Annotated in this window: 118 protein-coding genes (2 of these 118 only partly in view); 84 read left to right on the top strand and 34 right to left on the bottom strand. The window is 38.5% G+C overall.

Annotated features, from left to right (window positions below):
• The 3 genes from bla to ABD676_RS12765 all read right to left on the bottom strand — a co-directional run.
• Nucleotides 1-836 carry the 5' portion of a class A beta-lactamase, subclass A2 gene (bla, locus tag ABD676_RS12775; RefSeq protein WP_344675090.1) on the bottom strand. Its footprint begins 73 nt before the window's first position, so 836 of the gene's 909 nt are visible here — the first part of the coding sequence; the start codon lies at nucleotides 834-836; the stop codon falls past the left edge of the window.
• Nucleotides 837-965: 129 nt separating this feature from the next.
• Entirely contained in the window at nucleotides 966-2399 is a 1434-nt protein-coding gene (gene pyk / locus ABD676_RS12770; protein WP_344675088.1) for a pyruvate kinase, read from the bottom strand.
• 111 nt (nucleotides 2400-2510) lie between these two features.
• Nucleotides 2511-3011 (bottom strand): IPExxxVDY family protein, encoded by a 501-nt coding sequence (locus ABD676_RS12765; protein WP_344675087.1) that lies wholly within the window; start codon nucleotides 3009-3011, stop codon nucleotides 2511-2513.
• Nucleotides 3012-3280: 269 nt separating this feature from the next.
• Here ABD676_RS12765 and ABD676_RS12760 point away from each other — a divergent pair, with 269 nt between their 5' ends.
• From ABD676_RS12760 to ABD676_RS12555, 42 genes are all read left to right on the top strand, one after another.
• Nucleotides 3281-3517: an acyl carrier protein gene (locus ABD676_RS12760; protein WP_344675086.1), complete on the top strand. Its 237-nt coding sequence runs from the start codon at nucleotides 3281-3283 to the stop codon at nucleotides 3515-3517.
• A 27-nt stretch (nucleotides 3518-3544) separates the two neighbouring features.
• Nucleotides 3545-4798: a beta-ketoacyl-ACP synthase II gene (fabF, locus tag ABD676_RS12755; RefSeq protein WP_344675085.1), complete on the top strand. Its 1254-nt coding sequence runs from the start codon at nucleotides 3545-3547 to the stop codon at nucleotides 4796-4798.
• 84 nt (nucleotides 4799-4882) lie between these two features.
• On the top strand, nucleotides 4883-5629 hold the full coding sequence (gene rnc, locus ABD676_RS12750; protein ID WP_344675083.1) for a ribonuclease III: 747 nt from the start codon (nucleotides 4883-4885) through the stop codon (nucleotides 5627-5629).
• 248 nt (nucleotides 5630-5877) lie between these two features.
• Nucleotides 5878-7257, top strand: coding sequence for a histidine--tRNA ligase (hisS, locus tag ABD676_RS12745; RefSeq protein WP_344675081.1), 1380 nt, complete (start codon nucleotides 5878-5880; stop codon nucleotides 7255-7257).
• 242 nt (nucleotides 7258-7499) lie between these two features.
• On the top strand, nucleotides 7500-8495 hold the full coding sequence (gene pdhA / locus ABD676_RS12740) for a pyruvate dehydrogenase (acetyl-transferring) E1 component subunit alpha (protein ID WP_344675079.1): 996 nt from the start codon (nucleotides 7500-7502) through the stop codon (nucleotides 8493-8495).
• A gap of 42 nt (nucleotides 8496-8537) precedes the next feature.
• Nucleotides 8538-10205, top strand: coding sequence for a 2-oxo acid dehydrogenase subunit E2 (locus ABD676_RS12735; protein WP_344675077.1), 1668 nt, complete (start codon nucleotides 8538-8540; stop codon nucleotides 10203-10205).
• Between the two features lie 268 nt (nucleotides 10206-10473).
• Entirely contained in the window at nucleotides 10474-11643 is a 1170-nt protein-coding gene (locus ABD676_RS12730; protein WP_344675076.1) for a serine hydrolase domain-containing protein, read from the top strand.
• 15 nt (nucleotides 11644-11658) lie between these two features.
• Nucleotides 11659-12018 carry a CoA-binding protein gene (locus ABD676_RS12725; protein WP_344675075.1) on the top strand — a complete coding sequence of 120 codons (360 nt, stop codon included), beginning with the start codon at nucleotides 11659-11661 and terminating at the stop codon, nucleotides 12016-12018.
• 406 nt (nucleotides 12019-12424) lie between these two features.
• On the top strand, nucleotides 12425-13042 hold the full coding sequence (gene rplC / locus ABD676_RS12720) for a 50S ribosomal protein L3 (RefSeq protein ID WP_344675074.1): 618 nt from the start codon (nucleotides 12425-12427) through the stop codon (nucleotides 13040-13042).
• A gap of 5 nt (nucleotides 13043-13047) precedes the next feature.
• Nucleotides 13048-13677, top strand: coding sequence for a 50S ribosomal protein L4 (gene rplD, locus ABD676_RS12715; RefSeq protein ID WP_344675072.1), 630 nt, complete (start codon nucleotides 13048-13050; stop codon nucleotides 13675-13677).
• A 1-nt stretch (nucleotide 13678) separates the two neighbouring features.
• Nucleotides 13679-13969, top strand: coding sequence for a 50S ribosomal protein L23 (gene rplW, locus ABD676_RS12710; protein WP_344675071.1), 291 nt, complete (start codon nucleotides 13679-13681; stop codon nucleotides 13967-13969).
• A gap of 6 nt (nucleotides 13970-13975) precedes the next feature.
• Complete coding sequence (gene rplB / locus ABD676_RS12705) at nucleotides 13976-14803, top strand: 50S ribosomal protein L2 (protein WP_344675070.1); 828 nt, start codon at nucleotides 13976-13978, stop codon at nucleotides 14801-14803.
• Nucleotides 14803-15069 carry a 30S ribosomal protein S19 gene (gene rpsS / locus ABD676_RS12700; protein ID WP_021189653.1) on the top strand — a complete coding sequence of 89 codons (267 nt, stop codon included), beginning with the start codon at nucleotides 14803-14805 and terminating at the stop codon, nucleotides 15067-15069. The genes rplB and rpsS overlap by 1 nt, the downstream gene beginning before the upstream one ends.
• Before the next feature lie 6 nt (nucleotides 15070-15075).
• On the top strand, nucleotides 15076-15507 hold the full coding sequence (gene rplV, locus ABD676_RS12695) for a 50S ribosomal protein L22 (RefSeq protein WP_344675065.1): 432 nt from the start codon (nucleotides 15076-15078) through the stop codon (nucleotides 15505-15507).
• Nucleotides 15508-15518: 11 nt separating this feature from the next.
• On the top strand, nucleotides 15519-16301 hold the full coding sequence (gene rpsC, locus ABD676_RS12690; protein WP_344675063.1) for a 30S ribosomal protein S3: 783 nt from the start codon (nucleotides 15519-15521) through the stop codon (nucleotides 16299-16301).
• 55 nt (nucleotides 16302-16356) lie between these two features.
• Nucleotides 16357-16779 carry a 50S ribosomal protein L16 gene (rplP, locus tag ABD676_RS12685; protein WP_344675061.1) on the top strand — a complete coding sequence of 141 codons (423 nt, stop codon included), beginning with the start codon at nucleotides 16357-16359 and terminating at the stop codon, nucleotides 16777-16779.
• A gap of 91 nt (nucleotides 16780-16870) precedes the next feature.
• Entirely contained in the window at nucleotides 16871-17089 is a 219-nt protein-coding gene (gene rpmC, locus ABD676_RS12680) for a 50S ribosomal protein L29 (RefSeq protein ID WP_344675059.1), read from the top strand.
• A 13-nt stretch (nucleotides 17090-17102) separates the two neighbouring features.
• Nucleotides 17103-17357, top strand: coding sequence for a 30S ribosomal protein S17 (rpsQ, locus tag ABD676_RS12675; protein WP_099370336.1), 255 nt, complete (start codon nucleotides 17103-17105; stop codon nucleotides 17355-17357).
• The gene (gene rplN, locus ABD676_RS12670) at nucleotides 17357-17725 is read left to right on the top strand and encodes a 50S ribosomal protein L14 (RefSeq protein ID WP_002997484.1); all 369 of its coding nucleotides are present in this window, start codon (nucleotides 17357-17359) and stop codon (nucleotides 17723-17725) included. Before rpsQ ends, rplN begins: the two co-directional genes overlap by 1 nt.
• A gap of 2 nt (nucleotides 17726-17727) precedes the next feature.
• Entirely contained in the window at nucleotides 17728-18072 is a 345-nt protein-coding gene (gene rplX, locus ABD676_RS12665; protein WP_344675058.1) for a 50S ribosomal protein L24, read from the top strand.
• Entirely contained in the window at nucleotides 18072-18641 is a 570-nt protein-coding gene (gene rplE / locus ABD676_RS12660) for a 50S ribosomal protein L5 (RefSeq protein ID WP_344675057.1), read from the top strand. Before rplX ends, rplE begins: the two co-directional genes overlap by 1 nt.
• Nucleotides 18634-18903, top strand: coding sequence for a 30S ribosomal protein S14 (gene rpsN / locus ABD676_RS12655; RefSeq protein WP_344675056.1), 270 nt, complete (start codon nucleotides 18634-18636; stop codon nucleotides 18901-18903). The genes rplE and rpsN overlap by 8 nt, the downstream gene beginning before the upstream one ends.
• Before the next feature lie 143 nt (nucleotides 18904-19046).
• Nucleotides 19047-19445 (top strand): 30S ribosomal protein S8, encoded by a 399-nt coding sequence (gene rpsH / locus ABD676_RS12650; RefSeq protein WP_099365470.1) that lies wholly within the window; start codon nucleotides 19047-19049, stop codon nucleotides 19443-19445.
• Nucleotides 19446-19465: 20 nt separating this feature from the next.
• Complete coding sequence (gene rplF, locus ABD676_RS12645) at nucleotides 19466-20020, top strand: 50S ribosomal protein L6 (protein WP_344675055.1); 555 nt, start codon at nucleotides 19466-19468, stop codon at nucleotides 20018-20020.
• Between the two features lie 5 nt (nucleotides 20021-20025).
• The gene (gene rplR / locus ABD676_RS12640) at nucleotides 20026-20379 is read left to right on the top strand and encodes a 50S ribosomal protein L18 (RefSeq protein ID WP_344675054.1); all 354 of its coding nucleotides are present in this window, start codon (nucleotides 20026-20028) and stop codon (nucleotides 20377-20379) included.
• A 12-nt stretch (nucleotides 20380-20391) separates the two neighbouring features.
• Nucleotides 20392-20910, top strand: coding sequence for a 30S ribosomal protein S5 (gene rpsE, locus ABD676_RS12635; RefSeq protein ID WP_344675053.1), 519 nt, complete (start codon nucleotides 20392-20394; stop codon nucleotides 20908-20910).
• Nucleotides 20911-20914: 4 nt separating this feature from the next.
• Nucleotides 20915-21094, top strand: coding sequence for a 50S ribosomal protein L30 (gene rpmD, locus ABD676_RS12630; protein ID WP_344675052.1), 180 nt, complete (start codon nucleotides 20915-20917; stop codon nucleotides 21092-21094).
• A 111-nt stretch (nucleotides 21095-21205) separates the two neighbouring features.
• A complete protein-coding gene (gene rplO, locus ABD676_RS12625) occupies nucleotides 21206-21652 on the top strand; it encodes a 50S ribosomal protein L15 (protein WP_344675051.1) in 447 nt (148 codons plus the stop codon).
• 6 nt (nucleotides 21653-21658) lie between these two features.
• Nucleotides 21659-23005 carry a preprotein translocase subunit SecY gene (gene secY / locus ABD676_RS12620; protein ID WP_344675050.1) on the top strand — a complete coding sequence of 449 codons (1347 nt, stop codon included), beginning with the start codon at nucleotides 21659-21661 and terminating at the stop codon, nucleotides 23003-23005.
• 5 nt (nucleotides 23006-23010) lie between these two features.
• Nucleotides 23011-23793 (top strand): type I methionyl aminopeptidase, encoded by a 783-nt coding sequence (gene map / locus ABD676_RS12615; protein ID WP_344675049.1) that lies wholly within the window; start codon nucleotides 23011-23013, stop codon nucleotides 23791-23793.
• Nucleotides 23794-23865: 72 nt separating this feature from the next.
• Complete coding sequence (gene infA, locus ABD676_RS12610) at nucleotides 23866-24084, top strand: translation initiation factor IF-1 (protein ID WP_021071231.1); 219 nt, start codon at nucleotides 23866-23868, stop codon at nucleotides 24082-24084.
• Between the two features lie 42 nt (nucleotides 24085-24126).
• The gene (gene ykgO / locus ABD676_RS12605; RefSeq protein ID WP_013665024.1) at nucleotides 24127-24243 is read left to right on the top strand and encodes a type B 50S ribosomal protein L36; all 117 of its coding nucleotides are present in this window, start codon (nucleotides 24127-24129) and stop codon (nucleotides 24241-24243) included.
• Nucleotides 24244-24270: 27 nt separating this feature from the next.
• The gene (rpsM, locus tag ABD676_RS12600) at nucleotides 24271-24648 is read left to right on the top strand and encodes a 30S ribosomal protein S13 (RefSeq protein ID WP_344675048.1); all 378 of its coding nucleotides are present in this window, start codon (nucleotides 24271-24273) and stop codon (nucleotides 24646-24648) included.
• A 10-nt stretch (nucleotides 24649-24658) separates the two neighbouring features.
• Nucleotides 24659-25048 (top strand): 30S ribosomal protein S11, encoded by a 390-nt coding sequence (rpsK, locus tag ABD676_RS12595; RefSeq protein WP_149524846.1) that lies wholly within the window; start codon nucleotides 24659-24661, stop codon nucleotides 25046-25048.
• Nucleotides 25049-25114: 66 nt separating this feature from the next.
• Nucleotides 25115-25723, top strand: a complete 609-nt coding sequence (gene rpsD, locus ABD676_RS12590; protein WP_344675047.1) for a 30S ribosomal protein S4 — start codon at nucleotides 25115-25117, stop codon at nucleotides 25721-25723.
• A gap of 79 nt (nucleotides 25724-25802) precedes the next feature.
• Complete coding sequence (locus ABD676_RS12585; protein WP_344675046.1) at nucleotides 25803-26795, top strand: DNA-directed RNA polymerase subunit alpha; 993 nt, start codon at nucleotides 25803-25805, stop codon at nucleotides 26793-26795.
• A gap of 96 nt (nucleotides 26796-26891) precedes the next feature.
• Nucleotides 26892-27620 carry a 50S ribosomal protein L17 gene (gene rplQ / locus ABD676_RS12580; RefSeq protein ID WP_344675045.1) on the top strand — a complete coding sequence of 243 codons (729 nt, stop codon included), beginning with the start codon at nucleotides 26892-26894 and terminating at the stop codon, nucleotides 27618-27620.
• Nucleotides 27621-27750: 130 nt separating this feature from the next.
• Entirely contained in the window at nucleotides 27751-28884 is a 1134-nt protein-coding gene (locus tag ABD676_RS12575; protein ID WP_344675044.1) for an aspartate aminotransferase family protein, read from the top strand.
• Between the two features lie 23 nt (nucleotides 28885-28907).
• Nucleotides 28908-29876, top strand: coding sequence for a Rossmann-fold NAD(P)-binding domain-containing protein (locus ABD676_RS12570; RefSeq protein ID WP_344675043.1), 969 nt, complete (start codon nucleotides 28908-28910; stop codon nucleotides 29874-29876).
• A 3-nt stretch (nucleotides 29877-29879) separates the two neighbouring features.
• Nucleotides 29880-30668 carry an acetylglutamate kinase gene (gene argB, locus ABD676_RS12565; RefSeq protein ID WP_344675042.1) on the top strand — a complete coding sequence of 263 codons (789 nt, stop codon included), beginning with the start codon at nucleotides 29880-29882 and terminating at the stop codon, nucleotides 30666-30668.
• A gap of 12 nt (nucleotides 30669-30680) precedes the next feature.
• Entirely contained in the window at nucleotides 30681-31481 is an 801-nt protein-coding gene (proC, locus tag ABD676_RS12560; RefSeq protein WP_344675041.1) for a pyrroline-5-carboxylate reductase, read from the top strand.
• The gene (locus tag ABD676_RS12555; protein WP_344675040.1) at nucleotides 31474-32547 is read left to right on the top strand and encodes a M20 family metallo-hydrolase; all 1074 of its coding nucleotides are present in this window, start codon (nucleotides 31474-31476) and stop codon (nucleotides 32545-32547) included. The genes proC and ABD676_RS12555 overlap by 8 nt, the downstream gene beginning before the upstream one ends.
• Before the next feature lie 29 nt (nucleotides 32548-32576).
• On the opposite strand, the gene ABD676_RS12550 is transcribed toward ABD676_RS12555, so the two are convergent.
• The gene (locus ABD676_RS12550; protein WP_344675039.1) at nucleotides 32577-33047 is read right to left on the bottom strand and encodes an Lrp/AsnC ligand binding domain-containing protein; all 471 of its coding nucleotides are present in this window, start codon (nucleotides 33045-33047) and stop codon (nucleotides 32577-32579) included.
• Nucleotides 33048-33436: 389 nt separating this feature from the next.
• On the opposite strand from ABD676_RS12550, the gene ABD676_RS12545 reads away from it, so the two are divergent.
• Nucleotides 33437-34480: a hypothetical protein gene (locus tag ABD676_RS12545; RefSeq protein ID WP_344675038.1), complete on the top strand. Its 1044-nt coding sequence runs from the start codon at nucleotides 33437-33439 to the stop codon at nucleotides 34478-34480.
• 8 nt (nucleotides 34481-34488) lie between these two features.
• Here the strand turns inward: ABD676_RS12545 and ruvC are convergent, their stop codons facing one another.
• Entirely contained in the window at nucleotides 34489-35052 is a 564-nt protein-coding gene (ruvC, locus tag ABD676_RS12540; protein WP_344675037.1) for a crossover junction endodeoxyribonuclease RuvC, read from the bottom strand.
• 87 nt (nucleotides 35053-35139) lie between these two features.
• Here ruvC and ABD676_RS12535 point away from each other — a divergent pair, with 87 nt between their 5' ends.
• Together ABD676_RS12535 and ABD676_RS12530 are read left to right on the top strand one after the other, a co-directional pair.
• The gene (locus ABD676_RS12535; RefSeq protein WP_344675036.1) at nucleotides 35140-36114 is read left to right on the top strand and encodes a lysylphosphatidylglycerol synthase domain-containing protein; all 975 of its coding nucleotides are present in this window, start codon (nucleotides 35140-35142) and stop codon (nucleotides 36112-36114) included.
• 16 nt (nucleotides 36115-36130) lie between these two features.
• The gene (locus ABD676_RS12530; protein WP_344675035.1) at nucleotides 36131-37231 is read left to right on the top strand and encodes a glycosyltransferase family 2 protein; all 1101 of its coding nucleotides are present in this window, start codon (nucleotides 36131-36133) and stop codon (nucleotides 37229-37231) included.
• A 5-nt stretch (nucleotides 37232-37236) separates the two neighbouring features.
• On the opposite strand, the gene ABD676_RS12525 is transcribed toward ABD676_RS12530, so the two are convergent.
• Nucleotides 37237-37980 carry a lysophospholipid acyltransferase family protein gene (locus ABD676_RS12525; RefSeq protein ID WP_344675034.1) on the bottom strand — a complete coding sequence of 248 codons (744 nt, stop codon included), beginning with the start codon at nucleotides 37978-37980 and terminating at the stop codon, nucleotides 37237-37239.
• A gap of 581 nt (nucleotides 37981-38561) precedes the next feature.
• Here ABD676_RS12525 and ABD676_RS12520 point away from each other — a divergent pair.
• From ABD676_RS12520 to ABD676_RS12505, 4 genes are read left to right on the top strand one after another with little or no spacing between them, the layout of a single operon-like run.
• Nucleotides 38562-38828 (top strand): DUF2089 family protein, encoded by a 267-nt coding sequence (locus tag ABD676_RS12520; RefSeq protein ID WP_344675033.1) that lies wholly within the window; start codon nucleotides 38562-38564, stop codon nucleotides 38826-38828.
• Between the two features lie 3 nt (nucleotides 38829-38831).
• Nucleotides 38832-39293, top strand: coding sequence for a hypothetical protein (locus ABD676_RS12515; protein WP_344675032.1), 462 nt, complete (start codon nucleotides 38832-38834; stop codon nucleotides 39291-39293).
• The gene (locus tag ABD676_RS12510; protein ID WP_344675031.1) at nucleotides 39283-39882 is read left to right on the top strand and encodes a hypothetical protein; all 600 of its coding nucleotides are present in this window, start codon (nucleotides 39283-39285) and stop codon (nucleotides 39880-39882) included. Before ABD676_RS12515 ends, ABD676_RS12510 begins: the two co-directional genes overlap by 11 nt.
• A gap of 2 nt (nucleotides 39883-39884) precedes the next feature.
• Complete coding sequence (locus ABD676_RS12505) at nucleotides 39885-41249, top strand: alpha/beta hydrolase family protein (protein WP_344675030.1); 1365 nt, start codon at nucleotides 39885-39887, stop codon at nucleotides 41247-41249.
• A 523-nt stretch (nucleotides 41250-41772) separates the two neighbouring features.
• On the opposite strand, the gene ABD676_RS12500 is transcribed toward ABD676_RS12505, so the two are convergent.
• Both ABD676_RS12500 and ABD676_RS12495 read right to left on the bottom strand, forming a co-directional pair.
• On the bottom strand, nucleotides 41773-42483 hold the full coding sequence (locus ABD676_RS12500) for an SDR family NAD(P)-dependent oxidoreductase (RefSeq protein WP_344675029.1): 711 nt from the start codon (nucleotides 42481-42483) through the stop codon (nucleotides 41773-41775).
• A 1-nt stretch (nucleotide 42484) separates the two neighbouring features.
• Nucleotides 42485-43405: a lysylphosphatidylglycerol synthase transmembrane domain-containing protein gene (locus tag ABD676_RS12495; protein ID WP_344675028.1), complete on the bottom strand. Its 921-nt coding sequence runs from the start codon at nucleotides 43403-43405 to the stop codon at nucleotides 42485-42487.
• A 404-nt stretch (nucleotides 43406-43809) separates the two neighbouring features.
• Here ABD676_RS12495 and ABD676_RS12490 point away from each other — a divergent pair, with 404 nt between their 5' ends.
• From ABD676_RS12490 to ABD676_RS12480, 3 genes are all read left to right on the top strand, one after another.
• The gene (locus ABD676_RS12490) at nucleotides 43810-44370 is read left to right on the top strand and encodes a hypothetical protein (protein ID WP_344675027.1); all 561 of its coding nucleotides are present in this window, start codon (nucleotides 43810-43812) and stop codon (nucleotides 44368-44370) included.
• Between the two features lie 118 nt (nucleotides 44371-44488).
• Nucleotides 44489-45640: a GDP-mannose 4,6-dehydratase gene (gene gmd / locus ABD676_RS12485; protein WP_344675026.1), complete on the top strand. Its 1152-nt coding sequence runs from the start codon at nucleotides 44489-44491 to the stop codon at nucleotides 45638-45640.
• Nucleotides 45641-45749: 109 nt separating this feature from the next.
• Nucleotides 45750-46691 (top strand): hypothetical protein, encoded by a 942-nt coding sequence (locus tag ABD676_RS12480; protein WP_344675025.1) that lies wholly within the window; start codon nucleotides 45750-45752, stop codon nucleotides 46689-46691.
• 514 nt (nucleotides 46692-47205) lie between these two features.
• On the opposite strand, the gene ABD676_RS12475 is transcribed toward ABD676_RS12480, so the two are convergent.
• The 5 genes from ABD676_RS12475 to ABD676_RS12455 all read right to left on the bottom strand — a co-directional run bounded on the left by ABD676_RS12475 (nucleotide 47206) and on the right by ABD676_RS12455 (nucleotide 55400).
• The gene (locus tag ABD676_RS12475; RefSeq protein WP_344675024.1) at nucleotides 47206-50979 is read right to left on the bottom strand and encodes an ATP-binding protein; all 3774 of its coding nucleotides are present in this window, start codon (nucleotides 50977-50979) and stop codon (nucleotides 47206-47208) included.
• Nucleotides 50980-51069: 90 nt separating this feature from the next.
• On the bottom strand, nucleotides 51070-51843 hold the full coding sequence (locus ABD676_RS12470) for a succinate dehydrogenase/fumarate reductase iron-sulfur subunit (protein ID WP_344675151.1): 774 nt from the start codon (nucleotides 51841-51843) through the stop codon (nucleotides 51070-51072).
• A gap of 41 nt (nucleotides 51844-51884) precedes the next feature.
• Nucleotides 51885-53819, bottom strand: a complete 1935-nt coding sequence (locus tag ABD676_RS12465) for a fumarate reductase/succinate dehydrogenase flavoprotein subunit (protein WP_344675023.1) — start codon at nucleotides 53817-53819, stop codon at nucleotides 51885-51887.
• 51 nt (nucleotides 53820-53870) lie between these two features.
• Nucleotides 53871-54650 carry a succinate dehydrogenase cytochrome b subunit gene (locus tag ABD676_RS12460; protein WP_344675022.1) on the bottom strand — a complete coding sequence of 260 codons (780 nt, stop codon included), beginning with the start codon at nucleotides 54648-54650 and terminating at the stop codon, nucleotides 53871-53873.
• A gap of 165 nt (nucleotides 54651-54815) precedes the next feature.
• Nucleotides 54816-55400 carry a porin family protein gene (locus tag ABD676_RS12455; RefSeq protein WP_344675021.1) on the bottom strand — a complete coding sequence of 195 codons (585 nt, stop codon included), beginning with the start codon at nucleotides 55398-55400 and terminating at the stop codon, nucleotides 54816-54818.
• 72 nt (nucleotides 55401-55472) lie between these two features.
• On the opposite strand from ABD676_RS12455, the gene ABD676_RS12450 reads away from it, so the two are divergent.
• The 4 genes from ABD676_RS12450 (at nucleotide 55473) to ABD676_RS12435 (ending at nucleotide 57208) form a co-directional block, all read left to right on the top strand.
• Nucleotides 55473-55688 (top strand): hypothetical protein, encoded by a 216-nt coding sequence (locus tag ABD676_RS12450; RefSeq protein WP_344675020.1) that lies wholly within the window; start codon nucleotides 55473-55475, stop codon nucleotides 55686-55688.
• On the top strand, nucleotides 55688-56032 hold the full coding sequence (locus ABD676_RS12445) for a tRNA-binding protein (RefSeq protein WP_344675019.1): 345 nt from the start codon (nucleotides 55688-55690) through the stop codon (nucleotides 56030-56032). Before ABD676_RS12450 ends, ABD676_RS12445 begins: the two co-directional genes overlap by 1 nt.
• Complete coding sequence (locus tag ABD676_RS12440) at nucleotides 56032-56508, top strand: nucleoside deaminase (RefSeq protein WP_344675018.1); 477 nt, start codon at nucleotides 56032-56034, stop codon at nucleotides 56506-56508. The genes ABD676_RS12445 and ABD676_RS12440 overlap by 1 nt, the downstream gene beginning before the upstream one ends.
• Nucleotides 56509-56599: 91 nt before the next feature.
• On the top strand, nucleotides 56600-57208 hold the full coding sequence (locus ABD676_RS12435) for a superoxide dismutase (protein ID WP_344675017.1): 609 nt from the start codon (nucleotides 56600-56602) through the stop codon (nucleotides 57206-57208).
• A gap of 153 nt (nucleotides 57209-57361) precedes the next feature.
• Here the strand turns inward: ABD676_RS12435 and ABD676_RS12430 are convergent, their stop codons facing one another.
• From ABD676_RS12430 to pruA, 6 genes are all read right to left on the bottom strand, one after another.
• A complete protein-coding gene (locus ABD676_RS12430) occupies nucleotides 57362-58573 on the bottom strand; it encodes a metallophosphoesterase family protein (protein WP_344675016.1) in 1212 nt (403 codons plus the stop codon).
• Nucleotides 58574-58715: 142 nt separating this feature from the next.
• A complete protein-coding gene (recA, locus tag ABD676_RS12425) occupies nucleotides 58716-59741 on the bottom strand; it encodes a recombinase RecA (protein ID WP_344675015.1) in 1026 nt (341 codons plus the stop codon).
• Nucleotides 59742-59835: 94 nt separating this feature from the next.
• Nucleotides 59836-60519: an endonuclease III gene (gene nth / locus ABD676_RS12420; protein WP_344675014.1), complete on the bottom strand. Its 684-nt coding sequence runs from the start codon at nucleotides 60517-60519 to the stop codon at nucleotides 59836-59838.
• Nucleotides 60520-60584: 65 nt separating this feature from the next.
• Nucleotides 60585-61280 (bottom strand): ABC transporter ATP-binding protein, encoded by a 696-nt coding sequence (locus ABD676_RS12415; RefSeq protein ID WP_344675013.1) that lies wholly within the window; start codon nucleotides 61278-61280, stop codon nucleotides 60585-60587.
• Between the two features lie 18 nt (nucleotides 61281-61298).
• Nucleotides 61299-62777 carry a DUF5687 family protein gene (locus tag ABD676_RS12410; protein ID WP_344675012.1) on the bottom strand — a complete coding sequence of 493 codons (1479 nt, stop codon included), beginning with the start codon at nucleotides 62775-62777 and terminating at the stop codon, nucleotides 61299-61301.
• Nucleotides 62778-63075: 298 nt separating this feature from the next.
• The gene (gene pruA, locus ABD676_RS12405; protein WP_344675011.1) at nucleotides 63076-64710 is read right to left on the bottom strand and encodes an L-glutamate gamma-semialdehyde dehydrogenase; all 1635 of its coding nucleotides are present in this window, start codon (nucleotides 64708-64710) and stop codon (nucleotides 63076-63078) included.
• Nucleotides 64711-64883: 173 nt separating this feature from the next.
• On the opposite strand from pruA, the gene ABD676_RS12400 reads away from it, so the two are divergent.
• The gene (locus ABD676_RS12400) at nucleotides 64884-65060 is read left to right on the top strand and encodes a hypothetical protein (protein ID WP_344675010.1); all 177 of its coding nucleotides are present in this window, start codon (nucleotides 64884-64886) and stop codon (nucleotides 65058-65060) included.
• Between the two features lie 730 nt (nucleotides 65061-65790).
• Here the strand turns inward: ABD676_RS12400 and ABD676_RS12395 are convergent.
• Nucleotides 65791-67413, bottom strand: coding sequence for a S8 family peptidase (locus ABD676_RS12395; protein WP_344675009.1), 1623 nt, complete (start codon nucleotides 67411-67413; stop codon nucleotides 65791-65793).
• A 125-nt stretch (nucleotides 67414-67538) separates the two neighbouring features.
• On the opposite strand from ABD676_RS12395, the gene ABD676_RS12390 reads away from it, so the two are divergent.
• The 7 genes from ABD676_RS12390 to ABD676_RS12360 all read left to right on the top strand — a co-directional run bounded on the left by ABD676_RS12390 (nucleotide 67539) and on the right by ABD676_RS12360 (nucleotide 75918).
• Entirely contained in the window at nucleotides 67539-69695 is a 2157-nt protein-coding gene (locus ABD676_RS12390; RefSeq protein ID WP_344675008.1) for a S9 family peptidase, read from the top strand.
• A gap of 463 nt (nucleotides 69696-70158) precedes the next feature.
• A complete protein-coding gene (locus ABD676_RS12385; RefSeq protein WP_344675007.1) occupies nucleotides 70159-70812 on the top strand; it encodes an ABC transporter ATP-binding protein in 654 nt (217 codons plus the stop codon).
• 1 nt (nucleotide 70813) lies between these two features.
• Nucleotides 70814-71281, top strand: a complete 468-nt coding sequence (locus tag ABD676_RS12380) for a hypothetical protein (protein ID WP_344675006.1) — start codon at nucleotides 70814-70816, stop codon at nucleotides 71279-71281.
• 4 nt (nucleotides 71282-71285) lie between these two features.
• Nucleotides 71286-71843 (top strand): HAD family hydrolase, encoded by a 558-nt coding sequence (locus ABD676_RS12375; RefSeq protein ID WP_344675005.1) that lies wholly within the window; start codon nucleotides 71286-71288, stop codon nucleotides 71841-71843.
• The gene (locus tag ABD676_RS12370) at nucleotides 71840-73327 is read left to right on the top strand and encodes a S41 family peptidase (protein WP_344675004.1); all 1488 of its coding nucleotides are present in this window, start codon (nucleotides 71840-71842) and stop codon (nucleotides 73325-73327) included. Before ABD676_RS12375 ends, ABD676_RS12370 begins: the two co-directional genes overlap by 4 nt.
• A gap of 91 nt (nucleotides 73328-73418) precedes the next feature.
• Nucleotides 73419-74876 (top strand): S41 family peptidase, encoded by a 1458-nt coding sequence (locus ABD676_RS12365; protein WP_344675003.1) that lies wholly within the window; start codon nucleotides 73419-73421, stop codon nucleotides 74874-74876.
• Nucleotides 74877-74907: 31 nt separating this feature from the next.
• Nucleotides 74908-75918: a LacI family DNA-binding transcriptional regulator gene (locus ABD676_RS12360; protein WP_344675002.1), complete on the top strand. Its 1011-nt coding sequence runs from the start codon at nucleotides 74908-74910 to the stop codon at nucleotides 75916-75918.
• A 6-nt stretch (nucleotides 75919-75924) separates the two neighbouring features.
• Here the strand turns inward: ABD676_RS12360 and ABD676_RS12355 are convergent, their stop codons facing one another.
• The gene (locus tag ABD676_RS12355; RefSeq protein ID WP_344675001.1) at nucleotides 75925-76341 is read right to left on the bottom strand and encodes an OsmC family protein; all 417 of its coding nucleotides are present in this window, start codon (nucleotides 76339-76341) and stop codon (nucleotides 75925-75927) included.
• Nucleotides 76342-76556: 215 nt separating this feature from the next.
• Here ABD676_RS12355 and sucC point away from each other — a divergent pair, with 215 nt between their 5' ends.
• The 3 genes from sucC (at nucleotide 76557) to ABD676_RS12340 (ending at nucleotide 80096) form a co-directional block, all read left to right on the top strand.
• The gene (gene sucC / locus ABD676_RS12350) at nucleotides 76557-77756 is read left to right on the top strand and encodes an ADP-forming succinate--CoA ligase subunit beta (RefSeq protein WP_344675000.1); all 1200 of its coding nucleotides are present in this window, start codon (nucleotides 76557-76559) and stop codon (nucleotides 77754-77756) included.
• Nucleotides 77757-77894: 138 nt separating this feature from the next.
• The gene (gene hemL, locus ABD676_RS12345) at nucleotides 77895-79220 is read left to right on the top strand and encodes a glutamate-1-semialdehyde 2,1-aminomutase (RefSeq protein ID WP_344674999.1); all 1326 of its coding nucleotides are present in this window, start codon (nucleotides 77895-77897) and stop codon (nucleotides 79218-79220) included.
• Between the two features lie 63 nt (nucleotides 79221-79283).
• Nucleotides 79284-80096: a hypothetical protein gene (locus ABD676_RS12340; RefSeq protein ID WP_344674998.1), complete on the top strand. Its 813-nt coding sequence runs from the start codon at nucleotides 79284-79286 to the stop codon at nucleotides 80094-80096.
• A gap of 79 nt (nucleotides 80097-80175) precedes the next feature.
• On the opposite strand, the gene argC is transcribed toward ABD676_RS12340, so the two are convergent.
• From argC to ABD676_RS12320, 4 genes are read right to left on the bottom strand one after another with little or no spacing between them, the layout of a single operon-like run.
• The gene (gene argC / locus ABD676_RS12335) at nucleotides 80176-81198 is read right to left on the bottom strand and encodes an N-acetyl-gamma-glutamyl-phosphate reductase (protein WP_344674997.1); all 1023 of its coding nucleotides are present in this window, start codon (nucleotides 81196-81198) and stop codon (nucleotides 80176-80178) included.
• Between the two features lie 50 nt (nucleotides 81199-81248).
• Nucleotides 81249-81695: a GNAT family N-acetyltransferase gene (locus tag ABD676_RS12330; protein WP_344674996.1), complete on the bottom strand. Its 447-nt coding sequence runs from the start codon at nucleotides 81693-81695 to the stop codon at nucleotides 81249-81251.
• A 1-nt stretch (nucleotide 81696) separates the two neighbouring features.
• On the bottom strand, nucleotides 81697-82884 hold the full coding sequence (gene argG / locus ABD676_RS12325) for an argininosuccinate synthase (protein WP_344674995.1): 1188 nt from the start codon (nucleotides 82882-82884) through the stop codon (nucleotides 81697-81699).
• Between the two features lie 41 nt (nucleotides 82885-82925).
• The gene (locus ABD676_RS12320) at nucleotides 82926-83642 is read right to left on the bottom strand and encodes a GNAT family N-acetyltransferase (RefSeq protein WP_344674994.1); all 717 of its coding nucleotides are present in this window, start codon (nucleotides 83640-83642) and stop codon (nucleotides 82926-82928) included.
• 507 nt (nucleotides 83643-84149) lie between these two features.
• Here ABD676_RS12320 and ABD676_RS12315 point away from each other — a divergent pair.
• Nucleotides 84150-84401 carry a hypothetical protein gene (locus tag ABD676_RS12315; protein WP_344674993.1) on the top strand — a complete coding sequence of 84 codons (252 nt, stop codon included), beginning with the start codon at nucleotides 84150-84152 and terminating at the stop codon, nucleotides 84399-84401.
• Between the two features lie 72 nt (nucleotides 84402-84473).
• Here the strand turns inward: ABD676_RS12315 and ABD676_RS12310 are convergent, their stop codons facing one another.
• Together ABD676_RS12310 and ABD676_RS12305 are read right to left on the bottom strand one after the other, a co-directional pair.
• Nucleotides 84474-85766, bottom strand: a complete 1293-nt coding sequence (locus ABD676_RS12310; RefSeq protein WP_344674992.1) for an SGNH/GDSL hydrolase family protein — start codon at nucleotides 85764-85766, stop codon at nucleotides 84474-84476.
• 23 nt (nucleotides 85767-85789) lie between these two features.
• Nucleotides 85790-87010 (bottom strand): OmpP1/FadL family transporter, encoded by a 1221-nt coding sequence (locus ABD676_RS12305; protein ID WP_344674991.1) that lies wholly within the window; start codon nucleotides 87008-87010, stop codon nucleotides 85790-85792.
• Between the two features lie 174 nt (nucleotides 87011-87184).
• Between ABD676_RS12305 and tpx the strand changes: the two genes are divergently transcribed.
• Complete coding sequence (gene tpx, locus ABD676_RS12300) at nucleotides 87185-87682, top strand: thiol peroxidase (RefSeq protein ID WP_344674990.1); 498 nt, start codon at nucleotides 87185-87187, stop codon at nucleotides 87680-87682.
• An 83-nt stretch (nucleotides 87683-87765) separates the two neighbouring features.
• On the opposite strand, the gene ABD676_RS12295 is transcribed toward tpx, so the two are convergent.
• A complete protein-coding gene (locus ABD676_RS12295) occupies nucleotides 87766-88938 on the bottom strand; it encodes a trans-sulfuration enzyme family protein (protein WP_344674989.1) in 1173 nt (390 codons plus the stop codon).
• A 290-nt stretch (nucleotides 88939-89228) separates the two neighbouring features.
• Nucleotides 89229-89519 carry a hypothetical protein gene (locus tag ABD676_RS12290; protein ID WP_344674988.1) on the bottom strand — a complete coding sequence of 97 codons (291 nt, stop codon included), beginning with the start codon at nucleotides 89517-89519 and terminating at the stop codon, nucleotides 89229-89231.
• 282 nt (nucleotides 89520-89801) lie between these two features.
• Here ABD676_RS12290 and ABD676_RS12285 point away from each other — a divergent pair, with 282 nt between their 5' ends.
• The 3 genes from ABD676_RS12285 (at nucleotide 89802) to ABD676_RS12275 (ending at nucleotide 95677) form a co-directional block, all read left to right on the top strand.
• Nucleotides 89802-91703, top strand: a complete 1902-nt coding sequence (locus ABD676_RS12285; RefSeq protein ID WP_344674987.1) for an alpha-L-fucosidase — start codon at nucleotides 89802-89804, stop codon at nucleotides 91701-91703.
• A 15-nt stretch (nucleotides 91704-91718) separates the two neighbouring features.
• The gene (locus tag ABD676_RS12280) at nucleotides 91719-94040 is read left to right on the top strand and encodes a glycoside hydrolase family 95 protein (RefSeq protein ID WP_344674986.1); all 2322 of its coding nucleotides are present in this window, start codon (nucleotides 91719-91721) and stop codon (nucleotides 94038-94040) included.
• Between the two features lie 152 nt (nucleotides 94041-94192).
• Nucleotides 94193-95677, top strand: a complete 1485-nt coding sequence (locus tag ABD676_RS12275; RefSeq protein WP_344674985.1) for a hypothetical protein — start codon at nucleotides 94193-94195, stop codon at nucleotides 95675-95677.
• Between the two features lie 64 nt (nucleotides 95678-95741).
• On the opposite strand, the gene ABD676_RS12270 is transcribed toward ABD676_RS12275, so the two are convergent.
• Nucleotides 95742-96983, bottom strand: coding sequence for a CotH kinase family protein (locus ABD676_RS12270; RefSeq protein WP_344674984.1), 1242 nt, complete (start codon nucleotides 96981-96983; stop codon nucleotides 95742-95744).
• Between the two features lie 350 nt (nucleotides 96984-97333).
• Between ABD676_RS12270 and ABD676_RS12265 the strand changes: the two genes are divergently transcribed.
• Nucleotides 97334-98431, top strand: coding sequence for a helix-turn-helix domain-containing protein (locus ABD676_RS12265; RefSeq protein ID WP_344674983.1), 1098 nt, complete (start codon nucleotides 97334-97336; stop codon nucleotides 98429-98431).
• Nucleotides 98432-98549: 118 nt separating this feature from the next.
• On the opposite strand, the gene ABD676_RS12260 is transcribed toward ABD676_RS12265, so the two are convergent.
• The 4 genes from ABD676_RS12260 to ABD676_RS12245 are packed head-to-tail and all read right to left on the bottom strand — an operon-like array spanning nucleotide 98550 to nucleotide 102885.
• Nucleotides 98550-100019 (bottom strand): glycine--tRNA ligase, encoded by a 1470-nt coding sequence (locus ABD676_RS12260; protein WP_344674982.1) that lies wholly within the window; start codon nucleotides 100017-100019, stop codon nucleotides 98550-98552.
• Between the two features lie 29 nt (nucleotides 100020-100048).
• Complete coding sequence (gene bcp, locus ABD676_RS12255; protein ID WP_344674981.1) at nucleotides 100049-100513, bottom strand: thioredoxin-dependent thiol peroxidase; 465 nt, start codon at nucleotides 100511-100513, stop codon at nucleotides 100049-100051.
• Between the two features lie 37 nt (nucleotides 100514-100550).
• On the bottom strand, nucleotides 100551-102272 hold the full coding sequence (locus ABD676_RS12250) for a M23 family metallopeptidase (protein WP_344674980.1): 1722 nt from the start codon (nucleotides 102270-102272) through the stop codon (nucleotides 100551-100553).
• Between the two features lies 1 nt (nucleotide 102273).
• A complete protein-coding gene (locus ABD676_RS12245; RefSeq protein ID WP_344674979.1) occupies nucleotides 102274-102885 on the bottom strand; it encodes a fumarylacetoacetate hydrolase family protein in 612 nt (203 codons plus the stop codon).
• 1026 nt (nucleotides 102886-103911) lie between these two features.
• On the opposite strand from ABD676_RS12245, the gene ABD676_RS12240 reads away from it, so the two are divergent.
• From ABD676_RS12240 to ABD676_RS12190, 11 genes are all read left to right on the top strand, one after another.
• On the top strand, nucleotides 103912-104562 hold the full coding sequence (locus tag ABD676_RS12240) for an HAD family hydrolase (RefSeq protein WP_344674978.1): 651 nt from the start codon (nucleotides 103912-103914) through the stop codon (nucleotides 104560-104562).
• A 61-nt stretch (nucleotides 104563-104623) separates the two neighbouring features.
• A complete protein-coding gene (locus ABD676_RS12235; protein WP_344674977.1) occupies nucleotides 104624-105103 on the top strand; it encodes a gluconate 2-dehydrogenase subunit 3 family protein in 480 nt (159 codons plus the stop codon).
• A gap of 3 nt (nucleotides 105104-105106) precedes the next feature.
• Complete coding sequence (locus tag ABD676_RS12230) at nucleotides 105107-106822, top strand: GMC oxidoreductase (RefSeq protein ID WP_344674976.1); 1716 nt, start codon at nucleotides 105107-105109, stop codon at nucleotides 106820-106822.
• Between the two features lie 638 nt (nucleotides 106823-107460).
• The gene (locus ABD676_RS12225; protein WP_344674975.1) at nucleotides 107461-110502 is read left to right on the top strand and encodes a SusC/RagA family TonB-linked outer membrane protein; all 3042 of its coding nucleotides are present in this window, start codon (nucleotides 107461-107463) and stop codon (nucleotides 110500-110502) included.
• 11 nt (nucleotides 110503-110513) lie between these two features.
• Nucleotides 110514-112172, top strand: a complete 1659-nt coding sequence (locus ABD676_RS12220; protein ID WP_344674974.1) for a RagB/SusD family nutrient uptake outer membrane protein — start codon at nucleotides 110514-110516, stop codon at nucleotides 112170-112172.
• Between the two features lie 271 nt (nucleotides 112173-112443).
• Complete coding sequence (locus ABD676_RS12215) at nucleotides 112444-112923, top strand: hypothetical protein (RefSeq protein ID WP_344674973.1); 480 nt, start codon at nucleotides 112444-112446, stop codon at nucleotides 112921-112923.
• Nucleotides 112913-113293: a hypothetical protein gene (locus ABD676_RS12210; RefSeq protein ID WP_344674972.1), complete on the top strand. Its 381-nt coding sequence runs from the start codon at nucleotides 112913-112915 to the stop codon at nucleotides 113291-113293. Before ABD676_RS12215 ends, ABD676_RS12210 begins: the two co-directional genes overlap by 11 nt.
• 197 nt (nucleotides 113294-113490) lie before the next feature.
• Nucleotides 113491-113991 (top strand): hypothetical protein, encoded by a 501-nt coding sequence (locus ABD676_RS12205; RefSeq protein WP_344674971.1) that lies wholly within the window; start codon nucleotides 113491-113493, stop codon nucleotides 113989-113991.
• Nucleotides 113992-113993: 2 nt separating this feature from the next.
• Nucleotides 113994-114332, top strand: coding sequence for a hypothetical protein (locus ABD676_RS12200; protein WP_344674970.1), 339 nt, complete (start codon nucleotides 113994-113996; stop codon nucleotides 114330-114332).
• A 472-nt stretch (nucleotides 114333-114804) separates the two neighbouring features.
• A complete protein-coding gene (locus tag ABD676_RS18250) occupies nucleotides 114805-115194 on the top strand; it encodes a hypothetical protein (protein WP_425565288.1) in 390 nt (129 codons plus the stop codon).
• Between the two features lie 4 nt (nucleotides 115195-115198).
• Nucleotides 115199-115343 carry the start of a hypothetical protein gene (locus ABD676_RS12190; RefSeq protein WP_344674969.1) on the top strand. The gene runs 326 nt beyond the window's last position, so 145 of the gene's 471 nt are visible here — the first part of the coding sequence; it begins with the start codon at nucleotides 115199-115201; the stop codon falls past the right edge of the window.

The raw sequence follows: 115343 nt of genomic DNA, 5'->3' as shown, positions 1-115343 counted from the left end.
TCCAAAGACTCACTCACTAAAACGCTAATGTAGAAAACCTTTGAATTTGGAAGTGTTACGACGCCAATATCATGCGTTGCTGCAATCTCTCCAGTTTTTCTGTTTCTGCCCGAGGTACCTGTCTTGTGTGCCACAATAGTACCTTTAGGCAACAGGTTTACGATACGGTCTTGGCCAGTTTTTGTTGCACGCATCGTATCCCACAGGAATTTATAGGATTCAGGAGAAAGTCGGTTATCTTTATTGACATAATAATCATGCAAGACTTGATTGCTTGCACCTACAGTGGTCCAGTTTTCAAATTGTCGGTCCCAATTGGCTTGCTGAACTTCTTCAGTTAACTTGATGTCAAAATTCTTATATCCTAAATCTTTAAAATATTTGTCGACCACTTCTGTTCCTCCCAACAATTCAAATAGGATATCACAACCCACATTATCGCTTTCTGCAATGGTATAATACAGGATCTCACTTAGTGGCAGACTAGTGCCGTTGGGGTATTTATCTTTTATCGGACTATATAGCTCCGTGGTAACTTTTGCTTTGCTTATTTCAACCACTTGATTCAGCTTCAATTTCCCTTTATCAACTTGGTCTAAAACGGCTATCCCTAGATGGAATTTATAGGTGCTTTGAAAAGGAAAATGATGATCGCCATGGAAAATTAAGCTGTCGTTATAGTCTTGATTATGAATAGCAACGCCAACCTTTGCCTTGTATTTTTTAAGAATATTTTCAATTTGGGGTTTTAGTTCGGATAGCTTTTGTGCAAAAGATTGTTGCGAAAAAATCATCATGCAGATGAACAGGACAAGGAGGCTGGAGTTTCTTTTCATATGTTGGTTTTTATCTAAATTAAATAACGTGGATAGCGTTCGAAACGTATGTTCAATTTATTAAAAAATAAATAAAAGACGGCCATAGTTTGAATAACTATGGCCGTCCTAAATATCCTGTTTTTAGAATTAGCTTACCTCAGAAACACGAATAGTATTTGTTCTGCCTTTTGCATGAAGAGGGGTAGAAGATGTATTGATTACAATCTGTCCAGGTACCACCAATTGATGTTTTTTCAAAAGACCGTTTACATCTTGAATTGTACCATCGGTACTTTCGTATTTTTCGTAAATGAAGGTGTTTACACCCCATACTAAACTCAAGGTGCGTAATAGGTTTTTATTACCTGTAAAGACATAAATGTCAGCGTCTGGTCTGTAGCTGGAGATTTCCAATGCTGTATAACCAGAAGCAGTCATCACCGCAATAGCTGATGCATTGGTTTTCTCTGCCAAGAAGATAGAAGAGCTACAGATGGCATCAGGAATTCGTGTTACATTTACTGTTCCAAGGGTTTCTTTTTCGCTATAGTACGGGTAAGAAGTTGCTTCAACATGGGTAATAACCTTCGCCATTGTTTCAATAACGATTTCTGGGAATTCACCAACAGAAGTTTCTCCTGAAAGCATCACAGCATCAGCACCATCAATTACCGAGTTGGCAACGTCGTTAACTTCTGCACGGGTAGGGCGTGGTGTAGTGATCATACTTTCCAACATTTGCGTAGCGATAATTACTGGCTTGGAAAGGTTACGACATTTTTGAACAATGATTTTCTGTAAACCAGGTACTTCTTCCATTGGAAGTTCCACACCTAAATCACCACGAGCAACCATGATCGCATCAGTAGCTTCGATAATTGCGTCGATGTTCTCAATAGCCTCTGGTTTTTCGATCTTAGCGATTACCTTAGCATGTGATCCTTTTTCTTTGATGATTTCTTTACATTGGTGAATATCTTCAGCCGAACGCACGAAAGACATCGCGATCCAATCAGCACCATGATCAAGGGCAAAGTTCAAGTTGTCTAGATCTTCTTCTGTTAATGAAGGGATAGAAACTTTTGTATTAGGAAGGTTTACACCTTTTCTGGATGTCAAAATACCACCGTGTACAACCTCACAAGTTACAGTGTCCTTATGATTTGTATTTAATACGCGTAATTGTAGTTTTCCATCATCCAATAAGATGATTTCATTTTCTTTAACATCGTTAGGAAAGTTCTCGTAGGTGATGTAAATTTTCTTTTCATCACCGATTTGCTCATGAGTGGTGATTTCAACTGTAGTGCCATTTACTAAAATCGCACCACCCTCTTTCATTTTACCAATACGGATTTTTGGTCCTTGTAAATCGGCTAATATTCCTACATTGAAAGGGTTTTCTTGGTTGATTTCGTTGATGGTATTGATCACTTTTAAGTGATCATCTTGGCTTCCGTGAGAGAAATTTAGGCGGCAAACATCGACACCTTTAGCAATCATTCGCGTAAGCACATCTTTTTTTGAAGAAGCTGGACCTAGGGTTGCAACAATTTTGGTCCGCTTTTTTAGTTTATCCATTTGAATAAATTTTAAATTTTTACACTCTTTATATCATGACTGTTGATATTTCTTAGGGATATCGTACAGTCTTTAGGTTCATGTGTAGTTATTACACTATCTAATAATCTGCTAAAATATCAGATTTTCTTTAGATTTCAATGCAGTTGGGTCTATTTCTTTTACAAGTAAGACCTCTGGTATCTCTTTTATACTGTCCATAAGGTAGTCCAGATCTTCAGGATGGATAAAATGTTTTATGATCAGGAAGTAGTCAAAACTTACGATTTCAGGCAACAGGGTAGCCCCTTCGAGGGATTTATTGCTAAGCAAATAATATTCAAATTCGAAAGTTTGATTATGGTATCGATATATTGTGAAGTGATTTCTTACTTTGGGTTTGTTTTTTTTGGCTTCATAGATAATGTGGTAGTCGAGTTCATTTTGAGGTTTGTCTTTTTTGTTACCATTATGGTCTTTGTAATCCTCTTTACCATTAATGAACAGGAGCCCTGTATGTTTATTTATGAAGTGAGCAAGTCGATAATCCCGGAGTGTAGCACTAATACCTACCAGATTAAAATCTAGTTCTAAATCAAAGTCAGTTTCTAGTTTGAAGGTGATCTTACTCAATTTGGGATTTTGGATTTGTTTGGAACAAAAATAAGGAATAATGCGCGTTATATAGTCTTTTAAGATAAAATTATCATTAATTGTACATTAAGTTTGTAAAACTATTTTTCTTTTGTTATTATTGAATAAGGTTAAAAACTAGGGGTGTTAAAAACCAAACTAGGGCTAGCTTTGTTCTTTATTTGGTTCCAAAAGTCAAAAAGATTTGATTATTGGGGAAATTTATTTTTTCTTTGCACAGATTTATTAAACAATTAAACTAGAAAATCATGTCAGATATCGCATCAAGAGTAAAAGCAATTATCGTTGAAAAGTTAGGTGTAGACGAAAACGATGTAACACCAGAGGCTTCTTTCACGAATGATTTAGGTGCAGACTCACTTGATACAGTAGAGTTGATCATGGAATTCGAGAAAGAATTCAACGTTGCAATTCCAGATGACCAAGCTGAAAACATCAGTACTGTAGGTCAAGCAATCGCTTACTTAGAAAAAAACGTTAACTAACTAATTTTATTAGGCCAAACATCATAAATGGAGCTTAAGAGAGTAGTTGTAACAGGATTAGGCGCACTTACACCAATCGGTAACACCGTTCCAGCGTACTGGGAGGGTTTGATCAATGGTGTAAGTGGAGCTGCTCCTATCACACATTTTGATGCGTCGAAATTCAAGACTCAATTTGCCTGCGAGGTGAAGGGTTTTGATCCCCATGATTTCATGGATCGTAAAGAGGCGCGCAAAGTTGATCCATTCGTACAGTATGCCATCGCTTCAACAGATGAGGCGGTTAAGGATGCTGGATTGGATTTTGATCAGTTAGACAGGAACCGGATTGGTGTAATTTGGGGATCAGGAATAGGTGGATTAACTACTTTTACGGAAGAAGTTGCGAATTTCTCTAAAGGAGATGGAACCCCACGATTCAATCCTTTCTTTATTCCGAAGATGTTGGTGGATATCGCCCCTGGGCATATCTCCATGCGTCATGGACTTCGTGGACCTAATTTTTCAGCAGTATCTGCATGTGCATCTGCAACCAATGCAATGATAGATGCTTTTACCTATATTCGTATGGGAAGAGCCGATATTATTATCACTGGTGGTTCAGAGGCAACTGTAAATGAAGCTGGAATCGGAGGGTTCAACGCTATGCACGCACTATCAACCCGTAATGATGATCCAAAGACAGCATCTAGACCTTTTGATAAGGATAGAGATGGATTTGTTTCAGGTGAGGGTTCCGGCGCTATCATATTAGAGAGTTTAGAACATGCCTTGGCCCGTGGTGCTAAGATCTACGCAGAGATTGTAGGTGGCGGTATGAGTGCGGATGCACATCACATCACTGCTTCCCATCCTGAGGGATTAGGAGCCAAATTGGCAATGACCATGGCGATCCAAGATGCAGGTCTAGATTTCTCTGACATTGATTATATCAATGTTCATGGTACATCAACACCAGTTGGAGATGTTAGTGAGACAAAGGCTATCGTAGATTTATTCGGAGAGAATGCCTACAAATTGAACATTAGTTCAACCAAATCGATGACAGGTCACTTGTTGGGTGCTGCGGGAGCTGTTGAAGCCATCGCATCGATCTTATCGGTACAGAACGATATCGTTCCACCGACAATCAATCACTTCACAGATGATCCAGAAATCGATAATCGATTGAATTTTACCTTCAATACCGCTCAGAAACGTGTTGTTGATGCAGCATTGAGCAATACCTTTGGCTTTGGCGGACACAACGCTTCCGTTATCTTCAAAAAGTATAAAGGTTAACATGGTATTTTATTTTATAAAGGACTAAGACTTTACTGATAGGTAGTTGAATTTTCAACTACCTATTTGTTATTTATTTGCATCATGCCCATCAAACAGGTCTATAACTTATATCTGTCTCCCAGTCGAACTTATGTACGTAAGCTAAAGAATCTCTTGGGCTTTGTCCCAGGGAATATTCGTTTGTACCAAATGGCTTTCCGACATAAATCTGTTGCGACTGTGGTGAAGGATGGTGTGAAAAATAGCAATGAGCGCTTGGAGTTCTTAGGCGATGCCGTATTAGGTTCCGTCATTGCTGAACTGTTATTCAAGCTTTATCCGTACAAGGATGAAGGTTTTTTAACGGAGATGCGTTCAAAGATTGTCTCTCGGGCAAATTTGAACCAGTTATCTCGAAAATTGGGGTTCAACGAAATGATCGAGTATGATGCCCGGATGATAAGTTACCCCAATAAACAAGGCTCCCTACTTGGAGATGCTTTTGAAGCTCTTGTCGGAGCGGTATACCTGGATCGTGGATACCAATTTACACGTGAATTTCTCTTAACCCGAATCATTAAGCCACATGTGGATATCCATACGTTGGAAATCACAGAAACAAACTTTAAAAGCCGTTTAATTGAATGGTGCCAGCATAATGGTAAAGAGGTAGCTTTCCTACAGATTGAAAATCCAGAAGGAGAATCTAATAAGCTGTTTTCTGTCAAAGTCGTAGTTGATGGTAAAGACTGTGGAATTGGTCGTGACTTCAACAAGAAAAGTGCTGAAAAGCTTGCAGCGGAAAAGGCGTGTGAGTTCCTGAAGATTTTTGAAGTGGAAATGGCATGATGAGAGGTGAGGGGAGATATGAGATAGTAAGGGTGTTATAGCCCTTTTGTTTTTTGTGGGGGTTTGGGGTGATTTTATTTAGATTGTTGATGGATACATTAGAGATACATACAACCTCTAAAATATAAAATTGGGGCTTACAATATAAAAAACACTGTTTTTAATAACATTTCCTATACATTTTTTATCTGCCAGATGTCTTATATCTCGCATCTCAAATCTCACATCAATTCCATATCTTTGCCGACATGGCATCAATAAAACCATCATTAGCTAAAGGAACACGTGATTTTACGCCCGTAGAAATGGAGAAGCGTAATCATATTTATAATACGTTGAAGACCATATTCAAGAAATATGGGTATTCGGAAATTCAGACACCTTCATTCGAAAACTTAAGTACTTTGACAGGGAAATATGGTGACGAAGGAGATAAGCTGATTTTTAAGATTTTGAATTCTGGGGATTATTTATCTAAAGCTCCGGAAAAGTTACTGGAGGAAAAGAATTCGGTAGCCTTGATTTCTTCGATTTCGGAGAAAGCATTGCGTTATGATTTGACTGTTCCTTTTGCGCGTTATGTGGTGATGCATCAAAACGAAATCTCTTTACCTTTTAAGCGTTTTCAAATTCAACCGGTATGGCGTGCTGATCGTCCTCAAAGAGGCCGCTATCGGGAGTTCTATCAATGTGATGTGGATGTGGTAGGTTCTGATTCTTTGTTAAACGAAGCAGAATTTATCTTGATTTATCATGAGGCATTGACAAAGCTGGGATTAAAGGACTTTAACATTAAACTGAACAATCGCAAGATCCTTTCAGGAATCGCTGAGGTGGTTGGTAAACCAGAACTTATCGTGGATATGACAGTAGCCATTGATAAGTTGGATAAGATTGGTTTAGACGGAGTCAATAAGGAGCTATTAGAGCGTGGGTTTACTGAAGCAGACTTATCTGCTTTGCAACCGATCATTGAACTTCGTGGAACGAACCTAGAGAAGTTAGCTTCTCTGAAACAGGTGTTGGCAGGTTCTACCATTGGTTTGAAAGGAATCAATGAAATTGAAACTGTTTTTGAATATTTAAGAAAATTAGGACAGGCTCAGCTTCTAGAGAATGAAGTGGAGTTGGATATTACTTTGGCCCGTGGTCTTAACTACTATACAGGCTGTATTTTTGAGGTAAAGACCAATGAAGTACAGATGGGGAGTATTGGTGGTGGTGGCCGATACGATGATTTGACGGGCATGTTTGGTTTGAAGGATTTGACCGGTGTGGGAGTTTCCTTCGGCGCAGATCGTATATTCGATGTGTTGGAGGAGCTTAATTTGTTTCCTCCAAGTAATGCTGAAAGGACAAAAGTGTTGATCGTTAATTTTGATACAGCTCTCGAGGAATTTACTTTGCCTTTGTTGTACCAATTGCGTCAGGCAGGGATTGCTGCTGAATTATATCCTGCAGCAGTTAAGTTGAAAAAGCAAATGAGTTATGCCGATTCTAAACAAATTCCTTATGTTTTATTAATAGGAGATGAAGAGGTGAGCTCAGGACAATTATCATTAAAAAACATGGATTCTGGAGAGCAAGAGAAATTGAACGTAGCAGCACTGATTGCTAAGTTAAGTTAGGCCAGAGAGAACAATATTTACAAAAAAACGACTTAAATAAGGTCGTTTTTTTGATTGTTTAAGAGTTCGTGATGAAAGGAAAATAGCTTTTAAGGAAGCGCAAAGGGAATTATAGCGGTTATAAAGTGTATTTTCTACAAGGTATATTGAAATAGAAGAAATGTAACCTAAAATTTATCCGAAATCTCGTTAAAATTGATTAAATTTGTGGTCAGTTTAGTAAAGAAATTCAATACTTAGAAATGAGTTCAACACCTATAACAAAAGAAACCTACCTGGAGTGGTATAGATCTATGCTGCTCATGCGCAAATTTGAGGAGAAGTCTGGACAATTATACGGACAGCAAAAAATCCGTGGATTTTGTCATTTATATATTGGACAAGAGGCAGTAGTAGCAGGCACCATGTCAGTTATTAAGCCTGAGGATTCCTTGATTACAGCATATCGTGATCACGCACATGCTTTGGCAAAAGGCGTTTCAGCGGATGCATGTATGGCAGAATTATTTGGTAAAGCAACAGGCTGTTCAAAAGGTAAAGGTGGTTCAATGCACTTTTTTTCGAAAGAACATAAGTTCATGGGCGGACACGGTATCGTTGGTGGACAAATTCCACTGGGTGCTGGTATTGCATTTGCTGAAAAGTATTTAGGTACTGATAATGTGAACATCTGTTATATGGGTGATGGTGCGGTTCGTCAAGGAGCGTTCAACGAAACCTTGAATATGGCGATGTTATGGAAACTTCCAGTGATCTTTGTTTGTGAGAACAACGGTTATGCAATGGGAACTTCCGTAAAACGTACGACTAACATGATAGATATCTACAAAATGGGCTTAGGTTTTGATATGCCTAGTGCACCAGTAGATGGTATGGATGTAGTTGCTGTTCACAATGCAATGGATGAGGCTGTTCAACGTGCTCGTGCAGGTGAAGGTCCTACATTCTTAGAAATCCGTACTTACCGTTATAAAGGACACTCGATGTCTGACCCGGCTAAATACCGTACTAAAGAAGAATTAGAAGAGTATAAAGAACGTGATCCACTATTAGCTGTTAAACATGCTATCGTTGAGAACAAATATGCAGATGATGCTTGGTTTGAGCAGGTAGATGCAGAAGTTAAAAAGACCGTTGATGATTCTGTTAAATTTGCAGAAGAATCACCGTATCCTGCACCTGAAGCCATCTATGAAGATGTTTATGTGCAACAAGACTATCCATTTGTAATGGACTAATAATAGATAATTACTTTAACTCATATAGAACAATCCTAAGAAATGGCTGAAGTAGTAAGAATGCCTAAGATGAGCGACACGATGACAGAAGGTGTGATCGCAAAATGGCACAAAAAAGTTGGAGACAAAGTTAATTCAGGTGATTTAGTTGCTGAGATCGAAACAGACAAGGCTACTATGGACTTTGAGTCTTACCAAGAAGGAACTTTATTATACGTAGGACCTAAAGAAGGTGAAGCAGTGCCGATCGATGCAGTAATCGCGGTATTGGGTGATGAAGGCGAGGACTATGAAGCTTTATTAAAAGAAGATGGCGGTGCTACTGCTCCTAAAACTGAGGAGAAGAAAGAAGAAGCCAAAGAAGAAAAAACAGAAGAGCCAGCTGCTGAGACTGGAAGTCAAGTAACTGCGGAAGATTTAGGCGTAACGGTAATTACCATGCCTTTATTGAGCGATACAATGACTGAAGGTGTTATTGCTCAATGGAACTTCAAAGTAGGAGATACCATTAAATCGGACGATGCTATTGCTGATGTAGAAACTGATAAGGCAACTATGGAAGTTACAGCGTACGCTGATGGTACTTTATTATATGTTGGTTTGGAAGCTGGTCAAGCGGCGAAGGTAAATGATATCATCGCGATCGTTGGTCCTGCAGGAACTGATGTGACTCCATTATTGAATCAGAAATCGGCTCCAGCTAAGACTGAAGCAAAAGATACGAAGGAATCTGCTCCTAAGGCTGAGGCAAGTTCAGAAAAGGCAGCTTCTACTGAAAGTGCAGCTAGCAGTACTTCGGATGATTCACGTGTTAAAGCATCCCCTTTGGCTCGTAAAATTGCTAAAGAAAAAGGGATTGATTTAACTCAAGTAAAAGGTTCGGCTGAAAATGGTCGTATCGTAAAGAAAGACGTAGAGAACTTTGTTCCTTCAGCTTCTACTTCATCTGCTTCAGCTCCTGCTGCAGCGGCAGCTAAACCTGCGGAGTCAGATGTGAAGACTATTTCTCTTCCTACTTATGTAGGCGAAGAGCGTTATACCGAGAAACCGGTTAACCAAATGCGTAAAACCATTGCTCGTCGTTTATCGGAATCTTTATTCACTGCACCACACTTCTATTTGACAGTAAGTATCGACATGGACAATGCGATGGCTGCACGTGCGCAAATCAATGAAGTAGCACCAGTGAAAGTTTCATTCAACGATATCGTTATTAAAGCTGTTGCAATTGCCTTGAAACAACATCCAAATGTTAACTCATCATGGTTAGGAGATAAAATCCGTTATAATGAGCACACGAATATTGGTGTAGCGATGGCTGTTGAAGACGGTTTATTAGTACCAGTAGTACGTTTCGCTGATGGTAAGAGCCTATCACACATCTCTGCTGAGGTGAAAGATTTTGCTCAGAAAGCTAAAAGCAAAAAATTGCAACCTTCAGATTGGGAAGGATCTACCTTTACAGTTTCTAACTTAGGTATGTTTGGAATCGATGAGTTTACATCGATTATCAACTCTCCTGATGGAGCGATCTTATCTGTTGGAGCTATACAACAAGTACCGGTAGTGAAAAATGGAGCTGTAGTTCCTGGTAACATCATGAAATTGACCCTAGGTTGTGATCACCGTGTGGTTGACGGTGCGACTGGAGCTCAATTCTTGCAAACCTTAAAAGGATTGTTAGAAGCGCCAATTCGTTTATTAGCATAACATTTCTGTCTTAAGGACAGCTTAAATAAAAAGGGGTAAAGCGATTGTTTTACCCCTTTTTCTATATACGAATTTCTGCTTGAGTGCGTTTGTAAATGGAGTGGGGTTTACCGAAAAACAATTTCCGTTTAGGTTTTAAAAATATTACGTTAGTATTTATTAAAAGTAGCCTTGGATTTATTGTAATTTTTAGTAATAAGTGGTAATTTGTCCAAACATAAAAAAAAGCGTAAAGTAAAATAGGAATAGAAGCGTGGTGATAAAACGGTTGTTAATTTTAATAAATATTGGGACATATTTTTTGGTGTCCTGCTCATCTCCTGAAGCGAAACAACAAGAGATCAAAGTAAATCAGGCGAAACAAGATAGTATCAACCTTGTATATGACCCAACGAAAGGTGATCCTCAGATTGATTCCTTTATGCAGAACCTGCATAAGAAATCAGGATTCAATGGGAATGTGTTGGTAGCAAAGAAAGGTAAGATATTATATGAAGGTTCATTTGGTTGGGCGGATTATCTGTTAAAAGATAGTTTGAATATTGATTCGCAATTTGAATTGGCTTCAGCTTCTAAGCCGATGACAGCTTTGGCAACCTTGAAGTTGGTGGAAGAGGGAAAGTTGAAAATGGATCAGACAGTTAATGATTTTTATCCTGATTTTCCTTTTCCTGGAATTACGATCAAGCAATTGTTGTCGCACCGATCTGGTTTGCCAAACTATGTTTATTTTTCAGAAGAAGCTTGGAAGGATAGAAAGAAAGCGATGACCAACCAGGATGCCATGAACTTGCTGATTGAGCATAAGCCTAATCGTTATGGTGCTCCCGATGGTAGATTCCATTACAACAATTCCAATTTTATGGTTTTGGCTTCTATTATTGAGAAAGTCACAGGTAAGGATTTTGCTGTCTATATGAAGGAAGCGATTTTTGATCCTGCCGGGATGAAGCATACCAATGTATATTCAAAGGCAGTATATGAAAAGATTCCTACGAAAGTAATTGGTCATGACAAGGTTTGGAGACGTTCAGTGGTGCAAAATTACCTGGATGGGCCAGTTGGTGATAAGGGTATTTACAGTACTGTAGAAGATATGTACCTATTAGACCGTGCGATTCGAGATGGAAGAATTCTTCAACAAGCTACATTGGATTCGGCCTATACGCCTAGAAGTGATTCAAAGCGGGGATTATTTAGCTACGGTTATGGATGGAGAACGTTCAGTCCAGCAGGCAATCCAATTGTTTACCACACAGGTTGGTGGCATGGCTTTAAAAGTTTGTATGTAAGGGATTTGAAAAATGATGTGGTTATCGTCTTGCTTACGAATATGGCAAATGGAAGTTTGAATAACTTAGATAATTTGTATAAGATATTAGAAATACCTATTTTGAGACAAAATGCATATGATGCAAATGGCGAATTTGTTCATTAACAATTATAAGAATTTATGAAAAAAACCTTGATTTTAGGAGCGAGTACTAATCCAGCCAGATATTCGTATTTAGTGGCCAATAAATTGGTGAGAAAAGGTTTCCCGATTGTGAATGTTGGTCGGAAAACTGGGAAGGTTGCTGGAGTAGAGATCGAGCCTGCAGAGGAGATCCATACGGATATTGATACAGTAACCCTATACGTAGGGCCGCAAAATCAATCGGGATACTACGACTATATATTAAAAACCAATCCTAAACGGATTATCTTTAATCCAGGAGCTGAGAATAAAGAATTAGCCGACAAAGCCCGCGAACAAGGGATTGAAGTCGTTGAAGCCTGTACATTAGTGATGCTAAACACAGGTCAGTTTTAAAAAAAAGAGGGGTGACCCTCTTTTTTTAGTATATAAATTTTAGTATTTAGTAATTAGAATTATGGTGCGATAGGTAGTAGGGAGAGATGTGGTTGTTAATGGTTTGGATATTGGATGCTAAAGTTGTAACTTTTGATATGGTTATCCTTAGGATTATGTGTTGATCATGGTCCTTTTTTCTTTTTAATTATTCCTTTCTCCATATTTTTTCAAGTATTATTTGTTTGCAGATCTATTTACCTCCAAATACAAAAAACAGTTTCCTCTTGGTGTTTTTGAAAAAATAATTTACTAACTATTTGATAGTTATAAAATTGTTTGTACTTTTGCAGTCCCTTAATGGGAGAAGTATGTCTTGAGCGAAGCCCTACTGCTTCGATGGACTTTTAATTAATTTATTTATAACATGTCAGGAATTATTGGTAAAAAAGTAGGAATGACCAGCCTGTTCAACGCTGAAGGGAAGAATATCCCTTGTACAGTAATCGAGGCTGGGCCGTGCGTGGTAACGCAGATACGTACGGTAGAAAAGGACGGTTATTCAGCTGTTCAACTTGGATTTGACGATGCCAAGGAAAAGAACACAACCGCACCTTTAAAAGGACATTTTGCAAAAGCAAACGTTAGTCCTAAGCGTAAACTAGTTGAGTTCAAGACTTTCGAAGACGAGAAGTCACTAGGAGACATTATTGATGTTACACTTTTTGAAGAGGGTGAGTACGTAGATGTAGTTGGTACTTCAAAAGGAAAAGGATTTCAAGGTGTTATGAAGCGTCACGGATTTGGTGGTGTAGGTGGTGCGACTCACGGTCAGCACAACAGACTACGTGCGCCAGGTTCATTGGGAGCTTCTTCATGGCCTTCTAGAGTATTCAAAGGTACTCGTATGGCAGGTCGTACAGGTGGAGACAGGGTAAAAGTTCAAAACTTACAAGTATTGAAAGTTTATGCTGAGCAAAACCTAATCGTTGTTAGTGGTTCCATTCCAGGAGCTAAGGGTTCATATGTAATCGTAGACAAATAGTAGAGATGGAAATTAACGTATTTAATTTATCAGGTAAAGAAACAGGTGCCAAGGTGCAACTTCCTGAGTCAGTATTTGGTGTTACGCCGAACGACCATGCGATCTATTTAGATGTGAAGCAATACTTAGCGAACCAACGCCAAGGAACAGCTAAATCAAAACAACGTAATGAGATTGCGGGTTCAACTCGTAAACTACACAAACAAAAAGGTACTGGTGGTGCCCGTGCGGGTTCTATCAAATCTCCATTGTTTAACGGAGGTGGTCGTGTATTCGGACCGGTTCCTCGTGACTACAGTTTCAAATTGAACAAAAAATTGAAACAATTAGCACGTAAATCTGCATTATCTTACAAAGCTCAAGAGAACAATGTTGTTGTATTGGACGAAGTAAACTTCGACTCAATCAAAACTAAAAACTATTTAGCTCTTGTAAATGCATTAAACATCGCTGACGAGAAAACATTATTAGTGTTGCCAGCGTACAACAAAAATGTTTATTTATCAAGCAGAAACTTGAAGAAAGCAAAAGTAATCGTAGCATCGGATTTAAATACTTACGATGTATTGAACGCGACGAAATTGTTGTTAACTACAGATTCTGTTAAAACTTTGGAGGAAGCATTCGCTAAGTAATATGGAAATTATTAAAAAACCTATTTTAACTGAGAAAGCTTCATTATTAACGGAAAAAGGAAACCGTTATGCTTTCAAAGTAGATCATAGAGCTAACAAGATTCAAATCAAAAACGCTGTTGAAGCGATGTTTGGAGTAAACGTAGTAGCTGTAAACACTGCAGTTGTTGCAGGTAAAGCGAAAAGCCGTTACACTAAAGCAGGATTTGTTTCTGGAAGAAGCCCGAAATATAAAAAGGCCATCATCACAGTGAAAGATGGTGAAACTATTGACTTTTACAGTACACTATAATAAGAAATGGCAGTTAAAAGATTCAAACCGGTTACCCCTGGTACTCGCTTCAGAGTAGGTGCTGATTATTCAGACGTTACAACTAACGTTCCTGAGAAATCATTAGTAGTTGGCATCAACAAGCGTTCAGGTGGTCGTAATAACTCCGGTAAAATGACTATGCGTTACATCGGTGGGGGACATAAAAAAGCATACCGATTAATTGATTTTAAACGCGATAAAAAAGATATCCCTGCAAAAGTTGCGACGATTGAGTATGATCCAAATCGTACAGCACGTATTGCCTTATTACACTATGCTGATGGAGAGAAGCGTTATATCATCGCTCCAGCAGGATTGACAGTAGGACAGACAGTCGTAGCAGGTGAGAATGTAGCCCCAGAAGTAGGAAACACGATGCCATTGGCAAACATTCCTTTGGGTTCAATCATCCACAACATTGAGTTGAATCCAGGACAAGGTGGTTCCATCGCACGTTCTGCTGGTACTTACGCGCAATTATCTGCACGTGACGGCAAATATGCGATCATCAAATTGCCTTCAGGCGAGACTCGTATGATCTTATTAACTTGTGTTGCGACTATCGGTTCTGTATCGAATGCAGAGAAGTCTAACCAAGTATTAGGTAAAGCTGGTCGTAAGCGTTGGTTAGGACGTCGTCCACGCGTTCGTGGTGTTGCAATGAACCCTGTTGATCACCCTATGGGAGGTGGTGAAGGACGTTCATCTGGAGGTCACCCACGTTCACGCAATGGAGTTTTGGCGAAAGGTTACAAAACTCGTTACAAGAAGAAAACATCGAATCGTTACATCATTGAGAGAAGGAAAAAATAATGGCTCGTTCAATTAAAAAAGGTCCTTATATCGATCACAACTTAGAAGGAAAAGTTCTTTCTATGAATGAAACAAACAAGAAGTCAGTAATTAAGACTTGGTCTCGTAGATCAATGATTTCACCTGATTTTGTTGGCCATACCTTCGCAGTGCACAACGGGAATAAATTTATTCCAGTTTATGTAACAGAGAATATGGTTGGTCACAAGCTTGGTGAATTTGCGCCTACGCGTACTTTCAGAGGCCACGCAGAAAAGAAAAAATAATAGGTAATGGAAGCAACAAAAAAACTCAAAAAGTCTGTTTTAATTAAGCAGCGCAAAGAGCAGGAAAAAGCTCAAGTAGGAGGAGCTTCTACTGCCAAGTTATTAAACTGCCCTACATCGCCACGTAAAATGCGTTTAGTAGTGGATCTTATCCGTGGTCAGAAAGTAGAAACTGCACTTTACATCTTGAAACACACTGGAAAAGAAGCAGCAGTTCGCGTTGAGAAATTATTATTATCAGCGATCAAGAACTGGGAAGCTAAAAACGAAGGTGCATCTGTAGAAGATGGTGGCTTATTTGTAAAAGAAGTATCTGTAGGCGGTGGCCGTCAATTGAAAAGATTGCGTCCAGCTCCTCAAGGTCGTGGATACAGAATCCGTAAGCGTTCGAACCACGTTACTTTGGTAGTAGATAGTTTAAATAACGTTAATAACTAATAAATAAAAGAATGGGACAAAAAGCAAATCCAATAGGTAGCAGATTAGGGATCATCAAAGGATGGGATTCTAATTGGTTCGGAGGCAACAACTATTCTGATAAGTTAGTTGAAGACGAAAAAATCAGAAAATATCTTTCCGTTCGTATCGCGAAAGGTGGTGTAGCGAAGGTTGTTATTGAGCGTACGTTGAAACGTATTACCGTAACTATCCACACTGCACGTCCAGGAATCGTGATTGGTAAAGGTGGTCAAGAAGTTGATAAGATCAAAGAAGAGTTAAAGAAATTAACTAAGAAAGATGTTCAAATCAACATTTTCGAGATCAAACGTCCAGAATTAGATGCGAAATTAGTTGCGGAAGGTATTGCTAAGCAATTAGAGGCTCGTATTTCTTTCCGTCGTGCGATGAAGACTGCGATTGCATCTACCATGCGTATGGGAGCAGAAGGTATCAAAGTTATGTGTTCTGGTCGTTTAGGCGGTGCAGAGATGGCACGTACTGAGCAGTACAAAGAGGGAAGAACACCACTTCACACTTTGCGTGCAGATATCGACTACGCATTAGCAGAAGCATTGACAACTTACGGTAAAATCGGTGTTAAAGTATGGATCTGTAAAGGAGAAGTATACGGTAAGAGAGATTTATCTCCAAACATCGGTCAAGCGTCAAACGTGAAATCACGTGGTGGAAACGAAGGTGGTTCAGACCGTCGTGATAACAACCGTGGTGGACGTCGTGACAACAACCGTGGTGGCCGTCGCGATAACAACCGTGGAGGAAAAAGAGATTAATTAATTAGAAGATTAAAATAAGTCTGTAGAAACAGATTTTAAATAAAATACGAACATGTTACAGCCAAAAAGAACGAAGTTCAGAAAGATGCAGAAGGGCCGCATGAAAGGTAATGCTTCACGCGGAGCGGAATTAGCTTTCGGTTCATTCGGTATCAAATCAATGGAGTCAGCATGGATCACTAGCCGTCAAATTGAGGCAGCTCGTATTGCCGTAACACGTTATATGAAACGTGAAGGTCAAGTATGGATCCGCATTTTCCCTGATAAGCCAGTTACCAAGAAACCTGCAGAGGTACGTATGGGTAAAGGTAAGGGTGCTCCAGAATATTGGGTAGCTGTAGTGCGCCCAGGCCGTATGTTATTTGAAGCAGAAGGCGTTCCATTGGAAATCGCTAAAGAAGCATTACGCTTAGCTGCTCAAAAATTACCGGTTCAAACGAAGTTTGTTATACGTAGAGACTACGTAGAAGCATAATAATCGTCGGTAATGTCACACGTTTAGCCTTACTGCCGTTACCAGTAAGGCGTTCTAAACCAGGTGATAACCCGGCACAACAAATTGAAAAATGAAAAATTCAGAAATCGTAGAATTATCAACTGAGGATTTATCAGCACGTCTTGTAGAAGAGAAAGCTGCCTTAAACAAATTGAAATTTGCACACGCTGTTTCTGCTATTGAAAACCCTAACGTGATCAAAGCAGCTCGCAAGACTATCGCTCGTATCTCTACTGAGATCTCTAAGCGTTCTAATGCAGCAAAATCTGAAACAGCCTCTGAGGCATAAAAATTAAGTCGAAATGGAAAGAAATTTAAGAAAAACAAGAATCGGCTTGGTAGTTAGCAACAAAATGGACAAATCCATCGTAGTGGCTGTAGAGCGTAAAGTAAAGCACCCTATTTATGGTAAATTCGTTAAGAAAACTACTAAATTTAAAGCTCATGACGAAACAAATACCTGCGGTATCGGCGATACGGTATTAATTATGGAAACTCGTCCGCTGAGTAAAACTAAGAACTGGAGATTAGTAGAAATTTTAGAAAGGGCTAAATAATGGTACAACAGGAATCAAGACTAAATGTAGCTGACAATAGCGGTGCTAAAGAAGTTTTAGTAATCCGTGTATTGGGCGGAACGCGCAAGCGTTATGCATCAATCGGTGATAAAATCGTTGTTACCGTTAAGAGTGCATTACCTTCTGGAAACGTGAAGAAGGGATCAGTTTCTAAAGCTGTAGTAGTTCGTACGAAAAAAGAAATCCGTCGTAAAGATGGTTCTTACATTCGTTTCGATGACAACGCTGCAGTATTGTTAAATAATAACGATGAACCACGCGGAACACGTATCTTCGGCCCAGTAGCTAGAGAGTTGCGTGAGAAACAGTTCATGAAGATTGTATCACTAGCACCGGAGGTTTTATAATTATGGCACAGAAAACACAAAAAACTACGCACAAAATCAAAATCAAAAGAGGAGATTTAGTGAAAGTTATCGCTGGTAACTCTAAAGGTGTTCAAGGAAAAGTATTGCAAATTTTAGTGGATGCTAACAGAGCAGTAGTTGAAGGCGCTAACCTTGTTAAAAAACACACTAAACCTAGCGCAGCTAATCCTAATGGTGGTATCATTGAGAAAGAAGCTGCTATCAACATCTCAAACTTGGCTTTAATCGATCCTAAAACGGGTAATACTACTCGCGTAGGTCGTAAAGTTAATGCTGATGGAAAATTAGTTCGTTACGCTAAAAAATCAGGGGAGGAAATCAAATAATGACATACGCACCAAGATTGAAGGGCAAATATGCGGATGAGATCCGTGCAGCTCTAAAAGAAAAGTTTCAGTACAAAAGCGTTATGCAAGTTCCAAAACTGGAGAAAATCATTGTTTCCCAAGGTATCGGAGCTGCAACAGCTGATAAGAAATTAATCGATAACGCAATTGCAGAATTGACATTGATTACTGGTCAGCAAGCAGTACCTACGAAATCGAAGAAAGATATCTCTAACTTCAAATTACGTAAAGGTATGCCTATCGGAGCACGTGTAACATTGCGTGACACGACCATGTACGAATTTTTAGATCGTTTGATCGCTGTTTCCTTACCACGTATTCGTGACTTCCGTGGAATCAACGATAAAGGATTTGATGGACATGGAAACTATAACTTAGGTATCACTGAGCAAATCATCTTCCCAGAGATCAACATTGACAAGATCAACAAGATCCAAGGTATGGATATCACTTTTGTTACCTCAGCAAAGAATGACATTGAGGCATTAGAATTATTGAAACAATTCGGCTTACCATTCAAAAACCAAAACACGAACAACAATGGCTAAAGAAGGAATCAAGGCGCGTGAAGTAAAGCGTCAGAAATTAGTAGCAAAATTTGCAGAGAAACGTGCAGCTTTAAAAGAAGCTGGTGATTACGCTGCATTAGACAAATTGCCTAAGAATGCTTCTCCAGTACGTTTGCACAATCGTTGTAAATTAACTGGTCGTCCAAAGGGTTATATGCGTCAATTTGGTATCTCTCGTGTAACATTCCGTGAGATGGCTTTAGATGGAAAAATCCCAGGGGTGAAAAAAGCTTCTTGGTAATTCATAAAAAATTTATACTTTTGCCCGGATAAATCGCGAAAAGCGATTTATCGGGTTTTTTTTGCATTGCAATATTTTTTAACAGATAACAGGTCTGAGCCTTAGGTTAGTATCGGAAACCGTTATCATAATTTAATACAATAATGAATACAGATCCAATAGCGGATTACCTTACCCGAGTAAGGAATGCCATCAAGGCCAACCACAGGGTTGTTGAAATTCCTGCATCGAACCTTAAAAAAGAAATCACAAAAGTTCTTTTCGACAAAGGTTACATTGCTAATTACAAATTTATTGAAGAAGGTCCTCAAGGTTCGATTAAAATCGCTTTGAAATACCACCCAATTAGCAAAGTACCGGCTATTCGCACATTGACACGTGTGAGTAAACCTGGTTTAAGAAAGTATGCAAGTGTTGACAACTTACCTCGTGTATTGAACGGATTAGGAATTGCAATTTTATCGACCTCCAAAGGAGTTATGTCTGATAAAGAAGCTGCTGTTCAGAATGTTGGTGGCGAGGTTTTATGTTACATTTATTAATCTAGGAAAAAAACACAAAGATGTCAAGAATTGGAAAAGCGCCTATCGCTATCCCTTCGGGAGTATCGATTTCAGTATCAGACAAAAACCTGATCACTGTTAAAGGGCCTAAAGGTGAATTAACACAACAAGTGGACCGCGACATTACGGTTAAAGAAGAAGATGGTAACATCGTCGTAACGCGTCCTACAGAACAAAAGAAACACAAAGCCTTACATGGCTTATACCGTGCGTTGATTAACAACATGGTAGTAGGAGTAACCGAAGGGTACAAAACTACGCAAGAATTAGTGGGTGTTGGTTACCGTGCTTCAAACACTGGTAATACTTTAGAATTAACTTTAGGATTCTCTCACCAGATTGTATTCGTATTGCCAAAGGAAATCACTGTAACTACAACTGCTGAAAAAGGTAAGAACCCAACAATCACGTTGGAGTCTACTGATAAGCAATTGATCGGTCAAGTAGCGGCTAAAATCCGTAGCTTCCGTAAGCCAGAGCCGTACAAAGGTAAAGGTATCAAGTTTGCAGGTGAAGTATTAAGAAGAAAAGCAGGTAAATCAGCTAAAAAATAATAACGATGGCAGGAATTAAATCAGCTCGTAGAGAGCGAATCAAAAAAGGAATTAGAAAACACCTTGCTGGATCGACAGAACGTCCACGTTTGACAGTTTTTAGAAGTAATAAAGGAATTTACGCACAGATCATTGATGATGTAAATGGTAAAACTTTAGTATCTGCATCTTCAAGTTCTAAAGAGTTTGCTGCATCAGGAAACAAAGTAGATCAATCTAAAGCTGTTGGTAAATTGGTTGCTGAAAAAGCGATCGCAGCAGGAATTAGCAAAGTAGTTTTTGACCGTAACGGGTATTTATACCATGGCCGTATTAAATCATTGGCTGATGGTGCTCGCGAAGGCGGTTTAGACTTTTAATCAATTTAGAAAATGGCATTAAGCAATATTAAAAGAGTAAAATCAAGCGAAATTGAATTAAAAGATCGCTTAGTAAGCATCCAACGTGTAGCCAAAGTAACTAAAGGTGGTCGTACATTTAGTTTCTCCGCTATCGTTGTAGTTGGTGATGAAAACGGAATCGTAGGTTACGGATTAGGAAAAGCTAAAGAGGTAACAGAGGCGATCACTAAAGGTATCGACGATGCGAAGAAAAATCTTGTGAAAGTTCCTATTATCAAAGGAACAGTTCCTCACGAGCAATATGGTAAATATTCAGGTGGTTCAGTTTTGATTAAACCAGCTGTAAGTGGTACAGGAGTTCTAGCAGGTGGTGCAATGCGTGCTGTGTTAGAGTCTGCAGGTATCAAAGACGTATTGGCAAAATCATTAGGATCATCTAACCCACACAACGTGGTTAAAGCAACAATTGATGCATTAGCAAGCATGCGTGATGCATACACAGTTGCTCAACAGCGCGGTGTCGATTTAAACAAAGTATTTAACGGTTAATATCATGGCAAAAATTAAGATTACCCAGATAAAGAGCGTTATCGACAGAAGCGAGCGCCAAAAGAAAACTATTGAGGCTTTAGGTTTGAAACGTATCAACCACTCAGTAGAAGTTGAAGCTACAGCAGCTATCATTGGAATGGTTCGTAAAGTGAACCACCTTGTTGCTATAGAGTCAATCTAAGGAATTCTCAAATGGAAGGGATACTCACTATCCTTTCCATTTTGTTAATACTATTTACAAATTGTTATTTCCTGTTTAGTGAGAGCGAAGGGTAACATAACTTACAAAAAAATGAACTTAAGTAATTTAAAACCAGCAGCTGGTTCAACAAAAAGCAGAAAACGTATTGGTCGTGGTCAAGGATCTGGTCGTGGTGGTACTTCCACTCGCGGTCACAAAGGTGCTGGATCTCGTTCTGGTAATTCGACTAAGATTGGTTTCGAAGGTGGTCAAATGCCTTTGCAACGTCGTGTGCCTAAGTTTGGTTTCAAAAACCATAACCGTGTAGAGTACGTAGGTATCAACCTAGATGTATTACAAGGTTTAGTAGAGAAATACAACTTGACTTCAGTTGACTTTGATGCATTAAGAACTCACGGTTTAGTATCTAAGAATGACATCATCAAGATCTTAGGTCGTGGCGAGTTCACTGCTAAAGTAGAAGTGAAAGCACATGCATTTTCCGCTTCAGCTCAAAAAGCTATTGAAGCAGCAGGCGGTTCTATCGTAAAATTGTAATACTACATGAAGAAACTAATCACAACCTTAACCAATATATGGAAGATAGAAGAACTACGTAATCGTATTCTTAATACGTTACTTTTTCTTTTAATATATCGTGTCGGATGTCACGTGGTTCTACCAGGTGTAAATCCAGACGCACTGGTACAACATAAGGAGGGTGGTAATGACATTCTAAACCTAATCAATATGTTCGCTGGGGGTTCATTCTCTCGTGCGGCAATTTTTGCGTTAGGGGTAATGCCTTACATCTCCGCATCTATCGTTGTGCAGCTATTGGGGATTGCTGTCCCTGCCTTCCAAAAGATGCAGAAAGAAGGAGAATCTGGTCGTAAGAAAATGACGCAGATTACACGTTACCTAACAGTAGCAATTACATTAGTTCAAGCAATTGCTTATGTGAAGACCCAAATCGGTCCTGAAGCTAAAACAATCGCTGACCCGATGTTCTCTATCCTTTCCGCTATCGTTTTGACAGCAGGTACTTTGTTTGTGATGTGGCTTGGTGAAAAAATTACCGATAAAGGTATTGGAAATGGTATCTCCCTAATCATTATGGCGGGTATCATCGCGCAATTACCAGCAGGTATTACTTCTGAGTGGGCATCTCGTATGAGCCCTTCAGGTGGTGGTCCAATTCCATTGTTATTAGAATTTGTTGCTTTATTCTTTGTCGTGATCTTTACGATCTTAATTGTACAAGGTGTTCGTAAGATCCCTGTACAATACGCTAAGAAAATTGTTGGTAACAAACAGATCGGTGGAGTTCGTCAGTATATTCCATTAAAGGTAAATGCTGCCGGTGTAATGCCAATTATCTTTGCTCAGGCAATTATGTTTTTGCCTATGTCTTTAACGCAGTTCTTTCCGAATGTGCAATCAGACTTCCTAACGTCTTTGAGTAACTATACATCCGTGACGTATAACGTTGTATTTGCTTTGCTGATCATCGCATTTACATTCTTCTATACCGCGATTATGGTGAACCCTCAGCAGATGTCTGAAGACATGAAGAAAAACGGAGGTTTCATTCCAGGTGTTAAACCGGGCTATGAGACAAACTTATTTATTGATAACGTAATATCTCATATTACATTCCCTGGTGCAATTTTCGTAGCGATCATCGCTATCCTTCCAGCTATTGCAACCTTGTTTGGTGTGAACAACCAATTTGCACACTTCTATGGTGGTACTTCCCTATTAATCTTAGTAGGTGTTGTATTGGATACCATTCAGCAGATTGAATCACATTTGTTAATGCGTCACTATGATGGATTGATGAAGACAGGTCGTGTGAAAGGAAGAAGTACAGCAACAACAGTTGAGGGCTACGATCAATCAGCATTATAATTCGGATGTCGAAAGTATATTATAAAACAGTAGAAGAAATTGAGCAAGTGCGAGAGTCAGCAGATGTACTCTCGCAATTGCTTGCTGAAATTGCTGGCTTGGTGAAGCCTGGTATTACAACGCTTTCACTTGACAAGTTTGCTTATGATTTCATTAAAGATCATAAAGGAACTCCAGCATTTTTGAACTATCATGGTTTCCCATACTCCTTGTGTATTTCTGTAAACGATCAAATCGTTCATGGTTTCCCAAGTGATTATGTGTTAAAAGATGGGGATATTGTTTCAGTAGATGGGGGGGTGGATCTGAATGGATTCATCAGTGATTCTGCTTATACTTTTGCTGTTGGCGAAATTAGTGCGGAAGCACAACAATTGCTTGATGTTACTAAGGCGTCCTTGTATGCCGGTATTGAACAAGCAGTTGCAGGAAAACGTGTAGGAGATATTTCTTCTGCTGTTCAGGAATACGTTGCTCCATACAAGTACGGCATCGTTCGTGAATTGGTTGGACACGGGGTAGGTTTTCACTTACATGAAAAACCAGAAGTTCCAAATTATGGAAAACGCGGTTCTGGTCCTAAGTTGGAAGAAGGTTTGGTGATTTGTATCGAGCCGATGATCAACGCGGGAAAGAGTGGTGTTAAGTTTTGGGATGATGGATGGACGGTAAGTACAGTTGATGGGAAGCTGTCGGCACATTTTGAGCAGATGGTTGCCATCCGAAAAGGCGTCCCAGACGTGTTATTGAATTTTGAAGCAATAGAGAAAGTTTTGGATAAAAAGTAGTTGGTTTTCAATTATTTTTATTTATCTTTGCACTCCTGTTTGCGGGTTAATACATAAAATAATAAGGTATATATGGCTAAACAAGCCTCAATAGAACAAGACGGCATCATCAAAGAAGCGCTTTCGAATGCCATGTTTCGCGTAGAATTAGAGAATGGGCATGAGATCATTGCGCATATTTCTGGTAAAATGCGTATGCATTATATCAAGATTTTACCTGGAGACAAAGTAAAATTGGAAATGTCTCCTTATGATTTAACAAAAGGAAGAATTACATACCGCTATAAATAAGACGTAGTTTCTTCGAAATAGCTTTTTAAAAAATAACTCAAGATGAAAGTTAGAGCATCAATTAAAAAACGTAGTGCGGATTGTAAGATCATCCGTCGCAAAGGAAAAGTTTTCGTAATCAATAAAAAGAACCCAAAGTTTAAACAACGTCAGGGTTAATTTTAACATAATCGCTTAAGATATTATATGGCAAGGATCGCAGGTATAGATTTACCTAAAAACAAAAGAGGTGTTATTGGCCTTACCTATATTTTTGGTATTGGTCGTTCCACTGCTGCTTATATCCTAGAGAAAGCAGGCATCAGTGAAGACGTTAAGGTTCAAGAATGGGATGACGATCAGTTATCAGCTATTCGTACTATCATCAATGATGAGATCAAAGTAGAAGGAGCATTACGTTCTGAAGTACAATTGAACATTAAACGTTTGATGGATATTGGATGTTACCGTGGATTACGTCATCGTAAGCACCTTCCAGTTCGTGGACAACGTACTAAGAACAACTCACGTACCAGAAAAGGGAAACGTAAGACAGTTGCAAACAAGAAAAAAGCTACTAAATAATAAGTAAGAAATGGCTAAAAGTAAAAAAGTTACTAAAAAACGTATCGTAGTTATCGAGCCTGTTGGACAAGCTCATATCAACGCTACTTTTAACAACATCATCGTAACTTTGACGAATAATCAAGGTCAAACAATTTCATGGTCATCAGCTGGTAAAATGGGCTTCAAGGGTTCTAAAAAGAACACTCCTTACGCTGCTTCACAAGCTGCTAACGACTGTGGTAAAGTTGCATACGACTTAGGATTACGTAAAGTTGAAGTTTTCGTAAAAGGTCCGGGTGCTGGACGTGAGTCGGCAATCCGTTCATTGCAAACTATTGGTATCGATGTAACAACCATTAAGGATATTACTCCACTTCCTCACAACGGTTGTCGTCCTCCAAAACGCAGAAGAGTTTAATAACATTATTGTTTAAGATAAGATTCATCAGCTATAGGCTGATAGATACTTCAAACAGCACAAGAAATGGCAAGATATACAGGACCTAAGTCCAAAATAGCTCGTAAATTTAGAGAGCCAATTTTCGGCCCAGATAAGGCTTTAGAAAAGAAAAACTACCCTCCTGGTCAACATGGACCATCTAAAAGAAGAGGTAAACAATCTGAATACGCAATTCAGTTGTTAGAAAAACAAAAAGCGAAATACACTTATGGCGTTTTAGAGCGTCAGTTCGCTAACCTATTTGTTAAAGCGGCAGCTAAACAAGGTGTTACAGGTGAAAACTTCTTGAAATTATTAGAAGCACGTTTAGATAACATCGTTTACCGTTTAGGAATTGCTCCTACGCGTTCTGCTGCTCGTCAATTAGTTTCCCACAAGCACATTACTGTTAACGGCAATGTTGTTAACATTCCATCATATAGTGTACGTCCAGGCGATGTAATCGCTGTACGCGAGCGCTCTCAATCTCTTGAGGCTATCACTAACTCGGTAGCTGGAAGAAAAATCAACAAATACGGTTGGTTAGAGTGGAATGCAAATGAGCTAAAAGGTACTTTCTTAAGCTACCCTGAGCGCGTTGATATTCCTGAGAACATTAAAGAAAACTTAATTGTAGAGTTATACTCTAAATAATAATCAATAACAACATGCATTGGCTAAGCTATGCATGTTGTTATTTTTCTCATATAGTAACAAACTTAAAAGAACATAAATGGCAATTTTAGCATTTCAAAGACCGGATAAAGTTATCATGCAGAAATCTACAGATTTTGATGGTACCTTCGAATTTCGTCCATTAGAGCCAGGTTTTGGAGTAACTATTGGTAATGCTTTACGCCGTATTTTATTGTCCTCACTAGAAGGATATGCAATTACGTCGGTAAGATTTTCAGGCGTATCGCACGAATTCTCTACCATTAAAGGTGTAGTAGAAGACGTTACGGAGATCATCTTAAACTTGAAACAAGTTCGTTTTAAGAAATCTGGTGAGCAAGGCGATAGCGAGAAGATCTTTGTAGTTATCAATGGCCAAGATCAATTCACTGCCGGTGATATCACGAAATTCTCCAACAACTTCTCAGTTCTAAACCCTGAATTGGTTATTTGTAACATGGATAGCTCGGTAACTGTTGAAGTTGAGCTAGCTGTAGCTAAGGGTCGTGGATATGTAAATGCGGAAGAGAACAAGGTAACTGATGGTCCAGTAGGTATGATCGCAATTGATTCGATTTATACACCGATCAAGAATGTTAAATACACCATTGAAAACTACCGTGTAGAACAAAAAACTGACTACGAGAAATTGTTGTTAGATATTTCTACAGATGGTTCTATTCACCCAGAAGAAGCTTTGAAAGAAGCTGCTAAGATCCTTATCCAACACTTCATGTTATTCTCTGATGAAAACATGTTGTTAGAATCTCAAACTAAAGAAGAAACTAAAGTTGTAGACGAAGAGATTTTACATATGCGTAAGATCTTGAAAACTGAACTTGTTGATTTAGATCTTTCTGTTCGTGCATTGAACTGTTTAAAAGCTGCAGATATTCGCACATTAGCAGAATTGGTTACTTACGATGTAGCTGATATGTTGAAATTCCGCAACTTCGGTAAGAAATCTTTGAGTGAAATTCAAGAATTGGTTAAATCGAAAGGTTTATCATTCGGTATGAACTTGGCGAAATACAAGTTAGACGAAGAATAATTTAAATTACAATAATAAGCGACCTGTTGCGTAATTCCTCATTAGTAGCTTAAGAGCACTTGGAAATGAACGGTACGCACAAAAACAATTAAAAAAATGAGACACGGAAAAAAAGTTAATCACTTAGGCCGCACTGACAGTCACCGTAAGGCGATGTTAGCTAACATGGCGACGTCATTGATCAAACACAAACGTATTACTACTACTTTGGCTAAAGCTAAAGCATTACGTAAATATGTAGAGCCTTTGATTACTAAATCTAAAAACGACACTACTCACTCACGTCGTACGGTATTCGCTTACTTAAAAGACAAAGATGCTGTTACTATCTTGTTCCGCGAGGTTTCTGAGAAAGTTGCATCTCGTCCAGGTGGTTACACTCGTATCATCAAATTGGAAAACCGTTTAGGTGATAACGCGGAGATGGCATTCATTGAATTAGTAGATTACAACGAAGTTTATGGCAAAACTGCTAAAACTGAGAAGAAAACTACTCGCCGTCGTGGAGCTACTAAGAAAAAAGCTGATCAGCCTAAAGCTGAGGCTGCTGCTACAACAACAGCTACTGACGATTTAACAATCGTTGAAGGTATCGGTCCTAAAATTGCTGAAGTATTAGCAACTGCAGGTATCAGTACTTACGCTGAATTAGCAAAAACAGATGCTGAGAAAGTTAAAGAAATCTTAACTGAAGCTGGATCTAACTTCAACACTGCAGATCCTACTACTTGGGCTGAACAAGCACAACTAGCTGCAGATGGTAAATTCGAAGAATTAGAAAAACTTAAAGCCGAATTAGACGGTGGTAAAAAAGTTGATGAATAATATTCTCGATTTATAGAAAAAGTCCTCTTAAATAAGAGGACTTTTTTATTTTACAGCCTTTTAATCTTCTCATTTTTATTTTATTTGTACATTTGGACTTCTAAACTATTTCAATAAATTGCTCAAATCCATGGAACTTTTTAATGTTTATCCCTTAACTCCAATAAACATCGTTAGAGCTAAAGGATCCGCTGTTTGGGACGAACAGGGAAATGAATACTTAGATCTTTATGGCGGACATGCCGTAATTTCTATTGGTCATACGCATCCGCATTACGTGGAGACTATCAGCAATCAATTAAATAAGATTGCTTTTTATTCAAACTCCGTATTGATTCCAATTCAGCGACAGTTGGCAGGTCAATTGGGTGATGTCTCCGGTAAATCTGATTACAGCTTGTTTCTTTGTAATTCAGGTGCCGAGGCAAATGAAAATGCCCTAAAACTTGCCTCCTTCCATACCAACAGAAAGAAAGTGATTGCTTTTAGCAAGTCTTTTCATGGACGTACATCTTTAGCCGTTGCAGCTACCGACAATTCTGCCATTGTTGCACCGATAAATCAAACTGACAATGTGGTATTCTTACCATTCAATGATGAAGATGCTTTGACGCAGGCATTCGCTGCCTATGGCGATGAGATTGCTGCTGTTATCATTGAAGGTATCCAAGGCGTTGGAGGTATTCGTGAAGCGTCTATTCCTTTCCTTAAATTGATTCGTCAATTATGCGATCAATACGGATCGGTATTTATCGCGGATTCAGTACAATGTGGTTATGGTAGAACAGGTACATTCTTCTCCCATGATTATTCTGGAGTCAATGCGGATATATATTCCATGGCAAAGGGTATGGGTAATGGTTTTCCAATTGGCGGTATAGCCATCTCACCAAAATTTCAAGCATCTTTTGGTATGTTGGGTACTACCTTCGGTGGTAACCATTTAGCATGTGCTGCTGCAGTTGCTGTGTTGGATGTCATGAAACAAGACAATTTAATGGAGAATGCTGCACAAGTAGGATCCTATCTAATTGAGGAATTGAAGAAATTTGATAAAGTCTTAGAGGTACGTGGTAGGGGGCTTATGATCGGTATTGAACTTCCGACTGAATTAAGTCATGTGAAGAAAGACTTATTGATGATAAACAAGATTTTCACAGGCGAAGCAAAACCTAATGTTATTCGCTTATTGCCTGCACTAAATATTACCAAAGAAATAGCAGATCGTTTTTTAACAGCTTTTAATGAAAGATTAAAAGCTTAAGACTTATCCTATTATTTATATCTATGAAGAAGTTTTTTTCCGTAGCTGATGTCACTAATTTAAAGGAGATCGTAGCTGAAGCATTATCGCAAAAAGCAAATCCAAATGCTTTAGAAGAATTAGGAAAACATAAGACTTTGGGTCTTGTGTTCTTAAATCCATCCCTACGTACGCGTTTAAGCACGCAGAAGGCCGCCATGAACCTTGGTATGAACGTTATGGTCATGAACATGGATAAAGACGGCTGGGCGCTTGAAACACGTGATGGCGTAGTGATGAACGGTACGACTGTAGAGCACATTCGTGAAGCAGCTGCTGTAATGGGCGAATATTGTGATATCTTAGGATTAAGATCATTCCCTTCCCTGAAAGATAAAGAAGCAGATTATTCTGAAGATTTATTCAATAAATTCATCAAATATTGCGCTGTACCTGTAGTATCTTTAGAAAGTGCGACAAGACACCCGCTTCAAAGTTTGACGGATTTAATCACCATTACGGAGTATAAAAAGAAAGATAAACCCAAGGTTGTTTTGGCATGGGCACCTCATGTTAAGGCCTTACCTCAAGCGGTGCCAAATTCTTTCGCAGAATGGATGAGTAAAGCGCAAGAGGAGAATTTGCTTGATTTTACAATCGCACAACCAGCAGGTTACGAGTTAAGTGAGGAGTTTACGAATGGAGCCACTATTACGAATAACTTAGAAGAAGCATTGCAAGATGCTGATTTTGTCTATGTAAAAAACTGGTCCTCCTTTAAAGAATATGGGGAAGTGTATCCTGTAAATGAAAATTGGATGATGGATAATGAGAAATTAAAAATCACCAATGATGCTAAGATCATGCATTGCCTTCCGGTACGTCGTGATCTGGAATTGTCATCTGAGATTTTAGACGGACCAAATTCCTTGGTAATTAAAGAAGCCAGCAATCGGGTGTGGGCTGCACAGGTGGTGTTGAAAAGAATGTTGGAATCCTTGAAAAGTAAGTAATTCATGTCTGTATTAAATATTATAAAAATTGGAGGGAATGTTATTGATGATCCTGAGCAGTTATCCCTGTTTTTGGAGAAATTCTCAGCATTACCCGGAAGAAAGATCTTAGTACACGGCGGTGGAAAGATTGCTACGCGTATTGCCCAAGATATGGGCATTGAAGCTAAGATGGTTGAAGGTAGAAGAATTACCGATGCTGCCATGCTCGATGTGGTAACCATGGTCTATGCTGGGCTTACCAGCAAGAATATCGTAGCTGAATTGCAGAAGAACGATTGCAATGCTATTGGTCTTTGCGGAGCAGATGCCAATGTCATCAAAGCCGTTAAAAGACCTGTACGCGAGATCGACTATGGATTTGTTGGGGATATCCTGGCAGACTCCATCGATGGTCTTGCAATCAAGAAGCTGTTGGAAGCAGAATTTATTCCTGTTTTCTCCGCCATTACCCATAATGGACATGGTCAATTGTTGAATACCAATGCCGATACCATTGCATCTTCTTTAGCCGTAACCCTTTCCAATTTCTATGAAGTATCCTTAATATACTGTTTTGATAAAAATGGGGTTTTAAGAGATGTTTCAGATGATCAATCGGTTATTGAAACCATACGATCATCCGAATTCGAACGATTGAAAGAGAACAAAGTGATTCACGATGGTATGATTCCTAAATTATACAATGCTTTTGAAGCCATATCAAGAGGGGTAAGCAATGTATACATTGGACATGCTAATAACCTTCATCTCTTCCAGCAACGGAAATTCGGAACTTGTTTGATTGCCTAAATCCTACAAACCATGAATAGAATAACCATTATCGGAGGTGGAAACATTGGATTATCATTAGCCAAAGGTCTAGTGAAATCTGGGTATTGTGACGCCCAATCCATCTGCATTACACGTCGAAATCTAGCTTCCTTGGAAGAGGAAAAGGCTATGGGATTTCAAGTCAGTGATCAGAACAAACTCGCCATTGCCAAGGCTGATTTCGTTGTGTTAGCAATTTTGCCCCAACAGATCAAGAAGGTGATGGAGGAGATCTACCCCGTACTTAAACCCAATCAAACCATTATTTCAGTAGCCTCAGGTGTTACCTGTATGGACATGAAAGAAGTGTTAGGAACGGATAAGGTGGTTATTCGTGCAATGCCCAATACGGCAATTGCCATTGGACAATCCATGACCTGTATTGCGACCGATGAAGCTCCACAAGATAAATTGGATGAAGTGAGCCGTATTTTTGAATCGGTAGGTTCTGTGGTTGTCATCAATGAGGATCTTATGACTTCTGCTACAGCGCTGTGTGCTTGCGGAATCGCCTTTTTCCTGCGCAGTATTCGCGCCGCATCCCAAGGTGGGGTAGAAATAGGTTTCCATGCTCATGATGCCTTAAAGATGGCTATACAGACCGCTAAAGGTGCAGCAGACCTGCTTTTACAGTTGCAGACACATCCGGAAAGTGAAATCGATAAAGTTACTTCCCCAAAAGGCTGTACAATTGCAGGCTTAAATGAGATGGAGCACAATGGTTTCAGCTCCGCTTTCATCAAAGGAATTAAATTATCAGCTAAAAAGGCTGGAGGATTATATAATGACTAATATTAACCAGCTCGTTTCAGATAGCACCAAATTATTGGAGGCACTCATCCAAATCCCATCCTTTAGTAGGGAAGAGGATAAGACGGCTGATTTAATTCAACAATTCTTAAACGACAAGCATATTCCCAGTGAGCGAATTGGCAATAATGTTATTGCTTACAATAAACACTATACCGCCAATAAGCCTAGCATTCTACTAAACTCCCATCACGACACGGTAAAACCAAATCCAGGTTATACCAATGATCCTTTTACAGCAAGTATTAGTGATGGAAAGTTATATGGATTAGGCAGTAATGATGCTGGTGGATGTTTGGTGTCCTTAATTGCCTGCTTCTGTTATTTTTATAACGAAGAGGAATTACCATTTAATCTTTGTCTTATTGCATCTGCAGAAGAAGAGGTGTCTGGCAAACAAGGAATAGAGGAGGCTTATAAACATATTCCAGCTTGTTCATTTGCCATCGTTGGAGAACCTACCTTGTTGGAACTGGCGATAGCTGAGAAAGGACTAATGGTCTTGGATTGCGAGGCAATAGGTGAATCTGGTCATGCCGCAAGAAATGAAGGTGTGAATGCGATTTATCAAACTATGGATGATATACAATGGTTTCGTACGTATCAATTTCCAAAGCAGTCTGAATTCTTAGGGCCTGTTAAAATGAGTGTTACCATGATAGAGTCAGGGTCACAACATAATGTAGTACCAGCGTCTTGCAAATATGTGGTCGATGTTCGTACGACGGATGTCTACAGCAATCTAGAAGTATTGGAAATCATTCAATCACATGTGAAATCAAATGTACAGGCACGGTCTACACGTTTGAATCCATCTTCCATTCCTCTGAACCATCCAGTTGTTCAATCTGGAATTGCCTTAGGCAAGAAAACCTATGGTAGTCCTACGATGAGTGATCAAGCTTTATTACCCATTCCTTCCATTAAAGTAGGACCTGGCGATTCCGCAAGATCACATACAGCCAATGAATTCATTTACCTGGAGGAGATAGATGCAGGTATTCGTTTTTATATTGCCTTACTAATCGGAATAAAAGAAATAGAATAACATAAAAAAAAGCGCCTAGGCGCTTTTTTTTATAAGGTAATTTGTCTTTTTATACTTTCCTCCAAGGAGATGATGGTTTCTGTACGTTGAATACCTTTTAATCCTTGTATATCTTCGTTCAGAACTTTTCTTAAGTGAGAGGTGTCACGGCATACGATTTTTGCAAATGCACTGTACTGACCAGTACAATAATGAAGCTCTACTACTTCTTTAACTTGTTTTAACTGTTCTACAGCATCTGCATATTGTGATCCTTTCTCCAAATAAATACCTAAAAAGGCAGTAATATCAAAACCAACCTTCTGCGGGTTGATAATTAGATTAGATCCTTTGATAATGCCTAATTCTTCCATCTTTTTCATGCGAACATGGATGGTTCCGCCGGAAACAATCAATTTCTTCGCAATCTCGGTATATGGGATGCTTGCATCTTCCATCAGGATGGATAAAATTTGGACATCTAGGTTATCTAAATCGTAATTTGAATAGTTTTTCTCCATAAAAATGGTGTTTACTTGTAATTAAAATGGTCTATTTTTAAAAATATCTAAAAAATAAAGAGGTATTTTAAATATTTTGTCTAAAATTATAAATTTGTTTTAATAAAATGAGGAATTTATTATTGATTCTTCATCTTTATCCCTTCAAAATAACATAGAATTATAATTGGAAATGAATTGAAGCTCCTCGCCCGAGGGGCTTCCTTCAAATTATTCGCAACCGGTATTCATAGGTTATTCGTAATTTTTCAAAAATAATAACATTCTTTGGTATATTAATAATCAATTGATAAAATATTGTCATTTTTTTTGACATTTTTACATTATCTTTTTCCAACAAAATTTTCCTCATTAATTTTGTACTTTCGGATTACCCTAAGCAATGCGCTATGACAGAAGATGATGTAAAGATTTCCCGTAAAAAACCCATTTTTCCAGTAGGCCCTGGTCTTCATAAATATCTGAAGGCATATCAAAGAGATGCCAAGTTACCGTTGGCCTATCGGGATCTTCTCAATTTTCATGAGACCATCCCCTCTGTTGATAAAAATGGTGTTGATACCCTTTGGGAAATTCCATTATATCCACCTCATGTGCAAGATCAACTCTATGATCAATTGAAAATTGTCTATGCGCAACTGAAGGCATCTGGCAATACTCGAATCGTACAACATAAGGTAATCGAAAAAATTGAATTTTGTGCCTTTGGCAATACCCATCCGTTTCGAATCAAAATCGTTAATCGCCTCAATGATGTCTACGATTATTTCTACATCAAACAGGCCGATGCATCCCGTATTTATGGTCTGGAACTGGAGGAAATCCTCTCTCCTAATCAGGTGAACTATATCTACGATTTAGACACCCTTGTTGAAGAACATATTGTCGGTATTCCGGGGGATGTGTTTAGTAAGGATCGTATCTTTTCACCTGACTATAATCAAACCAGGATTGCTAAGGAGTTTGTCAAGTTTAATGAACGTTGCATCATCTCCATGTTGGGCGATATGCGCGCTTATAATTTCGTCATGCAGATAACACCAGACTTTGATGATTTTCAGTTTAGAATTCGCGCTATCGACTTTGATCAGCAATTTTATGAGGGAAATATTAAAGTCTATATGCCGCAGTTTTTCAAAGAGAATTTGCCCTACGTAAAAATGTCCATGGAGCACCTCAATGAAAAAACCGTTTTGCAATACCAACAAGAAGAGCGATCATCCATCGTGCATCGTGTTCGAAGTGAAAGGCATCGGATTAAAGACCTTCGTGATGCTTCCAAGACTCAACAACTGTCAACCCCAGAAAACATACAACGTTTAAAAGAGAGCTACGCGAAATATTACAACAATGAGCATTACCAACAATGTAAATCCATGACGGATATCATTGAGTTAAATGTCAAGAACGTGATTCGCCAAGTACAGCTGTAGGTGTTCTTTTATTTTACACGCTTTTGATTATCCTTGACAAAGGCTTCCCAGCCCGAATAGGATTTACCAGCTGCACTGCTGTTTTGTTGGAAAGAATGACATACAGCAACAGCCAAGCCGTCGGTAGCATCTAAGAATTCAGGTGTCTCTTTAAAACCTAATAAGGTTTGCAACATCGCAGCTACCTGTTCCTTGCTGGCGTTACCATTTCCAGTTACAGATTGTTTTATTTTCCGAGGTGAGTACTCAAAGATGGGGATATCTGAATTTAATGCTGCAGCCATCGCAACACCTTGTGCTCGTCCCAATTTGAGCATCACTTGGATATTCTTCCCATAGAAAGGTGCTTCTAAAGCCACACAGTCCGGGTTGTATTGTTCGATTAAAGCTGAAGTCTTCTTGAAGATGCGTTGTAGTTTTAGACCATGATCATCCAAATGCCCCATTTTAATGACACCCAAAGTCACCAAACTGATCTTTTTGCCTACTTCCTTAACAATACCATATCCTAGCACTACTGTGCCCGGGTCTATACCCAATATGATCCGTTCCTTCGCCTTCTCTTTTTGCATGCTACAATATTACGATTTTCTAAACATTGCACATTAAAAACAGTTATTAATTAAAAATTCACTAAAATTGTGCTTTCTAATTCCAAATTGACAAAGACTCAGCGTAAATATCTCAATATTCTGATAAAATTGGCCATCGTGGCACTTGCCATGTGGTTTGTCATATCTAAGGTTAGCAATCAAAAAAGTTTACACGAATTTCAGCAATTGATTAATAAAATCGATCCAACGACCATGCGTATTATTATTGTAGTGGTGGTCCTTTTGATGTTTTTTAATTGGTTTTTAGAAGTTGTAAAATGGCAATATTTGATTCGTAAAATTGAAAAGTTAAGTGTCTGGAAAGCCACTAAATCGGTATTTTGTGGATTAACATGGGCTATCTTTACCCCAAACCGAATAGGGGAGTATGGCGGACGGATCATGTTGCTTAAACCTGAAAATAGAGCAGTAGGTGCAGTATCCATGGGTGTGGGCTTATTCGGTCAATTGGTTCTTACCTCCGTTTTTGGAGCATTAAGTATAGCCTGGTTTGTCACTACTTTTATCGATGTACCTGCTTCGGTAGATTTTGGAATCTGGATTCTAGCCATTATTTATGCGCTAGCATTTGTCATCCTGTATTTCAATGTTTCTTGGATTGATTACCTCGTAGGTAAGGTTAGATTCCTCAAGAAGATCAAACCCTTTTTCGCTGTCTTGGAAGATTACACAACGAAAGAGTTAGCCTATGTTTTAGGGTTATCCGCTTTCCGGTTTGCCATATTTACTTCCCAATACATCATTCTCATGTTGATCATTTTGCCAGACTTGCCTTTGGTATCCATGGTTCTTATGATCTTTATCATGTTTTTTGTCCAATCTGCTCTTCCAACTCTGGATATTTTTGATTTTAGTGTCCGTAGTTTTGTAGCAAGTAATTTGTATGCGTATATTACAACCCAAGAAATCGCGGTCATGGCAATTGTATCCTTTGTTTGGTTTGTAAACTTGATCTTTCCCGCCATTATCGGTGCTTTTTTTGTCTTAAATGTGAATTACATTGGTGATAATAAATCTTAGTTATTTTTTATTTATCATGACCATGGTCTACGTGGTTTTGGTACTTTATATGCGTAATGGATGGATGAAAATTCCTTATTTTCATCTTAAACCAATAACCTTCAACAGCAAGGTTACGGTGATAATTGCGGCTCGAAATGAAGAGGAAAATATAGGTAGAACCTTAGATTGCTTAATGGCACAAGATTACCCTAAAGACCTGCTGGAGATCATCGTGGTTGATGATCATTCCAATGATCTAACTGGAAATATCGTTCGTGGCTATGCTAATCGCGGTGTTGACCTCATCACCTTGAATGAAGGGAATAAGCTGAATTCCTATAAGAAATTTGCCATCAACAAAGCTATTGTTGCCTCAAAGGGAGATATCATTATTACCACGGATGCAGACTGTAGAATGGGTCCACAATGGATCAGTACCATCATAGAATGCATGGAAACGCAGGGAAAGGATATGCTTTCCTCACCTGTCTGCTACCATGAGGAAAAGTCCTATTTTGAACGCTTGCAAACCTTAGAATTTCTTTACCTGATTGGCTTAGGAGCCGCAGGTATAGGTAATGGCAACCCAACAACATGTAATGGAGCTAACCTTGCCTATAGAAAGGACTTGTTTCTAGAAATGGGTGGTTTTAAGGGAATAGATGATTTGGCTTCTGGAGATGATGAGCTCTTGCTACATAAGGTAGCAGAATCCAAGCCGCATATTATCGGTTTTTGTAAATCTAAAGCAGCTATCGTTTATACGGAAGCAAAGGAAAATTTAAAGTCCTTCCTTAGTCAGCGAAAACGTTGGGCCTCTAAAAGTACCAAGTATAAGGATAAGAAAGTGGTGGTTTTAGGAATTGCGATCTGGCTTTTTAACCTGGCTTTTTTGTTAAGTCTCCTGTTGTTTGGAATGCAAGGTGAGGACGGAAGAACCCTTGTCCTTTTATCACTTCTCTTTAAGTTCCTAATCGAACTGGTGTTTTTATATCCTGTGATGAAATTTGCAAACCGTAGAGAATTACTGTTCAACCTACCATTATTGACTATAATCCACCCAATATATTTGGTTTATATCGGCATAATTGGAAATATAGGAAAATATGATTGGAAAGGTAGAACGGTGAAATAGTTGATCTAATTTTCTTCTTTCACTCGTAATCGAATAGCGTCTTCTGCCTTTTTCACGATTTCCTCTGGATTTAACCCTTGTATATCGATTGGATCCAACACTTCCCAGGTCATATGCGTAAATGGCCTCAAAGGAAAGGAACCATATTCGACCATTTTATAGGAGCCATTAATAGCTACGGGAACCACTAAAGCATTAGGGTTTTTCTTTAACAAGGTAGCAATTCCTCCTACCGAAAAAGATTTCATTTTACCAGTCTTGGTCCTCGTTCCTTCAGGAAAAATAAAAGCTGACCAATTATGCTGCTTCATGTTATTGGCCAATTTCAAAATCTCTGCAATAGATTGTTTCGGATCTTTACGATCAATATTTGCCGCTCCACCATGTTTCAGGTTGAAAGAGATACTCGGAATACCAGCAGTCAACAATTCAACTTTACTTATGAACTTAGCATGAAATCTTCTCAAAAAGTAAATCATCGGCGGGATATCATACGTACTTTGGTGATTCGCAACAAAAACAATAGGTCTTCCCAAGGGTAAGTTTTTGTTGTCGATGAATTGCGTACGATTGAATAAGGTATAGTTACAAGCCACCAATAAGCCATTTAGAATATCCACACTTTTTTTATGCGCTGAATATCCACCCAATTTCAAGCATAACCATTGAATGGGATGAAAAATGATAAGCGATAAGCCAAAACAAAGGTAAAATATAGGGGTTAGGAAATATCCAAGTACTTTTCTCATGTTCAATTAAAATTGTGCAAATATACATATTTGAAAACGGTTGGGAATTTTTTGTTTCCATATACAAAGTAATCAATTAGATCCTGAAACAAAACCACTTTTATCCACCTTCGCATGGGTAAAATTTGCATCTTGAAGATAGTAAATTTTTAGGTTTTTTAAGACTTGGGTCCTTATACTATATACTTTGTACTAAATACTATTTCAAGGGGTTTTATTCGCTACTCTAACGGATCTCCTTCGGAACTTGTTCGGATCTCCTTCGGATCTCGTTCGGTTCCGACCGAACGAGATCCGAAGGAGATCCTTGTCAGATCCCTAGAAATTCCGTCTGATTCACGGAGCAATATCAGTTCATTTCCGAGTTTCTGTTAAATGAAATTAGGAAGACAATCTTTTTTCAATTAAAGCTTGGTAAAGGAATCACAAAGTTAAGAGGAAGAGATTTTTTGGAAAACAAGATTTTCTTAGCATGAAGAGGTTATATGAATTCAATGTGTCTCAATTGATGAAATAATATTGATTAAAATTTGAATATTATTAAAATGATGTTTAAATTTATTAAAAAATATATTTATAAAATGAAGTTTCCATTGCATTGTCCAGCCTGTAATCAGGAAATGACCGTTGTTAAGCTACATTGCGAGAGCTGTCAAACTGAAGTTACAGGACGTTTTGCCTTACCCTTGTTCATGCAGTTGGATGCCGATGAACAAGATTTTATTCTTCAATTTTTATTGGATTCCGGGAGTCTAAAGGAGATGGCAAATAAAATGGGGAAAAGCTATCCTACAGTACGGAATAAGCTTGATGAATTAATCGAAAAAGTTAAAAGTTTACAAGTATAAGTTATGCGTTTCGAAGAAAAGCAAAATATGATCAGCCCCTGGATATTAATCATCATGGCTGTGGTATTTGGGAGCATTATTTATCCGCATATAAATGATTTAGAAAGCATTTGGAAAGATCCGGGTTTTTATATCTTATTTGTGGTATTTGGTCTTTTATTTTTGATGAATCTAACTACACGATATGATGAAGAAGGTATTTACATCAATTTTATTCCATTGGTTTGGAATAAGCGGATTAGTTGGAAAGAGATTCAGTATGCACGATTGGAGACCTATGGACTATTTGATTACGGTGGTTGGGGATACCGTATGGGAAAATCGGGAACTGCCATTACAGCAAAGGGGAAATACGGTATGAAGATAGCCTTGATGTCCGGGAAATTCCTTTTGATAGGGACGCAACATCCAGAAGAAATACAACGAATTATAAACCATTATTTACCAATTGAAAATGAAAGCTAAGCTCTGGAAGCGAATTTTTTATCCCTTTGAAAACAATACCAGTAATGCTTTATTGGTTGTGGGCATCCTGGGGTATTTAGGCTTAAGTCTATTGGGGAGTCAATGGGATTTTATTTCTGATGGCATTATACAGATGCACAGTAGTAAACCAAGAGTACTATGGCAAGTCCTTATCAATAATGCGATCAATAGTTTAAGCTTAAGTGTGCTGTTATTCTTGCTAGCACGATTAGTTTACAGCAAAACACGCTATATCGATGTATTGACGGTGGTGTTAATCAGTCAGCTCTGTTTGCTTATTAATGGGCTGTTATTGTTTAACCCGGCGCAACAAGCAGCGCAAAAAGACTTGATTCCCATCATTCTTAAGGGCGATTTCACACTGAACGAAATTCAAGTCAATCAGTTTGTTTGGATGACCATATTGGGGATTTTAGCCTTGGTTTTTATCTTTTACTTTTTTGTGCTCTTAATTCAAGGTATGAAAATTGCCATGAATTCAAAGAAAGGCTATCATGCGGTATTTATTATCGTATTTACGCTTTTACTGGATATAATATTATGGATCGTAAGACCTTATTTAGGATAGAAATGAAGAAATATTTACTGTTTTTATTTACACTGTTTGGATGCAGTGTTGGCTTTGCTCAGTCTTTTGAAGGAACTTGGCAAGGAAGTTTAACCATTCAGGGTATGGAGCTGCCCTTGGTATTCAATTTGAAATATGATGGGGGATGGACAGGCAACATGCAGAGTCCAAAGCAGTCTAATGCTAAGATGCCCATATCCAAAATTAAAGCATCTGCCGACTCCATTTATATAACGGTAGATCCAATAGGCCTATCGTATGCTGGGAAATTGAGTGCCGATAAAAGCTTTATCGACGGTCAAATTAAGCAAGGAGGATTAAATGCCCCAATGAAAATGGTTAGACAGACCGCAAGCAATGCTGTGAAGTCAATAGAACTCGTAAGAACACAAACGGTGAATGCTCCTTATCCATATGATGCCTTAAATGTTAATTTTGAAAACACAGTGGATAAGGTAACCTTGTCTGGTACATTGACCAGTCCAAAAGAAAAAGGTCGTTATCCGGCGGTTATTTTAATATCAGGTTCAGGCCCTTCTGATCGGAATTCTAGTTTCTATGGTCATGAACCATTTAAGGTGTTGGCGGATTACTTAACTCGTCAAGGAATAGTAGTATTGCGCTATGATGATCGAGGAATTGGTGAGTCGACGGGCGATTATAAATTGGCTACAACTGGTGATTTGAGCAAGGATGCCTTAGCGGGGCTGAAATACCTTCGCAAACAGGCAAATGTTGACCCAAAGAAAGTCGGAATAATTGGTCATAGCGAAGGAGGATTAATTTCCCTGTTATTGGCCGGACAACGTGTGGCAGGATTGGACTTTATCGTTTCCTTAGCTGGTCCAGCGTTGAAAATCGATTCACTAATGATTCTACAAAATGAGGCAGTTGCCAAGTCAGTTAATCAAAAGGTCAGTCAACAAGAAATCCAACGGATTAAGCGGAATTATAAGATTGCCAAGAGTGATATGTCAACTGAAAAAGCTTTTGCAGAAATTATGGCCAACTTGAAAGATATTCCGGGTTCTCAGACTCCGGAGTTTGCTGATCAAATCGGTGTGCTTATTACACCTTGGTATCGTTATTTCTTAAAGATCGATCCGGTGCCTTTTATTCGTAAAATAAAGATCCCAGTATATGCTGCTTTTGGTGGAAAAGATATTCAGGTTACGGCGCCAGAAAATGCTGAAAGCTTAACAGATAACCTGCCTAAGAATAGTAAATCGGTTATAAAGATCTATCCAGAGGATAACCACTTATTTCAACCAGCAAAAACCGGTGCTGTAGCAGAATACCCAGAGATTCCGGTTACTCTGGATCCAACATTATTGTCGGATATCAGTAATTGGATTAAAAAACTATAGGCCAATTGGGATTAAAGCATTTTAAGGTATAAAAAATAAGAAACGGCTCTCCAAAAGGAGAAGCCGTTTCGTTTTTCAAAGGTATTTGATAGGGTGAATGTATTACATGATAATAGGGCAAATACATGCCCCTGAATTTGCTAAAGAATAATCAGAAAACTGCAGTTCGCATTTTTCTAGATCATTGAACAAATTCTTATGTTATTATTTTTTTATTGTTGATTTGTTGGCTTTCTGTTTTTCACACTAGGCTAATTTTATATCCTTTTGTTCAATTTCTGTGCCAATGTATAACATAAGGTTTAGGGAGAGTGGTTGGAGTGAAACTTCATCTTAATTGTTTTCAAAAGGAGATTTAATCTTACAGGGTGACAATTAAAGGTTCTTAAAAAAACCTCTTTTAACAACAGGAAAATTGTTTCCACGAAAGTTGAAACCTAAAAAAGAAATAGCGTTCTTTTAAGCTTTTTAACTGAATAAGAAGAGCCTTATTGAATAATTTTTTATTTAAAATCCTTTTGGTTTATGGCGTAGTATTAGCTACGGGCAACACTTTACCGTTATAGAATTTATTGGCATTTTGTGCAAATTCTGCTACATACCTTCCCATTTCGAATGCTAATGTCCCTGCTTGTAAGTCAGGAAAAGCGGCTTCAAACATTTCGGTTTGAGATGAGCCTAATGCTAAACAATTCACTTGAATATTTTTATCCTTAAACTCTTCCGCTAAACACTCTGTAAGAATTGCTAATGCGCCTTTACTGCTGGAATAGGCTGCTAGTCCTGGAAACTTTGCAGACCCTTGGAAGCCGCCCATACTGCTGATGTTAACAATATGGCCGCCTTTCGTCATTAAGGGTGCTACATGTTTTATCATGTTCACATGACCCAATAAATTCGATTGAAACATTTGTGCGAAATCCTCAGTACTGGATTCCAGGAATGGCTTATAGATTAAAGCCCCTGCATTATTAATCAGAATATCCACATGCTCCATTTTTGATTGGATGAATGGCACCAATGAGTTTGGATAGTCGTCATAAACGATATCAAATTGTGCCGGATATAATTTTCCGCCATCATGGTTTAGGGAACTTGCGATTTCATGAAGCTTCCGTAGTTTATCCGCTGAACGTGCTAATGCGATGACGGTATTATTCTTATTTGCTGTTAGATCTAGCACCGCCTCAAAGCCAATACCTGAGCTGGCACCAGTTATAATGATATTTGCCATATTAATCTTTTTCAAGTTCTTCTTCGACTTCTTTTGCCGAAGGTAATTTATCGGTTCCTAGGCGTTGCGGTCTGAAGAGGTAATATAATCCGCTAGAAGCAACAATTAGGGAAATGATGTAGAAAACAATGGACATGGTCAAGGATATTTCCTTGGTTAACTGAAGATACTTCGCTAACTCGACCATGGCATTGTCCCGAACACCAATTGCTCCACCTACAGAAGGAATAATTGCTGTAAGGGAGGAAATCATAAATATGAATATGTAGGGAGAGAATTTCCCATCAAAACCTATGGAGTATAGGATAGCGATAGCAGCTGCTGCCTGAAATCCTTGTACAAATAAGGCTTTAATATGTGTTGTTAGGAAGTTGTGTAAGAACTCCTTAAAATACAAGCGTAAAACATAGAGGTAACTCAGTGTGCCGATTAGAAGTACAGAAATCGTCAAGTAATTGGGGATTGCTAATCGAGGCATGAAAATTATCAAAGCGCCAATCACCATCGCTAATGCCCAAAGACCACTTAATCGGTCAAAGAATACGGCTCCGAGTACCTTCCGGCGTGAAATATTGAAATTCTTTTTTAGGAAAAAGATCTTATAGCCATCTCCACCAATTCCACCTGGAAGGAAGAAGTTATAGAGTAATCCTAATTGATACAGTCGGAGGTTATATCGTTCCGGGAGGTTAATACCAATCGCTTTAAAGAAAGAATTTAATCGAGATGAGGCCATTAAAATAGAACAGCTATATAATATTAGAGCCAACAAGAGGTACCAAGGGTTACTGTTGAGTATACCTACTTTAAGTTCTTGGAGTTGCTCAGGAGTAATTTTTGCACTTACCCAATAGATTGCCCCTGCGGTAATGGCTACCTTCAGCAAGGTTTTGAGTATATCCATTAATTTTTTCTTGTTCATGGATTGGGCTTGTCAAATTAAAGTACTGGATAGATTCTGGAATACAACATGATTAAATAAAAGAGCAAAAAAGCACCGCTGAGACTGAAAAGCCAGTTGATGTCGGTTTTTTTATACTTCTCTCTGAGCATGAGGACCATCAGCACTAGAAAAATTAAAAATAAAGTTATGGGCGCAAATATAGCCCATTTATGTGGGAAAAATAGGGATATTTTGTTCAGTAAATTAGCATCTTTGCTGAAAGTGAATGCGATTCCTAGGATAAGGATGACAAGTATAAATCGGAGGATCGCCTTGGCAACGATTTTGCTTATGGTATGATTTTTGGATGTGTTGTTCATCAAAATTAGCGGCAATTTTTGTTTACTAATATACATTTAATATACTATTTTAAACTTTGTAATATGCATAAACGTATTTTTTCGTTTTTAACCCTGTTAACCTGTGTGTTAATATTGGGAAGTTGTGGTGCCCCTAAAAAGGGAGGTACTAGCGGAAGTTCAGGAACTGAAACTTCTGCTCAAGGTCCGTCTGCTTCACAGTGGCGTACAGGTGTAAAAGGAAAATGGGTTTTAAATTCTGTTACTAGAGAGAATATCCCAAGTTCTTACACCATTAAGAATATTTTTGATGAGGCTCCGGTGGATTGTTTCATTGGTTCTGTATGGGATCTTCCAGGTGGAAACCAACGTGGTAGCATTACATTCAATGCTGAGGGTAACCTTTGTGCCAACGGTGCAGTACGTACTATTGTATGGTCCATCTTTAACCCAGGTAAAACTGGAGGACAGCCATCTTTCCAATTCAAAAAGTTATATGCTGGAGACAAAGCTACCAATGTGACTAGCGGATACCGCTTAGACCTTTCGTATGCTGATGAGTCTGCTCTTGAAATGCGTATGCCAATACCATTGGATAATGGTCAAGGTACTTTATTGTTCAAATTTAGCCGCGTAGCGAACTAATCTGAATTAAAATTGTAAAAAAATTGAAGCCGTAGCTAGAAACTACGGCTTTATTATTTTGTATTCTCAATCGATTGCAGTTAATTTGCGCTATATTATCCGGATATTACCACAAACAATGAGTTCAGAAGTACAAAAGGTTGCTCTTATTACAGGGATTACAGGTCAAGACGGTGCCTATTTAGCCGAATTTTTATTGAAAAAAGGTTATCTCGTGCATGGATTGAAAAGAAGAAGCTCTTCTTTTAATACCGATCGCATTGACCACCTTTATCAAGACCCCCATGAACTAGGTAGAAACTTTGTGCTCCACTATGGTGATTTAACTGACTCCACAAACCTTATTCGAATTATTCAAGAGACGCAGCCTGATGAAATTTATAATCTGGCGGCACAATCGCATGTTAAGGTAAGTTTTGATACACCGGAGTATACTGCAAATGCCGATGGCTTAGGGACTTTACGTATTTTGGAGGCTGTTCGCCTGTTGGGATTAATCGAAAAGACACGAATCTATCAAGCATCTACGTCAGAATTATATGGCTTGGTACAGCAAGTTCCGCAAAGTGAAACTACTCCATTTTACCCTAGAAGCCCTTATGCGGTAGCCAAAATGTATGCTTACTGGATAACAGTGAACTACAAAGAGGCTTATGCGATGTATGCTTGTAATGGTATTTTATTTAATCATGAAAGCCCGGTAAGAGGGGAGACTTTTGTTACTCGTAAGATTACACGTGCTGCTGCAAAGATTGCTTTGGGACTACAAGATAAGTTGTTTTTAGGAAATCTTTCCGCACAACGCGATTGGGGACATGCTAAGGATTATGTCGAAGCTATGTGGCTTATCCTTCAACAGGAAAAAGCAGAAGATTTTGTGATAGCGACTGGTGTGACCACTACTGTTCGTGACTTTGTTCGATTGGCCTTTGCTGAATTAGGTATAGTCATTGAGTTTTCTGGTAAAGGGGAAGCCGAAAAAGGAGTGATTATAGATCGTGAGGATGATCGCTTAGCAGAGCTAGGTTTGAATCCTGAAAATATTAAACTTGGTCAAACAGTTGTTAAAGTTGATTCAAGATATTATAGACCTACCGAAGTTGATCTTTTAATTGGAGATCCAAGGAAGGCTAATGAGAAATTAGGCTGGAAACCTAAATACAGCCTTGATATGCTGGTAAACGAAATGGTTTTGTCGGATCTAAAGCTGATGAAGAAGGAGGAATACCTGAAGGCTGGAGGCTTTGACACCTTAAATTATTTTGAGTAACAGCAAGTTGGAACAGTATTTGCTACTTAAGTTAAATTATTATTAAAAAAATGTTGCGACCTCATAATCATGTTATGAGGATCAACATAAAGGTTACGTTTATATTATCATGAAGATTGAGGAACATAAAGTAGGCAGTCCCAAATCAGTAGATGAACCGGTAGGTAAACGAGATAACTCAAAGATCTACTTTTTCATTATAGCCATTGCCGCGCTTTTAGCGACAAACATATATTTCTACGTCAAGTTTAAATCTTCGGGAGAGAAGCTTTATACAGTTACTTTGCAGAAGGAGAACTTACAGACAGAAATTGACCGTATAGAAGCAGAATTGGATAACCTGAAGGCTCAAAATGTAGTGCCAACTGAAGAATTAAATGCTGCTGAGCAAGATGCTCGTGGTAAGATTGAGGAACTCCGTAAAGGCTTAGAAAAAGGAGAGGTTTCGGACAAAGACGTAGAAGCAGCCAAGCAAGATGTAGCACGATTGAAAGATCAGGTGGCAAAAATTAAGGATGAGATTACTGGATTGCGTATTAAGAATGAACTGCTTGCTGAGACCAATAGTCAATTAAAGGAGGAAGTTAATTCTAGCAATAATAAGGTTGAGGCTTTGAATTCAGAGCGTAGAAGCTTGAATGATAAGATTAGTAAGGCCTCTAACTTAAAAGTATCTAATATTCATATTGCGGGTGTAGAATTGAAAAAAAGTGGCGATGTTGAATTGGAAACTAAGGCTAAGCGAATCGACAAAATGCAAATCAACTTCACCTTAGCAGATAACCCTTTAGCTGCGGTAGGTAAAAAAGATATTTATGTGCGTATCATCAATCCAAAAGGCAATCTGATTGCTGATTCAGAGGATTTGTTTTATGTGCATGGTGAAAAACTTCAATATACATTTAAAGAATCAATCAACTTCTCGAACAACGGTCAAGAATATCAAATGACCTGGTCCGATGAAGGACATAAATTCCAAAAGGGCGCTTATACGGTATTGTTGTATGCAGACAATGCTATAATGGGTAGGTCTTCAATTGTGTTGAAATAAGAGAATTAGAATAAAGATATTGCCTTTTATTTCTTTTTTAAGATATATAAAGGGGATTAACCAGATACAGAAGGTCGATGTTTACATCGGCCTTTTTTGTTGGGTGGAGATTAGATGTGAGATATGAGACCGCTACGCTGTTAGAAATGAGATGTGAGATCGCTCTGCTGTTAGATATTAATGGATCTTAAGGTTTTTGTGATTTTTGTTGTGCTGTTATGCGGTCGAAGCATGCTTCGACCCTACATTTGGAGGTATTGACGTAAGTAATTTTACGATTGTTAGTAGGAGCGATGCATGCATCGCCCGCTTACTTATCTATATAAAATTCTTTGCTATAAAGTTTGAAGTTCGTTCGGCTAGCCTCACGATGTCTCGATCTTGCGGGGGGGGAATGAGACTCTTCGCTTCGCTCTGAGTTGTAAATAGCGAACTTGTTTCCCGCCAATAGGTCTAATTACTAAATACTTAATACTATCTACTACCCTTAGGGCTCCGCAGGGTTCACATCTCATCAAGCCATAATATCCGACTCCTTATAGAGAGGAAGCACGATGGTAAAGGTTGTTCCGATTCCTTGGAAGGTGCTGAATGTTATCTCACCAGACATGGATTCTACGGTTTTTTTAACGAATGCAAGACCTAGTCCTGTCCCTGAACTTTTTGTGGTGAAGTTCGGTTGGAAGATCTTTGGAATAACGTCTGCTGGAATACCCATACCATTGTCCTTGACAATAATCTTTACTTTGCCTTCTTCAGCATTTTCTAGGATAATACTGATCAGGTGTTTCTTGCGACCAATGGATGCCTCGATGGAGTTCTTGATTAAGTTATTGAAGGTACGCAGGAGTTGATCTCGGTCACCAAATACAAATACCTTTTCATTGTCTGTATTGTTAATCACCTTGATGTAGGTGTTTTGACTGTTGTGGAAAGTATTTGCCGATTTATTAATCTTCTCAATGATGTTAATCTTAGCGAGATTGGTGTCTGGCAATTTGGCAAAATTGGAGAATTCTGTTGCAATCCTGGATAGACTATTGATTTGCTCAATAAAAGAATTGGAGAACTTATAGAATCGTTCTTCAAATCGAGGGTCATTTTCACTGTAACTTCTGGAAAGCATTTGGATCCCCAGCTTCATTGGAGTCAATGGATTCTTAATTTCATGAGCAATCTGTTTAGCCATTTCACGCCATGCATACTCACGCTCTGTACTCTTCAGTTGCTTGGCATTTTCTTCCAGCTTAACGATCATAAAATTGTATTCCTTCACTAAGGCGCCAATTTCATCATCACGCTCCCAATATAAGGGCTCATTTGGTTTGTTGCTGAACATGGTCTCGGATAATTTGCGCCCGATAAGGTTCAATGGTTTGGTGATCGAATTGGCAACTAATACCGTAATGAAACCCATACCTAATACAATGATGGTGTAAATGTTTAGGAGGGTGTTCAATAAAAGGTTCTGACTCTCATTTTCCTCTTCCTGAGAGGTAAAATAAGGGATGCTTAGAAAAACTAAGGTGTTGAAATCCGTGTTCTTGATAGCTGCGTAAGAAGAGTTGTAATTAAAAAGAACAATTCGCTCATTGATGTAAGCGTCGGTTTTCTTGACAACATTCAGGGCATTGAAGGCTAATGGGTTGATAAACTTCGATACTAACTTGCTATCATAGATACGGGGCTGTGTTGTAAAATTTAATTTTCCGTTCTTATCATATAGATTAAAGTCCGTTACGGTCGTTTCCGATAGCTGGCTTACAATCTCCCGGATTTGAGATTCGGAGTCAATAGGGGAGGTCTGAAGCCTATTCTCGATCTTTTTAACAACATCGAGGATGTAATTCTGTCTTTGCTGTACCTTAGACTTTTCAAATTGTTGGTTAATACTGATGAAGGATATCAATCCCGATACCACAACGGCAAATATTACAACACCTACAATCATGGTTTGAATCCTGGTACTGTACTGAATTCTGTTAATGATAATCTTGAAATGGTATTTAATGCTGGAGACGTTAAAAGACTTCTGCGCAACTGTCATGATCACATAACGGATTGCATTAAATATCAAGAAGAAGATGTATAGTGATAAAAACAAGAAGGAGAATATCGCTACGGATTGCCAGAATGTAAGACGAGGGGTACTCACCACTAAAGTAGAATGCTCATCTGGTTTGTAAACTACATGAAAATAACCATTGAAGTCTTCTACATTGATATACTGCTGTATCTTTCCACCGAATTGCTTATCCTTATTCGGGTATGTGAATGAGCCATTTTGCGTTAATAGGTTTTCATCGCGGTACAGGGCAAAGCTTGATGCATTGATATGGTAATTTCGGATGAATTCAATCTTACTATCCACTAGAATTTCCGGATAAGGCAAGGCTGTACCGAATGCTCTGTTTTTAAGGTTTAGGAAGACCTGTACGACCTTATCTTCTTCTCCCTCTAATGGAATGTCGAATTGTAGGAAGTATTCGTGTGTGCCAAGCTCTGAACGTAATCTATAGAAATGCTCCGTCTGTGGTACTTTGGTTGATTTGTTAATTACCTTTTCCCTGTATTCTTCAATTTTATCATTTGGATAAATACCTAAGGCTTGTCCATTGAAATAGTAATATCCATTGAACTCAAATTTGGAGAGGTATCCACTAAAGTAATTCGCTTTGATATAATTGTTAATGGAATTGGTGTTGATGTGATCCGTCTGATTTCGTTGGAACATGTAAGAGAAGGATTTCTTCAACTGTTCATCATTAAGAATGCGGTTTTCCATATCCACAAAAAGAGCTGTGGCATTCAAATCATCCTCAGCCTCCAATTGATTCAGGGTAATCTTCATTTCACGCTCTACCTTGTTATGTATGCTACGCATATAGACCGAGGTGGTCATAAATGCAAGGAACACCAAAGTCAAAATAAAGGTGGACATGGTCAGACTCACCCTAACCTTACTATAGGCCCTTAGCATGATAACAGCTGCTAAGAATATGTTGAAAAAGGTATTGTCTCCAATAATCAATGCATTTAATATGATGGCAGATACTAGAGCGATCAATTGTATGTTAAGGAAGGATGTCGTATTTGGGAGTATGGATTTCAGTATTCCAACTATGGAATCAATAAAATACAATAAAATTACCATATTGATACAGATGATCAATATGTTCAACCAGCTATATGATGTAAACGACAAAAGATTCGTTAAATCAAGTCCGACTGCTGAGCTATTGGTAATTAAAGTCGATAAGTGAAAAAACAAGAGATTACTGATGATGTAAATACTCAGAATTCCAATTAATGCAATAATGTTTATAGCCGGGTAGTTGAGTTTTTTTAGCGGTATTTTAAGGTATTGCTGAATGGAACGAATATAAAATACTAACCAAACTACAGAAATAGTGGTCATAAAGAAAGACCAAAGATTTGGTAGTATGGGGCTATAAGCATAATATTTAGGGTCGAATAGTCCTAAGCTGGATTTGGAACTCAACCAGTTCGTGTTTAAATCGACATATCGTGTTAGTGCCAATATAACAGCAAAAAATAGAATGGAGAACCAAGGCCGACCATCCTTTGCGACCATTAAACAGATGTTATTGACTAAGATGATGAAGAATATAGATGCGAAAATCCAACACATGAATTGAATATTCATGTACACGTTATCCTGCTTACCTTCTTTTAGTTTGACTGAGAACAAGTAAGAGCCATCCTTGCTGTAAATGTTCTTAACAGTTCCAGAGTCATTGTACTCGGCAATTGTTAAATTATCTGTCTTGATGAGCTTACTGGAGAAGATATTAACTAGATACTCGTTGTTGAATGGGAAATTGGTAATAACGGGTATTAGCGCGATGACAGTTGTCCGATTGTTTAGGACCTTTCGCTTAAGGACATAATATCGGTTATCCGATTTATGAAAATTTACATCGGTTTTTAGACCATCTAGATTGACGGGGACATAGGTGTTATTACTCCAAAAGATAGGTTGGTTGTCTTTGTAGATGTAGAAGTAAAGTCTGTTTTTGTCGACTTGCTTTTGAGTTATCTCTAAGACTTGACTTGGATAGAGCTCCACATTTGAAAATGCTTTCATGATAGCGGAGTCTGCGAAGATCTCGTCTAACTTATCCTCATAATCGTGGAGGTTATTTGAAATGGTTCTGGTGTCTAATTCCAACATATCGTCCTTTGTGACGATATTATTGATGGTTATGGCCGTTACAAGAAAGGAGACCGTGAGTATTAGCAGCAGAAACCGTATATTATTACCCATTCTTCATTTTATCTGAACAGTAAATATAAATAATAAAAAAGTCCTCGCAACAATAATTGCGAGGACTTTATAAAAGAAATACACTTTTAACTACGCGTGTACATCTTCTTGACGGAAGAATTTCGCAGTGAAGTATTCACGATTCATTCTTGCGATGTTAGTAAGTTTAATTCCTTTCGGACACTCAGCTTCACATGCTCCAGTGTTGGTACAGTTACCAAATCCTTCAGCATCCATTTGGTCAACCATAGCTTGAGCACGCTCATAACGCTCGGTCTGTCCTTGTGGTAATAAAGCAAATTGAGAAATCTTAGCTGATACGAACAACATAGCAGATGCATTTTTACATGCTGCCACACAAGCTCCACAACCAATACAAGTTGCAGATTCGAATGCTTCATCAGCAACACGCTTAGGGATCAAGATGTTGTTGGCATCTTGAGGGCCACCTGTATTCACATTGACATATCCACCCGCTTGTTGAATACGGTCAAATGATGTTCTATCTACAGCTAAATCTTTTAATACTGGGAATGCTGCAGCACGCCAAGGTTCAATGACGATGGTCTGGCCATCGTGGAATGAACGCATGTGTAACTGACAAGTTGTGATTCCGTATTTAGGACCATGCGGACGACCGTTGATCACTAAGGAACACATACCACAAATACCTTCACGACAGTCGTGGTCGAAATAAATAGGATCCTCTCCTTTACGTGTTAAATCTTCATTTACCACGTCTAACATTTCCAAGAAAGACATATCATCAGCGATATCTTTAGCTTGGATAGTTACGAATTGACCCTTGTCGTTTATGTTTTTTTGACGCCAAATTTTTAGCGTTAAATTCAAATGTCCACTCATGATAATACTATTGAGTAACAAAAGGCCCATAAGCCAATTGCTTATTTATAACTTCTTTGTGTTAACTTAACGTTTTCGAATACTAAATCCTCTTTATGCAATACCTCAGGTTGTTCATCACCTTTATATTCCCAAGCTGAAACATAAGCATAGTGCTCGTCATCACGTTTTGCTTCTCCTTCTTCAGTCTGTGACTCTAAACGGAAGTGACCACCACACGATTCATTACGGTTTAAGGCATCAACAACCATTAGCTCTCCTAATTCCAAGAAATCAGCTACACGACCTGCTTTTTCAAGAGACATGTTTAACTCCTCGTTCTCACCTAATACACATGCATCAGACCAAAACTCTTTACGCAATTCCTGGATTAAACCTTTTGCTTTAGTTAATCCTTCAGCAGTACGAGCCATACCACAGTATTCCCACATGATATGTCCTAATTTCTTATGGATATCATCAACTGTTTTGCTTCCTTTAAGGGCTAACAATTTATTGATACGCTCTTCTACTTCTTTACGTGTTTGCTCAAAAGCAGGATTGTTTTTGTCTACTGGATTGAAGTTTCCAATCTTAGCTAAGTAATCTCCCACAGTGTAAGGAATTACAAAGTAACCATCAGAAAGTCCTTGCATTAATGCTGATGCACCAAGACGGTTAGCACCGTGATCCGAGAAGTTAGCTTCTCCTAAACAGTATAAACCAGGTACTGTAGTCATTAAATTGTAATCAACCCATACACCACCCATGGTATAGTGAACCGCTGGGTAGATACGCATTGGCTGCTCATAAGGATTTTCATCAGTGATCTGGTAGTACATGTCAAATAAGTTACCGTATTTGGCTTCTACCACATCTTTACCCAAACGTTGGATAGCTTCAGCGAAATCTAAGAATACTGCTACTCCCGATTTACCAACACCACGTCCTTCGTCAACCATTTCCTTCGCATTACGTGATGCTACGTCACGAGGAACTAAGTTACCGAATGAAGGATATTTTCTTTCCAAGAAGTAATCACGATCATCCTCTTTAATATCTTTAGGCTTCAATTCTCCTTTACGAAGTTTCTCCGCCATCTCAATTGTCTTAGGAACCCATACACGTCCGTCATTACGTAATGACTCAGACATCAAGGTTAATTTTGACTGGTGATCACCAGTTACAGGAATACAAGTAGGGTGGATCTGCGTGTAACATGGATTCGCAAAGAAAGCACCACGTTTGTGAGCTCTCCAAGCAGCTGTTACATTACAGCCCATTGCATTTGTAGACAAGAAAAATACGTTTCCATAACCACCTGTACAAAGCAATACTGCATGTCCTTCATGTGCTTCTACTTTACCAGTAACTAAATCACGGGTAATGATACCACGAGCTTCACCATCGATTTTCACTAAATCCAACATCTCATGTCGAGTATAAGATTTAACTTTTCCTTTTTGAATTTGACGGTTTAAAGCCGAGTAAGCACCTAATAATAATTGTTGTCCTGTTTGACCACGTGCATAGAATGTACGGGATACTTGCGCACCACCAAAAGAACGGTTATCTAAAAGACCACCATATTCACGAGCGAAAGGAACACCTTGCGCCACACATTGGTCAATAATATTTACAGAAACTTCCGCTAAACGGTATACGTTTGCTTCACGAGCGCGGTAGTCACCACCTTTGATGGTGTCATAGAATAAACGGAAAACAGAGTCACCGTCATTTTGATAATCTTTCGCGGCGTTGATACCTCCTTGTGCTGCGATAGAGTGAGCACGTCTTGGAGAATCTTGATAACAGAAAGTTTTTACATTATAGCCTAATTCAGCTAATGAAGCCGCAGCAGATGCACCCGCTAATCCAGTTCCAACAACGATAATGGTAAACTTACGTTTGTTGGCTGGGTTAACCAGTTTCATCTCAAATTTATGTTTTGACCATTTTTCGGCCAATGGGCCTGCAGGTACTTTTGAATCTAACATATTCTCTATATTTATTTAGTAGACCTCGTTTTTACTTGGCCTTTAAATAATCTATTTTACAAAATAAAAATACAATGGCATCGCCGCAAATAGGATAGGGATGATGATACCAAACACCCAAACACCAATTGCTCTGATGATTCCATTGTAACGTCTGTGGTTAAAACCAACCGTCTGAAACGCTGATTGGAAACCGTGGATCAAGTGGAATGACAATGCTGCCATACCCAATACATAAAGTCCTACCAAAAGTGGATTTTGGAAAGTTACTTCTACTTGCTTGTACAAGTCTTTCGTCTTAATAACTTCGAAACCTGCATCCACATACTCACGATACTCCGTGTAATCTGCTGGAAGTGCGTCTTGATTGTTAATCTGTCTAGCACCTGTAGCCAATTCCGTTTGGTATTCTACGTAAGGTGTAGTACCAAATTTGTATTGGAACCAGAAGTTTTGCATGTGTGTAACAATGAAAACTAACAATACCGTCCCTAAAATCCCCATGTTACGAGAATTCCATGCGCTGTTTGCTTTGCCGTCGTATTGGTTGTATCCAATTGGTCTTGCAGCTTTATTCTTAGTAGTTAAGATCAATGCGTATACGGCATGAACGATAATGGATAGATAAAGTAGGTAGGAAACTACTTTAATCGGGGTAAAGTGGGTCATAAAAAATGCGTATTTGTTGAACGCATACCCCGCATCATCTTTAAAGAGTTGTAAGTTACCAATCAAGTGAACTATTAAGAACGTACATAAGAACAATCCTGTCAAGCTCATGATTAGTTTCTTCCCTAGTGAAGATGTTAATACTGGCTTTGATTTACTCATTATTACTATGAATTTAATTTAGTTTCGCAAATCTATCTATTTGACGACACATAACACGATTATATGTTCAAAATTGCCCTAATTTAGAATGGTTCTAATTTCAATGTAAAAAATAAGGCCTGATTTTAATAAATCAGGCCAAATACTTTGTCTTTTAAGTTTCTTTTATAAGAAGGCATATCCAATACCTACTGACCACATACTAACTTTCTGTGATCTGTCGCTATTTTGGCTGATATTACTCAAACCGTGCTCATAACGTAAGTCAACAGTGAAGTTTCTGATGTCAGCTCCAATACCGCCGATAATACCAGTAGATGATTTTTTGTAATTGTCAATGTCTGTAGCAGATTTAAAATCTACTTTACCATCTTGAGCAAAAGAGAATACTGGACCCGCTTGGATACGAACGCCCAAAGGCCCTAATCCAATCTTTGTACCTAATAAAATAGGTAAGTCCATACTCTTTAATACGGCTTCTCCATTCTCGCCATCTTCATCTTTAAATCCTGCTTTTTTCTGAGAATAATATAATTCCGGTTGTACGTGGAAGCCAGCAGCTCCTACACGACCCCAAACACCAATCTGGTAACCAGTCTTCGTGTCCGAGTTCAACCATTTGCCATCTGATTTAAGGCTGGAAAAATTCAAAGCACCTTTGATACCTAATTTTAAGCTCGGTAACAATTGAGCTTGACTGAACTGCACACAAAATAGCATAGCAGCAAATCCAAGTATAATTTTTTTCATATTAAAAATTTATATATTTACTATTTCCAATCACTAAAGTAATAAGATTTTATCAAATAAGCGTAAATGAGCATGTATAATTTTAAGATTCAAGCCTCAGACTGGGAGATATTAAAAATCAAATTGAAACGTAAGTATAACACGTTATCAGATGAAGATTTGCAATTTCAGGAAGGTCAAGAAGAGGAATTATTAACCCGGTTAGCAAAGCGCCTTCACCGTAGTAAAGATTATGTGATTTTCACATTATCCAAAGAGTTAGTTGACTTAGATTCCAACCGTTTATAATGGATACTAATTTAATTTCTTGGTCAGATTTTGAGCAGGTAGATTTACGTGTCGGTACTATATTAGAAGTAGAAGATTTCCCAAAAGCTAGAAAACCTGCCTTTCAATTGATCATTGATTTTGGAGCTGAAATTGGAATTCTAAAATCCTCAGCTCAAATCACAGTTCACTATTCCAAAGAAGTCCTTATCGGTAGACAAGTTGTTGCTGTGGTAAACTTCCCAAAGAAACAAATAGCCAATTTCATGTCCGAGTGTCTAGTAACTGGATTTGAAGATGAAAACGGAGATATTATTTTGACATCAGTTGAAAGAAAAGTCCCAAATGGCTCAAAATTAAAATAATGAAGATTTATAATTTCGAAGACGATCCATTAGCTGCTGTACCCAACATTGATGAGCAATATATGCAGGAAGCTCTAAAGCTGGCTAAGCGAGCACTAGCTGAAGATGAGATACCAATCGGGGCAATCGTTGTAGCCAATGGGAAAATCATAGGTAAGGGCTACAACCTTACCGAGAAATTAAATGATGTAACTGCTCATGCAGAAATGCAGGCTTTTACGGCTGCTGCAAATTTCCTTGGTGGCAAATACCTTAAAGATTGCACATTATATGTGACCATTGAACCATGTGTCATGTGTGCTGGAGCAAGTTATTGGACTCAGATTTCTAAAATCGTATATGGCGCCAAAGAACCTAAGCGTGGCTATTCAACAATTCACGATAAAATACTACACCCAAAGACTACCGTAATTTCTGGCGTTTTGGAAGAGCAATGCAAAGAATTGATGACTTCATTTTTCAAAAATAAGAGGTGATATTACCTTAATATGGCAGTTCCTCCAAACTTTAGCCCTCTAAATTTGTTATATTCGTACAATCATTAAAAACAACATAAAATAAAATATTATGGCATTTCAATTAGAAGCGTTACCCTACGCAAACAACGCATTAGAACCACATATTGATGCATTGACCATGGAAATCCACCATGACCGTCACCACCAAGCGTATGTAGATAACTTGAACAAAGCGATCGCAGGTACAGAAGCAGAGAATGCTTCCCTAGAAGATATATTGAAAAACGTAAGCAAATATAGTGCTGCTGTTCGTAATAACGGTGGTGGTCACTTCAACCATAAATTGTTTTGGACAATCTTAGGTCCGAATGCAGGTGGTGAACTTACTGGTGAATTAGCACAAGCAATCAATGATACTTTCGGTTCATTTGATGAATTGAAAAAGAAACTTCAAGAAGCAGGAGCTACTCGCTTTGGTTCTGGATGGTCTTGGTTAATCGTAGGTGAAGATGGTAAATTAGCAGTTACTTCAACTCCTAATCAAGATAACCCATTAATGGACGTTGCTGAAGTTAAAGGTACTCCAATCTTAGGTATTGATGTTTGGGAACATGCTTATTACTTAAAATTCCAAAACAAACGCCCAGCATACTTAGAAGAAATCTTCAATGTCATCAATTGGGATGCAGTAGCTGAACGTTATGCACAAGCTAAATAAGCTTAGTCTAGCTAAGTTTTTATAAAAGAAATCGGGTTAAGAAATTAACCCGATTTTTTGTTGTTCTGAAATATCGTTTTTCCATAACCAACAGTTCAAAATCTTTTTTTATTTCATATTATCTCAAATCACATATCTAACAGCGCAGCGGTCTCAACCTTTCCTAAATCCTTGTATCTGCTCTCCGTTTTCTTTGATTAGATCAACTTGAAGTTGTTTGCCTTGTGCTTTAACCTCGATGTATGTGCGGTTATCAGCTTTAGGTCCTCCGCCAATGAGAACATAATAGTTGTGTTCATTATCTGGCGCATGAAAAGAGTGTTCATGAGTATGGCCAGAGATTACGGCATCAACCTTATTATTCTGTAAGACTTCATGGAAGCATAATTTATTATGTTGGGTACCATGCCAATCATCCGAATGATGGAAAGGAATATGCGTCACGACAATGGTATGTTTTGCAGATTTGCGTTCTTTGGATTTCAGTACCTTCTCTAACCAAGCTTTTTGTTCCAAACGATAGTGATCATAATCTACAGTACCACCATATACTTCATGCTCATCAGGTTTATCCTCACCACTATCCAATACGATCCAATAGATAGGGCCCATTTTGAAGGAATGGTAGAATTTATTCTCCGGGTAATCAAAGTATTGTTTAAAATCTCGGGCAAATTTACCTCTTGTCTCATGATTTCCTCTAACCATAACAAATGGCGATATACTCGCAAAACTAGTGGTTACTGGCTGAAGAAGTTTATTTGTTAAGTCCTTTGCTGTGGACACATAATGAAAAGAATCCCCATTTAAAAAGACCAGGTCTTTCTTCGCCAATTTACTTTGGTTATAAAGTAAGCCATAGCTTTCTTTAGTTTCGTGTATATCATTTAAAATCAAACAGCTAATCTGATCTTGATCTGGCTGTGCTAATTGAGCCGTAAAATCTGCCGATTGAATCTGCTTACCATATTCGATTTTATATGGGTCAAACTTGGTCACTTCTTTAGCCACTACTCGGTACTTTATTTCAGAGCCATTTCGACGGACTTTAAATTTAAAATGTTCAACATTGGCATTGCGCATACCATCTTCTACTTGGTAAATGGTTTCCAATACTTTTCCATTCGCATCTAAGCGTTCTACCCAAGCAAAGCACGGCTTCGTAAATATGCTACAGATGGTTACATGGTCCGCTTGTAGATTCTGTAGGTATGGAGCAGCAGCAAAGTCGAATATTTCCGACTGTACTGTCGATTCATTTCCGGCAATTTTATGTTGATCAGTTGATTTGGCTTGAGTAGGAATACTGGCTCCAAGACCTAATAAACCCATTCCCTTTAGGAAGTTCCTTCTGTTAAAGCTCATGATGATGCGGTTCTTTTAAAAGATTGATTTAGGTAAAATTACTGTTTTTCTTTTGCGTATTAAATTGTTAGCTGTAAAAAAGCTGAAACGAAAAATGGGCAGCTGTGATCAGCTGCCCATTGTATTATAAAGTCGAGTTGAACTATTCTTCTTCTTTATTTATCGATTGATCTAAATCTTGACCAGTAACTTCTGCACGGATTTTAGTTTCCAATTCATCCATTAAATCTGGATTATCCAATAACAAGGTCTTAACTGCATCACGACCTTGACCTAATTTAGTATCACCATAGCTGAACCAAGAGCCTGATTTCTTAATGATGTTATATTCTACTCCCAGGTCAATGATTTCACCTACCTTAGAGATACCTTCACCAAACATAATGTCAAATTCAGCGATACGGAATGGAGGAGCTACTTTATTTTTTACGATCTTAACTTTTACGCGGTTACCAGCTACTTCATCAGCATCTTTAATCTGCGAAGTTCTACGAATATCCAAACGAACGGAAGCATAGAATTTCAAAGCATTACCACCGGTTGTTGTTTCAGGGTTCCCGAACATCACCCCAATTTTTTCACGTAATTGGTTGATGAAAATACAACAACAGTTGGTTTTAGCGATTGTACCTGTTAACTTACGTAGTGCCTGTGACATCAAACGAGCTTGTAAACCCATTTTAGATTCACCCATCTCACCTTCGATCTCACCTTTAGGAACTAACGCTGCTACAGAGTCAATCACAATAACGTCAATCGCTCCAGAACGAATCAAATTATCGGCAATTTCTAATGCCTGCTCTCCATGATCCGGTTGGGAAATCAATAAGTTTTCAATATCAACACCTAATTTCTGTGCGTAATATTTATCAAAGGCATGCTCTGCATCAATAATGGCTGCAATACCACCTTTTTTCTGCGCCTCCGCAACAATATGAGTAGCCAAAGTTGTCTTACCGGAAGACTCTGGGCCATAGATTTCAATGATGCGTCCTTTTGGAACTCCGCCAATACCTAAAGCAATATCCAACCCTAATGAACCTGTAGAAATAGATTCAATCGGTTCTACCGCTGAATCTCCAAGCTTCATGATTGTTCCTTTACCGTAGGATTTCTCTAATTTATCTAAAGTAAGCTGTAATGCCTTTAATTTGTCGTTATTGCTCATATTTTTAGTATATTATTATCAAAAGTAAGGTATAGTTTAGTAAGTTGCAAATTTTATGCTAAAAAAATTAGTTTATTTATGTAGCAGTTTATTCTCATTCCTCTTTTTTAGCCTCTGAGGCAGGTAAAACAGCTTTTACCTTGTATTTTTGTTCAAAATATTTACAGAAATAAGTTATCGGACAGATCTCACATTTGGGTTTCCTAGCCACACAGATATACCTGCCATGCAAGATTAGCCAATGATGAGCCATAGCGATGGTATCTTTCGGCAAGTTCTTTACCAACTGTTTTTCTGCAGCCAATGGGGTAGTTGCTCGGCTTGTTAGTCCTAATCGATTACTCACACGAAATACATGTGTATCTACAGCCATAGCCGGGTTATGATACACTACGGAGGAAATAACATTGGCGGTCTTTCTGCCTACGCCAGGAAGCTTGACTAAGTCTTCTACCTTCTCAGGAACTACCGAGTTGAATTCTTCGACTAGCTTTTTGCCCATGCCCACCAAATGCTTAGCCTTATTGTTCGGATAGCTTACGGAACGAATGAATGTGAACACCTCATCAGAGGTACTTGCTGCTAGACTTTCCGGATCTGGGAAGCGTTCGAATAAAGCAGGGGTAACTTGATTAATGCGCTTATCAGTGCATTGTGCCGATAAAATGACAGCCACCAATAATTCATAAGGATTCCCATAATTTAATTCCGTCTCTGCATCCGGATTATGGGTAGAAAAGTAGTCTACAAATGCCTTGTACCGATCTTTCTTAAGCATATACAAATATAAGGAATTTGCCTATGGGGCGAAGCATTCATCACCCCATTAAAAGGAAATATTCGTTAAACCGAAAAGAAGGTCGTCAATTCTTCCAGGGTTTCTGTAGATGTCATCAGATCCTTCACCACTTCGCCTTTCTGTAAGGCAATAATGCGATCTGAAATTTCTACGGTATGAGAAAGGTCATGACTGGAGATTAAGATGGTCATTTCACCCTTTTCCATTAATTGACGAATAAGGTTTTTCAAGCGGAATTGTGAACTTGGATCTAAATTCGCAAATGGTTCATCTAATATGATCAATTCAGGCTCACCAATCAGTGCCCCAACAATACCTACCTTCTTCTGGTTACCTTTGGAGAGATCACGGATGTATTTGTTTTTTGCCAAGACTTCACCATTGAAGAACTCCGTAAACTGACCTACAAATTGATCTACATCCACTTTGTTTACTCCCGCTAATTCCCCAATAAAATAAAAATATTCCTCTGCTGTTAAGTAGCTAATAAGGAAACTCTCATCTACAAATGATCCTGTGAAATCCTTCCATTTTTCACTCTCATTCACCTTAACACCATTGATGCTAATTTCACCTGTGTTCGCCTGTATTAAATTCAACATCAAACTAAATAAGGTGGTTTTTCCAGCCCCATTGTTACCCACAAGCCCAACGCTTTCCCCAGCTTTAATTTCTAAGTCGGCAATATGTAATACCTGAACACCATTATATTCTTTTGTCAGATTTTTTATGCTTATCATGTCTTTTTTTTCTAATTGTTAGTCTTTTTGTTTAAATCCCTCTAGCATGGCGTAGTGCTTCTCATTGTATAACTCCGCCAAACCTTTGATGATAACCTGATGTAATAATAAACCGATCACACCTATGCCTATCAATACCAAATTGGCTGTGCCTTGGTCGAAGAGAAATTTCATTGCATACCATATAATCATCGGTAAACCAATTAAGGGAATCCCCACCAACCATTGCGCTATACCCATTCCTTGATAGTTCATCATATTTCCTTCTGAAAGATCGATGCGCTTGCGGTTGTATGCGCCAAATAATAAAATAATAGGAACATTTACTCCCATATTGTAAATGGCACATGCCACATTTACATATAATTTATCCCAGCCAAAATAAACATAAAAGGTACTTAGGATGGTGAGTATGACAACAGAAAGATACATGAGCAATGCTTTGGATTGCAGATACCTAACCATACTTATTGGACGGGTTTTAAAAAATGCGAAGTAGGAGCTGTCCCAAGCAGGGATATACTGACCAAAATTGATAATGAAAATGCCAGTAATAAAGATTCCCACTAATACCAACATACCTGTTCCATTGTATTTTGGCGTGAAATAGAAAAATAGACCATATGCTAAAAAAGCTAGACATAGTAAAACCGCATTTTTTGTTCTTTTATTTCGCCAAATAAGCTTCAAGTCCAATTGTAGAAAAGGAGATAAATCTCCGAACCGGCTAGTCCAACTTAAATCCGCCGTTTGCACTTTAGATTCTTTGGCCTCCAAGAAGGCATCCAGATAAAGATTGTCTTTGATACTCTTATACGTAAGGAAGTAACTAAAGACAGCGAGTCCAATAGGTATAATAGCTAAAACAGGGTAAACTAGAATATAGTCGAAGAATTGACCAAAAAGATTGGAAATGGAAAAGACCTTAAAGTATTCCAATGCAATTAAAGCAATACAAACAACAATGAATGGAATAATGGCCTTTAGATTAGAGGAGTATCGCTTCTGTATCCAAATGTTTAGGTAATTGATCGAATAAATCATCGCAATAACAGCAATTAACCAAGCAATTAAGGATGTTGCACTATAATCTGTTTTGCTTAAACATACCAGAGTGAAAGGAATGGCTGCTGCTGGAGTAAGTACATTGAAAAAGGAATAGCTCGACTTTGCCATTAAGAAATGGACAATGCTGTTTCTGGATATTCTCTTTGTCAATAGTGGTTTAATCTCGGTAACTGGAAGATTTTGCATCAAAAACCGAAGGATAAATTCACCTAAAAACCAAAACAATAGAAAATCATTAACAAGCAATAGTGGTTCTCCTTGCGGATTTAATTCTTCCATTAAGAAATAGAGTCCAAAGCCAAGTCCTATAAAGCTTAATAAAAAATAGACAGCCATAAAACCCATCAGGATTTTAACACCCAAGCTTTTGCCAAAACTCGCTGATCGGAAAAATGATTTCCATTCTAAGGATAATAAGCGTCGAAACATAGGTTTATTTATATAGATAATAGATTAAAGACAACAGACGATAGACTCAAAGACGTCAGACAACAGATTTTAAATCTTTGATTTTGGGTCTTTTGTCAAGTTGTTAGACTTTTCGGTTTTCAATGTTTAAAATACAATTATTTTTTGAACTGCTCATTTATTTTATTTTGATCTATGAGCTTCAAGAAATAATGTCTTTTCTAGGTTAGTTTATGGAAGGAGGAATTTGTTACAATAAAAAATAAAAAAGCCAAGAGAAAATTCCCTTGGCTTTCATTTTATCTTAAATTATTGCTAATTAATCTTCTAATAAAAATGGATAACGGTAGTTGGTGTCTGGATTGAAAGTTTCCTTGATTGTTCTTGGGGAAACCCAACGCAGTAAGTTGATCATAGAACCAGCTTTATCGTTTGTTCCAGAACCTCTAGCACCACCAAATGGTTGTTGACCAACTACGGCACCAGTACATTTATCGTTGATGTAGAAGTTACCAGCTGCATTACGTAAGTAATGAGTAGCCTCATCAATAGCATAACGATCCTGTGCAATGATAGAACCTGTTAAAGCGTAGATGGAAGTAGTATCTACTAATTTTAAGGTCTCTTCCCATTTATTGTCATCATAAACATACACAGTCAATACAGGGCCGAATAGCTCTTCGCTTAAAGTTTCGTAATCACCTTTTTTAGCTTCGATAACCGTAGGGTTGATGTAGTAACCTTTGGATTTATCGTACTCACCACCGATCACGACCTCAGCATCTTTAGATTCTTTAGCACGATCGATGTATTTTGTGATTTTGTCGAATGCTTTCTCGTCGATAACTGCATTGATGAAATTAGAGAAATCTTCAGTTCCACCGATTTGGAAGGTCTTGATATCTCTTTCCATCATTCCTTTTAAATCTTTCCATAAAGATTTAGGAACGTATGCACGAGAAGCTGCAGAACATTTCTGTCCTTGGTATTCGAAAGCACCACGAACTAAAGCTGTATTTAATACCTCTAAGTCAGCAGATGGGTGAGCTAAGATAAAATCTTTACCACCAGTTTCACCTACGATACGAGGGTATGTTTTGTAAACATGAATGTTTTCACCAATTGTTTTCCAGATATCTTGGAATACACCTGTAGAACCTGTAAAGTGAATACCTGCAAAGTCAGGGTGTTTGAAGATAACATCACCAGCATCAGGACCAGATACATAAACCAGGTTGATAACACCAGCTGGTACACCTGCTTCTCTGAAGATTTCCATCAATACGTTTGCTGAGTAAATCTGTGCGTTAGAAGGTTTCCAAACCACCACATTACCCATCATAGCAGCGGAAGTAGGTAAGTTTCCTGCAATCGCTGTAAAGTTGAATGGTGTTAATGCGAAAACAAAACCCTCTAGAGGACGTTGTTCAACACGGTTCCATACATTCTTAGGGCTGATAGGAGGTTGTTGTTGATAAATCTCCGTCATGTATTTTACGTTGAAACGTAAGAAGTCAGCAATCTCACAGGCAGAGTCAATTTCAGCTTGGTAAGCATTTTTCGATTGACCTAACATGGTTGCTGCATTTAATTTATAACGGTATTTGCTAGAAATCAATTCTGCTGCTTTCAAGAAAATAGCTGCACGTTGTTCCCATGGAAGGTTTTCCCATGCATCTTTAGCTGCTAATGCAGCATTGATAGCTTGGGTAACATGCTCTTTTGTTCCTTGATTGTAATAACCTAAAACATGTTGGTGATCGTGAGGAGGTGCAATTTTTACTTTTTTAGCAGTAGTTACCTCTTCCGATCCGATGTACATCGGAATATCAATTTCAGTAGCACGAGCCGCAGCAATTGCTTCTTTCAATAAACTTCTTTCTTTGCTTCCTGGAGCGTATGAATATACGGGCTCGTTAGTAGGCGTTGGTACATTAAAGAATCCTTTTAACATAATTCAATATCGTTTTATTTATTTTTTACGTTTATTAATTCCCAAAAGCTCATTGGTTAAGCTATAAACCAAATAACATTCAAGCTATTGGGTAAAAAATTATTTCTTCGAAGTTACGCAATATTCAGCTTTTTATTGAAACATATAAAGCCATATTATTAACATATTTTGTTATGATGCTAATCATAATTTATAAAGAATTGACAGTTTTGGTAGATGGGTTGGGGGAGACAACAGACAAAAGACATCAGATTTTAGACAAAAGACAACAGAAATTAATGGCGGGCGATGCATGCATCGCCCCTACAAACAATCGTGAAAATATTGTTTTTTATTACCCAAAACTGTAGGGTCGAAGCATGCTTCGACCACCCTATAACTAGATATATTTCAATCTATTTACTTATTCTGATGTGCATAGTTTAAAGTTCGTTCATCTTCGATTCACGATGACGTTGTCTTTAGAGGGGGAGGAACAGAGACTCTTCGCGTTGCTCTGAGTTGTAAATGACGTAGGATCTTTTGACGCCATAGGTCTAAATACTAAATACTTACTACTAAATACTAGCCCGAAGGGCTAAGACTCTTCGCGTTGCTCTGAGTTGTAAATGACGTAGGATCTTTTGACGCCATAGGTCTAAATACTAAATATTTACTACTAAATACTAGCCCCAAAGGCTCAGACCATTCGCGTTGCTCTGAGTTGTAAATGGAGAATCTATTTTCCCCGCCAATAGGTCTAACTACTAACTACTTAATACTAAATACTGCCCGCAGGGCAAAACTAACAAAGCCATCCCGCTGTCTGGATGGCTTTGTCTTATAAAGTACGAAGACTCTTGGAGTAGTTGAGTATGTTTGCTATTGTTCTTTCTTCTGGATCTTTCGATAATTGCGAAATGCAACTTCTAATTTTATCTTCGAATGAAACCTCAACTTCATTGTTTTGTATAATTCCTGAGAATTGGTCTTCGTAGTTTAATTCATTTGTTTTAGTAGAATTTTCAACCATAAGCATCTGTGTTTTTATTTATCTAAACGCAAGATACTTAGCAATATTGTGAAAGATTTAACATTTTTTTACTTTTTGTTCGAAACCATCTTATTGGCTTCTACAATTGCTTGGTAGGCATTCACAATTCCACCACTTACAGAGATCTCATCTAAGTAAACGCGTTTACTTCCTGATTCTCCTTTAACTTTTACTTTTTGGTCTACTTTCGTTACGCTTTTCATGATAACCTGTTTCACTTGTTCAGCAGTAAGCGTAGGGTAGTAAGCACGGATTAAACCTGCTAAACCAGCTACTACAGGCGCTGCCATACTCGTTCCTTGTTGGTCTTTGTATTTGTTTTCAGGCATGGTGGAGTAAATCTTAACCCCTGGCGCAAATACATCCACACTACGGTATCCATAGTTAGAGAATTCAGCCAATAGGTCAGAATCTAAGTTCCATCCAGTAGCACCTACGGTGATCCAGTTTTTCGCTTCTCCAATTACTGCATCTACACTATCCGTAAAATACTTCATTGGGAAATTCTTCACCACATCATTATCACTTGCGTCATTACCAGCAGCATGGATTAACAATACGTCTTTTGATTCCGCATATTTCACTGCATCATCTACTGCCTTTTTATTGTATGCATATCCTTTACCAAAGCTCATGTTGATAACCTTTGCACCATTGTCAACTGCATAGCGGATTCCATTAGCGACATCTTTATCACGCTCGTCACCATTAGGAACTAAACGTACTGCCATGATCTGAACTTTATCGGAAACACCATTAATACCAAGCTTATTGTCACGTTTTGCACCGATAATACCTGCAACGTGTGTTCCGTGATCAGCATCCGGTCCTTTTACATCTGGATTACCATAGTTGCGGTCATTTGGATCTTCGTAATTATCACCAACCAATGGTCTAGGGTTGAAATCTTTGTTCAAGTGATAATCTACCTGATCGCTGAAATATTTAGCTCCTTCTTGCAAATCATCATAAATGGATAGGAAACCATTTTTTTCGATCTCACTTTTAGCATTGCGAAGGATGTTTTTTTGTACAGATGTCAAATTTTGTGCATTATCTAAATCCGCCTGTTTAATGTCTTTCGGCTCTTTACCGATCTTCTTGACTAAAGCATCCATTTCCATTTTAATGCGGCTATAGGTCATTTTACCAGAAGCAGCCTCATCCATTTTCTTGGTGTAGTCGGTAATCATCTTTTGGTATGCTACAAACTCACGACGTTCTTTTTCAGAGAGTGGGGTAGAAGGCAATACAGAAAGATATTTCGGCTCATAAATACGAATCAAACGGGTAACTTCTAAGTTGTCCTGATTCACATTTTCACCTTTTGCATTCCCGATGAAGTTCCAACCGTGGATGTCATCGATATAACCGTTCCCATCATCATCCTTTCCATTTCCAGGAATCTCTTTTGGATTGGTCCACAAGACATCTTTTAAGTCCTCGTGTTTAACATCAACTCCACCATCTAGAACAGCTACAATTACTGGTTTAGCCTTGCGACCATTCAACAATTCATAAGCACGCTCAGTACTAATGCCCATTACACCATCCTTTTTGTAATCTAAATTGAACCAATTAGCTGGCGGGGTATCCTTTTGTTGTGCTAAACCTAAACTCGGAATAAGGCCAAAAGCCAAGTAACACAACAATTTATTTGTTTTAAACATATAGATTAGAATTATAATTTTCCAAAAATAAGATTTTACAACGTACGAATCTGTTAATTAATCTAAAATACCAGATAATAAATATTATTTTTAACGCATTATTCAACCATTTTTAATTTAAATATATGAGACATAAAATTGTTTTTGGTTTAATATCAGCCTTAGCGCTGTCTTCTTGTTCCCAACAAAATAACGTGAAAAAAGACCCTATAAACTGGCCAGAAGCCACTCCGCCAATTGCGGAATTAAAAGCTTATCAGCGAATTATCCATGGTGATACTGTTCAAGATCCCTATTATTGGATGAATGACTACTTTAAAAAAGGACCTGATTCTAGCAAAGTTGTTACATATTTAGAGGCCGAAAATCAATACACCTCGGCCATGATGAAAGCCACTGAAAAGTTTCAAGATGATTTGTTTAAGGAAATGAAAGCAAGAATCAAAGAAACAGACGAGAGTGTGCCTTATTTGATGAACGGTTATTATTATTACCAGCGAACGGAGGAAGGAAAACAATACTATAAAGTCTGCCGTAAAAAAGGTAGTTTAAATGCTCCTGAGGAAGTTTTGCTAGATGTGGATAAGATGGCCGAAGGTTTTCCTTATTATGCCGTAGGAGGTGTTGCAGTGAGTCCTGATAACAAAATGATCGCCTATGGTGTAGATACCGTATCCCGTCGTGAATATGTTATTCATTTCAAGAACTTAGAAACCGGAGAAATCCTGAAGGACCGAATCACCAGAACAACAGGTTCTGCCACATGGGCAGCAGATAATAAAACGGTATTCTATACCGCCAAGAATCCTGTTACCCTGCTAACGGAAAAAATCAAACGTCATACACTTGGAACAAATAGTGAATCCGATGTGGTTGTTTATGAAGAAAAAGACAATACCAATTATATCGGTGTCTGGAAATCTAAGAACCAACAATATATTTTCATCCAATCAGGGGGAACATTAAGCTCTGAAACCTTGTACCTGAAAGCGGATGATCCAAATGGAACATTTAAAGTTTTTCAAGCTCGTATGAAGGATGTTCTTTATAATGTGACACCATTAGCTGATCGTTTCTTGATTGTTACCAATGACCAAGCACAGAACTTCAAGGTCATGGAAACCCCTTTGGATAAAACAGGTAAAGAGAACTGGAAAGAATATATCCCTCACCGTAAGGATGTCCTGATCGAAGGATTAGACGAATTCGAGAACTACTTAGTCATTTCAGAGCGCAAGAATGGGTTAACCAACCTGGCTGTCCGTAATTTAAAGGACAACAGCCAACATTATTTAGATTTCGGTGAAGCGGCTTATACCGTTTATTCTAGTGCCAATCCAGAATACCATACTGACATTGTTCGCTATGGTTATACATCCATGGTTACACCATCCTCCACCTATGATTATAACATGAAGTCCAAAGAGAAGACCTTGTTGAAACAACAGGAAGTATTGGGAGGCTATAACCAAGAGGAATATGTAACCGAGCGTGTAATGGCTAAAGTTCGTGATGGGGTAGAGGTGCCGATCTCTATTGTCTATAAAAAAGGAACGAAAAAAGATGGACAAGCACCATTGCTGCTCTATGCTTATGGTTCTTACGGAAGCTCAATGGATCCAACCTTCAGTTCAACTAGATTATCCTTATTGGATAGAGGATTTATCTACGCTATTGCACATATACGTGGTGGTGAAGAAATGGGAAGACAATGGTATGAGGACGGTAAAATGATGAAGAAGATCAATACGTTTACTGACTTTATCGACTGTGGCAAGTTCTTAATTGATCAAAAATATACATCTTCACAGCATTTATATGCTCAAGGAGGAAGCGCCGGAGGTCTACTAGTTGGTGCAGTCATCAACATGGCTCCAGAGCTATGGAACGGTGTTATTGCCCAAGTTCCATTTGTAGATGTAGTCAACACCATGTTGGACGAAAGCATTCCATTGACCACCAATGAATACGACGAATGGGGCAATCCAAATAACAAAGAAGCGTACGACTATATGAAGTCCTACTCACCATACGAGAATATCGAAGCGAAAGTCTATCCAAATCTATTGGTGACTACTGGACTCCACGATTCACAAGTACAATACTTTGAACCCGCAAAATGGGTAGCAAAATTGAGAACCAAACAACAAGGTAAGAATGTTATCCTCCTGAAAACCGATATGGACTATGGACATGGCGGCGCATCCGGTAGGTTTGACTACCTTAAAGATGTAGCGCTTAATTATGCTTTCTTGTTTAAGCTGGAAGGAATTTTTGAATAGTATTTAGTAGTAAGTATTTAGTATTTAGACCCTTAAAGATTGCTTTGCAGTCTTTAGGGGTCTTTTTTTTGACAAGAGATTAAGATGCAAGAACTCATTAGAATAAATGACCGAAAGATTGGTAAACTGCTGTCAAAACTTGTACCGAATCTATTTTAAAAGACTTAACTTTTAATGAATTAGTTCGCCATAGGTCTAACTACTAACTACTCAATACTAACTACTAAAAAAAAGGGGTTTCCTTCGACACTTATTCGGATCTCCTTCGGAACTCCTTCGGATCTTGTTCGGATCTCGTTCGGTTCCGACCGAACGAGATCCGAACAAGATCCGACTAAAATCCGAACAAATTCCTTAAGTGTATCGAAGCAAACTATAGCTTGATTAAACTTTGTATAGTGCCAGTATTTAGCATTACATTAGCTAAGTCTAATTTTCGGATTCCTTTTCTTATTTTCGCAATATGATCTTACAAGCCAACAATATATTTAAGTCCTACGGGAAATTGGAAATTCTTAAAGGTGTCAGTGTGACGGTTAAGAAAGGCGAGATTGTTTCCATCGTTGGGGCATCGGGTGCTGGAAAAAGTACGCTATTGCATATTATTGGAACGCTGGATAAACCCGATCGTGGTACGATATTGATCGAAGGTCAGGATGTCTTTTCTCTTAATGAAAAGCAATTGAGTGAGTTTCGAAACAAACATATTGGCTTTGTATTTCAGTTTCATCATTTGTTACCAGAATTTACAGCATTGGAAAATGTCTGTATTCCGGGATATATTGCCGGTCAAGATCGTCAAGCAGTAGAAGCACGTGGAATGGAGTTGTTGGATATCCTAGGCGTAAAACACCGGGCAGGGCATAAGCCTTCGGCCATGTCGGGTGGAGAGCAACAACGTGTTTCTGTAGCTCGTGCATTGATTAACAATCCAACCCTGGTATTGGCAGATGAACCTTCGGGTAATTTAGATTCTGAAAATGCTACAGCATTACACCAGCTGTTTTTTGACCTACGGGACAAGATGCAACAAACATTTATTATTGTAACCCACAACGAGGATTTGGCTCGTATATCCGACCGCACGATTCATATGCGTGATGGATTGATTTATTAATATGCAGAAGATTTTAATTACTTACGGAACACGTCCGCTAGCACAACGTGTTGCCAATTTGTTAAAGAATAAATTTGAGGTACTCTTCGCAAGTTCAGAAGAAGTGCCTTCATTTTTGAGAAATACTTATCCGCAGATTCCAACAGGAGTCAATCCAACATTTGCTCATGAAATCCTAAAATATTGTTTGGATAATCAAATCGATTTTATCCTTCCATTGGGTTATTCAGAGCTGGAGAGTCTAGCGGAATCTAAACTTCTTTTTGAAGAATACAATATTCAGCCCTTAGTCCCAAATTTGGCCGATCTTCCCTTATATTTTGTGATTGAAAATCCAGGTTCCGATGTGCCTATTCAGGTTTATTCTAAAGGACAGTCTTTAACCGACGAGCAAAGCCTTTCTTTACCGGCTACTGGTTTGTTGTTATTGTCGGATAATCAAGAAGAATTAGCCATTATAACGGTATAAGTAGATGAAGTGGAATGAATTGCCTATGGACAAAAAGCTTTACGTTTTTGAGCTAGATGATGTCCTCTATCCAAAGCAAGATTTTTTGTTACAGATTTACTATTTATTTGGTCAATTTGTAGAATTTAAAGAGGGTAAAAGCTTGGCAACCGAGCTTACTGAATTCATGAAAAAAATCTTAATAGAAAAAGGTGAAAATGCCGTTTTTGAAGAAGTAAAGAAGCACTTTATCTTTAAGGAAGATTATACTGAAAACTTTGAACGACTGCAAGTAAACGGACATTTGCCCCTCAAATTACTGTTGTTTAATGAAATTAAATTACTTTTCGCCAGTTTGATCGAACAAGGGAAAACCATCGCTGTATTAACAGCTGGAAATCCGGCTTTGCAATTAAACAAGCTGAAACATATGGACTGGCAAGGTCTGGATAAGGGAATCCGAGTTTACTTTTCTGATGAACTCTTGTTTAGAAATATTGATCCTATTCCTTATATTGCTGCTGAAAATGGAGTTAATCCAAAAGACATTTTATATCTAAAAGAAAAACTAACCAAATTATGATTAAGAAAAGTATATTATTCGGCGCCCTGATCGCAATGTTTTTTGCTAGCAGCTGTGAAAAGGATCCTGTTAAAGGAGAGGATGGAGAAGGTAAAGACCCCGATAAAGAAACTTTATTTAGAGATTCAGCCTATTATTATTCGCTCGCATTATCCTTATGGGAAGATAAACTGCCTTCCCCTACAATTAAGAATGATCAAATTGATTTGCAGGCATATACTGGGAAATTTGCAGATGCAGAGGCCGTATTGAATGATTTGAGAAAGTATGCTACATTAGATCGTTTCAGTTTTGTAGATCGCACAGGTGATGTAAGCTCAGAGATTCAACAAGGTGTTTATAAAGAAACAGGAGCGGTCCCAATCTTCTTATTGGAAACAGCTGGTGCCACAAAGGCACAAATGTATATTCGTTTAGTACAAAAAGGATCGCCAGCAGCTGATGCGGGTTTAATGCGCGGGATGAAAATTGTCAGTGTGAATGGTGATAAAGACGTATTATTGGATCCTAATGGATCAAATAGTCAAAAGGCTATTCAATTGTACCAGAAATTTTTCACAGGCGATAAGTTGGTTTTAGAAGTAGTAAACACGGATGGAAAAGCTAGTACCATTACCGTAACAGGCACATCCTATAAAATGGATCCTATTTTAACCAACAAAGTGTTGGATCTGAATGGTAAGAAAGTGGGTTATTTTGCCTATACCTCTTTTATTAATGTTTATACCGGTGGCAAGCCTAACGAGCACTATAACAAGATGAAAGCTGCATTTGATGGGTTTGCTGGAGTAGATGAGTTAGTTGTCGATTTACGCTACAATGGAGGTGGATCTACTCTATCTGCTGAAGAATTGTCCAATTTCTTGGTTCCAACGGCTAATGCTAAAAGCGAAATGTACAAGTATAAGATCAATAGACACTTAATTGCGGAAGGTTTCAATAATGAGGGTATGCCATTTGGCCCGGTTAATTTTGACAAGACCAATACTTTAAATTTAAAACGAGTTTATTTCTTGGTTACCAAATCTACTGCTTCTGCAAGTGAGTTGGTTATTAATAATTTGAAACCATATATGGATGTTCAAATTATCAGTACAGGAAATGTTGGTTCATATGGTAAGCCGGTAGGATTTTTTGAGTCTAAAGTTTTAAAAGGATACGCATCATATTATATTACCTCTTTCCAGATGTTGAACTCAAAAGGAGAGGGTGATTATTTTTCAGGATTAATAGGTACGAAAAAAGATGCTTATGAAGGATTTACCAAACAACTTGGTGATCCAACAGAGGGAATGTTATCAGAAGCTTTATATCATATTGCAAACGGTAGCTATCGTTCATCTTCTGCTAGCGCAAGCTTACGTAAAACCAGTCGTTCTGGTAAAGCGGAAATGGAGCCAAGTAATAAACAGCCATTGAATCCGCACGGAATTGGTATGTATAAATTTGCTGATGAAATAAAATCACTTCCAGCAGCATTTTAAGTTAATCCATTCAGTATGTGCTGAGTCTATTACTCTGAACTTGCTTTCATGAAAGCAATATATATAATTACGTAAATTAAAGATTGAGCACATGCTGAATAGATTTATTATCGCTGTCATATTTTTTACATTTATAGCCTGTAAAAAGGATCCCCAAAATGTACCTTCGCCGCCAAAACCAGGGCCTGAGCCTAGTGCAAGGACCAAGGAGCAAAAGGTAAGAGACAGCATCTATTACTATTATAAATTATATTCTTACTGGGAATCTTCAATCCCAACCTATAAACCCATTTCGGATATCTCGGATAAGTATACCAATAATAATAGTTTGTTGACTTTCCTGATGAATCAGACTCCGGTTAAAAACAACTATGTATTTCATGGCCCCAATAGTCCCTTGGAGGATTATACGGGCCCTCTAGATCGTTTTTCCTGGATCGAGAACCTGAGTTCTAATTTTGGTGCAAGCAGCCGTGCGGATACCTACGATGGATTTGGTCTTTTCGTGGTTTTTGAAAGCAATGCACCTACAGCACCTCTTTACATCGGAATGGTAGAAGGAGGATCTCCTGCAGCTGTCGCCGGATTTAAACGTGGGGACAAGGTGATTAAAATGAATGATTTGACCACTGTCACCTATGCAAACTACAATTCTGTTAATAATGAGCTGAATAAGTCCATGCTTACGATGAAAGTTCTTCGTAATGGAGTAGAAATCGAACATACTATTCAAAATAAAACTTACAGTATTTTTCCAGTAGTAAAAGACTCTGTCTATACGGTTGATAATAATAAAGTTGGTTATTTTGCATTTTCTTCATTTGAGGAAATGACAGATGATTCAGGCAATTATACCACCATGTACACTGCCATGGAAGAAGCTTTTAATAGTTTTGGATCTGCGGGAATTAAGAAAATTGTAGTTGACCTACGTTATAATACAGGCGGCTATGTGAGTACGACTATTTACTTAGCCAACAAGATTGTCAATAGTTCTGGAGCCGGCAAGTTGATGTTTCGCTATGACGTCAATAAGAATTTAAAAGATCAAACGAACCCTGGTGGAGACTTCGCTGATGTTCTATTCAACAAAAGGAATAATACAGAAATCACGGATGTTTATTTCTTAGTTTCAGACTACACTGCCTCAGCAGCAGAGATTGTGATCTCGGTATTAAAGCCTTACGCAAAAGTTTATATCATTGGCGAGCATGGAAGTACTTATGGTAAGCCTGTAGGATTTTTCCGTCAGGATATTATGAATACCGTAGGATTATGGGCCGCTTCATTTAAAATTGCCAATGCCGCTAATTATTCAGACTATTGGGATGGTATTCCAGCAGATAAGGCTGGGGTATTGGATAATGTACGCTTTGATTTTGGTGATACCCGAGAGACGATGTTAGCAACGGCCTTGGCTCATATCAAGACAGGTTCATACACTTTAACAGGAGCAAGTGCGAAGGCTAGTACACGTGTTGGAGCATCTCCAAGTAGCCGATCGGTGATGGTTAACAAAATACCGATGCGGAACATGATAAAGGATTAAAAAATCGTTATTTAATTATTAACTTTACTGCATGGCAGGAAATAAACCAACAACGATTAAAGAAATTGCGCGGAAGTTGAAAATATCGCCTTCCACGGTTTCACGCGCTTTGAACGATCACCCCAGCATAGGCTTGGTGACGACCATGCGTGTAAAGAAAATGGCTGAAGAGATGGCATATGAGCCAAATCAGACAGCTATCTTTTTTAAACAGCGTAAAACTTTTACTATTGGGGTAATCCTTCCCAAATTATCGGAGCCATTTTTCTCCGAAGCGATCAGTGCCATTGAAACAGTCGCTGAAGATAAGAAATATACGGTACTCCTAGGACAATCCCTGGACAATGAAAACCGTGAAGCTCAAATCATACAGACCTTTAAAAAACACCGAGTTGATGGAATATTGATTTCCATGGGTAAAAATACTGGTGATACCGACTTTGAAGATATTCTTTCCAAAACGGAAATTCCAGTGGTTTTCTTTGACTGTGTTCCTGATTTAGACAATGTGCATAAGGTGTATTCCGATCTATCCTCTGGAATGGTGGAGGCAATCGATGCATTTGTAGATCGTGGTCACCGTAAGATCGCTTTAATCAATGGGCCGGAGGCTTTGTTGGCATCTAAAGAACGTTCAGAAGCTTTCTTGAATGCTTTAGCAAAACAAGGTATTTCAGCTGAAGAGAGTTATATTGTTCATACAGACTTGACGGAGCAAGGAAATGAAGAGGCCATGGAGAAGTTATGTTCCTTGGCAGATAGACCATCGGCAGTAGTATCCTTCAATGACTTTGTAACCTTAGACTTAATTCGCTATGCGAAGCAACGTGGTATTATCCTTAATCAGGATATGTTTTTCATCAGCTATGCGAATTATCCGCTTTGGAAATACATGGATAATCCACCTATGGGGAGTATTGAGCAGTATCCGGATGTGCAAGCACAGAAGGCTGCGGAGATACTTTTTGACTGTATCGATAAGAAAGAACATGTTGCTACGCCGCAACATGTTGTATTCCCATCAAAATTAGTATTGAAATAATCCTAATTAGTTTATTTGAATGCTGTAAGTGATATCAATGCCACCATTGGCTAGCATATCGTGTACAGAACAGTATTTCTTGACAGCTAATTCAGCTGCTTTTTGTGCTTTGGCTTCATCAATATCACCTTTTAATTTAAAAGCGATATGGATCTTGGTGAAAATATTCGGGATTTCCTCACGACGATCGCCTTGAACTTCCACTTGTATATCTTGTAGGTCTTGACGTTGTTTTTGCAAGATGGTTGTCAAATCGAAGACACTGCAAGAACCTAATGCCATAAGTACCAATTCCATTGGACGAACACCTTTACCTTCACCGCCGATGGAGTCTGGACCATCGATATTCACTTTTACGGATGATAATTCACTAGAGGCTTCAAAATGAACGCCTTGATTTAAACGTTTTAATTCTACTTTCATGATCTAGCTATTTAAGATGAACACAAATTTACGAAAAAATACGGCGCTGTTGGTGTCAAAAGTCACATAAGCGGGTATTGAATGTACGTGGAAAATCATTTTATGAGCAAGGGAGTAGTGGAAAAGAAAATATGGGTTTAGCAAAGAAATTAATCCAAATAATAACTTGCCCCTTCGGAATAAATACGCTATTTTTACATCAAATTTTTTTATCAATGAACATTCACGAATATCAAGGAAAAGAAATACTTAAGAGTTTCGGAGTAAGCGTACAAGAAGGTATTGTTGCCGAGACCCCAGAGCAGGCTGTAGAGGCTGCTAAGCGAATGAAGGAAGAATTCAACTCGGATTGGGTTGTGGTAAAAGCACAGATCCATGCGGGTGGCCGTGGTAAAGGTGGTGGTGTGAAGTTGGCAAAAAACCATGATGAAGTATTGCAACGTGCAAACGACATCATCGGTATGCAGCTTGTAACTCCGCAGACTGGTCCAGAAGGTAAAAAAGTTAACAAGGTTTTAATCGCTCAGGATGTTTACTACCCTGGTGAAAGTGAAACTAAAGAATTCTACATGTCTGTATTGTTAGACCGTGCAACAGGTCGTAACATCATTATGTACTCTACAGAAGGTGGTATGGACATCGAAGAGGTAGCTGAAAAAACTCCTCATTTAATCTTCAAAGAAGAGATCGATCCTAAAGTAGGTTTACAAGGATTCCAAGCTCGTAAAATCGCATTCAACTTAGGCCTTACAGGTGCAGCGCACAAAGACATGGTTAAGTTCGTAGCTGCATTATACAAAGCTTACGATTCTATCGATGCTTCTATGTTCGAAATTAACCCTGTATTAAAAACTTCTGATGACAAGATCTTAGCAGTAGATGCGAAAGTAAACTTGGATGAGAATGCTTTATACCGTCATAAGGATATCGCAGCAATGCGTGATATCGCTGAAGAGGATCCTACAGAAGTTGAGGCTGGTGAGTCTAACTTAAACTACGTTAAATTAGATGGTAACGTGGGTTGTATGGTGAATGGTGCTGGTCTAGCGATGGCTACTATGGACATCATTAAATTAGCTGGTGGTGAACCTGCAAACTTCTTAGACGTAGGTGGTACTGCTAATGCTGAAACTGTAAAAGCTGGTTTCAACATTATCCTTAAAGACCCTAATGTAAAAGCTATCTTAATCAACATCTTTGGTGGTATCGTTCGTTGTGACCGTGTTGCTCAAGGTGTAATCGATGCTTACAACGAAATCGGTGATATTCCAGTGCCAATTATCGTTCGTCTTCAAGGTACGAATGCTAAAGAAGCTAAAGAATTGATCGATGAGTCAGGATTAAAAGTTTACTCAGCAATCTTATTAAAAGAAGCTGCTGAATTAGTAACTAAAGTATTGAACGAAGGTAAATAATCTCCTTCTTCTTTAAATATAAGAGGCCTCCAGTATTGGGGGCCTTTTTGTTTTGACATAATTTTAACATCAAATGGGCTATTTCCGCTACGCAGCTTCCTATTCCTCAGTACTAAACTGTACCTTTGTGCAAACAAAATGAATTACATCATGACAACATCTACTTCGGATATTTCACGTAAGAAATCAGCTGAATTATTTGAGAAGGCAAAGGCTTATTTTCCTGGTGGAGTAAATTCTCCGGTGCGTGCCTTTAAATCTGTATATGGAACGCCATTATTTATTGAGCGTGGCGATAAAGCTCATTTATGGGATGCGGATGGCAATGAGTTTATTGACTATTGTTGTTCTTGGGGACCTTTAATCTTAGGTCATAACAATGAAGAAATTCGCGAGGCTGTTCAAGCCCAACTGGGTAAAGGCCTAAGCTTTGGAGCACCTACTGCATTAGAGAATCAATTGGCAGAATTGATTTTAAATAATAACAAGAAAATTGAGAAAATACGTTTCGTAAGTTCTGGTACCGAAGCTGTCATGTCAGCTATTCGTTTAGCTAGAGGATATACCAAACGTGATAAGATCGTTAAATTTGAAGGCTGTTACCATGGTCACTCGGATTCTTTATTGGTAAAGGCTGGATCGGGTTTAGTAACCTTTGGAGAGACTTCTTCTGCTGGAGTTCCTCAGGCTTTTGCTGATGAGACGATCGTTATTGCATTGAACGATAAGAAAGCATTAGAGCAAGTATTTGCTGATTTCCCAGGTCAAATTGCTGCGGTTATCATTGAAGGTGTACCAGCGAATAATGGCTTGTTAATTCAAGATAAAGATTACATTCATTTTCTACGTGATATTACAAAAACCAATGGTTCCTTATTGATTTTTGATGAGGTGATCACTGGATTCCGCTTAGGATTTGAAGGAGCATCTAAATATTACGATATACAACCAGATATTCTTACTTATGGTAAGATTATCGGTGGGGGTATGCCTGTGGGTGCTTACGGAGCTTCGCATGAAATCATGGGTAGTATTTCCCCAGACGGAGCTGTTTACCAAGCAGGGACATTGTCTGGAAATCCAGTTGCGATGGCTGCTGGTATTGCTGCATTATCCATTTTGGCTAGACCTGGTTTCTATGAAGGATTGGAGAAAACGACACAGGCATTCGTAGAAGAATTACGTGCTTATATTGCGGAGAAAAACTACGAATTGAACATCAGTACCATTGGTTCTATTTTCTGGTTTGCTTTCTCAAGTAATGCTAATATTCAGCGAGCGGATGAAATTGATCCTACTTCCATGGAGAAATATAAGGTGATGCACCGTGAATTATTAAATCGTGGGATTTATTTTGGCCCTTCAGGTTATGAGGTTGGATTTATCTCTGCAGCACATACCGAAGAGGATTTAAAAACTACTTTGACAGCTATAAAAGCAGCGTTGGATCTTGTGTTTCAATAAAAGGTAAAACCAAATTGAGGTTTATTTGTTCTACTAAAAACAATTTTGACAAAAAACTTTAACATGAAAACAATTAAATCGGCATTAGCAGTAGCAGCTGCTACACTAGTTTTGGCATCGTGCAATACACCGACCAAGAATAAAGATGGTGAAGTAAAGGACTCTACAGCGCTTTCTGATTCGGTTGGAGCCATTGCTGTAAATCCATTGCCGCACGCTAAAGAGTTTCCTGGAGCGACCTTAAAGATTGCTTCCCTTACTTCAGAAAAGTTAGGAACGGACTCTGCGAAGATTACGGTAAAATATGATGTTTCGAACTTTAAGTTAACAGAGCAAACAGAGCATACTCACCACATGGCAAATTCACATGATGGTCAGCATATCCACTTCATTTTGGATAATAAGCCTTATGTCGCTTTGTACAAACCTGAGCATACATTTACTGTGCCTTTGAATTCAGAGCATTACTTAATGTCCTTCTTATCGCGCTCATTCCATGAGTCGATCAAGACGGCTGATGCTTCAAAATTAATTAAGTTCAAGGTAGAAGCTGATGGAAAGATTGCAGAACTTCCTAAGCCAACAGAACCTTCCATCTTCTATAGCCGTCCTAAAGGCGATTATAAAGGAGATGAAACAAATGTACTGTTGCTAGATTTCTTTGTGGCAAACACGACCTTAGGGGCTGATGCGAACAAAATAAAGGCAACCATCAATGGTCAAGAGTTTACGTTAGATCAGTGGGTTCCTTATGAGATATTAAACCTTCCTAAAGGTGAGGCAACGGTTAAATTGGTGTTGGTGGATAAGGATGGAAATGCAGTTACAGGCGATAATGTTTCTGTAGAAAGAACAGTTAATCTGATGGAGCAGTAAGCGGATAAGATTAATTTCAAATAAAAGCCCGATGAATATCAAAATTCATCGGGCTTTCTTTATGCTGATTATTGGTCAATTAAAACCCTACAGACTTCAAGTTTAAGCCGGCACGTTCATCCAATCCAAACAACAGATTCATGTTCTGCACTGCCTGTCCCGAAGCTCCTTTTAATAAGTTATCCGTTGCATTCAAGATCAACAGTTTATTGCCGTGCTTCTCGATGTGGATAATGCTCTTATTGGTATTTACGACTTGTTTAAGATCAATGTTTGCTTTGGAAACATGTGTAAAAGGGTGCTCTGCATAATAATTATTATACAAATCATAAGCTTCTCCTTCGGACAAGTCTGAATCCACATAGATAGCAGAGAATATTCCCCTTGGGAAGTCACCACGCTGCGGTATAAAGTTGATTTTATCTGCTGCACGTTGCATTAAAGAACCAGCTTCATCATCAGCAAGGAAGCCCGGTTGTAGCTGATTCAAAGACTCCGAAATCTCTTGAAGATGTTGGTGATCGAATGATTTGTAGGCCGATAAATTATTGTTTCTCCAAGAGAAATGAGTTGTTAATGTTGGTTTTTGACCAGCACCCGTAGAGCCTGTCGTTGCATTGACGTGGATTTGGTCTGGCAATAATCCTTTGCTAGCCAATGGTAGCAAGGCCAATTGGATGTTCGTAGCGAAACAACCTGGATTAGCGATGTATTGCGCAGTTATTATTTCCTTTTTGTTCAGTTCCGGTAAGCCATATACAAAATCCTTCCCTTGGTATGCTGTATTGGATTTCAACCGAAAGTCTTGAGAAAGATCGATAATTTTAACCTTCGCGTCCACTGGATTTGCCTCTAAGAATTTGCGGGCATCACCATGTCCAACACAAAGGAATAAAACATCAATATCGCTGTGAAAATCCGAACTGAAAGTCATTTCGGTATCCCCAAATAAATCGTTGTGAACATCCGATAGTTTATTGCCTGCATTAGATGCTGAATTCGCAAATACGATCTCTACATTCGGATGGTAAATTAAGACCCGTAGCAGCTCCCCTCCGGTGTACCCGGCGGAACCTACGATGCCTACCTTAATCTTTTGCATAGTCATTTATTTACTAAAATGGGCACAATATCCCTATTGCGCCCATCTTATTATGTTAATCGTTTATATAATAAAAACTCCGTATCGGGTTCTTGTAATTGGAACCCTAATTTCTGATACAGGGATTGGGCAGTGGAATTATCAACCTGTGTTTCCAATTGCACAAATACAGCACCTTCTGATTTTGCAAAGCTCATAGCTGCTTCGATTAATTGTTCACCATATCCAGTCTTCCGATATTCAGGGTGAACATATAGATCGTTTAAAATCCAATTCTTAACCGCTCTCGCTGAAGAATACTTCGGATAGAGTTGGGTAAAGCCCACAGCTTTATCCTCTTCAAAAGCCATAAAAACAATGGATTCTTTATTCTGTAACCGATCTAGAATAAATGCTTTGGAGCGAATTAAATCTGATTCTTGTTTATAGAAAACCCGATACGCATCAAATAATGTCCCCAGATCATCCAACTGTTCCAATGTGGCTCTGCAGATCATCTTAGCCTTTGCCGTTTACTTTGTGCCAGATAATTGTTTGGTTTCCGAAGATTTTAGAGAAGCCTTTTACATCATCACCAGTATAACCTTCGTTCATTTCACCATAGCTACCAAATTTATTAGACATTAAATCGTGTTCTGATTCGATACCTAAGATAATAAAGCGGTGAGGGTGTAATTCCACGAATACACGTCCTGAAACAGTTTCTTGAGCGCTTTGTAAGAAAGCCTCCATATCACGCATGACTGGGTCATGCATTTGACCTTCGTGCATATAGTTTCCGTAGAAAGCTGATAATTGGTCTTTCCACGATAATTGCCATTTAGTCAAAGTATGTTTCTCCAAGGTATGGTGCGCTTTGATAATGATAAGTGGACCTGCAGCTTCAAATCCTACACGGCCTTTAATACCTATGATGGTATCTCCAACGTGAATATCACGTCCAATGCCATAAGGCTGAGCCAAGGCTTGAAGCTCTTGAATCACACGAACAGCACCGATGCGGTTACCGTTTAAAGCTACTGGTTCACCTTTTTCGAAGTCAATAGTCACTTGTTGTGGCTCTGTTGAAGTGATAGGAGTAGGCCATGCTGACTCTGGTAGGTATTGGTTGGACGTTAAGGTTTCAGCACCTCCTACAGAAGTACCCCAAAGTCCCTTATTGATAGAATATTTTGCTTTTTCTGCAGAATACTCAACACCATGACTGTTTAAATAGTCAATTTCAGCCTCACGAGATAATTTCAAATCGCGGATAGGCGTGATGATCTCAATACCAGGAATAAGAGTCTGGAAGATCATATCAAAACGTACCTGGTCATTACCTGCTCCTGTAGAACCGTGTGCCACGCATTCAGCACCGATCTTCTTGCAGTAATTAGCAATTGCAGTTGCTTGGCAAACGCGCTCTGCCGATACAGATAACGGATAGGTAGCATTTTTTAGCACATTACCGAAGATTAAATACTTGATGGTATCCTTGTAATAATCTTCTGTCTCATCGATTGTAGTATGCGACTTTACGCCAAGTTCATAAGCTCGTTTTTCAACAGCTACTAATTCTTCTTCGGAGAATCCGCCTGTATTGACAATTACGGAATGAACTTCTAAACCTAAGTCACGTGATAGATAGATACAACAAAATGAGGTATCCAAACCACCACTAAATGCTAAAACTACTTTTTTCATCTTATAACGATTAATATGCTGATAATTACAAAAATAACAATTTAAAATCCTTTTACCGGTTTAATGCCCACCGGTAATATGGTCGCTACGAACTTCTTAGTAGACTTCCATAGCTTTGCCTCGATACGTTTCAAAAGAGACTGTTTCTTAGAGATCCGATCCAAACGTTCTTTCGCTTCTGCTCGACGTTGAATCTTCTCTTTCAATTCTTTTTCCTTTTCTTCAGGATCCCACAACATCGCTGTACACATGCAGTTCTTGCGTTCCTTGGACATTAAGATGTCGTAGTTCACACAAGACTGGCATCCTTTCCAGAATTCCTCATCTTGAGTTAACTCGGAATAGGTTACAGGTTCATATCCTAAATCTGAATTGATCTTCATCACGGCTAAACCAGTGGTAAGACCAAATATTTTTGATTTGGGATATTTCTCTCTTGATAATTCAAATACACGCTTCTTAATGGCTTTTGCTAAGCCTACCTTACGGAAAGTAGGGTTGACGATCAATCCGGAATTGGCAACATAGTCTCCGTGGCCCCAAGTTTCTATGTAACAGAAACCAGCCCAAGTACCATCCTTGTGTAAGGCTATAACCGCTTTACCCTCCTCCATTTTGCGTGCCACATACTCTGGCTTACGACGTGCAATGCCTGTTCCTCGAGCCTTTGCGGACTCGAACATCTCACTACAAATCACATCAGCATAGTCAACATGAGAAGCTGTTGCGGGAATAATCAAAAAATCTGAAAGTGTCATTAATATTGTCGACCTAAAAATTGAAATACCGAAGTATTTGGATTACCTAATTAACTTAAAAAATCATCCATCGAGCTTGATGGAAAACCAACATGGAAATTTGCCTGCCTCGTAAATCAAGCTCGAGGCAGAATAGGTCGTCGGAATCGAAGTACAGGACAATTAAACGAGCGAATACTGTAATAAGCCTTCCTGACAAGCTTCTGTGAAGCTTGTTCGAATGAACTCAAAAACAACTTGTTACAAATCATCTATTATCTCGTTTTATATCCTGTGAACAGACAGCGCAAAAGTAAACAATTATTTTTTTCTTTTATGCAATATCATTGTAGTTTTTTTATATAAAAATCTTTATCTATTCAACTTATTTGCAATCCTTTCAATTAGACCTCCACTTTATTGAAACGTTTAAAATCTTTCATTGTTTTGTAAGTTTTTAGTTCAATTAGGCACTTTTGCTTCTTTACCATAATAAATCCTTAGTTTTGCCTAAATTTTAAATACATCATGGTAGGTCCAAGCATTATTTTTTATATACTTTTTGTTATTCCTTACGTTTATTTCATGTACTGGTTAGTGAAACAAGACAAGAAAAAACACATGTGGGGAATTGTTGTAGTGACAGTTATTGCTCTTGCTGGGGTACTTGTCTCTCAAACCGCTAGTAAATTAGCTATGGAAAACTACAAACAACATCAGATAGATGCGCGCGAACAAGAACAAGAAATGCATTTAGATAGTTTGAAAAACAAACATTAAGACTAAAAAATAGAACATAAAAAAGGCGTTGTGATCTTATTCACAACGCCTTTTCTTTTTTATTGATTCTGATTATTCACCAGGGAATTTTACTCCTGGATAGTTACTGATATCTACAGTAGGAATCGTTGATTTATATTGTTTGTTGATGGCTTCAATGAATAGGTTTGCTACAATAGCATTACCCATTGGCGTTAAGTGAACACCATCCAATGAAAAGGCATTCCCTGTAATGTATGCCGAGCTGATAGCAACCCCATTGTAGATGTATCCACCTTTTACTTTGTTCAAGAAAGCATGTACATCAGCAACTGCTAGGTCTTTTGACTTTGCAATGTTCTTAATGATGGCATTGATCTCATTGACACGACTCACAACCTGAGCAGCTTCATCCTTATCCAATACATATTTGTCTTCAATTGGATTTCCTGGGTGAACACCATAAGGTCTTCCCAAATTATCTGGAACACCTAATTTTTCAGTAGGGAAGGTCAAAACGAAACGATCTTCAGCTGTAGCAACTCGAGGAGTTGTTTTAGTCGCTATTACTACGTTCTTAACTTGTCCATTGGTTTTTGCTTCAACACCTGCATTGATTCGTGCAGTAGTTACTGTGTTCAAAAAAGGGATGGTTGTCACATCAGGGATGGTCGCTACTACGCCTTTTTGGCCACCTTTAGTCAAAGCATCAATAAAAGTAGAATATGCAAATTGGAAAGTAGTTGTGTTAATCAATGCGTTTGTTGGATTTGTTGTCACAGCTCCATTAGTTGCATAGCCTAGCACATCGTTATTCCCTAACCAAAAGGAAAAGAAACTATGCTCATGAGAAGCAGCATATTCAATGTATTTAGTCTTTCCTACAGCTGCATCCGGCAATAAACGCTCAAAATAGGGGTTTCCCGCTGTACCACTCATTTCAGCTACTAGAGATAGATCCAAACGCATGCCGGGAACACCTAAGTTTTGAATAGGGTCTAAATACTTGGTGAACAATGGTTGTGGTGTTGTCGTACGAACTGCCTGAGCTGGTACTTGTTCAGTAACTGGGTTTCCGTCTACCAAACCTTTTAATTTGATATAGCCCGTTCCGTTTGCTTGTTCAGCACTGAAGAACGGAGAAGTAAATTCGCCTCCGCCTACAGCTTTCATTTGCTCGGCAATTAGGTTCGGGAATGCTACTTTTTGTCCTTCTAAATATAGACCATTATTGGCATATCCAGAAGTTAAGGAGTTACCGACAGCGATAAACTTAGAAAAGTCAGCAGTTCCTTTGCTTGGCTCGAATTCATCTAAACTAGGCGCACATGAACTGGCCAATCCTAAAATTGCCAGCCCGATATATAAGTTAAATTTCTTTTTCATGATGTTCATAATTTTAATAGGTCTTACCAAGCGTAGCTAATAGAAATTCCGGGAGCATGAATATTGGTCTCGTATGCACCTCTCAATAGCGTTTCAGCATTGGTTGTTGTTCTCTTTAAGATTTTTTGGAACACATATGCTGCTGATAATTGCCAGTTCGGGTTGAATTTATAAGTCACACCACCTGCTGCCATTAAACGGTTGTTGTCCGGTGTTTCTGGATAAACATAACTTGCTCTTACTGGTGTGTGAACATATCCACCTCCTACACGTAATTCCAATTTATCAGAAACTTCATAATTGATACCTGCTTTTGCTGAAAAAGCATTTTCATACTTTTTAGCTGATCTAGTGTCTTGTAATGCAGGTGTGTTGTTCTCATAATCAAAAGCTAATTCTTTGTAGATGCTGTAATTGATGAAAGATGCATCAATAGCTGTTTTAACTCTTTCTGATAATGGGAAAGCAATACCTACGTTGAAAGATGATGGCAAAGGTAATTCAGCATCAAATTTACCATTCGGGAAATTCGCTGCTAAAGCTTGAGGAACATCGAAAGTAACATCTCCACCTTCTAATTTTGTGATTACTTTAGAGCGGTAGTTCAAGGAAATGGCAAATTGATCGTCCAGGTTATAGTGAACACCCACATTATAACCCATACCAGTACCAGTACCTTTTAATTCTGCGTGACCTTCTCTTCCATCAGGTCCATAAACTGGAAGGGATCGACCTAAATCTACAATACCAACATTGTAAACAAAACCACCACCTACACTGAATTTATCATTTAATCGAATACTTAAAGTTGGTTGAATGTAGAAGGAACGCATAGACAGGCTTGTCAAAGAAAAGCGTCCTGGCCATTCTTTTCCCCAGTCAACACCACCACCATAAGGGGTGTAAACACCGATACCTGCTTTCCACCAAGAGTCACGAGGACCAAAGGCTGCAAATACACTGACAGGAGGGGATATTTGAAAGCGCGTATGGTGTACATCCTGACTTCCTGCTTCTTGGAATGCCGATCGATACATAATCGCAGAAGCTCCAACTGAAATGGCGTTACCTTCCATTTTCGCTAAAGCTCCAGGGTTATAAACAATGGATGTTTCGTCAATGAAAAGGGCCGAACCAGCACCTGCCATTCCAACCGCTTTTTGACTTTGCGTATTCACCTGAGAGCCCTGTGCAAAGGCTAGTACAGGCGATGCCGCTAGTAAACAGAGTAATAATCGTTTCATATAATTATTGATTAGCGTTTCTAATTGTTAAATAGTATGCTAACATAATAAATTTTTGTTAAAAATTTATATGTTTTGTCAAAATTACTAAATCTTCAAGCATTCCATTTTTTATAAAACATATTTTAGGGTATATTGGTTTAGATTTATAGAAACTTAAAAAAATAGTTCATTATGTCTGAAGTATCATTTAAAGGTAATGCGGTGCATACCAGTGGAAATCTCCCAAAAGTTGGTGATGTAGCTCCGGATTTCACATTAACAACCGGTGATTTATCACAGAAATCGCTAAATGATTTTAAAGGAAAACAAGTAATCCTAAATATTTTCCCAAGTATCGATACGGGTGTTTGTGCGACATCGGTAAGACAGTTTAATGAGAAGGCTTCTGGATTAGACAACACAGTAGTATTGTGTATCTCCAAAGACCTTCCTTTTGCTCAAAGTCGCTTCTGTGCAGCAGAAGGATTGGAGAATGTAGTTACTTTGTCCGATTTTAAAGACAATGGTTTTGCAGATGCTTATGGTGTTAAATTTACGGATGGTCCTTTAGAAGGATTGTTGAGCCGTTCGGTTGTTGTTGTAGATACCGATGGTAAAGTAAAATATACCGAGCAAGTTGCTGAAACTGTAGAAGAGCCAAATTATGATGCAGCACTTGCTGCTTTGTAAGCTCTGAAAACAAAAGGAAAAGCTGCTTTATTTTTAAGATAAAGCAGCTTTTTTTATGTGTTTTAGCCCAATTGAGCATATTGTTATTTACTAGCTTCCAAAGCTTGTAAGATATCTTGAATAATATCTTCTTGATCTTCAATTCCTATAGATAACCGAATAGTACCAGGACGAATTCCTAATTTCTCGCGTTCTTCTTCTTTTAATTTGGAATGTGTTGTAGTACCAGGGTGGGTAGCAATAGAGCGCGAATCTCCAAGATTAGAAGTGTACAAAATCATTTTTAGGGCATCCAAGAATTTGAATGCGCGTTCTTTTCCACCTTTGACTTCGATGGTTACAATTCCTCCTCCAGCTTTCATTTGTTTCTTTGCAAGTTCATACTGTGGGTGAGAAGGTAAGAATGGATATTTTACATCAGCAATTTCGGAATGTTTTTCCAAAGTCTCTGCTAAAGCCAGCGCATTGGAACAATGTCTATCCATACGCAACCCTAAAGTCTCCACACTTTTAGATAATACCCAAGCATTAAATGGAGACATGGCTGGTCCAGTGTGTCGAATGAAGAACATCAATTTATCCATCAACTCTTTCTTGCCAACTACAACTCCTCCCAATACACGACCTTGTCCATCCATGTATTTGGTAGCGGAGTGTATCGATAAATCGAATCCATATTTTAAAGGCTTCTGTAAGTATGGTGTAGCAAAGCAATTATCGATAGCAAAGATGATATTTGGGTATTTCTGCTTTAAGCTTCCTAACCATTCCAGGTCCACCAATTCTAAACCAGGATTGGATGGTGATTCTAAATAGATAAATTTTGTGTTAGGTTGAATTGCTTTCTCCCATTCCTCAGGATTAATCGCATCCACATAAGTCGTGGTTACTCCCCAACGAGGAAATAATTGAGTGAAGAGTTGATGTGTAGAGCCGAAGATGGCACGAGAGGATACAATATGATCGCCCTGCTCGATGAAACCAGCAAAGCTTGCAAATACAGCACCCATTCCTGATGCAAAGGCTAGACCTGCTTCTGCACCTTCAAGTAAACAAACCTTATTGATAAACTCCGTCGTGTTCGGGTTGGCATAGCGAGAGTAGACCATAGCCTCTTCTTCTTCTGCAAACACTGCGCGTCCTTGTTCTGCACTATCAAATATAAAACTGGAAGTTAAGTATAAAGGAACCGAGTGCTCTCTGGTATTGGAACGTGGAGCTTGTTCTCGGATAATTTTAGATTGTTCGTTGTTCATGATGAACAAATGTATTTACTTTTCCATAAAAATCGGAACAGTAAAGAGAATAATTTTCGAGCTAAACCAAAGTTTTTATTACGCAAACCGTTGCTTAAGTCTCTTGATAGCCAATTGAATAGCGACTTATTAATTCCAATCTGCTGTTTAACTACCTATTTAGTAGGCATTAATCTGTTTTTTATCTGAAATTAATCGATTGTCAGTAATCTTTGAGAAACTCGTAAAAAGATAAAACCCAATTTTACCACTTAAGTAATAGTTGGGTTTTATGGGTAGAAAATAATCTCTTAACTTCCAGCTATCGGACTTCCAAATAGGCCTACCGCAAGTTCAATCCAAAGAATGGCTATAAGTAACAATAGAACCCCAATAAATATCCAAGCTTTTCCTTTGGGTTTTACATGCTTGCTTATCAGATCAACCCCTAAGGCTGTTCCGAATAATAAAACTCCCGCCACTAAAAAATCAAATGCACTCCAGTTAACTTCCGATGTAAATTGCATAGCTATTGCTGGAATTAGCAATAGGGTACCTGCGATGAAGTATGCAGGGTTGATGCGTTGGTTTTGTATGGTCATATCTCTTTTCTTTAATAATTGTTAAACGTTTAAAAGTACTTTGAGATACAAAGTAAATGATTATATCCCTTATTTTCCAAAATTATTTTAAATATTATATTTAATATTAGTTCTGTTTCACTGCGCATTAGAAGTCATGCTGTACCTACGGCATGGTCTATATTATCATTTTGATACTGGTCATTTTCAACGTAATAATTCTGTTGGATGGGTTTTAAAGCTGTGCAATTTTTCCCATTCAGCTCAATATTATGTATCTTAATGCCGTTTATTTCATTGTTTATGAGCAGATCAACCTTATTCTCCTTGTTTCTATTAAGTCCATTATTGGCTATTTCGCAAACTGCACCTGCCCCTTATGGTGCCCTGCCTAGTGAGCGACAATTGCGTTGGCATGAAATGGAAATGTATACATTGATTCATTATACACCAACGACATTTCAGAATAAAGAATGGGGATTTGGCGATGCTGACCCTGCGATATTTAATCCGCAGCATTTTAATGCCAATCAGATTGCTGCTGCAGCTGCTGCAGGTGGATTTAAAGGACTCATCTCTGTGGCTAAACACCATGATGGTTTCTGCCTTTGGCCTACAAGAACAACCAAATATTCCATCGCTAGTTCACCTTGGAAAGAAGGTAAGGGCGATATGGTGAAGGAGTTTATGCAAGCTGCTCATGCCAATAGCCTTGAGTTTGGTGTCTATCTTTCTGCTTGGGATCGTAATGATACACGATATGGCAGTCCGGCTTATGCGGAAGCATATCGTGAGCAGCTAACCGAGTTGATGAGCAACTATGGTAATCTATTTACCTCTTGGCACGATGGAGCCAATGGGGGCGATGGCTACTATGGAGGAAAGAATGAAAAACGAACCATTGATCGGACCACTTATTATGAATGGACAGAGAAAACCTGGCCTATTGTACGCAAATTGCAACCTATGGCGATGATCTTTTCCGATGTTGGTCCAGATATGCGATGGGTAGGGAATGAACATGGCTTTGCTGCTGAAACTTCTTGGGCTACCATCACACCTAAAAGTACCACTGGAAAGACTCCAGTACCGGGAGAAGTTGATGGATCTAACCTGCCAACAGGAGATAGAAATGGGGAATTTTGGATCCCAGCTGAATGTGATGTCCCTCAAAGACCAGGATGGTTTTATCATGCTGACCAAGACAGCAAAGTGAAAACTCCTGATCAATTATTCGAAATCTATTTGAAATCTGTGGGTAGAGGTGGAGGAATGAATTTAGGTCTGGCGCCTATGCCAGATGGGGTGTTACATGAAAACGATGTTCGATCATTGAAAGCATTTGGCAATAAAATACAAAAGACATTTGCTAAAAACCTAGCCGAAGGTGCTTCTGCAAAAGCGAGCAATATCCGTCAAAACCATCAGGAATTTGGTACACAAAACTTATTCGATCAAGATCGCTACAGCTATTACGCCTCGGATGATCAAGTTCTTCAACCTTCCTTGGAAATTACACTCCCACAAGCGCAAGAATTTGACTTGATTCGATTGCGAGAGAATATTAAACTTGGACAACGATTGGACAGTGTATTGATTGAAGTATGGGAGGAATCTAAATGGAAACCTTTAGCCAAAGCAACAAGCATTGGTGCTAATCGACTTATAAAATTAAAACAACCTGTAAAAGCTAATAAGTTACGCGTTCAATTATTTGCACCAGTGGCGCCTACTTTAAGTGATTTTGCCTTATTCTTAGAAGACAAAACTCCATTTACTTTTGGGGGCACAGCTACTAATAAATTAGATAAGAAAGCCATTACCATCATTCATGCCGATAAACATATCCCTGAAGCATTGGATGATGATCCTCATACCTTCTGGGAAACTACCCTGATTTCTCCAGGATATGTGGAGATGCGTTTGGATAAAACCTATACATTATCTGGCATGGAATATACCCCAAGACAGGATGGTAAGACTTCTGGTATCCCAACAAAATATTGGGTAGAAGTTAGTATAGATGGTAAGACATGGCGTCCTGTGGCACAAGGAGAATTTGCCAATATAAAGGCAAATGCCATCACCCAATCCATCGGTTTTGGCTCGCCAAAAGAAGTCCATTACATTCGCTTTAAACCTAGCGAAAATCTAAGTGGAGATAAGCAATTTTCTGTAGCTGAATTCGATTTTTTACTTAAATAAACTTAAACCTAACCCATGAAAAAAATCCTTATCAGCTTATGCCTGATATACTCTGCTGTGCACGCACAGGAGATGAAGCTTAAGTATGAGCAACCCGCTGAGAAGTGGGAAGAATCTTTGCCATTAGGCAATGGAACCATTGGACTTATGCCCAATGGGAAAATACATGACGAGAGTATTGTGCTCAATGAAATCTCGCTGTGGTCTGGTGGTCCGCAAGACCCTAATAATTATCAAGCAAAAAATGCACTGCCTGAAATTCAAGAATTGCTGTTTCAGGGCAAGAACAATCTTGCTGAGGCATTGGTGAACAAAAACTTTGTCTGCGTAGGTGCAGGCTCAGGTTTTGGTAATGGAGCAAAAGCTCCTTATGGATGTTATCAAAATTTTGGTTGGATAAACTTCTTGCATTTCGATCAACAAGAAGCAACAGAATACAAACGCTGGTTAGATCTCCATGAGGCAAAGGCAGTAACTTCTTTTAAAAGTAAGGGCATACAATACCTACGAGAATACCTGACTTCTTTTGATAAAAATGTAGGCGTTATTAAATTATCAGCAGATAAAAAGAAATCCATTGGATTTGCACTGCATTTCTATCGTGATGAGAACATCACGGATTATAAAATTAAAGATAATGAGATTGAGATTACCGGTGTTTTACCCGATGGTAAGGGAGGCAAGGGACTTCACTTTGCAGCAAAGATCAAAGTCATCCAAAAAGGTGGGAAGATCAGCAATCACGACAATCAAATTATCTTAAAAGAAGCAGATGAAGCCTTAGTTCTAATATCTGCCTCGACCAGCTATTATGATCATGATCCTTTGACCTATGTGCAAAAGGAAATAGCAAAAGTAGAGAAAAGTTCCTATGCAAAACTGTATCAAGCACATTTAAAAAAGTATCAACCTTTATTTAATAGAGTGTCTTTAAAGTTGGATGACCTTCAGCCTAAAGACCAGGTGCAAACTACCGATCGCTTAGCAGCATTCTACAAGAACCCTGCACAAGATAATGGCTTGGCAGCACTATATTATCAATTTGGTCGATACTTAAGTATTTCAAGTACGGCTCCAAAACTGAAAAAGGCATTACCTCCAAATCTGCAAGGTTTATGGGCACATCAAATCCAGACTCCTTGGAATGGGGATTACCATTTGAATATAAATGCGCAAATGAACCACTGGGGAGTCGAGGTAAGCAACCTTTCCGAGTATCATGAACCCTTCATCAATATGATCAAGAATCTAGCTGTGGAAGGGCGGAAAACAGCTCAAGCCTATTATGGTTCTCCAGGATGGGTTGTGTATATGATGACCAATATTTGGGGATACACTGCACCGGGAGAAAATGCCTCTTGGGGAAGTAGCACTGCCTCGGGCTGGTTGTGTAATCACCTTTGGGATCACTACCTGTTTACTCAAGACAAGGCTTATTTGAAAGATATTTATCCTGTCTTAAAAGAAGCTGCGGTGTTCTATCGTGCCACATTGGTGAAAGATCCAAAAACAGGTTGGTTAGTAACCTCACCATCTGTTTCACCAGAGAATGGTTTCAAGATGTCCAATGGAAAACACGCTTCTGTAGTAATGGGACCTACAATTGATAATCAAATTGTACGAGAACTGTATCTTTCCGTAATCAAAGCAGATAGTATTTTATCTAATAAAGATTCCTTTGCATCTGATCTTCGCGCAGACTTGAATAAATTACCTCCAGCAGTCGTAGTAAGCAAATCTGGTCGAGTTATGGAATGGTTGGAGGACTATGAAGAAACAGAACCTCGCCATAGACATGTGTCGCATTTGTATGGGTTATATCCTGCGAATTTCATCTCTCCGGTTACCAGTCCTGCTTGGGCTGATGCCGCCAAGAAAACATTAGAGGTGCGTGGTGATGAAGGTACCGGCTGGTCCAGAGCTTGGAAGATCCTATTCTGGGCAAGACTACATGATGGAGATCATTCTTTGGAAATCTTACGTCAATTATTGCGCCCTGCCTATACCAAAACAGGAACTACCTATTCAGGAGTAGGAGCAGGAACTTATCCTAATTTATTCTGCGCACACCCACCATTCCAAATTGATGGTAATTTTGGTGGATCAGCAGGTATTGCCGAAATGCTTATCCAAAGTCATGATGGTTTTATACACCTGCTACCTGCATTGCCAACTGCTTGGAAAGATGGACAAGTGAAAGGCTTGAAAGCCCGTGGAAACTATACTGTCGATATTACCTGGAAGAACGGTCAAGTAATCGATTATAAAATTCGAGGCAAAAAAGGCGAGAAAGTGAAAGTTCGTATTCTACAAGAAGAGAAAGAAATAAGAATTTAAGACTTTCCTAGGAATAATATATAACCCCATACTAATTACAGAGAAGTATATTAATATGGGGTTATTTTTGTGTTAAGAATTCAAAATATAGAAATAAATTTAATTAATAAGATTAGATTTATTTTCATATTTGATAATTAACTATTTTTATTATGAAGCGTTCAATTTTTAGAAATGCCGTTTTCCTCCTTGGCATTGCAACCCTTTCCTTATGTATGCAATGTAAAAAATTAATTAAACCAGAAGATGTATTCCCTGATGTTAAGCACAACTTAACCTATGAATTGGAAGGGTTTGAAACTAGCATCAAACCCATGTCAGATTTCAAATCAAATAATCCCCAGTATAGACAATCCAGTCCTACTACTTTGTCAACTAGTGGGAACCCAGTTTTAAATGACATTATCTATTACTGGGATTTCAATAATAAAAGTGTCAAAGCTAACATTGCTGTTGATCAAGACAATTATGCACAATTTAAAAGATTAGAAGGTGTACTAAGTTATGTTCCGGGATTCAATACTAATAAGAACCCCAAGGATTATGCTCAGCAATTTACTAAACCGGCTATTTTTGAATTATATTTTAATACTCCAGATCCCATTTTAATTAATGCTATTTCTTTTGATTTTGCTGTTGATAAAAATGCACCTGATTTCTTCAGAATCTATATCCGGAATCATGCAGCATCCAATTACTTTGAAAGTTTTAAGGTTATGCTAAAACCCAATATGAAAGATTTCGATAAACAAAACGTGTTTTTTGAATTCCCTAACGTAATCTTAAAAGGTCCAGAAACTTATATTCTTTTCGATTTTCAACTCAATGATACTAGGGTGCAATTAGATCCTTATTTTGAACAAAGTACCGCTCGAGCTGATAATGTACGACTCTATGGCCGTGTACTTAAGCAGGATAAACTCCGGAAGAAGTTCCTGAAATATTATTTTTATAACCTTGAAACTCAAAAATTTGAATTGCTAGGAGATTTGACTGAAGATAACCTGAAGAAGTTCGCAGTGTCTTTGACTAAGGGAGAGTATAAGGTGGCTTTAATTTATGCCAATGTTGAAAAGGATCTTATTCTGCCTGCAAAGATCAATAGTCTTCAAGACCTCCAATTATCCCATGATTTTTCAGATTATAAAGGAGAAATTTATGGTTTGGTCGATTCCTTTAATCTTGAAAAACCCATGGAAAGAAAGGTTAAATTGGATCGTTTATTTAATCAGGTGAATTTTGAGTTTACTGATTTGGATGATTTAAATGATATAGAGAAGATTCAAATTACCCCGGAGAAAAGTTACCTATCTTGGCAACCTTTATATCAACAAGGTTCCTTTGTGAATATGGATCAAACGGTAAAACCGATTGTTTTCAACCGCAATTTTGAAGCGAATAGAAAATTGGCTTACAACCATTTCGTAGGAATGCCTAATAAGGAAACCTTAATTCAATATAAAATTGAAGTTTTTAAGAAAAACATTGTTTCCCGAACTTTTCATGTCAAGGCAATGGTCAAGAACAATATGCAAATAACTTTCCGTGGTCGATTAGATCCTCCAGCTGAGGAAGCAATAAATTTTGAAACCATCCTGAATGAAAAGTGGGGAGAATCACAGCTTATTGATTTTTAGAAGATTCTCTATTTGCGATAAAAAGAAACGCGGTTTCCAATATTGGAGAACCGCGTTTGTTATGTTATAATTGTTTAATATAGCTATCTAAATATTGCGCTCTTTTACGCAAATATACTTTCATGTTTTTCTTGGTCTCCGCATGATTGTTTGGACCAACTTTCCATATCTCAAAATCCTTCTTTTGCGATTCACGAATTTTTGCCGCATACTCTTCAATATAGCTCATCAGTGCTTCAAAATGATTAGCCTTATAGTTTTCCCAAGTTTGTTTGTACAATTGCTTAATCTCAGGATCTTTAAGGATATGGGTAAAGAAACGATGACCCAAGCGAGCATCTGTAGGCTTAAATAATGGCAAGGTCTCAAAGTTGAAATATTTCCTTCCTTCTTCTTCCAAACCAAAACCCCAGTCAAAATCCCAAAGTGGCCCCATGGTATATTTGCCATCCTTTAATTTATGCATGTATACACTTTTAGGGTGATTGATCTCATAATTTGCAGTTAAATTATTCACCAAGATATAGTTTACAAACTGTTGCTTATCGAATATCTTTCCATAATCGTTGTTCGGGAATTTAGTTGAAATGAACATTTGCTCCAAATTCTCAAAACCATTCTTAATGCTGTTAAATTGTTCGTCTGAAGTAATGTCCGGAAATTTAATCATCACAGGAAGATTCCAGCCAGAAGATTTGAACTGAAAGTCCTCATCAAAGTTCGTATCTAACTCCAATAATTGTCCATCAGGACCCACATTCACGCGTCCTTCTTTTGCCTCAATTTGTTGGGTCAACATATAACTTCCCCTGTACTTTCCATTGATGGTTACATCTACGGGTATTATGGTGTTGGTAAAAGGCATGCCTAATTGCTGTCCCATTTTCATCGCGATCGCATTACACATCAAAGTGTAATCTTGGTAGTTTGCTAATAATACCCAATCCTTTGCTGCGGTTAACCCCAATACACTGGCTGCTTTGTCCAGCTTTAAGCGATAAGGTTTTTTAGGCTTACCCCAAGTACTGTTCCCACGACCTTTAATACGCGTAGTGACCTTTTGCAAGCTCGGGTAGATATCCTGTCCTTTAATTTCTACCTCGCCGGATAAGTACACATCCTTAACAACAACTTCTTCGTCATTCGCTATTTGAATATAGATATGAGGAATGATAGCTTTAACGTTTTCATCAAGTGTTGCTTGTTCTTCTTTTATTGGTTCAACCTCCTCAGGTTCGACTTTATTACAAGAATTAAAGAGTATGCTTAGCGTAAGCATACTTAGATAAATAGGTAAATGTTTCATGCGTTTTGGTTTGATTATTTCTAATCAGCAAAATTAGAGCACGAGAAAACAAAAATTGTCTTATTAGTCCCCCCAGAGAATGAAAAACGAAAAATGAGAGTTTTTGAAAATAGAAAAATCACTTTTTAAGGAGCAGTAATCCTAAGGGTCTGAAATTATTAAGAAATAATAAAAAGAATACTCATTTTCCAAATTTCTAAAGGATCTTGTGGATAATCGGGAATAACCAATCCGGAAATTTTATGGAAAACCGTAAAAAAAGTACTTCTAAACGACAAATTTCCCAAAAAATGCATATAAATTAACCTCCCGTTTTTATTGACTTAATAGTATAAAGCTATACTTGTTATATGTCAATATTGATTATACTTACTGTAATCCTACTTTTGATCGGGATATATTATGTTAACATTAGCAGCCTTCGAGAAGAGCGTGGTTTTTTCTTAAGGATGATTTTCTCCGCAGCTTTTGTTGTATTCTTGAATCAATTTATATTCTTGTTCTTTATTGGAACAGATCAACAATTCTTAAATAGTGCATTAGCCCTTTCTATAGCCTCCTTATCCTCCCTCTATCTCAGGAATATTTTGTTTGAACAAAGGACATCTATTTACTTGCTTCTATTAGCATTTTTCCCATTTATCCTTTTTTATGTTTACTATTTCCTGTTTGTCAGTTTTTCCGAAAAGCTGCTTTATGGGGAAGTTTACCATATGCTGGATTTCTTCTATCAAAACTTTCAAAGTATTTTATTGGCAGGAAGTATAGCTTATGATTTTTTTATGCTAAGGATTGCAAGGAAGGAATTACCTGAAATAGTAAAGTCAGTAGATGCCAAACTAGGATTGCTGATGGTGCTTCTCAAGGTCCTTATTTTGGGATTGGCGATTGCATCAGGGTTAACATCTCATTTCGGAATGATGTTTAAATTCCCCTTAGGGATTTTCATCATGTTGAATATCATGATCATTTTTTATTTCCGTTATGGTAAGCGATTAAAGATGCTCTTTATGCAAGTAAAACATGCGCAGTACATTCGGCTTTACCTTGCCGAAAGAGAGGCCTTGGAACAAGAAGAAAAGGAACGTTTCTATTTGGAGAAATTAGAACAGATCATAGAAAAAGATCAAAACTTCCTGCGTACTGATTTTGGTATGAATGACTTGGTTCGAATAACGAAATTGAATAAGAAAGAAATACAACAGATCTTTAAAAGCAATTTTGAATGCAGTTTCAGTGATTACCTAAAACGCAGGCGTATTCGTTATTGTCTTGCCCATTTAAGGCATTATTTGGAGGAAGGACAATCCATTCATAGCCTAGCTTTAGACTTAGGATTTAAGAACCTCAGCAGTTTTGTTCAAGCCTTTAAAAAAGAAGTCGGAAGAAGCCCATACATTCATTTACGTGAAAAACGAGAACAGTTTTTAAGTCTAAAGGGTCATTAGCTCAGCTTTGGAAGCTAATGAAACGATAAAACTTATATTTAATTGATTCAACCCAAATAAAAAAGCACCTGTTTGGTCATTCCAAACAGGTGCTTTTAATATTAATATTATTTGAAGCCTATAATAATTGCTTCAATAGGTTACTCATGCTAACTCGTTCTGCAACGATATTTTCCAGATCAGCGATCGCTACACGTTCTTGTTCCATGCTGTCACGGTGACGAATAGTTACGGTATTATCTTCTAAAGTCTGATGATCTACAGTGATACAGAACGGTGTACCAATAGCATCTTGACGACGATAGCGTTTACCGATAGAATCCTTTTCATCGTATTGGATGTTATAATCCAATTTCAATTTCGCCATGATCTCTCTTGCTTTTTCTGGTAAACCATCTTTCTTCGTCAATGGAAGTACAGCGGCTTTCACAGGAGCAATCGCAGGGTGGAATTTCAATACGACGCGTGCATCTTGTTTCTCTTCTGTAGATAAATCTTCTTGAACTAAACAATTTGCAAGTACCGTTAAGAATAAACGATCCAATCCGATAGAGGTCTCTACGACATAAGGGATATAGCTTTGGTTAATCTCCGGGTCGAAATACTGTAATTTCTTACCTGAGAATTCCTGATGTTGTTTTAAATCAAAATCAGTTCTGGAGTGAATACCTTCTACTTCTTTGAAACCAAAAGGGAAATCGTATTCAATATCCACAGCGGCATTGGCATAATGTGCTAATTTCACATGGTCATGGTAGCGGTATTTTGCAGCGTCAGAACCCAAGGCTAAATGCCATTTTAAACGGGTTTCTTTCCATTTATTGTACCAGTCTATTTCAGTGCCTGGGCGAACGAAAAACTGCAATTCCATCTGTTCAAACTCACGCATACGCATGATGAACTGACGAGCAATTACTTCATTACGGAAGGCTTTACCGATCTGTGCAATACCGAAAGGAATCTTCATACGGCCTGTTTTCTGTACATTCAAGAAGTTAACAAAAATACCTTGTGCCGTTTCCGGACGTAGGTAAACTTGTTCAGCTCCATCTGCCATTGCACCCATCTGGGTAGCAAACATCAAATTGAATTGACGTACATCAGTCCAGTTTTTAGTTCCTGAAATCGGACATACAATGTTATGCTCCTCAATGATAACTTTTAATCCAGCTAAGTCGTCCGCATTCAAAGCATCATCCAATGCTTTTTGTAATTGTGTTGCCTTATCTGTTTTACCATCTTTTTCATAACGATCGATTTTATCCTCGATCAACTGATCAGCACGATAACGTTTTTTAGAATCCTTATTGTCAATCATCGGATCGTTAAACCCATCCACGTGCCCCGATGCTTTCCATGTCGTTGGATGCATGAAAATTGCAGCATCAATGCCCACAATGTTCTCATTCAACTGTACCATGGATTTCCACCAATACGTCTTTAGGTTGTTCTTTAACTCCGAACCCAATTGACCATAATCATACACAGCACTTAGGCCGTCATAGATCTCGCTAGAAGGAAAAACAAAACCATATTCCTTCGCATGCGAAATGATATTCTTGAAAAAATCGTCTGTTTGCTTGCTCATAAGGGGCAAATATAATGTATTCGTATGACTTATTTCGCCATTAAGTCCCTAATTTGTTGGGTGGCGTTTTTGTTATCTACTTTTTTAATAATATGTTGGATAATGCCCTTTTCATCAATGACAAATGTTGTCCTATGGGTACCCATATACTTCTTTCCGTACATGTTCTTTTCTACCCATACCCCGTAATCATTGACGATCTTCTGATCTTCATCGGCTAATAGGGTAAAAGGCAGTTCAAACTTGTTAATGAATTTCTGATGGCTCTGTTCACTGTCGATACTCACACCAATAACCTCAAAACCATCTTTTAATAGGGCTTGATAATTATCCCTGAAATTACAGGCTTCCGTGGTACAACCTGGCGTATTGTCCTTTGGGTAAAAATAAAGGATCACTTTTTTACCTTTAAAGTCAGCTAATTGAACGGTTTCACCATGCTGATTCTTGGCTTTTATTGCTGGGGCTTTAGCACCTACTTCTAATGTACTCATCTTCTTTTCCTTTCTTTATAGCTCGAACTAAGTCGGACTAACGTGTAAAATTCGCTTCGTAAACTCTTTCATTATCCTTCCAATCCTTTACGACCAAACGGAACTTATGGCTTCCAGCCGCTAAACTAGGATCGAAACGATGCCAGATATGGCGGTTTTTGGAATCGTATTCCATTAATACCCATTTGTCATCGATATAGGCATTGAAAGACTGGATTCCCGAGAAATTATCGGAAATGGTAAAATCGATCTTGGATTGACTTCTGACATTCTTACCCGGACTGAAATTTCTCGGTGTAATAATTGGCGCAATGGTATCCACAGCAACATAAAATGAACCGAAATTTTTAGTATTAACGGTTACCCAATCCTTCTCAAATTTTCCACCAACAGCTCCGTTTTCTATCGATGCAATCAAGGCTTTGCTTTCTAAATGTATAGGAAGATTAGTGGGCTTAATGCTCAATTTATAAGTCGAAAATAAGGGAACAAGGGTGCTGCCTACATGATGCGTATGCGAATAGGCTTTTGCTGTACCTGGACTTTGTTTGTAATTGAAATCCAAATCCGAATACAAGGCACCTTCTGGAATATCCACTTGAATATAATCTGCCGTAAACTTATTATCCTTGTTGTAAGCAAACAATTCACCCTGTACAGGATTGGCTTTTGGTGTATAGGATGGATTATTCTGAATCTTAAAATTCAACTCACTGCAATTACCACGAACATCCTTTACCACATATTTCACATCGTGTACTGCATTATCCTTGAGTTCCATGATCCCTGCATTGTCCAAATGCTTGAAAATATTAATTGGATTTCCAGGTTCTTTAAAACTTTTCTGCACTTTGGCTTTGCTACGCTTAAAGGTCGCAAAGTCCAAGTAACCATGTATAGCACTTGAAGTACTAAAATCCAATTCTTCAAACAAGACGATGGATATGGATTTTCCATCCAAAAATAACTCAATGGAATAGACACCATTCTGGAATCCTCCGGCACGATGCCTGTCAATGGTATTGATGCCGAGACCAAACTTTCCGTTTACGGAAATTGGTGCTGCAGTCGCTAGGGAATAACGACCTGAACCCAATGCTTTCACGGTTTGTCCTCTTCTTGGTGTATTTTCATTGAATAGGTTGTCTTGGAGATCATAAACCATAATGCCATTGATGGTCGGCTTAAAATTATCCGTAAATTTTAATCCGAACAGTTGGGTATTTAATGGGCGTTGGGTTTTGGTGTCTCGAATTTCAAAGTGCAAGTGCGGACCTGCTGAACCTCCTGTATTACCGGCATTCCCAAAAAATTGACCTTTGCTCAGTTTTACTTGTCCTTCCTTAAGCTCCATATCGACATCAAATCGTTGTTGCTTATATTGCTCGGCACGAACGATGTTTGTCAAGGCATCATTGAAACTGTCCATATGCAGGTAAACCGTTGTAAAACCATTTGGATGGTTGATGTAAACCGAATTGCCTCCACCACCTATCTGTACCCGAACTCGGGAAACATAGCCTTCAGCAGCAGCATGAAGGGGTAAACCTATCCGTTGTTGCGTACGATAGTCATCTCCCGCATGAAAGTGTGTGGAACGTAACTCCCCAAATGTACCGGAAGCATCCATAGCAATATTTAATGGATTTCGAAAATATCCTTGTGGGTAATTTCTAGATGTTATAATCTCACTGTTCTGCGCATGTAGGGAAGACCCTAAAGCTAGTGCAAGTAATAAAATTCCGGCTCTCTTCATCATATTATTTTATCTGACAGGTAAACATGCTCTTTTCCTCCAAAAATCCTTCCAACTTATCGCCAATGTTTACTGGCCCAACTCCTGCCGGTGTACCCGTGTAAATTAAATCTCCTTTACGAAGCGTGACGTACTGGGATATAAAACTGATTAAGCTGTCATAATCGAAAATCATATCCTTGGTATTACCCCGTTGAACGGTTTCGCCATTCTTAGTCAAGGAGAAATTTAAGTTCGTTGGATCTTCAAATTCTCCTTTCGGAATAAGCGGACTGATAACGGCGGAGTGGTCAAAAGCTTTCGCTAGTTCCCATGGTAGTCCCTTTGCTTTTTGGGCAGATTGAATATCCCTAGCTGTAAAGTCGATCCCTAAACCGATCGCATCGTAATACTTGTGTGCAAATTTCTTGGAAACATGTTTCCCCTCATTACAAATCCGAAGGACTAATTCTACCTCGTAATGTATGTCTTTCGAAAAATCAGGGAAATAAAAATCTTTATTATCTTTCAGTATGGCTGTATCAGGCTTCATGAAAATTACCGGGCTCTCAGGTACCGGATTGTGAAGCTCCTTCGCATGATCAACATAATTTCTACCAACTGCAATTACTTTCATATAGAATCGTTTAGAATAATCTAATCGGCAAAATCCACAATGGATTCCCGATAAACAAACATACTAAATGTGAACTTTTATGGCAAATCATAGCCTTAGGAATTGTGTTTTTGACAGTATTTGACTGGAATTAGATAGCTACGCTATTAGATGTGAGGGTGAGACCGCTTCGCTGTTAGATATGAGATATGAGACCGCTCCGCTGTTAGATAGAATTCGTGTTAAATTAGAAATGGTGGTTATAAATTTAATTGGCGGGCGATGCATGCATCGCCCCTACAAACAATCGTGGTTTAAATTAATCATTTCATATAAACGGGCGGACATTCCGTTCGTTTTCGTCGGGGTTACACCCCTTCCTCAAACTCGCTCAGTACCGCCCCTACCTAAGGCGCTACCTAGATAGTTTGTTACTAGCGTTTTAATAGCCGCCAAGGTAGGGGCAGCACTAAGCGCAGCGGAATGTCTGCCCGTTTTAAAAAAGCAGTAGATAGACCGCTGCGTTATTAGATGTGAGAGTGAGATCGCTTCGCTCTGAGTTGGAAATGGTGTTTATAAATTTAATTGGCGGGCGATGCATGCATCGACCCTACAAACAATCTTGGTTTTACTGTTCCAAACCACAATAACCGTAGGGTCGAAGCATGCTTCGACCGCTATCCAAAATTCAATAAATTCTATCCCTCCAAAAAGTCTAAAATCTGGTGTCTTTTGTCTGTTGTCTCCACGTCTCTCAAAGGGGTTTTATTCGACATTTATTCGGATCTCCTTCGGAACTTGTTCGGAACTCCTTCGGATCTCGTTCGGTTCCGACCGAACGAGATCCGAACAAGATCCCTATCAAATCCTTAGAAATTCCGTAGGGTTCTCGAATCAAACCCAAACTTATATATACCAATACACGAGGTTGTATGCCGGTGTTATTGTTTATTCATGTTAAGTAAGTAGTTGAAACTTAACATAAAATCCATGTTAAGTCAGGTTTAATTAACCGTTTGTTAATATTGTTTTGGTTAATTTTGCGTCATGAAAAATATTAATGCCGTTTTGTTCGACATGGATGGAACACTAATCGACTCAGAATACTTTTATTTCAGTAACTGGGCGCCAATTTTGTTGTCAGATTATGGTCTGGATATTACGTTTGAAGATTGGATCCGAGATTTTGCTGGACATACCTTGCAGGACAATGTGGAGATGTTAAAAGAACGGTATAACCTACAAGTGGATGCGGAGGATTTATGGTTTTCGACTCGCGCAAGTTATGCCCGAGCTAATATGAAGACGATTCGTCTGATGCCTCATGCGAAAGATTTATTGGAGATGGTCAAAGAGCGTGGCATTACCATGGGTTTGGTGACTTCTAGTTACAATACCACCGTGCAAACCGTTCTGGGAGAGCATCAGTTATTGGATTACTTTTCCTTTTTCGTTACTCGTGAATTGGTGGAGCAACCAAAGCCAAATCCGGAGCCTTATTTGTTAGCTGTTAACAAGCTCAATATCCCAAAAGAAGAGATTGTTGTGATTGAGGATACCAGTACTGGATGTACGTCGGCGAAGAATGCCGGATTGTATTGTATTGCTGTAACGAAGCAGGAAGTGGAGCGGAAACGTTTATCCCATGCAGATGTTATATTAAACGATTTAGCAGAAGTAAAAAATTCATTGCTATAAGTTAAAAAGCCTCGAGTTTTTTCATTTTATTTGTACTTTAGGTTTCTAGATTATGAATCTTATGAATAGACGGACAGCACTAAAACAGTTTGCCCTTTTAGCAGGAGGGATGTGGATAGCATCCTCCTGTGACTTCAGGGCCGAAGCCCCCTCCATACAGCTCAACCAGGTGAAATTAAACAAGTCTGATGAGGACTTGCTTGCTGAACTGGTGGAAGCCTTAATCCCGAAAACCGATAGCCCCGGTGCTAAGGAACTCAATCTTCATCTCTTTGTGATGAAAATGCTGGATGATTGTACCTCCTCTGAGGATCAAGAAGCATTTCTTGCCGGATTGAAACAAGCAGAAAAATATAAAGGAAAATCGGCTGATGAAATCAGGGCTTACCTGAAATCCTTGCCGAAGGATGACGTGTTTTTTAAGATTTTGAAAAGTCGTTGCATACAAGGCTATAAAAATTCAGAATACGTCATGAAGAATAAATTGATTTATGAACTGGTACCTGGACGTTACAACGGGGCATTAAAAATAAAAGCTTAAGCAATGGCAAATATCAATGTAGATTCGGAAAAGAATAGGACTTATGAGGCCATTGTTATTGGTTCTGGTATTTCTGGGGGTTGGGCAGCAAAGGAGCTCTGTGAGAAAGGGGTGAAAACATTGTTGCTGGAAAGAGGTCGTGATGTAAAACACATTAAGGATTACCCGACGACCAATTTATATCCATGGGAATTTGAGCATCGAAATGAGATGCCTTATGCCGTGAAGAAAGAAGCACCGATTGTGAACCGCTGTTATGCTTTTCATGAAGATGCCGCGCACTTTTTTGTGAAGGATAAGGAGCACCCTTACGTACAGGAGAAGCCTTTTGATTGGATTCGTGGTTATCAGGTTGGTGGGAAGTCCTTGCTTTGGGCAAGACAAACCCAACGCTGGTCTGACTTTGATTTTGAAGGTCCTGCCCGAGATGGGTTTGCCGTAGATTGGCCGATTCGTTATGCTGATTTAAAACCTTGGTACGATCATGTGGAGCGCTTTGCAGGTATTGCGGGCGATAAGGATGGTTTACCGGAATTGCCGGATGGTGAATTCTTGCCGGGCTATCCCCTAAATATTGTTGAGAAGTATTTTAAGGAGCATGTGGAAGGTAATTTTCCAGGCAGGAAATTAATTTCTGCACGATGTGCGCACCTATCTGAACCTAAGCAGATCCATTTAGATCAAGGTCGTGTGAAATGTCAGAATCGTACCTTATGCCAGCGTGGCTGTCCATTTGGGGGGTACTTTAGCTCGAATGCATCCACCATCCCTTGGGCAGCAAAGACGGGTAATCTAACCCTGCGCCCTCATTCAGTGGTTCATTCCATTCTTTATGATGAAACGAAAGGAAAGGCGGTAGGTGTTCGCGTGATCGACAATGAAACCAAAGAAGAAATGGACTTTTATGCGAAGGTTATTTTCTTGAATGCTGCTGCCATCAATTCGAATTTGATTTTACTGAATTCCAAGTCGCAACGTTTTCCAAATGGACTAGGAAATGATAGTGGTACCTTGGGTAAATATTTCGCTTTTCATAATTATAGCGCTCGCATCTATGCCGAGTATGAAGGCTTTTTAGATTATACAACGGATGGGCGCAGCCCTGCAGGAGGTGGATATATTCCTCGCTTCCGAAACTTGCATAAGCAAGAGATGGATTTCCTTCGTGGCTATGCTGCAGGATTTGGAGCATACCGCATGCAAAATGCCGATGAGTCTGGAATGGGAAAAGAACTTAAAGATTCCATCTTAAATCCTATTTATGGAAATTGGGCCGTAGGTTCTCATATGATGGGGGAGACGATTCCTAAAGAATCGAGTTATTTAACACTGGATTCGACATTGAAGGATGCCTGGGGCATTCCTCAACTTAAAGTTTCGGTGGACTATGATGATAACGATAAGAAAATGGTGAAGGATTATCTCGATGTGATGGAGGAGATGTTTACGAAAGCAGGTTTCCAAAATATACGTCGTGATGATGCCTACCAGGCTCCCGGTCTTGATATCCATGAAATGGGTGGTGTGCGCATGGGATTGGATCCAAAAACTTCCATGTTGAACAAATGGCACCAATTGCATGCTTGTCCAAATGTGTTTGTGACCGATGGCGCCTGTATGACGTCTACTTCTACGCAGAATCCTTCTTTAACCTATATGGCATTTGCGGCACGTGCAGTGGATCACGCCATTCAAGAAATTAAAAAAGGCAATTTGTAGGATAGAAAAGCGATTGGATTTTTGGGTTAAATCAATATGAGAAAATCCAAAAAGAAAAAATATATTCCAGCTTCTGGTTTAAGAGAAGAATCGTTAATATAATAAATTAAGAAGGGGCAATGCTGAATAGCCCCTTTTTTGATTAGAAATTATATTTGATACCGAATGTAATCGGTGTAACATCAAAAGTATCGAACGTCTTTAGATCGAATTTTGGTTTGTAGGCTCCGAAAATTCCAAAATTGGTGGTAGGTAGCAGTAACTATAAACATTACGGCATTTTTTTGATAGCGTCTTTTACGTTTCAAGGTGCTTTATGATTAGCTTTTTTTGTTAATTTCTTTTAACTTTCCTATGTTTTTTTTCTTAAAATAATATTCAATAGCTTGCTAATCCCTTTTACTTCAAACAGCATTTTCAAGCTATTTTTTTAGGGTAAATCTTCCTTAATTCAGGTCATTATTTCCAAATTCTTAGACTGAATTCCATTCTTTAAGACAATAAAAGTCAATTACCTCACGTTTTACTATTTACTGTAACTAATATGATACACTTCTTGTCTATAAACTAAACCGTTTTATCAAGAAATCTTATTGCGAATACACCTTTTAAATATATACTAATTAACGTTAATTAACATGCCGAACTATTACAGCAAACAAACAAATCGAGCAGGTTTTGTACGCGGGAGCATTTTGTGCTTTGCATTACTAGCCTGCAGTTACGGCGCGGTTCATGCACATGCCCAGCCTCCCCGGGAGCAAGTGCAACAACAGGAACAGCAAACCGTAACAGGAACTGTTAAGAACAGTTCCACTGGGGAAGCCTTAGAGGGAGTAACCATTAAAGTCAAAGGAAAGGAAGCAGCCGTACAATCGGATGAAGCGGGAAAGTTTACCATCGCAGCTAATAATGGCGATGTCCTTGAAGTCACTTACCTGGGTTACAAAACTCAAAGCATTACCGTTCAATCTAGCCTTGCAAACATCAACTTAGTTTCCAATGAAGAAGAAATTGAAGCTGTGGTGGTGGTGGGCTATGGTACCCAAAAGTTAAAAGAAGTAACCTCTTCCGTTGCGCACGTGGATGCTGAGCAATTTCGCCAAAGTGGTGCCCGGAACCCCTTGGATTTAATTCAAGGTAAAGTTGCCGGATTACAAGTATCCCGTAGTGGTTCTAATCCAAACACAGGCGTGGCGACACAAATTCGTGGTGCAATTTCCGTTACAGGAAGTGCAAGTCCCTTATTTGTTATCGATGGTATACCTGGGGGTAATCCGGATTTACTGCAGCAGGATGATATAGAGTCTATCGATGTACTGAAAGATGGTTCAGGTGCAGCTATCTATGGTACATCCGCAAATGCAGGGGTAATTTTAATTACCACCAAAAAAGGTAAACCAGGAAAGCCTCAAGTCAATTATTCCAGTTACTTCAGAAAGGATTTTCTGTTCAATCGTCCAGATTTTCTGACTGCTGATGAATTCCGTCAAAAGATCGCCGAAGGTGCCATCAAGAGTCCTGATAAAGGATTTTCTACCGATTTCTTTGATGAGTTGGTGAATCACGATAATTTTTCGCATAACCATAACCTCTCACTTTCGGGTGGTTCTGAGGGTACCACCTATCGCGGTAGTGTCAATTACAGAAACCTAGAGGGGATAGCTAAGGAGAATGGGCGAAAGGAATACACGGTAAGAATGAACCTGAATCAAAAAGCATTTGATGATCGTTTGGATTTTCAATTGAACATGGCGACCAATACCAATCATGCTAATTTATTGGGCGGTGGAGGATGGGAGAGTGAGGCAACAAAAAATCCGACCTTTTCCAATTATAATGAGGATGGAAGCTATTTTTATGAAGAAACGAGTACCAATGAGTTTGCTCGGTTATTTACAGAGACTTCTTACCGAAAACAACAGACATCATCTATCGATGGAAAGGTGGATTTCGACATCTATGATGGGTTGAAATTTAGCGCATTTGGTTCCATCCAACGAAACAATTATATCGATGGATCTTATCGTCAGCTGAATAGCGAATCGTCACTGGAGGATTCGGATTATCCAGGAGGTGGATATGCCTCGAAGTCCAATTTTTTAAATCAACGGTATGCATTTGAGCCTACATTGACTTATACAAAGCTCATTGCCGAGCGACATAATTTAACAGCTCTAGCAGGTTATAGTTACCGCTATGAGATGGAAGAAGGGCAGAGTGCTGACAACCGAGGATTTATTAACGATAATTTCCATGAAGACAACCTTTCCGAAGGTCAGGCTCTACGGGATGGACGCGCCAATTTGGATAGTTGGAAAAACGACAATACCCTAATTGCCTTTTTTGGTCGGGTGAATTATACGCTTGACGATAAGTATATGATTCAAGCTATCCTCCGTCATGAAGGGTCTTCAAAATTTGGAGCGAATAATAAGTGGGGTAATTTCCCATCCATCTCTGTTGGTTGGAACATTTCCAATGAGGAGTTTATGCAGGATGTTTCTTGGATTAACTTCTTGAAACTACGTGCCGGTTATGGGGTTACTGGTAATACTGGATTTGCGAACAATGCATCGCGTTTGACCTTAGGTGGAGGCGGGAAATATTTATTTCCTGATGAAGCATATCGGGAAACTTATGGACCAGACCGAAACCCAAACCCAAACTTGCGCTGGGAAACCAAGAAGGAAACCAATATTGGATTAGATTTTACCTTATTTAATAGTAAGTTGACAGGTTCCCTAGATGTATTCCAACGTAAAACGGTGGATTTATTGGATACCTACATCACTCCTCAGCCACCTTTTATCCGTAATAATATTTACTCCAATGTGGGTACCATGTCTTCAAAGGGTATTGAATTGGCATTAGGCTACCAAGCGATCAATAAGGAGAACTTCAAGTGGAATATGGACTTTACGGCTTCGACCTTAAGAAACGTCATGAATTCTTATTCCAATGATGTGTTCACGGTAAAATATAAAACTTTTGGAGCGATCGGTGGTGCCGGAGATTTAGGCGATGCTTTTACGACCTATGAAGGACGTGAGGTTGGTGAATTCTTCGGTAAGAAATTCGCTGGTTTCGATGAAGAAGGAAAGTGGTTATTCTACAATCGTGCTGGAGAGGCTGTTCGTAATGATGTCATCAATAACTCGAGGGATGATATGGAGAACAGCGATATGCAGGTTCTGGGACATGCCGTTCCAAGATACTATGTTTCTTGGACCAATGATTTCTCTTATAAGAATTTCGACCTGAGAATCTTTATGCGCGGGAAATTTGATTACGATATCCTCAATACCACCGCACTTTCTTATGGTAATAAGGTATGGACAGGGAACTTGCTTCGTGATGCCTTTACCAAGTACAATGAAATAAACGATACCTACATGTATTCCGATTATTATCTGGAAAGCGGTAGTCATTTCAAAATTGACGAGGTGACATTAGGATATCGTTTTGACCTAAAGAACAGTGCTTATTTCAAGAATCTTCGACTTTATGTTACCGGACAGAATCTGGTGACCATTACGGGATATTCGGGTAATGATCCAGATTTCGTATTGGATACGGGATTAGGAAATGAGATTAATGGACAGCGTTTGGGTATTGATAGTAGAGGACCATACCCGAATACGAGATCCTTTTTGTTTGGGGTTAATTTTGGATTTTAAGCGCAGTGAAGATGAAGAATATATTGAAAATAATGTTGGTCAGCTCCGCACTTGCAACTGGATCATGTACCAACTTGGATGAGAATGCCTATGACATCATCGTAGCTGATGATTTTTATAAAAATAAGAATGAGGTAGTATCGGCAGTTTTACGGCCGTATACACATGCGAATGCCTGGGTCAGCCCTTCGGGTCAAGATGGTTGGTGGGGACCTTCGGAATTGTCGGCAGATCAATTGGCTTGGCCAACTAAAGGTCGCCATGGTGAAGATGGTGGTAAGTGGAAACGAATGCACTACCATACTTGGACAGTAGATGAGGGTGGATTGAATAATGCGTGGGTATTGATGTACTGGGGTGTCGGTCTATGCAATAGTCCAATTGATATCTTAGAGAAGCGTGATGTGGCGAGCATGGGCATTACAGAAACAGAGAAAACGGAGTTTATTGCAGAATTAAAGCTTCTGCGTGCTTTTCATTACTTGAAGTTGATGGATTTGTTCGGCAGTATTCCGATTACCACTACGGTTCCGGAGTCGGAGAGTGAGCCATTGCCAGAATCCACCGACCAGAAGGAAGTATTTGCTTTTATTGAGAAGGAGATTTTAGATAATGTGGATAAGGCGCCTAAGCTGAGTCGCAATATGATGGGAAGAATGAGTCAAGCAGGTGGTTATGCCATGTTGGTGGAGCTGTATTTGAATGCGGAGAAATGGTCAGGCCAAGCGCGTTGGGATGATTGTATAGCCGCTGCGGATAAGTTGATCACAGGATCTACTGGTGGGCAAAATGGGGCATTAGCTCTTGATGTCAACCTTACGGATTCGTATAATCCGACCAATGATAATTCAAAGGAAGTGATTTTATCGGTTGCTTATGATTATCAAACAGCAGACTTTGCTACAGGTTTTCCTGGAGAATTCTATCATTTCGTACAACGTGAGATTTATGGGGGTGGACGAAATGGAAACAATGGTATTGTGATGATTCCTGGTGTTTTCACGACCTATAAGGAGGCTGACCAAAGAAAGAAAGAATGGTTTTGGAGTGGACCAATGGTGAAGTTTGCAGATGGAACAACACCAGTTTTGGGTTCCGAAGAGTATAAGGATAAGCAATTGACTTTTGTCGATTATATCCGTCGGGAATCGGAAGGTAAAACCAGCTCGACCATGAGTGATGGTGAAGAGAATAGTGGTATTCGATTCAATAAATATAAGCTTGGTAATTCTCTTGCTGGAGTTGTGAATGGTGAAAAGGTAAGTCCGAACGACAATTACAACAATACCGATTGGAATATTTACCGCTTAAGCTGGATTTACTTTGCCAAGGCAGAAGCCTTGATGCGAAAGAATGGTGGTGCAGCGACTGCCGAGGCTGTTGAACTGGTTAATACGGTGAAGAAGCGTGCCTTTACAGCAGCAAATTGGGAAGCAGAGAAATATACTACTGCTAATTTAACCTTGGATGAGTTATTGGCAGAACGTGGCCGAGAGTTTATATTCGAAGGTTTCCGCCGTCGTGATTTGATTCGTTTTGGAAAATTCCATACAGCAAATTGGTGGGATCATAAACCAACAGAGGAATTCCGTTCTTTATTTGCTATTCCACAACAGCAGATCTCTATGAATCCGAACTTAAAACAAAATCCAGGGTATCCTGGAGGATAGGTTTATTCTTTGTTATAATACCTTAGTGGGGGATGTCTGATTTGGGCATCCCCCTTTTTTATGGCGATGTAAAAAGAAAAAGCCCGCTAGAAATGTTCTAGGACTCTTAGCTATTTGAGAAGTAAGGATCTATATTAACAGTCGGAATTATTTGTTATTTTTAGAATGGTAAAGAGTATAATAAATAAAAATATGTAATTGTTATCTATCAGTTTTTACTTGATTTCAAGTGGTAGTAATAATGAATGATCTTCCACTAAATTCGTGTTTTATGAATATGTTATATAGAAGTTATGAGTTAGATCTTGAAACAGATTATTCTCAATTTTATTTAGTTGATGGAGATGATTTATACTCGTCTGAACAATTTTGGTATGATGAGGAAGATTTTATTTCAAGAATTGACCCATCAAGTGGGATTATTGGAATTCTGACAGAGAGAAGTGGATTGATGAAGGTTACAGTTGATGTTGTTGATAAAAAACCAGAATTGGAAAATCAAGATTCGTATGATCATATCGTAGAATGTAGTCTTGAAATTAAATCGGGTCACTTGAAGATAAAAGACTGCCCTAATTTTCAAACTATCAAGGATATAAAATTACCATTAGGCTATTATAGGGTTAGATTCTATTCAGCAAATTTCTCAACAGTAGATTCTGATTATTCAGGAGATGATTATTATAAGTTAGTGTTATGGAAAGAGGAACAGATGTCTGAAAAGAAGGTTGTGAAGCAATATGAAGATTAATATAAATATACCAATTGTTCTAATAATATTATCGGCGTGTGGTAGTATAAAACAAAATGACAATATCAAGGTAGTAAATAAGGGCAATCTAAAAGTATCGAAAATTACTAAGCTTAATAGTGTATACGTTATAGAAGCAAACCGGAATGATTCTATATTCACGATAATTTATCCACTAGTAGAAGGGGTGAATGGTGAAATAAAAAAAGGCCATTCTTATGGATTTGAAATAAAATTGATTTTTCCGAAAGAAAATTTTATTTCCTTTATGGAAGTAGATTATTATCAGATTGGTAATTATCGGATAAAGTTAAATGAAAGAAACCATTGGTCAATTTATACAGATACAACTTCACTAAACACGCGCTAATTATCTAGGCAACAGCAGAGTGGTATTGAAAAAGGGAACAAGTCTGACCGTTCCTGAAATCATCCAGAGAAAGGATTACTATGCATTTGGGAAGACAAAATCCCTTGAAGTAAGTGGTAACAATCGTTATTTTTATTATGTGGGTTTAAACTGCTGGTGGTTGGTCTACTAATGACCCAAGTGATATTGCTGAGTTTATGCAGCAGATGCAAGGGAGTGATCTGGAAGATCCTCCAAAGAAAAGACGAAATATTCTAGCGAATGGTCCTGGTTCAATAATTAGGAGATCCAGTAGGAGCCAAGTTCAAAACGGCGACGGTTCATCTGACAATTTTCTTGATAATGCGTACGAAATGGATATCGGATTCACGCCTATAGGTACTGTCTTTGACATCAAAGCAGCTATATCTGGAAAGGATATGAGTGAAGAACAGTTGGCTTGGGGATGGAGATTTGCTGGTGTTATTCCTTTTGTTTCAGAATTTAAAAAAGGCTTCAAAATAATTTCTACAGTTAAGAAGATAAAAAACTTCTGGGTTGTTAATGATATTTATGAGGCTAGATCCAGAGGCGGTGCACTTGTATATTTTAAAAATACAAGTAACATTATTGTAGAGATAGTTGGATACTCTAATAAGGCAAATCAACAGGCTGTAATTAATAGGCTAATAGAGGTTAATAAAAGTTTAAAAAAGTAAAAATGCAATTTAAAATAATGTTTCCAGCACCATATCAAGTGCGTGATATCTACAATGACAACCTTGATTTAAATATTGTTCTAGAGAACGGTGAAGTTTTTTTTGGAACACTGTTTACTTTGCAAAATATCAAGCATCTTATGGAGAGCGATAGTGATATATATTTTTGGTCGACAGATATGCTTATTCTGAAAGATTTGTCTTATGAGAGTATATCTATTGTTGTTAAGAAACTATTAAATGACGGAATACTAAAACAGGTATTTTCAAAAATAGGTACAATAGAATCTGTTTTTTCACATTTGGGCTGGAATGATTTTTCCGACATACCATCGTGTTAAGGAGTAAGATTATAAGTTAAATAACAACAACGCCCAGTCTTTATCGGATTGGGCTTTGTTATTTATTGCGCATATGTTTTCCTGGCCTTGTAATCCCTTATGAGTGCATCATGCACAAGAAAAACCTGTTTTTTATCTTCTTCCGGCATGACGGATATATCCTTTATTCTTCTGAGTGTTGCCCAGTGATACCTCTAGAACTCTTCAATGCTTGATATTTGAAGATAAAGTTTTTGTACCCATAATTTGGGTGTATTTCAATGACAATGCCGATAGGTTCTAATTTTACAATGGCAAGAAATTCCAATTGGAGTTGAGCATCCCCCTTTTTTATGGCGATGCAAAAGGAAAAAGCCCGCTAGAAATGTTCCATGACTATTATCTATTTGGAAAGACTCGATCTATATTAACAGTTGGAATTAATTGTTATTTTTAGAATGGCAAGGAAGTTCAGTAGGATCTGGGGGATTATTTGGATTACGGGGCAAGGTTTGAAGCTTGTCCAGAGTGCCAACGAAGGGATGCGGAAATAGGACGATGGAATGTGGTGGATCCGCTGGCGGAGCAGGTGAGGAGATACTCTCCATATAACCATGCGTTCAACAATCCGATACGGTTTATTGATCCGGACGGGATGTGGGCAATGCCACCGTCTACCCATATCGATGAAAATGGTAAGGTTATTACAGTTATCGATGATGGGGACAACAGTGTTTATCAGCATGGAAAGAATGCAGATGGAACTATAAATAATAATATTGGTAAAACAATAGGTACAGTTAAGAAAGTGAATAATTCTCCATTCCATTTCGGTAGTGATGCTTTAAGGATCTGGGGCATAGGTGGAACACCAAAAATTTAACAACATGAGGAAGCAGTTTTTATTAGCAGTTTTAATTTTCATATGTTTCAGGAGTTTAGGACAAAATGTGGATAGTATAGTTTATGTTTTGCATTTTGATAGTGTGGAAACTAAAGTTGATCAGCATTTAAGAGCTTTAGAAAGAGGTG

This window comes from Sphingobacterium kyonggiense, assembly GCF_039536825.1.
Classification (GTDB): domain Bacteria; phylum Bacteroidota; class Bacteroidia; order Sphingobacteriales; family Sphingobacteriaceae; genus Sphingobacterium; species Sphingobacterium kyonggiense.
Note: the sequence above shows the minus strand (reverse complement) of the source record. Positions and strands in the feature narration are given on the sequence as shown.

What these genes read in the sequence shown, in the direction of transcription:
- pyk (WP_344675088.1), bottom strand. Translation starts at nt 2,399, where the DNA reads ATGGATAAACTAAAAAAGCGGACCAAAATTGTTGCAACCCTAGGTCCA.
- ABD676_RS12760 (WP_344675086.1), top strand. Translation starts at nt 3,281, where the DNA reads ATGTCAGATATCGCATCAAGAGTAAAAGCAATTATCGTTGAAAAGTTA.
- fabF (WP_344675085.1), top strand. Translation starts at nt 3,545, where the DNA reads ATGGAGCTTAAGAGAGTAGTTGTAACAGGATTAGGCGCACTTACACCA.
- rnc (WP_344675083.1), top strand. Translation starts at nt 4,883, where the DNA reads ATGCCCATCAAACAGGTCTATAACTTATATCTGTCTCCCAGTCGAACT.
- hisS (WP_344675081.1), top strand. Translation starts at nt 5,878, where the DNA reads ATGGCATCAATAAAACCATCATTAGCTAAAGGAACACGTGATTTTACG.
- pdhA (WP_344675079.1), top strand. Translation starts at nt 7,500, where the DNA reads ATGAGTTCAACACCTATAACAAAAGAAACCTACCTGGAGTGGTATAGA.
- ABD676_RS12735 (WP_344675077.1), top strand. Translation starts at nt 8,538, where the DNA reads ATGGCTGAAGTAGTAAGAATGCCTAAGATGAGCGACACGATGACAGAA.
- ABD676_RS12725 (WP_344675075.1), top strand. Translation starts at nt 11,659, where the DNA reads ATGAAAAAAACCTTGATTTTAGGAGCGAGTACTAATCCAGCCAGATAT.
- rplC (WP_344675074.1), top strand. Translation starts at nt 12,425, where the DNA reads ATGTCAGGAATTATTGGTAAAAAAGTAGGAATGACCAGCCTGTTCAAC.
- rplD (WP_344675072.1), top strand. Translation starts at nt 13,048, where the DNA reads ATGGAAATTAACGTATTTAATTTATCAGGTAAAGAAACAGGTGCCAAG.
- rplW (WP_344675071.1), top strand. Translation starts at nt 13,679, where the DNA reads ATGGAAATTATTAAAAAACCTATTTTAACTGAGAAAGCTTCATTATTA.
- rplB (WP_344675070.1), top strand. Translation starts at nt 13,976, where the DNA reads ATGGCAGTTAAAAGATTCAAACCGGTTACCCCTGGTACTCGCTTCAGA.
- rpsS (WP_021189653.1), top strand. Translation starts at nt 14,803, where the DNA reads ATGGCTCGTTCAATTAAAAAAGGTCCTTATATCGATCACAACTTAGAA.
- rplV (WP_344675065.1), top strand. Translation starts at nt 15,076, where the DNA reads ATGGAAGCAACAAAAAAACTCAAAAAGTCTGTTTTAATTAAGCAGCGC.
- rpsC (WP_344675063.1), top strand. Translation starts at nt 15,519, where the DNA reads ATGGGACAAAAAGCAAATCCAATAGGTAGCAGATTAGGGATCATCAAA.
- rplP (WP_344675061.1), top strand. Translation starts at nt 16,357, where the DNA reads ATGTTACAGCCAAAAAGAACGAAGTTCAGAAAGATGCAGAAGGGCCGC.
- rpmC (WP_344675059.1), top strand. Translation starts at nt 16,871, where the DNA reads ATGAAAAATTCAGAAATCGTAGAATTATCAACTGAGGATTTATCAGCA.
- rpsQ (WP_099370336.1), top strand. Translation starts at nt 17,103, where the DNA reads ATGGAAAGAAATTTAAGAAAAACAAGAATCGGCTTGGTAGTTAGCAAC.
- rplN (WP_002997484.1), top strand. Translation starts at nt 17,357, where the DNA reads ATGGTACAACAGGAATCAAGACTAAATGTAGCTGACAATAGCGGTGCT.
- rplX (WP_344675058.1), top strand. Translation starts at nt 17,728, where the DNA reads ATGGCACAGAAAACACAAAAAACTACGCACAAAATCAAAATCAAAAGA.
- rplE (WP_344675057.1), top strand. Translation starts at nt 18,072, where the DNA reads ATGACATACGCACCAAGATTGAAGGGCAAATATGCGGATGAGATCCGT.
- rpsN (WP_344675056.1), top strand. Translation starts at nt 18,634, where the DNA reads ATGGCTAAAGAAGGAATCAAGGCGCGTGAAGTAAAGCGTCAGAAATTA.
- rpsH (WP_099365470.1), top strand. Translation starts at nt 19,047, where the DNA reads ATGAATACAGATCCAATAGCGGATTACCTTACCCGAGTAAGGAATGCC.
- rplF (WP_344675055.1), top strand. Translation starts at nt 19,466, where the DNA reads ATGTCAAGAATTGGAAAAGCGCCTATCGCTATCCCTTCGGGAGTATCG.
- rplR (WP_344675054.1), top strand. Translation starts at nt 20,026, where the DNA reads ATGGCAGGAATTAAATCAGCTCGTAGAGAGCGAATCAAAAAAGGAATT.
- rpsE (WP_344675053.1), top strand. Translation starts at nt 20,392, where the DNA reads ATGGCATTAAGCAATATTAAAAGAGTAAAATCAAGCGAAATTGAATTA.
- rpmD (WP_344675052.1), top strand. Translation starts at nt 20,915, where the DNA reads ATGGCAAAAATTAAGATTACCCAGATAAAGAGCGTTATCGACAGAAGC.
- rplO (WP_344675051.1), top strand. Translation starts at nt 21,206, where the DNA reads ATGAACTTAAGTAATTTAAAACCAGCAGCTGGTTCAACAAAAAGCAGA.
- secY (WP_344675050.1), top strand. Translation starts at nt 21,659, where the DNA reads ATGAAGAAACTAATCACAACCTTAACCAATATATGGAAGATAGAAGAA.
- map (WP_344675049.1), top strand. Translation starts at nt 23,011, where the DNA reads ATGTCGAAAGTATATTATAAAACAGTAGAAGAAATTGAGCAAGTGCGA.
- infA (WP_021071231.1), top strand. Translation starts at nt 23,866, where the DNA reads ATGGCTAAACAAGCCTCAATAGAACAAGACGGCATCATCAAAGAAGCG.
- ykgO (WP_013665024.1), top strand. Translation starts at nt 24,127, where the DNA reads ATGAAAGTTAGAGCATCAATTAAAAAACGTAGTGCGGATTGTAAGATC.
- rpsM (WP_344675048.1), top strand. Translation starts at nt 24,271, where the DNA reads ATGGCAAGGATCGCAGGTATAGATTTACCTAAAAACAAAAGAGGTGTT.
- rpsK (WP_149524846.1), top strand. Translation starts at nt 24,659, where the DNA reads ATGGCTAAAAGTAAAAAAGTTACTAAAAAACGTATCGTAGTTATCGAG.
- rpsD (WP_344675047.1), top strand. Translation starts at nt 25,115, where the DNA reads ATGGCAAGATATACAGGACCTAAGTCCAAAATAGCTCGTAAATTTAGA.
- ABD676_RS12585 (WP_344675046.1), top strand. Translation starts at nt 25,803, where the DNA reads ATGGCAATTTTAGCATTTCAAAGACCGGATAAAGTTATCATGCAGAAA.
- rplQ (WP_344675045.1), top strand. Translation starts at nt 26,892, where the DNA reads ATGAGACACGGAAAAAAAGTTAATCACTTAGGCCGCACTGACAGTCAC.
- ABD676_RS12575 (WP_344675044.1), top strand. Translation starts at nt 27,751, where the DNA reads ATGGAACTTTTTAATGTTTATCCCTTAACTCCAATAAACATCGTTAGA.
- ABD676_RS12570 (WP_344675043.1), top strand. Translation starts at nt 28,908, where the DNA reads ATGAAGAAGTTTTTTTCCGTAGCTGATGTCACTAATTTAAAGGAGATC.
- argB (WP_344675042.1), top strand. Translation starts at nt 29,880, where the DNA reads ATGTCTGTATTAAATATTATAAAAATTGGAGGGAATGTTATTGATGAT.
- proC (WP_344675041.1), top strand. Translation starts at nt 30,681, where the DNA reads ATGAATAGAATAACCATTATCGGAGGTGGAAACATTGGATTATCATTA.
- ABD676_RS12555 (WP_344675040.1), top strand. Translation starts at nt 31,474, where the DNA reads ATGACTAATATTAACCAGCTCGTTTCAGATAGCACCAAATTATTGGAG.
- ABD676_RS12550 (WP_344675039.1), bottom strand. Translation starts at nt 33,047, where the DNA reads ATGGAGAAAAACTATTCAAATTACGATTTAGATAACCTAGATGTCCAA.
- ABD676_RS12545 (WP_344675038.1), top strand. Translation starts at nt 33,437, where the DNA reads ATGACAGAAGATGATGTAAAGATTTCCCGTAAAAAACCCATTTTTCCA.
- ruvC (WP_344675037.1), bottom strand. Translation starts at nt 35,052, where the DNA reads ATGCAAAAAGAGAAGGCGAAGGAACGGATCATATTGGGTATAGACCCG.
- ABD676_RS12530 (WP_344675035.1), top strand. Translation starts at nt 36,131, where the DNA reads ATGACCATGGTCTACGTGGTTTTGGTACTTTATATGCGTAATGGATGG.
- ABD676_RS12525 (WP_344675034.1), bottom strand. Translation starts at nt 37,980, where the DNA reads ATGAGAAAAGTACTTGGATATTTCCTAACCCCTATATTTTACCTTTGT.
- ABD676_RS12520 (WP_344675033.1), top strand. Translation starts at nt 38,562, where the DNA reads ATGAAGTTTCCATTGCATTGTCCAGCCTGTAATCAGGAAATGACCGTT.
- ABD676_RS12515 (WP_344675032.1), top strand. Translation starts at nt 38,832, where the DNA reads ATGCGTTTCGAAGAAAAGCAAAATATGATCAGCCCCTGGATATTAATC.
- ABD676_RS12510 (WP_344675031.1), top strand. Translation starts at nt 39,283, where the DNA reads ATGAAAGCTAAGCTCTGGAAGCGAATTTTTTATCCCTTTGAAAACAAT.
- ABD676_RS12505 (WP_344675030.1), top strand. Translation starts at nt 39,885, where the DNA reads ATGAAGAAATATTTACTGTTTTTATTTACACTGTTTGGATGCAGTGTT.
- ABD676_RS12500 (WP_344675029.1), bottom strand. Translation starts at nt 42,483, where the DNA reads ATGGCAAATATCATTATAACTGGTGCCAGCTCAGGTATTGGCTTTGAG.
- ABD676_RS12495 (WP_344675028.1), bottom strand. Translation starts at nt 43,405, where the DNA reads ATGAACAAGAAAAAATTAATGGATATACTCAAAACCTTGCTGAAGGTA.
- ABD676_RS12490 (WP_344675027.1), top strand. Translation starts at nt 43,810, where the DNA reads ATGCATAAACGTATTTTTTCGTTTTTAACCCTGTTAACCTGTGTGTTA.
- gmd (WP_344675026.1), top strand. Translation starts at nt 44,489, where the DNA reads ATGAGTTCAGAAGTACAAAAGGTTGCTCTTATTACAGGGATTACAGGT.
- ABD676_RS12480 (WP_344675025.1), top strand. Translation starts at nt 45,750, where the DNA reads ATGAAGATTGAGGAACATAAAGTAGGCAGTCCCAAATCAGTAGATGAA.
- ABD676_RS12475 (WP_344675024.1), bottom strand. Translation starts at nt 50,979, where the DNA reads ATGGGTAATAATATACGGTTTCTGCTGCTAATACTCACGGTCTCCTTT.
- ABD676_RS12470 (WP_344675151.1), bottom strand. Translation starts at nt 51,843, where the DNA reads ATGAGTGGACATTTGAATTTAACGCTAAAAATTTGGCGTCAAAAAAAC.
- ABD676_RS12465 (WP_344675023.1), bottom strand. Translation starts at nt 53,819, where the DNA reads ATGTTAGATTCAAAAGTACCTGCAGGCCCATTGGCCGAAAAATGGTCA.
- ABD676_RS12460 (WP_344675022.1), bottom strand. Translation starts at nt 54,650, where the DNA reads ATGAGTAAATCAAAGCCAGTATTAACATCTTCACTAGGGAAGAAACTA.
- ABD676_RS12455 (WP_344675021.1), bottom strand. Translation starts at nt 55,400, where the DNA reads ATGAAAAAAATTATACTTGGATTTGCTGCTATGCTATTTTGTGTGCAG.
- ABD676_RS12450 (WP_344675020.1), top strand. Translation starts at nt 55,473, where the DNA reads ATGTATAATTTTAAGATTCAAGCCTCAGACTGGGAGATATTAAAAATC.
- ABD676_RS12445 (WP_344675019.1), top strand. Translation starts at nt 55,688, where the DNA reads ATGGATACTAATTTAATTTCTTGGTCAGATTTTGAGCAGGTAGATTTA.
- ABD676_RS12440 (WP_344675018.1), top strand. Translation starts at nt 56,032, where the DNA reads ATGAAGATTTATAATTTCGAAGACGATCCATTAGCTGCTGTACCCAAC.
- ABD676_RS12435 (WP_344675017.1), top strand. Translation starts at nt 56,600, where the DNA reads ATGGCATTTCAATTAGAAGCGTTACCCTACGCAAACAACGCATTAGAA.
- ABD676_RS12430 (WP_344675016.1), bottom strand. Translation starts at nt 58,573, where the DNA reads ATGAGCTTTAACAGAAGGAACTTCCTAAAGGGAATGGGTTTATTAGGT.
- recA (WP_344675015.1), bottom strand. Translation starts at nt 59,741, where the DNA reads ATGAGCAATAACGACAAATTAAAGGCATTACAGCTTACTTTAGATAAA.
- nth (WP_344675014.1), bottom strand. Translation starts at nt 60,519, where the DNA reads ATGCTTAAGAAAGATCGGTACAAGGCATTTGTAGACTACTTTTCTACC.
- ABD676_RS12415 (WP_344675013.1), bottom strand. Translation starts at nt 61,280, where the DNA reads ATGATAAGCATAAAAAATCTGACAAAAGAATATAATGGTGTTCAGGTA.
- ABD676_RS12410 (WP_344675012.1), bottom strand. Translation starts at nt 62,777, where the DNA reads ATGTTTCGACGCTTATTATCCTTAGAATGGAAATCATTTTTCCGATCA.
- pruA (WP_344675011.1), bottom strand. Translation starts at nt 64,710, where the DNA reads ATGTTAAAAGGATTCTTTAATGTACCAACGCCTACTAACGAGCCCGTA.
- ABD676_RS12400 (WP_344675010.1), top strand. Translation starts at nt 64,884, where the DNA reads ATGATGCTAATCATAATTTATAAAGAATTGACAGTTTTGGTAGATGGG.
- ABD676_RS12395 (WP_344675009.1), bottom strand. Translation starts at nt 67,413, where the DNA reads ATGTTTAAAACAAATAAATTGTTGTGTTACTTGGCTTTTGGCCTTATT.
- ABD676_RS12390 (WP_344675008.1), top strand. Translation starts at nt 67,539, where the DNA reads ATGAGACATAAAATTGTTTTTGGTTTAATATCAGCCTTAGCGCTGTCT.
- ABD676_RS12385 (WP_344675007.1), top strand. Translation starts at nt 70,159, where the DNA reads ATGATCTTACAAGCCAACAATATATTTAAGTCCTACGGGAAATTGGAA.
- ABD676_RS12380 (WP_344675006.1), top strand. Translation starts at nt 70,814, where the DNA reads ATGCAGAAGATTTTAATTACTTACGGAACACGTCCGCTAGCACAACGT.
- ABD676_RS12375 (WP_344675005.1), top strand. Translation starts at nt 71,286, where the DNA reads ATGAAGTGGAATGAATTGCCTATGGACAAAAAGCTTTACGTTTTTGAG.
- ABD676_RS12370 (WP_344675004.1), top strand. Translation starts at nt 71,840, where the DNA reads ATGATTAAGAAAAGTATATTATTCGGCGCCCTGATCGCAATGTTTTTT.
- ABD676_RS12365 (WP_344675003.1), top strand. Translation starts at nt 73,419, where the DNA reads ATGCTGAATAGATTTATTATCGCTGTCATATTTTTTACATTTATAGCC.
- ABD676_RS12360 (WP_344675002.1), top strand. Translation starts at nt 74,908, where the DNA reads ATGGCAGGAAATAAACCAACAACGATTAAAGAAATTGCGCGGAAGTTG.
- ABD676_RS12355 (WP_344675001.1), bottom strand. Translation starts at nt 76,341, where the DNA reads ATGAAAGTAGAATTAAAACGTTTAAATCAAGGCGTTCATTTTGAAGCC.
- sucC (WP_344675000.1), top strand. Translation starts at nt 76,557, where the DNA reads ATGAACATTCACGAATATCAAGGAAAAGAAATACTTAAGAGTTTCGGA.
- hemL (WP_344674999.1), top strand. Translation starts at nt 77,895, where the DNA reads ATGAATTACATCATGACAACATCTACTTCGGATATTTCACGTAAGAAA.
- ABD676_RS12340 (WP_344674998.1), top strand. Translation starts at nt 79,284, where the DNA reads ATGAAAACAATTAAATCGGCATTAGCAGTAGCAGCTGCTACACTAGTT.
- argC (WP_344674997.1), bottom strand. Translation starts at nt 81,198, where the DNA reads ATGCAAAAGATTAAGGTAGGCATCGTAGGTTCCGCCGGGTACACCGGA.
- ABD676_RS12330 (WP_344674996.1), bottom strand. Translation starts at nt 81,695, where the DNA reads ATGATCTGCAGAGCCACATTGGAACAGTTGGATGATCTGGGGACATTA.
- argG (WP_344674995.1), bottom strand. Translation starts at nt 82,884, where the DNA reads ATGAAAAAAGTAGTTTTAGCATTTAGTGGTGGTTTGGATACCTCATTT.
- ABD676_RS12320 (WP_344674994.1), bottom strand. Translation starts at nt 83,642, where the DNA reads ATGACACTTTCAGATTTTTTGATTATTCCCGCAACAGCTTCTCATGTT.
- ABD676_RS12315 (WP_344674993.1), top strand. Translation starts at nt 84,150, where the DNA reads ATGGTAGGTCCAAGCATTATTTTTTATATACTTTTTGTTATTCCTTAC.
- ABD676_RS12310 (WP_344674992.1), bottom strand. Translation starts at nt 85,766, where the DNA reads ATGAAAAAGAAATTTAACTTATATATCGGGCTGGCAATTTTAGGATTG.
- ABD676_RS12305 (WP_344674991.1), bottom strand. Translation starts at nt 87,010, where the DNA reads ATGAAACGATTATTACTCTGTTTACTAGCGGCATCGCCTGTACTAGCC.
- tpx (WP_344674990.1), top strand. Translation starts at nt 87,185, where the DNA reads ATGTCTGAAGTATCATTTAAAGGTAATGCGGTGCATACCAGTGGAAAT.
- ABD676_RS12295 (WP_344674989.1), bottom strand. Translation starts at nt 88,938, where the DNA reads ATGAACAACGAACAATCTAAAATTATCCGAGAACAAGCTCCACGTTCC.
- ABD676_RS12290 (WP_344674988.1), bottom strand. Translation starts at nt 89,519, where the DNA reads ATGACCATACAAAACCAACGCATCAACCCTGCATACTTCATCGCAGGT.
- ABD676_RS12285 (WP_344674987.1), top strand. Translation starts at nt 89,802, where the DNA reads ATGAGCAGATCAACCTTATTCTCCTTGTTTCTATTAAGTCCATTATTG.
- ABD676_RS12280 (WP_344674986.1), top strand. Translation starts at nt 91,719, where the DNA reads ATGAAAAAAATCCTTATCAGCTTATGCCTGATATACTCTGCTGTGCAC.
- ABD676_RS12275 (WP_344674985.1), top strand. Translation starts at nt 94,193, where the DNA reads ATGAAGCGTTCAATTTTTAGAAATGCCGTTTTCCTCCTTGGCATTGCA.
- ABD676_RS12270 (WP_344674984.1), bottom strand. Translation starts at nt 96,983, where the DNA reads ATGAAACATTTACCTATTTATCTAAGTATGCTTACGCTAAGCATACTC.
- ABD676_RS12265 (WP_344674983.1), top strand. Translation starts at nt 97,334, where the DNA reads ATGTCAATATTGATTATACTTACTGTAATCCTACTTTTGATCGGGATA.
- ABD676_RS12260 (WP_344674982.1), bottom strand. Translation starts at nt 100,019, where the DNA reads ATGAGCAAGCAAACAGACGATTTTTTCAAGAATATCATTTCGCATGCG.
- bcp (WP_344674981.1), bottom strand. Translation starts at nt 100,513, where the DNA reads ATGAGTACATTAGAAGTAGGTGCTAAAGCCCCAGCAATAAAAGCCAAG.
- ABD676_RS12250 (WP_344674980.1), bottom strand. Translation starts at nt 102,272, where the DNA reads ATGATGAAGAGAGCCGGAATTTTATTACTTGCACTAGCTTTAGGGTCT.
- ABD676_RS12245 (WP_344674979.1), bottom strand. Translation starts at nt 102,885, where the DNA reads ATGAAAGTAATTGCAGTTGGTAGAAATTATGTTGATCATGCGAAGGAG.
- ABD676_RS12240 (WP_344674978.1), top strand. Translation starts at nt 103,912, where the DNA reads ATGAAAAATATTAATGCCGTTTTGTTCGACATGGATGGAACACTAATC.
- ABD676_RS12235 (WP_344674977.1), top strand. Translation starts at nt 104,624, where the DNA reads ATGAATAGACGGACAGCACTAAAACAGTTTGCCCTTTTAGCAGGAGGG.
- ABD676_RS12230 (WP_344674976.1), top strand. Translation starts at nt 105,107, where the DNA reads ATGGCAAATATCAATGTAGATTCGGAAAAGAATAGGACTTATGAGGCC.
- ABD676_RS12225 (WP_344674975.1), top strand. Translation starts at nt 107,461, where the DNA reads ATGCCGAACTATTACAGCAAACAAACAAATCGAGCAGGTTTTGTACGC.
- ABD676_RS12220 (WP_344674974.1), top strand. Translation starts at nt 110,514, where the DNA reads ATGAAGAATATATTGAAAATAATGTTGGTCAGCTCCGCACTTGCAACT.
- ABD676_RS12215 (WP_344674973.1), top strand. Translation starts at nt 112,444, where the DNA reads ATGAATATGTTATATAGAAGTTATGAGTTAGATCTTGAAACAGATTAT.
- ABD676_RS12210 (WP_344674972.1), top strand. Translation starts at nt 112,913, where the DNA reads ATGAAGATTAATATAAATATACCAATTGTTCTAATAATATTATCGGCG.
- ABD676_RS12205 (WP_344674971.1), top strand. Translation starts at nt 113,491, where the DNA reads ATGCAGCAGATGCAAGGGAGTGATCTGGAAGATCCTCCAAAGAAAAGA.
- ABD676_RS12200 (WP_344674970.1), top strand. Translation starts at nt 113,994, where the DNA reads ATGCAATTTAAAATAATGTTTCCAGCACCATATCAAGTGCGTGATATC.